At 52.6% G+C, this 113,289-nt stretch carries 118 protein-coding genes and 1 riboswitch (1 of these 119 cut by a window edge); of the genes, 53 read left to right on the top strand and 65 right to left on the bottom strand.

Features of this window, described 5'->3' with window-relative positions; translation table 11 throughout:
- Positions 1-210 precede the first annotated feature (210 nt).
- The 4 genes from AC3CB2_RS11915 to AC3CB2_RS11900 form a co-directional block, all read right to left on the bottom strand.
- Complete coding sequence (locus tag AC3CB2_RS11915) at positions 211-816, bottom strand: superoxide dismutase family protein (RefSeq protein WP_352932010.1); 606 nt, start codon at positions 814-816, stop codon at positions 211-213.
- Between the two features lie 200 nt (positions 817-1,016).
- Positions 1,017-1,952, bottom strand: a complete 936-nt coding sequence (locus AC3CB2_RS11910) for a prephenate/arogenate dehydrogenase family protein (RefSeq protein ID WP_352932012.1) — start codon at positions 1,950-1,952, stop codon at positions 1,017-1,019.
- 18 nt (positions 1,953-1,970) lie between these two features.
- Positions 1,971-3,068, bottom strand: coding sequence for a histidinol-phosphate transaminase (gene hisC, locus AC3CB2_RS11905; protein WP_352932014.1), 1,098 nt, complete (start codon positions 3,066-3,068; stop codon positions 1,971-1,973).
- A gap of 32 nt (positions 3,069-3,100) precedes the next feature.
- Complete coding sequence (locus AC3CB2_RS11900; RefSeq protein ID WP_352932017.1) at positions 3,101-3,949, bottom strand: chorismate mutase; 849 nt, start codon at positions 3,947-3,949, stop codon at positions 3,101-3,103.
- 191 nt (positions 3,950-4,140) lie between these two features.
- On the opposite strand from AC3CB2_RS11900, the gene metX reads away from it, so the two are divergent.
- On the top strand, positions 4,141-5,382 hold the full coding sequence (gene metX, locus AC3CB2_RS11895; RefSeq protein WP_014283122.1) for a homoserine O-acetyltransferase MetX: 1,242 nt from the start codon (positions 4,141-4,143) through the stop codon (positions 5,380-5,382).
- A 43-nt stretch (positions 5,383-5,425) separates the two neighbouring features.
- Positions 5,426-6,049, top strand: a complete 624-nt coding sequence (metW, locus tag AC3CB2_RS11890) for a methionine biosynthesis protein MetW (RefSeq protein ID WP_352932020.1) — start codon at positions 5,426-5,428, stop codon at positions 6,047-6,049.
- 6 nt (positions 6,050-6,055) lie between these two features.
- On the opposite strand, the gene AC3CB2_RS11885 is transcribed toward metW, so the two are convergent.
- Positions 6,056-6,856 (bottom strand): class I SAM-dependent methyltransferase, encoded by an 801-nt coding sequence (locus AC3CB2_RS11885; protein ID WP_488389883.1) that lies wholly within the window; start codon positions 6,854-6,856, stop codon positions 6,056-6,058.
- Between the two features lie 186 nt (positions 6,857-7,042).
- Here AC3CB2_RS11885 and gloB point away from each other — a divergent pair, with 186 nt between their 5' ends.
- From gloB to AC3CB2_RS11865, 4 genes are all read left to right on the top strand, one after another.
- Entirely contained in the window at positions 7,043-7,813 is a 771-nt protein-coding gene (gloB, locus tag AC3CB2_RS11880; RefSeq protein ID WP_208608950.1) for a hydroxyacylglutathione hydrolase, read from the top strand.
- Positions 7,813-8,256 carry a cupin domain-containing protein gene (locus tag AC3CB2_RS11875; protein ID WP_352932024.1) on the top strand — a complete coding sequence of 148 codons (444 nt, stop codon included), beginning with the start codon at positions 7,813-7,815 and terminating at the stop codon, positions 8,254-8,256. The genes gloB and AC3CB2_RS11875 overlap by 1 nt, the downstream gene beginning before the upstream one ends.
- Positions 8,257-8,752: 496 nt before the next feature.
- The gene (locus tag AC3CB2_RS11870) at positions 8,753-9,997 is read left to right on the top strand and encodes an argininosuccinate synthase (protein ID WP_008550711.1); all 1,245 of its coding nucleotides are present in this window, start codon (positions 8,753-8,755) and stop codon (positions 9,995-9,997) included.
- 207 nt (positions 9,998-10,204) lie between these two features.
- Entirely contained in the window at positions 10,205-11,056 is an 852-nt protein-coding gene (locus tag AC3CB2_RS11865) for a class I SAM-dependent DNA methyltransferase (RefSeq protein WP_352932026.1), read from the top strand.
- A gap of 19 nt (positions 11,057-11,075) precedes the next feature.
- On the opposite strand, the gene AC3CB2_RS11860 is transcribed toward AC3CB2_RS11865, so the two are convergent.
- Positions 11,076-11,609, bottom strand: a complete 534-nt coding sequence (locus AC3CB2_RS11860; RefSeq protein WP_352932029.1) for an MAPEG family protein — start codon at positions 11,607-11,609, stop codon at positions 11,076-11,078.
- 124 nt (positions 11,610-11,733) lie between these two features.
- On the opposite strand from AC3CB2_RS11860, the gene AC3CB2_RS11855 reads away from it, so the two are divergent.
- The 3 genes from AC3CB2_RS11855 (at position 11,734) to AC3CB2_RS11845 (ending at position 14,505) form a co-directional block, all read left to right on the top strand.
- Positions 11,734-12,945 (top strand): winged helix-turn-helix domain-containing protein, encoded by a 1,212-nt coding sequence (locus AC3CB2_RS11855; protein ID WP_352933013.1) that lies wholly within the window; start codon positions 11,734-11,736, stop codon positions 12,943-12,945.
- Between the two features lie 87 nt (positions 12,946-13,032).
- The gene (locus tag AC3CB2_RS11850) at positions 13,033-13,926 is read left to right on the top strand and encodes a hypothetical protein (RefSeq protein WP_352932031.1); all 894 of its coding nucleotides are present in this window, start codon (positions 13,033-13,035) and stop codon (positions 13,924-13,926) included.
- 141 nt (positions 13,927-14,067) lie between these two features.
- The gene (locus AC3CB2_RS11845) at positions 14,068-14,505 is read left to right on the top strand and encodes a hypothetical protein (RefSeq protein ID WP_037037293.1); all 438 of its coding nucleotides are present in this window, start codon (positions 14,068-14,070) and stop codon (positions 14,503-14,505) included.
- A gap of 3 nt (positions 14,506-14,508) precedes the next feature.
- Here AC3CB2_RS11845 and AC3CB2_RS11840 read toward each other — a convergent pair whose 3' ends face one another.
- Both AC3CB2_RS11840 and AC3CB2_RS11835 read right to left on the bottom strand, forming a co-directional pair.
- Positions 14,509-15,738, bottom strand: coding sequence for a hypothetical protein (locus tag AC3CB2_RS11840; protein ID WP_352932033.1), 1,230 nt, complete (start codon positions 15,736-15,738; stop codon positions 14,509-14,511).
- Between the two features lie 109 nt (positions 15,739-15,847).
- Complete coding sequence (locus AC3CB2_RS11835) at positions 15,848-17,038, bottom strand: O-succinylhomoserine sulfhydrylase (protein WP_008550496.1); 1,191 nt, start codon at positions 17,036-17,038, stop codon at positions 15,848-15,850.
- Between the two features lie 67 nt (positions 17,039-17,105).
- Positions 17,106-17,183: riboswitch (SAM riboswitch) on the bottom strand.
- Between the two features lie 123 nt (positions 17,184-17,306).
- Between AC3CB2_RS11835 and AC3CB2_RS11830 the strand changes: the two genes are divergently transcribed.
- The 4 genes from AC3CB2_RS11830 (at position 17,307) to AC3CB2_RS11815 (ending at position 20,332) form a co-directional block, all read left to right on the top strand.
- Positions 17,307-18,413, top strand: coding sequence for a 2'-deoxycytidine 5'-triphosphate deaminase (locus AC3CB2_RS11830; protein WP_352932036.1), 1,107 nt, complete (start codon positions 17,307-17,309; stop codon positions 18,411-18,413).
- A gap of 5 nt (positions 18,414-18,418) precedes the next feature.
- The gene (locus AC3CB2_RS11825; protein ID WP_054784869.1) at positions 18,419-18,967 is read left to right on the top strand and encodes a YigZ family protein; all 549 of its coding nucleotides are present in this window, start codon (positions 18,419-18,421) and stop codon (positions 18,965-18,967) included.
- A gap of 159 nt (positions 18,968-19,126) precedes the next feature.
- Positions 19,127-19,537 (top strand): hypothetical protein, encoded by a 411-nt coding sequence (locus AC3CB2_RS11820; RefSeq protein WP_352932038.1) that lies wholly within the window; start codon positions 19,127-19,129, stop codon positions 19,535-19,537.
- Positions 19,538-19,621: 84 nt separating this feature from the next.
- Entirely contained in the window at positions 19,622-20,332 is a 711-nt protein-coding gene (locus AC3CB2_RS11815) for a hypothetical protein (RefSeq protein ID WP_352932040.1), read from the top strand.
- Positions 20,333-21,063: 731 nt separating this feature from the next.
- Here the strand turns inward: AC3CB2_RS11815 and ggt are convergent.
- Complete coding sequence (gene ggt / locus AC3CB2_RS11810) at positions 21,064-22,731, bottom strand: gamma-glutamyltransferase (RefSeq protein WP_352932043.1); 1,668 nt, start codon at positions 22,729-22,731, stop codon at positions 21,064-21,066.
- Positions 22,732-22,778: 47 nt separating this feature from the next.
- Between ggt and AC3CB2_RS11805 the strand changes: the two genes are divergently transcribed.
- The 3 genes from AC3CB2_RS11805 (at position 22,779) to AC3CB2_RS11795 (ending at position 24,733) form a co-directional block, all read left to right on the top strand.
- Complete coding sequence (locus tag AC3CB2_RS11805) at positions 22,779-23,210, top strand: GlcG/HbpS family heme-binding protein (RefSeq protein WP_352932045.1); 432 nt, start codon at positions 22,779-22,781, stop codon at positions 23,208-23,210.
- A gap of 83 nt (positions 23,211-23,293) precedes the next feature.
- Positions 23,294-23,908, top strand: coding sequence for an HAD family hydrolase (locus AC3CB2_RS11800; protein ID WP_352932047.1), 615 nt, complete (start codon positions 23,294-23,296; stop codon positions 23,906-23,908).
- Positions 23,909-24,028: 120 nt separating this feature from the next.
- Positions 24,029-24,733: a methyltransferase family protein gene (locus tag AC3CB2_RS11795; protein ID WP_208998058.1), complete on the top strand. Its 705-nt coding sequence runs from the start codon at positions 24,029-24,031 to the stop codon at positions 24,731-24,733.
- Positions 24,734-24,786: 53 nt separating this feature from the next.
- On the opposite strand, the gene phaR is transcribed toward AC3CB2_RS11795, so the two are convergent.
- Positions 24,787-25,404 carry a polyhydroxyalkanoate synthesis repressor PhaR gene (gene phaR, locus AC3CB2_RS11790; protein WP_352932049.1) on the bottom strand — a complete coding sequence of 206 codons (618 nt, stop codon included), beginning with the start codon at positions 25,402-25,404 and terminating at the stop codon, positions 24,787-24,789.
- Positions 25,405-25,755: 351 nt separating this feature from the next.
- Between phaR and AC3CB2_RS11785 the strand changes: the two genes are divergently transcribed.
- The 3 genes from AC3CB2_RS11785 (at position 25,756) to AC3CB2_RS11775 (ending at position 29,873) form a co-directional block, all read left to right on the top strand.
- Positions 25,756-26,940 carry an acetyl-CoA C-acetyltransferase gene (locus tag AC3CB2_RS11785; protein ID WP_008550599.1) on the top strand — a complete coding sequence of 395 codons (1,185 nt, stop codon included), beginning with the start codon at positions 25,756-25,758 and terminating at the stop codon, positions 26,938-26,940.
- A gap of 169 nt (positions 26,941-27,109) precedes the next feature.
- Positions 27,110-27,838, top strand: a complete 729-nt coding sequence (gene phbB, locus AC3CB2_RS11780) for an acetoacetyl-CoA reductase (protein ID WP_008550593.1) — start codon at positions 27,110-27,112, stop codon at positions 27,836-27,838.
- Positions 27,839-28,043: 205 nt separating this feature from the next.
- Positions 28,044-29,873: a carboxylesterase family protein gene (locus tag AC3CB2_RS11775; RefSeq protein ID WP_352932052.1), complete on the top strand. Its 1,830-nt coding sequence runs from the start codon at positions 28,044-28,046 to the stop codon at positions 29,871-29,873.
- A 32-nt stretch (positions 29,874-29,905) separates the two neighbouring features.
- Here AC3CB2_RS11775 and AC3CB2_RS11770 read toward each other — a convergent pair whose 3' ends face one another.
- The 4 genes from AC3CB2_RS11770 to AC3CB2_RS11755 form a co-directional block, all read right to left on the bottom strand.
- Positions 29,906-30,853: a cobaltochelatase CobT-related protein gene (locus AC3CB2_RS11770; protein WP_352932054.1), complete on the bottom strand. Its 948-nt coding sequence runs from the start codon at positions 30,851-30,853 to the stop codon at positions 29,906-29,908.
- Positions 30,854-31,029: 176 nt separating this feature from the next.
- Positions 31,030-31,215 (bottom strand): 50S ribosomal protein L32, encoded by a 186-nt coding sequence (gene rpmF, locus AC3CB2_RS11765; protein ID WP_008550278.1) that lies wholly within the window; start codon positions 31,213-31,215, stop codon positions 31,030-31,032.
- A gap of 140 nt (positions 31,216-31,355) precedes the next feature.
- Positions 31,356-32,072, bottom strand: a complete 717-nt coding sequence (gene mtgA / locus AC3CB2_RS11760; RefSeq protein WP_037037287.1) for a monofunctional biosynthetic peptidoglycan transglycosylase — start codon at positions 32,070-32,072, stop codon at positions 31,356-31,358.
- Complete coding sequence (locus AC3CB2_RS11755; protein WP_352932056.1) at positions 32,069-33,013, bottom strand: hydrogen peroxide-inducible genes activator; 945 nt, start codon at positions 33,011-33,013, stop codon at positions 32,069-32,071. The genes mtgA and AC3CB2_RS11755 overlap by 4 nt, the downstream gene beginning before the upstream one ends.
- 247 nt (positions 33,014-33,260) lie before the next feature.
- Between AC3CB2_RS11755 and AC3CB2_RS11750 the strand changes: the two genes are divergently transcribed.
- Positions 33,261-33,812, top strand: coding sequence for a peroxiredoxin (locus AC3CB2_RS11750; protein ID WP_014283148.1), 552 nt, complete (start codon positions 33,261-33,263; stop codon positions 33,810-33,812).
- Between the two features lie 170 nt (positions 33,813-33,982).
- Positions 33,983-34,525 carry an alkylhydroperoxidase, AhpD family gene (ahpD, locus tag AC3CB2_RS11745; RefSeq protein ID WP_014283149.1) on the top strand — a complete coding sequence of 181 codons (543 nt, stop codon included), beginning with the start codon at positions 33,983-33,985 and terminating at the stop codon, positions 34,523-34,525.
- A gap of 139 nt (positions 34,526-34,664) precedes the next feature.
- On the opposite strand, the gene AC3CB2_RS11740 is transcribed toward ahpD, so the two are convergent.
- The 3 genes from AC3CB2_RS11740 to AC3CB2_RS11730 form a co-directional block, all read right to left on the bottom strand.
- Positions 34,665-35,024, bottom strand: coding sequence for a TM2 domain-containing protein (locus tag AC3CB2_RS11740; protein WP_352932059.1), 360 nt, complete (start codon positions 35,022-35,024; stop codon positions 34,665-34,667).
- A 132-nt stretch (positions 35,025-35,156) separates the two neighbouring features.
- A complete protein-coding gene (locus tag AC3CB2_RS11735; RefSeq protein ID WP_208989958.1) occupies positions 35,157-35,519 on the bottom strand; it encodes an NINE protein in 363 nt (120 codons plus the stop codon).
- 127 nt (positions 35,520-35,646) lie between these two features.
- The gene (locus AC3CB2_RS11730; RefSeq protein ID WP_352932061.1) at positions 35,647-36,888 is read right to left on the bottom strand and encodes a class I SAM-dependent methyltransferase; all 1,242 of its coding nucleotides are present in this window, start codon (positions 36,886-36,888) and stop codon (positions 35,647-35,649) included.
- Between the two features lie 298 nt (positions 36,889-37,186).
- Here AC3CB2_RS11730 and AC3CB2_RS11725 point away from each other — a divergent pair, with 298 nt between their 5' ends.
- Positions 37,187-38,092, top strand: coding sequence for a polyprenyl synthetase family protein (locus AC3CB2_RS11725; RefSeq protein ID WP_008550402.1), 906 nt, complete (start codon positions 37,187-37,189; stop codon positions 38,090-38,092).
- Here AC3CB2_RS11725 and AC3CB2_RS11720 read toward each other — a convergent pair.
- A complete protein-coding gene (locus AC3CB2_RS11720) occupies positions 38,089-38,640 on the bottom strand; it encodes a cysteine hydrolase family protein (protein ID WP_352932063.1) in 552 nt (183 codons plus the stop codon). The two genes, AC3CB2_RS11725 and AC3CB2_RS11720, sit on opposite strands and share 4 nt — an antisense overlap.
- Positions 38,641-38,799: 159 nt before the next feature.
- Between AC3CB2_RS11720 and AC3CB2_RS11715 the strand changes: the two genes are divergently transcribed.
- Entirely contained in the window at positions 38,800-39,012 is a 213-nt protein-coding gene (locus AC3CB2_RS11715) for a hypothetical protein (RefSeq protein WP_008550503.1), read from the top strand.
- Positions 39,013-39,016: 4 nt separating this feature from the next.
- Here AC3CB2_RS11715 and AC3CB2_RS11710 read toward each other — a convergent pair whose 3' ends face one another.
- The 3 genes from AC3CB2_RS11710 to AC3CB2_RS11700 are packed head-to-tail and all read right to left on the bottom strand — an operon-like array spanning position 39,017 to position 40,841.
- Positions 39,017-39,490: a YbaK/EbsC family protein gene (locus AC3CB2_RS11710; RefSeq protein ID WP_054784857.1), complete on the bottom strand. Its 474-nt coding sequence runs from the start codon at positions 39,488-39,490 to the stop codon at positions 39,017-39,019.
- 27 nt (positions 39,491-39,517) lie between these two features.
- A complete protein-coding gene (locus AC3CB2_RS11705; RefSeq protein WP_352932066.1) occupies positions 39,518-40,189 on the bottom strand; it encodes an alpha/beta hydrolase in 672 nt (223 codons plus the stop codon).
- A 10-nt stretch (positions 40,190-40,199) separates the two neighbouring features.
- Positions 40,200-40,841, bottom strand: a complete 642-nt coding sequence (locus tag AC3CB2_RS11700) for a DNA-3-methyladenine glycosylase family protein (protein WP_352932068.1) — start codon at positions 40,839-40,841, stop codon at positions 40,200-40,202.
- A gap of 71 nt (positions 40,842-40,912) precedes the next feature.
- On the opposite strand from AC3CB2_RS11700, the gene gluQRS reads away from it, so the two are divergent.
- Positions 40,913-41,770 (top strand): tRNA glutamyl-Q(34) synthetase GluQRS, encoded by an 858-nt coding sequence (gene gluQRS / locus AC3CB2_RS11695; protein WP_352932070.1) that lies wholly within the window; start codon positions 40,913-40,915, stop codon positions 41,768-41,770.
- Between the two features lie 2 nt (positions 41,771-41,772).
- Here gluQRS and AC3CB2_RS11690 read toward each other — a convergent pair whose 3' ends face one another.
- Together AC3CB2_RS11690 and AC3CB2_RS11685 are read right to left on the bottom strand one after the other, a co-directional pair.
- Entirely contained in the window at positions 41,773-42,735 is a 963-nt protein-coding gene (locus AC3CB2_RS11690) for an AEC family transporter (RefSeq protein ID WP_352932072.1), read from the bottom strand.
- A 30-nt stretch (positions 42,736-42,765) separates the two neighbouring features.
- Positions 42,766-43,728 (bottom strand): AEC family transporter, encoded by a 963-nt coding sequence (locus AC3CB2_RS11685; RefSeq protein ID WP_352932074.1) that lies wholly within the window; start codon positions 43,726-43,728, stop codon positions 42,766-42,768.
- Positions 43,729-43,893: 165 nt separating this feature from the next.
- On the opposite strand from AC3CB2_RS11685, the gene AC3CB2_RS11680 reads away from it, so the two are divergent.
- Positions 43,894-45,021 carry a hybrid sensor histidine kinase/response regulator gene (locus AC3CB2_RS11680; RefSeq protein ID WP_352932076.1) on the top strand — a complete coding sequence of 376 codons (1,128 nt, stop codon included), beginning with the start codon at positions 43,894-43,896 and terminating at the stop codon, positions 45,019-45,021.
- Here AC3CB2_RS11680 and AC3CB2_RS11675 read toward each other — a convergent pair.
- Positions 45,018-45,620, bottom strand: coding sequence for a 2-hydroxychromene-2-carboxylate isomerase (locus AC3CB2_RS11675; RefSeq protein WP_014283162.1), 603 nt, complete (start codon positions 45,618-45,620; stop codon positions 45,018-45,020). The two genes, AC3CB2_RS11680 and AC3CB2_RS11675, sit on opposite strands and share 4 nt — an antisense overlap.
- Before the next feature lie 211 nt (positions 45,621-45,831).
- Between AC3CB2_RS11675 and AC3CB2_RS11670 the strand changes: the two genes are divergently transcribed.
- The gene (locus AC3CB2_RS11670) at positions 45,832-46,671 is read left to right on the top strand and encodes a phosphatase PAP2 family protein (protein WP_352932079.1); all 840 of its coding nucleotides are present in this window, start codon (positions 45,832-45,834) and stop codon (positions 46,669-46,671) included.
- 66 nt (positions 46,672-46,737) lie between these two features.
- Here the strand turns inward: AC3CB2_RS11670 and AC3CB2_RS11665 are convergent, their stop codons facing one another.
- Positions 46,738-47,223, bottom strand: a complete 486-nt coding sequence (locus AC3CB2_RS11665) for a low molecular weight protein-tyrosine-phosphatase (RefSeq protein WP_352932081.1) — start codon at positions 47,221-47,223, stop codon at positions 46,738-46,740.
- 155 nt (positions 47,224-47,378) lie between these two features.
- On the opposite strand from AC3CB2_RS11665, the gene AC3CB2_RS11660 reads away from it, so the two are divergent.
- Positions 47,379-47,672 (top strand): 4a-hydroxytetrahydrobiopterin dehydratase, encoded by a 294-nt coding sequence (locus AC3CB2_RS11660; RefSeq protein WP_014283165.1) that lies wholly within the window; start codon positions 47,379-47,381, stop codon positions 47,670-47,672.
- Positions 47,673-47,693: 21 nt separating this feature from the next.
- Here AC3CB2_RS11660 and AC3CB2_RS11655 read toward each other — a convergent pair whose 3' ends face one another.
- Positions 47,694-47,918 (bottom strand): sulfurtransferase TusA family protein, encoded by a 225-nt coding sequence (locus AC3CB2_RS11655; protein WP_014283166.1) that lies wholly within the window; start codon positions 47,916-47,918, stop codon positions 47,694-47,696.
- 94 nt (positions 47,919-48,012) lie between these two features.
- On the opposite strand from AC3CB2_RS11655, the gene AC3CB2_RS11650 reads away from it, so the two are divergent.
- The 4 genes from AC3CB2_RS11650 to AC3CB2_RS11635 all read left to right on the top strand — a co-directional run bounded on the left by AC3CB2_RS11650 (position 48,013) and on the right by AC3CB2_RS11635 (position 51,356).
- On the top strand, positions 48,013-48,585 hold the full coding sequence (locus AC3CB2_RS11650) for a DUF924 family protein (RefSeq protein ID WP_352932084.1): 573 nt from the start codon (positions 48,013-48,015) through the stop codon (positions 48,583-48,585).
- Positions 48,586-48,949: 364 nt separating this feature from the next.
- On the top strand, positions 48,950-49,288 hold the full coding sequence (locus AC3CB2_RS11645; RefSeq protein WP_014283168.1) for a P-II family nitrogen regulator: 339 nt from the start codon (positions 48,950-48,952) through the stop codon (positions 49,286-49,288).
- Between the two features lie 22 nt (positions 49,289-49,310).
- Positions 49,311-50,627, top strand: coding sequence for an ammonium transporter (locus AC3CB2_RS11640; protein ID WP_352932086.1), 1,317 nt, complete (start codon positions 49,311-49,313; stop codon positions 50,625-50,627).
- A gap of 363 nt (positions 50,628-50,990) precedes the next feature.
- Entirely contained in the window at positions 50,991-51,356 is a 366-nt protein-coding gene (locus AC3CB2_RS11635) for a YybH family protein (RefSeq protein ID WP_008550341.1), read from the top strand.
- Positions 51,357-51,414: 58 nt separating this feature from the next.
- Here AC3CB2_RS11635 and AC3CB2_RS11630 read toward each other — a convergent pair whose 3' ends face one another.
- The 10 genes from AC3CB2_RS11630 to AC3CB2_RS11585 all read right to left on the bottom strand — a co-directional run bounded on the left by AC3CB2_RS11630 (position 51,415) and on the right by AC3CB2_RS11585 (position 58,638).
- A complete protein-coding gene (locus tag AC3CB2_RS11630; RefSeq protein ID WP_008550468.1) occupies positions 51,415-51,822 on the bottom strand; it encodes a hypothetical protein in 408 nt (135 codons plus the stop codon).
- A gap of 103 nt (positions 51,823-51,925) precedes the next feature.
- Entirely contained in the window at positions 51,926-52,744 is an 819-nt protein-coding gene (locus tag AC3CB2_RS11625) for a carbohydrate ABC transporter permease (RefSeq protein ID WP_352932089.1), read from the bottom strand.
- Between the two features lie 212 nt (positions 52,745-52,956).
- A complete protein-coding gene (locus AC3CB2_RS11620) occupies positions 52,957-53,844 on the bottom strand; it encodes a cation diffusion facilitator family transporter (RefSeq protein ID WP_008550623.1) in 888 nt (295 codons plus the stop codon).
- A 168-nt stretch (positions 53,845-54,012) separates the two neighbouring features.
- Positions 54,013-54,756, bottom strand: coding sequence for a DUF1223 domain-containing protein (locus tag AC3CB2_RS11615; protein WP_352932091.1), 744 nt, complete (start codon positions 54,754-54,756; stop codon positions 54,013-54,015).
- Between the two features lie 122 nt (positions 54,757-54,878).
- Positions 54,879-55,472 carry a DsbE family thiol:disulfide interchange protein gene (locus AC3CB2_RS11610; protein WP_008550575.1) on the bottom strand — a complete coding sequence of 198 codons (594 nt, stop codon included), beginning with the start codon at positions 55,470-55,472 and terminating at the stop codon, positions 54,879-54,881.
- Between the two features lie 5 nt (positions 55,473-55,477).
- Entirely contained in the window at positions 55,478-55,708 is a 231-nt protein-coding gene (gene ccmD / locus AC3CB2_RS11605) for a heme exporter protein CcmD (protein WP_008550536.1), read from the bottom strand.
- Between the two features lie 5 nt (positions 55,709-55,713).
- Positions 55,714-56,493 carry a heme ABC transporter permease gene (locus AC3CB2_RS11600; protein WP_008550314.1) on the bottom strand — a complete coding sequence of 260 codons (780 nt, stop codon included), beginning with the start codon at positions 56,491-56,493 and terminating at the stop codon, positions 55,714-55,716.
- 178 nt (positions 56,494-56,671) lie between these two features.
- Positions 56,672-57,331, bottom strand: a complete 660-nt coding sequence (gene ccmB / locus AC3CB2_RS11595) for a heme exporter protein CcmB (RefSeq protein ID WP_037037391.1) — start codon at positions 57,329-57,331, stop codon at positions 56,672-56,674.
- Between the two features lie 11 nt (positions 57,332-57,342).
- Positions 57,343-58,047, bottom strand: a complete 705-nt coding sequence (gene ccmA, locus AC3CB2_RS11590) for a heme ABC exporter ATP-binding protein CcmA (RefSeq protein ID WP_083793269.1) — start codon at positions 58,045-58,047, stop codon at positions 57,343-57,345.
- Between the two features lie 150 nt (positions 58,048-58,197).
- Complete coding sequence (locus tag AC3CB2_RS11585; RefSeq protein ID WP_008550446.1) at positions 58,198-58,638, bottom strand: cupin domain-containing protein; 441 nt, start codon at positions 58,636-58,638, stop codon at positions 58,198-58,200.
- 467 nt (positions 58,639-59,105) lie between these two features.
- Here AC3CB2_RS11585 and acnA point away from each other — a divergent pair, with 467 nt between their 5' ends.
- The gene (acnA, locus tag AC3CB2_RS11580; RefSeq protein WP_352932095.1) at positions 59,106-61,781 is read left to right on the top strand and encodes an aconitate hydratase AcnA; all 2,676 of its coding nucleotides are present in this window, start codon (positions 59,106-59,108) and stop codon (positions 61,779-61,781) included.
- Positions 61,782-62,195: 414 nt separating this feature from the next.
- On the opposite strand, the gene AC3CB2_RS11575 is transcribed toward acnA, so the two are convergent.
- Together AC3CB2_RS11575 and AC3CB2_RS11570 are read right to left on the bottom strand one after the other, a co-directional pair.
- Positions 62,196-63,149 (bottom strand): sce7725 family protein, encoded by a 954-nt coding sequence (locus tag AC3CB2_RS11575; protein WP_352932098.1) that lies wholly within the window; start codon positions 63,147-63,149, stop codon positions 62,196-62,198.
- A 3-nt stretch (positions 63,150-63,152) separates the two neighbouring features.
- Positions 63,153-64,049: a sce7726 family protein gene (locus tag AC3CB2_RS11570; RefSeq protein WP_352932100.1), complete on the bottom strand. Its 897-nt coding sequence runs from the start codon at positions 64,047-64,049 to the stop codon at positions 63,153-63,155.
- Between the two features lie 507 nt (positions 64,050-64,556).
- Between AC3CB2_RS11570 and AC3CB2_RS11565 the strand changes: the two genes are divergently transcribed.
- Positions 64,557-64,829 carry a hypothetical protein gene (locus AC3CB2_RS11565; protein WP_008550570.1) on the top strand — a complete coding sequence of 91 codons (273 nt, stop codon included), beginning with the start codon at positions 64,557-64,559 and terminating at the stop codon, positions 64,827-64,829.
- A 178-nt stretch (positions 64,830-65,007) separates the two neighbouring features.
- Here AC3CB2_RS11565 and AC3CB2_RS11560 read toward each other — a convergent pair whose 3' ends face one another.
- The 9 genes from AC3CB2_RS11560 to htpX form a co-directional block, all read right to left on the bottom strand.
- Positions 65,008-65,586, bottom strand: a complete 579-nt coding sequence (locus tag AC3CB2_RS11560) for a hypothetical protein (protein WP_352932103.1) — start codon at positions 65,584-65,586, stop codon at positions 65,008-65,010.
- Positions 65,587-66,681: 1,095 nt separating this feature from the next.
- A complete protein-coding gene (locus tag AC3CB2_RS11555) occupies positions 66,682-67,134 on the bottom strand; it encodes a GNAT family N-acetyltransferase (protein ID WP_008550120.1) in 453 nt (150 codons plus the stop codon).
- 11 nt (positions 67,135-67,145) lie between these two features.
- A complete protein-coding gene (locus tag AC3CB2_RS11550) occupies positions 67,146-67,880 on the bottom strand; it encodes a carbonic anhydrase (RefSeq protein WP_352932105.1) in 735 nt (244 codons plus the stop codon).
- Between the two features lie 123 nt (positions 67,881-68,003).
- On the bottom strand, positions 68,004-68,471 hold the full coding sequence (locus AC3CB2_RS11545) for a GNAT family N-acetyltransferase (RefSeq protein WP_352932107.1): 468 nt from the start codon (positions 68,469-68,471) through the stop codon (positions 68,004-68,006).
- Between the two features lie 99 nt (positions 68,472-68,570).
- Entirely contained in the window at positions 68,571-70,097 is a 1,527-nt protein-coding gene (locus AC3CB2_RS11540; RefSeq protein ID WP_352932109.1) for an ArnT family glycosyltransferase, read from the bottom strand.
- 169 nt (positions 70,098-70,266) lie between these two features.
- The gene (gene purH / locus AC3CB2_RS11535) at positions 70,267-71,883 is read right to left on the bottom strand and encodes a bifunctional phosphoribosylaminoimidazolecarboxamide formyltransferase/IMP cyclohydrolase (RefSeq protein WP_352932110.1); all 1,617 of its coding nucleotides are present in this window, start codon (positions 71,881-71,883) and stop codon (positions 70,267-70,269) included.
- 165 nt (positions 71,884-72,048) lie between these two features.
- Positions 72,049-73,707: a heparinase II/III family protein gene (locus AC3CB2_RS11530; protein ID WP_352932112.1), complete on the bottom strand. Its 1,659-nt coding sequence runs from the start codon at positions 73,705-73,707 to the stop codon at positions 72,049-72,051.
- A 273-nt stretch (positions 73,708-73,980) separates the two neighbouring features.
- Positions 73,981-75,429: an RsmB/NOP family class I SAM-dependent RNA methyltransferase gene (locus AC3CB2_RS11525; RefSeq protein ID WP_352932114.1), complete on the bottom strand. Its 1,449-nt coding sequence runs from the start codon at positions 75,427-75,429 to the stop codon at positions 73,981-73,983.
- Between the two features lie 318 nt (positions 75,430-75,747).
- The gene (gene htpX, locus AC3CB2_RS11520; protein WP_352932116.1) at positions 75,748-76,773 is read right to left on the bottom strand and encodes a zinc metalloprotease HtpX; all 1,026 of its coding nucleotides are present in this window, start codon (positions 76,771-76,773) and stop codon (positions 75,748-75,750) included.
- Positions 76,774-77,038: 265 nt separating this feature from the next.
- Between htpX and AC3CB2_RS11515 the strand changes: the two genes are divergently transcribed.
- A complete protein-coding gene (locus AC3CB2_RS11515) occupies positions 77,039-77,248 on the top strand; it encodes a DUF1674 domain-containing protein (RefSeq protein ID WP_208608957.1) in 210 nt (69 codons plus the stop codon).
- On the opposite strand, the gene AC3CB2_RS11510 is transcribed toward AC3CB2_RS11515, so the two are convergent.
- Positions 77,245-78,249, bottom strand: a complete 1,005-nt coding sequence (locus tag AC3CB2_RS11510; RefSeq protein WP_054784837.1) for a CorA family divalent cation transporter — start codon at positions 78,247-78,249, stop codon at positions 77,245-77,247. The genes AC3CB2_RS11515 and AC3CB2_RS11510 overlap by 4 nt on opposite strands.
- A 202-nt stretch (positions 78,250-78,451) precedes the next feature.
- Between AC3CB2_RS11510 and AC3CB2_RS11505 the strand changes: the two genes are divergently transcribed.
- The 5 genes from AC3CB2_RS11505 (at position 78,452) to folE (ending at position 85,273) form a co-directional block, all read left to right on the top strand.
- On the top strand, positions 78,452-79,648 hold the full coding sequence (locus tag AC3CB2_RS11505; protein ID WP_352932118.1) for an aminotransferase class I/II-fold pyridoxal phosphate-dependent enzyme: 1,197 nt from the start codon (positions 78,452-78,454) through the stop codon (positions 79,646-79,648).
- A 4-nt stretch (positions 79,649-79,652) separates the two neighbouring features.
- Positions 79,653-82,565, top strand: coding sequence for a DNA translocase FtsK (locus AC3CB2_RS11500; RefSeq protein WP_352932120.1), 2,913 nt, complete (start codon positions 79,653-79,655; stop codon positions 82,563-82,565).
- A gap of 209 nt (positions 82,566-82,774) precedes the next feature.
- Positions 82,775-83,464, top strand: a complete 690-nt coding sequence (locus AC3CB2_RS11495) for an outer-membrane lipoprotein carrier protein LolA (protein WP_008550309.1) — start codon at positions 82,775-82,777, stop codon at positions 83,462-83,464.
- Between the two features lie 72 nt (positions 83,465-83,536).
- A complete protein-coding gene (locus tag AC3CB2_RS11490) occupies positions 83,537-84,589 on the top strand; it encodes an ATP-binding protein (RefSeq protein WP_352932122.1) in 1,053 nt (350 codons plus the stop codon).
- 60 nt (positions 84,590-84,649) lie between these two features.
- A complete protein-coding gene (folE, locus tag AC3CB2_RS11485) occupies positions 84,650-85,273 on the top strand; it encodes a GTP cyclohydrolase I FolE (protein ID WP_352932124.1) in 624 nt (207 codons plus the stop codon).
- Between the two features lie 58 nt (positions 85,274-85,331).
- Here the strand turns inward: folE and AC3CB2_RS11480 are convergent, their stop codons facing one another.
- Together AC3CB2_RS11480 and AC3CB2_RS11475 are read right to left on the bottom strand one after the other, a co-directional pair.
- On the bottom strand, positions 85,332-85,538 hold the full coding sequence (locus AC3CB2_RS11480; protein WP_008550451.1) for a DUF1737 domain-containing protein: 207 nt from the start codon (positions 85,536-85,538) through the stop codon (positions 85,332-85,334).
- Positions 85,539-85,628: 90 nt separating this feature from the next.
- Positions 85,629-86,531 carry an HpcH/HpaI aldolase/citrate lyase family protein gene (locus AC3CB2_RS11475; RefSeq protein ID WP_352932126.1) on the bottom strand — a complete coding sequence of 301 codons (903 nt, stop codon included), beginning with the start codon at positions 86,529-86,531 and terminating at the stop codon, positions 85,629-85,631.
- 324 nt (positions 86,532-86,855) lie between these two features.
- On the opposite strand from AC3CB2_RS11475, the gene AC3CB2_RS11470 reads away from it, so the two are divergent.
- A complete protein-coding gene (locus tag AC3CB2_RS11470; protein WP_008550746.1) occupies positions 86,856-87,317 on the top strand; it encodes a GNAT family N-acetyltransferase in 462 nt (153 codons plus the stop codon).
- Positions 87,318-87,331: 14 nt separating this feature from the next.
- On the opposite strand, the gene AC3CB2_RS11465 is transcribed toward AC3CB2_RS11470, so the two are convergent.
- Positions 87,332-88,375 carry a DUF2125 domain-containing protein gene (locus tag AC3CB2_RS11465; RefSeq protein ID WP_008550581.1) on the bottom strand — a complete coding sequence of 348 codons (1,044 nt, stop codon included), beginning with the start codon at positions 88,373-88,375 and terminating at the stop codon, positions 87,332-87,334.
- Positions 88,376-88,412: 37 nt separating this feature from the next.
- Here AC3CB2_RS11465 and AC3CB2_RS11460 point away from each other — a divergent pair, with 37 nt between their 5' ends.
- A complete protein-coding gene (locus tag AC3CB2_RS11460; protein ID WP_306303373.1) occupies positions 88,413-88,994 on the top strand; it encodes a gamma-glutamylcyclotransferase in 582 nt (193 codons plus the stop codon).
- Between the two features lie 13 nt (positions 88,995-89,007).
- On the opposite strand, the gene AC3CB2_RS11455 is transcribed toward AC3CB2_RS11460, so the two are convergent.
- The 5 genes from AC3CB2_RS11455 to ftsE form a co-directional block, all read right to left on the bottom strand.
- On the bottom strand, positions 89,008-89,379 hold the full coding sequence (locus AC3CB2_RS11455; RefSeq protein ID WP_208608887.1) for a hypothetical protein: 372 nt from the start codon (positions 89,377-89,379) through the stop codon (positions 89,008-89,010).
- A gap of 157 nt (positions 89,380-89,536) precedes the next feature.
- Complete coding sequence (locus AC3CB2_RS11450) at positions 89,537-90,316, bottom strand: lysophospholipid acyltransferase family protein (protein ID WP_008550395.1); 780 nt, start codon at positions 90,314-90,316, stop codon at positions 89,537-89,539.
- A 64-nt stretch (positions 90,317-90,380) separates the two neighbouring features.
- Positions 90,381-91,088, bottom strand: a complete 708-nt coding sequence (locus tag AC3CB2_RS11445; RefSeq protein WP_208608888.1) for a YdcF family protein — start codon at positions 91,086-91,088, stop codon at positions 90,381-90,383.
- 101 nt (positions 91,089-91,189) lie between these two features.
- Complete coding sequence (locus AC3CB2_RS11440) at positions 91,190-92,263, bottom strand: cell division protein FtsX (protein ID WP_352932130.1); 1,074 nt, start codon at positions 92,261-92,263, stop codon at positions 91,190-91,192.
- Positions 92,256-92,915, bottom strand: coding sequence for a cell division ATP-binding protein FtsE (ftsE, locus tag AC3CB2_RS11435; protein WP_041767788.1), 660 nt, complete (start codon positions 92,913-92,915; stop codon positions 92,256-92,258). Before ftsE ends, AC3CB2_RS11440 begins: the two co-directional genes overlap by 8 nt.
- Before the next feature lie 413 nt (positions 92,916-93,328).
- On the opposite strand from ftsE, the gene AC3CB2_RS11430 reads away from it, so the two are divergent.
- The 4 genes from AC3CB2_RS11430 (at position 93,329) to AC3CB2_RS11415 (ending at position 96,769) form a co-directional block, all read left to right on the top strand.
- Positions 93,329-94,300 (top strand): zinc-ribbon domain-containing protein, encoded by a 972-nt coding sequence (locus AC3CB2_RS11430; RefSeq protein WP_352932132.1) that lies wholly within the window; start codon positions 93,329-93,331, stop codon positions 94,298-94,300.
- A complete protein-coding gene (hpt, locus tag AC3CB2_RS11425) occupies positions 94,297-94,842 on the top strand; it encodes a hypoxanthine phosphoribosyltransferase (protein WP_008550534.1) in 546 nt (181 codons plus the stop codon). The genes AC3CB2_RS11430 and hpt overlap by 4 nt, the downstream gene beginning before the upstream one ends.
- Before the next feature lie 15 nt (positions 94,843-94,857).
- The gene (locus tag AC3CB2_RS11420) at positions 94,858-95,256 is read left to right on the top strand and encodes a response regulator (protein WP_008550372.1); all 399 of its coding nucleotides are present in this window, start codon (positions 94,858-94,860) and stop codon (positions 95,254-95,256) included.
- 184 nt (positions 95,257-95,440) lie between these two features.
- Positions 95,441-96,769 (top strand): S41 family peptidase, encoded by a 1,329-nt coding sequence (locus AC3CB2_RS11415; RefSeq protein ID WP_352932136.1) that lies wholly within the window; start codon positions 95,441-95,443, stop codon positions 96,767-96,769.
- Here the strand turns inward: AC3CB2_RS11415 and AC3CB2_RS11410 are convergent.
- The 5 genes from AC3CB2_RS11410 to argH all read right to left on the bottom strand — a co-directional run bounded on the left by AC3CB2_RS11410 (position 96,766) and on the right by argH (position 103,392).
- Positions 96,766-97,389 carry a TetR/AcrR family transcriptional regulator gene (locus tag AC3CB2_RS11410; RefSeq protein ID WP_051125857.1) on the bottom strand — a complete coding sequence of 208 codons (624 nt, stop codon included), beginning with the start codon at positions 97,387-97,389 and terminating at the stop codon, positions 96,766-96,768. The two genes, AC3CB2_RS11415 and AC3CB2_RS11410, sit on opposite strands and share 4 nt — an antisense overlap.
- A gap of 131 nt (positions 97,390-97,520) precedes the next feature.
- Complete coding sequence (locus AC3CB2_RS11405; protein ID WP_352932138.1) at positions 97,521-100,166, bottom strand: TIGR02302 family protein; 2,646 nt, start codon at positions 100,164-100,166, stop codon at positions 97,521-97,523.
- Between the two features lie 96 nt (positions 100,167-100,262).
- Positions 100,263-101,534 carry a diaminopimelate decarboxylase gene (gene lysA / locus AC3CB2_RS11400; protein ID WP_352932140.1) on the bottom strand — a complete coding sequence of 424 codons (1,272 nt, stop codon included), beginning with the start codon at positions 101,532-101,534 and terminating at the stop codon, positions 100,263-100,265.
- A gap of 48 nt (positions 101,535-101,582) precedes the next feature.
- The gene (gene lptM, locus AC3CB2_RS11395; RefSeq protein ID WP_008550189.1) at positions 101,583-101,852 is read right to left on the bottom strand and encodes an LPS translocon maturation chaperone LptM; all 270 of its coding nucleotides are present in this window, start codon (positions 101,850-101,852) and stop codon (positions 101,583-101,585) included.
- Positions 101,853-101,991: 139 nt separating this feature from the next.
- Positions 101,992-103,392, bottom strand: coding sequence for an argininosuccinate lyase (gene argH / locus AC3CB2_RS11390; RefSeq protein WP_063286190.1), 1,401 nt, complete (start codon positions 103,390-103,392; stop codon positions 101,992-101,994).
- Positions 103,393-103,421: 29 nt separating this feature from the next.
- On the opposite strand from argH, the gene tlpA reads away from it, so the two are divergent.
- On the top strand, positions 103,422-104,105 hold the full coding sequence (gene tlpA, locus AC3CB2_RS11385; protein WP_352932143.1) for a thiol:disulfide interchange protein TlpA: 684 nt from the start codon (positions 103,422-103,424) through the stop codon (positions 104,103-104,105).
- An 86-nt stretch (positions 104,106-104,191) separates the two neighbouring features.
- Here the strand turns inward: tlpA and AC3CB2_RS11380 are convergent, their stop codons facing one another.
- Together AC3CB2_RS11380 and tesB are read right to left on the bottom strand one after the other, a co-directional pair.
- Positions 104,192-104,572 carry a VOC family protein gene (locus AC3CB2_RS11380; RefSeq protein ID WP_352932146.1) on the bottom strand — a complete coding sequence of 127 codons (381 nt, stop codon included), beginning with the start codon at positions 104,570-104,572 and terminating at the stop codon, positions 104,192-104,194.
- A gap of 88 nt (positions 104,573-104,660) precedes the next feature.
- Positions 104,661-105,542 carry an acyl-CoA thioesterase II gene (gene tesB / locus AC3CB2_RS11375; protein WP_352932148.1) on the bottom strand — a complete coding sequence of 294 codons (882 nt, stop codon included), beginning with the start codon at positions 105,540-105,542 and terminating at the stop codon, positions 104,661-104,663.
- A gap of 127 nt (positions 105,543-105,669) precedes the next feature.
- Between tesB and AC3CB2_RS11370 the strand changes: the two genes are divergently transcribed.
- The 5 genes from AC3CB2_RS11370 to AC3CB2_RS11350 all read left to right on the top strand — a co-directional run bounded on the left by AC3CB2_RS11370 (position 105,670) and on the right by AC3CB2_RS11350 (position 110,700).
- Positions 105,670-106,911 (top strand): ubiquinone biosynthesis hydroxylase, encoded by a 1,242-nt coding sequence (locus AC3CB2_RS11370; RefSeq protein ID WP_352932150.1) that lies wholly within the window; start codon positions 105,670-105,672, stop codon positions 106,909-106,911.
- 20 nt (positions 106,912-106,931) lie between these two features.
- A complete protein-coding gene (locus AC3CB2_RS11365) occupies positions 106,932-107,783 on the top strand; it encodes an SDR family oxidoreductase (RefSeq protein ID WP_352932153.1) in 852 nt (283 codons plus the stop codon).
- A gap of 226 nt (positions 107,784-108,009) precedes the next feature.
- Positions 108,010-109,188, top strand: coding sequence for an ATP-binding protein (locus AC3CB2_RS11360; protein ID WP_352932155.1), 1,179 nt, complete (start codon positions 108,010-108,012; stop codon positions 109,186-109,188).
- A 2-nt stretch (positions 109,189-109,190) separates the two neighbouring features.
- Positions 109,191-110,132, top strand: a complete 942-nt coding sequence (locus AC3CB2_RS11355) for a tetratricopeptide repeat protein (RefSeq protein WP_352932156.1) — start codon at positions 109,191-109,193, stop codon at positions 110,130-110,132.
- A gap of 10 nt (positions 110,133-110,142) precedes the next feature.
- Positions 110,143-110,700, top strand: a complete 558-nt coding sequence (locus tag AC3CB2_RS11350; RefSeq protein ID WP_352932158.1) for a hypothetical protein — start codon at positions 110,143-110,145, stop codon at positions 110,698-110,700.
- A 57-nt stretch (positions 110,701-110,757) separates the two neighbouring features.
- Here the strand turns inward: AC3CB2_RS11350 and AC3CB2_RS11345 are convergent, their stop codons facing one another.
- On the bottom strand, positions 110,758-111,219 hold the full coding sequence (locus AC3CB2_RS11345; RefSeq protein ID WP_352932160.1) for a GNAT family N-acetyltransferase: 462 nt from the start codon (positions 111,217-111,219) through the stop codon (positions 110,758-110,760).
- A gap of 10 nt (positions 111,220-111,229) precedes the next feature.
- Positions 111,230-112,381 (bottom strand): MFS transporter, encoded by a 1,152-nt coding sequence (locus AC3CB2_RS11340; protein ID WP_352932162.1) that lies wholly within the window; start codon positions 112,379-112,381, stop codon positions 111,230-111,232.
- 259 nt (positions 112,382-112,640) lie between these two features.
- Here AC3CB2_RS11340 and AC3CB2_RS11335 point away from each other — a divergent pair, with 259 nt between their 5' ends.
- Both AC3CB2_RS11335 and AC3CB2_RS11330 read left to right on the top strand, forming a co-directional pair.
- A complete protein-coding gene (locus AC3CB2_RS11335) occupies positions 112,641-113,096 on the top strand; it encodes a TspO/MBR family protein (RefSeq protein ID WP_352932164.1) in 456 nt (151 codons plus the stop codon).
- Positions 113,097-113,137: 41 nt separating this feature from the next.
- Positions 113,138-113,289, top strand: partial view of a twin transmembrane helix small protein gene (locus AC3CB2_RS11330; RefSeq protein WP_014283219.1) — the 5' portion only. 43 nt of this gene lie beyond the right edge of the window; 152 of the gene's 195 nt are visible here — the first part of the coding sequence; it begins with the start codon at positions 113,138-113,140; its stop codon lies beyond the right edge, outside the window.

The following is a 113,289-nucleotide window of genomic DNA, read 5'->3' as shown; positions in this document are numbered from 1 at the left end:
GAAACTGTCAATGGCAGGGAAACCTGTCAGTCGCGTCTGTCCGAGAGGGAGCCCGCGTGTTCATGAGAAAAGGCCCGGGCGAGGCGAACAGCCAATGCCGAAGAAACATATCTAACAAGTAGCGCAGGCAGAGCCTGTTCGCCTTGCTCCACCCGTTGAAACGGGCTTCTCAAACACAAACACCGCACGGAGAGCCATGCGGTGCTAAATCTACTTGGTGTCACTGACTGGCTCTTCAGGGTAGCTCTGGAAGCCATCTGCATTTTGCGTCACAGGCACAATCACCCCACAGGCAATCCGTCCACCTGCATCACCCGTTGGCTGACTGTGATAGTCATCAGGGTCCGCATGCACAATCAGCGCCCTACCCGGCCCGCCAATCAGGCTGTCCGGATCATCAGGTGCAAGGTCGAGCCTCTCCGTAAAGTACTCCACCACAAGCTTCCCGTTTTCCGGCACATGCAGGTTCGGCAAATCACCCGCATGCGGTCCACCAGCAACGCCTACGCCATGCTCATTCCCTTCCGGTGCAAAGTGTCCACCAGCGGCTGAGAAGGTTGGCTCACAAAGGCCGGTCTCGTGCACATGGAAGCCGTGCACCCCAGGAGGAAGCCCATCAAACGAAGCGGTGATGTGAAGGATGTGGCTCGGCGTTTCTGTCAGCACCACCCGGCCAACCTGCTTGCCATCCACGTCTTTCATAACAGCAACAGCAGTTGGACCAGCGGGAACCTGATCTTCTTTCGAAGCCATCGCAGCAAAACTTGCAACAGCAAAACCAGCAGCAACAACGGCTGCCAATCCATTCAGTTTCATCAGATGAAAACTCCTGAAAGCGCTCTATTCACACTCAGAGTATTCAGCACAGAGGTCACCTCAAAATCACTCTTGAAACCTCGGTAAACCAACACCGCCTGCCCTGATGAGAAGTTGATTGGTCTTGGTTACAACTCCAAAAGAAAACCCGGATCAGAAGCACTCTGACCCGGGTTGAATTCTCATAGATCTGGCAAAGCTTACTCTGCTGGTTCGCCCTGCTCGTTCTCACGGCCAAAGTTCGGAGCCGCAGATTCCTGACCAGCTTCAACAAGCTGATGGCGAATGCCTTTGGTGCGGGTGAACAGCTTGAACAGCGCATCCCCGTCACTCCAGCGGATCGCACGCTGCAGAGCAGACAAGTCCTCAGAGAAGCGGGAAAGCATCTCCAGAATAGCCTCTTTGTTGTTCAGGCAAACATCACGCCACATGGTCGGGTCAGAAGACGCCAGACGGGTGAAGTCGCGGAAACCAGAAGCGGAGTACTTGATCACCTCAGACTTGGTCACAGTCTCCAGATCATCAGCCGTTCCAACAATGTTGTACGCGATGATGTGCGGAAGGTGAGACACAACAGCCAGCACCAGATCATGGTGCTCAGCATCCATGGTCTCAACCTGAGAGCCGCACGCTTCCCAGAACGCAGTCAGGCGCTCAGTAGCACCCTGATCAGAGTTCGGCACAGGCGTCAGAATGCACCAGCGGTTCTCAAAGAGAGAGGCAAAACCCGCATCAGGACCGGAATATTCAGTACCTGCAATCGGGTGGCCCGGAACAAAATGCACATTATCCGGCAGATACGGCTGCATCGCAGAAATAACGGAGGCCTTAACAGAACCCACATCCGTCACGATCGCACCATCAGCCAGATGCGGAGCAATGGTTTTCGCAACAGCTCCACAAGCACCGACCGGTACACAAACGATGACAAGGTCTGCCCCTTTTACGGCTTCTGCTGCGTCCAGATAATATCGGTCCCCAAGCTTCAACTCTTCCGCACGCTTCAGAGTAACCTCTGAGCGCGAGGATACAACAATTTCACCCGCCAGCTTTTCGCGGCGCATGACATGCGAAAGAGAGGAGCCGATCAGACCGATACCAATCAGTGCGACCCGGCCAAACAAGGGTTCAGACATGGAGACCTTCTATTAGAACTACTTCAGAAATTCAGTGAGAGCAGCAACAACATCCTTGTTCGCTTCCTCACTGCCGATTGACATGCGTAGCGCATTGTCAAATCCATAGGCTTTCACCTGCCGCAGCACACACCCGCGTTCCAGCAGGAAGGCATCAGCATCGACAGCCCGTTTGCCCTGTTCTTCAGGGAAATGGATCAAAATGAAATTGCCGACACTTGGCGTTACGTCAAGGCCTAGTTTGGTCAGTTCGTTAACTACCCACGGCAACCATTCGTTATTGTGGCTAACTGCCTGCTCAATGAAAGCCTGGTCCCGCACAGCAGCAGCACCAGCTGCAATCGCAGCAGCGTTCATGTTGAAAGGACCACGAATACGGTTCAGCGCATCAATAATGTGCTCAGGACCATACGCCCAGCCAACACGCAGCGCTGGCAAACCGTAAGCTTTGGAGAACGTCCGTGTCATCACCACGTTCTCTGAGTTCGCAACCAGTTCAATACCAGACTGATAATCGTTACGACGAACATACTCAGCATAAGCCGCATCAAGCACCAGAATACAGGACTTCGGCAATCCGGCGTGCAGGCGCTTAACTTCGTCAAACGGAATGTAAGTGCCGGTTGGGTTGTTCGGGTTCGCCACAAAGACCATTTTGGTCTTCTCAGTCACGCGCTCCAGAATAGCGTCCACATCAGTGGTCAGGTCTTTTTCTGGCGCAATAACAGGCGTTGCACCCGCAGCGTGGATCGCAATCTTATAAACAAGGAAGCCATGCGTGGTATAAATAGCTTCATCACCTTCGCCCAGATAAGCATAGGCCAGCAGGCTCAGCACTTCATCAGAACCACAGCCGCAAATGATGTGATCTGGGTTCAGTCCATAGACCTCACCAATCGCAGTGCGCAGCTCACCGGCACTGCCATCAGGGTAAAACTGAAGCTCGGAGATGGTGCGATACGCTTCCAATGCTTTCGGGCTCGCACCTAAAGGAGATTCATTGGAAGAGAGCTTATGCAGTTTATGCCCACCGTTTGCCTTCGCCTTACCGGGTACATACGGATCAATCGCCAACACACCAGCACGAGGGACAGGGCGTACTACCTGCTCTTCCATCAACTCATTCCTTCATTCAAAAAACACGCAATTTAACGGACTGCGTCTGCTTCACTATCAAATTCATCATCTAGGTCAAGCGGCGCGGGGTATCCACCGACATATCTAAGTTTATCCGGCGTCGCCTCAGCAGTTTCAAAGAAAGTCGCCAGCTCTTGCTCGGATATATTCCCCGGAACAGCTAATAGCGCATCTACGCCTTCAAAACTGCGATAAAAACTCAACACTTCTATACCTTTGTGCATCAATGAGCCCGGTATAGCCCCGGTCCAGCGCACATCGTAAACGCAGATGTCCGGCTTCTCCGTCTCGGCGGTCTGCGCAGCAACAACAACAGCTGGCAAATCTGCCGGACGATCCTGAACCACCAGAAACGGGAGCCGCGCAATAATCGATGGACCGCTTGGACCGTCCTCACGCAATCCCAGACCACGCCACCAGGGCGTTTCCGCACGCTCATCCAGCGCAATTACGCCAAGATCGACCTGTGAATAATCAACCTCAGCAAGCACAGCAGAAGGATCGATCTCGCGCCGCTGCTCAACCGCATATCCAAAATAGAACCGTGCCAGCTCACTCATGGCGACTCGATCTGCGCTTCCATCAAGATGAACACGATAAGTTGTCTGGGCTTTGGTCAGCGAAGAGATTATCTCACGCCAGATATGTTCCAATGACATAATTGGCAGAACACCCCGGTGGTTCTCAACCAGCCGCCGCATAATGTCTGCTTCACGAGACGGACGAAAAACAGCATGCATCGAACCTTGTTCAGCTTTTGCCGCAACAATATGCTCAATCAGGTCTGCGCGTTCCATGAGCAGGGCATGGAGTTTGTCATCAACTTCATCCAGTTTATCGCGGACTTGAGACAAGCTCATTTTAGTATCCGTAACTGATGAAGACCCAGACATTGCACTAACCCACTCGAATTATTGAACAGAACCTATGTAAATTCATAGGAAACAACGCGGATGAAAGCAAAAGAAAACGTTGACACACTGCCAATAGACACCTAGCAAAAACTCTCTTGCAATCCCTTAGAGGAACACCCAATTCGCTTTCACGTACCTTGGAAGAAAACATGACTGAGACTGCCAGCGCACAGCCGGAGAAAACTCCGATTACCTCGCCCTCAACACAAGCCAGTGTTGCAGCGGAGCAGATGGATATGCCTGCCAGCAAGCTCATGCGATTTGGACCTGAAAATCCTCTTCGGCTGGATGAAGGCACAGAACTTGCGCCTTGGCAGATCGCCTACGAAACATATGGCGAGCTCAACGCTGACAAAACCAACGCCATCCTCGTCTGCCACGCCCTCACCGGCGACCAGTACGTTGCCTCCGAAAATCCGGTAACAGGCAAGCCCGGCTGGTGGTCTATGATGGTTGGTCCGGGCCAACCAGTAGACACCGACAAGTACTTCGTCATTTGCGCGAACGTGCTCGGAGGCTGCCTCGGCACCACAGGCCCAGCATGTACCAATCCGGAAACTGATGAAGTCTACGGGCTGGACCTTCCCGTCGTCACAATCGGTGACATGGTGCGCTCTCAGGCAAAACTGGTTGAAGCACTCGGCATTGAAACCCTGTTTGCAGTGGTCGGCGGCTCCATGGGTGGCATGCAGGTGCTACAATGGGCTTCTGCTTATCCGGAAAAGGTGTTCGCAGCTGTTCCAATTGCAACTGGCCCACGCCATTCCAGTCAGAACATCGCTTTCCATGAAGTCGGTCGTCAGGCTGTGATGGCAGATCCGGACTGGTGCCACGGCCAATACGCCAAAGAAGGCAAACGTCCTTTGAAGGGCCTGTCCGTTGCCCGCATGGCAGCGCACATCACCTACATGTCTGACGAAAGCCTGCACAACAAGTTTGGCCGCAATCTGCAAGACCGCTCTGCCATCACCTTTGGCTTTGATGCGGACTTCCAGATCGAGAGCTATCTGCGCCACCAGGGTATGACCTTCGTGGACCGCTTTGATGCAAACTCATACCTCTATGTGACCCGCGCGATGGACTACTTCGACCTCGCAGCAGCACATGGCGGCAAGCTGGCCAACGCGTTCTTGCACAGTGACACCCGTTTCTGCGTCATGTCCTTCACCACCGACTGGCTTTTCCCAACCTCGGAAAGCAAGGATATTGTACGCGCCCTCAACGCAGCCGGAGCAAACGTCTCCTTCGTCGAGATCGAGAGTTCTCGCGGACACGATGCATTCCTTCTTGATGAACCTGAATTGTTCAAAACAATGCGTGGCTTCCTAACCGGAGCTGCCAAAGCCAGAGGCATCCCTGCCCCCGGTAATGGTGATTGACCGTAGTCTTGAACAACCAGCTTCATCAGAAAGCAGATCTATTATGACAAAACTTGATTTGAGCGATGTACGCGGCGACCACCGAATTCTCTGCGATTTTGTAGCACCGGGCTCTCGCGTACTGGATATCGGCTGCGGCACAGGAGAGCTGTTGGAACTCCTGATCGACACCCGCGGCGTTGATGGCCGGGGCTTTGATACTTCCCAGAAAGGCGTGAACGAAGCCGTTGCTCGCGGCCTCTCTGTTGTTCAGGGCGATGCAGACAACGACCTTGCAGCCTATCCGGACGACGCGTTTGATTATGCAATCCTGAGCCACACGCTGCAGGCCACCATGGATCCGAAACAGGTTCTTGAACAGCTTCTGCGTATCGGCAAGAAAGTCGTTGTGTCCTTCCCGAACTTCGGCCACTGGCGCAACCGCATGCAGCTGCTCTTCAAAGGCAGAATGCCGGTGACTGACTACCTGCCGTATCAATGGTACGACACCCCAAACATCCATTTCTGCACCATCCGCGACTTCGTTGCTCTCTCAGAAGAGGTCCATGCTAAAGTCATTAAGGCAGAGGCACTGGACGCCAGAGGCAAGCGAATAGCCTTCAACGCGCCATGGTGGGTCTGGAACCTGATCGGCGATCAGGCTGTCTTCCTACTTGAACGGAAATAAATGAATTCAGCTTTCGCCTTCACCGGCGAAAGCTTCTTTCTGCTGGCGCTGATGACCATTCATCGCCTGAGCCCCAGCGGTCTTGCCATTTGGCAGAAATACCGGACGTAGGACCCGCGTCACATGGCTCGCTTTGAGCGGAATACCACGATAAATCTGCTTCTCAGCTTCAGTGACCAAAAGCCCCGCAAACGCAGGCCAGGCCACAGCACCTAATCGCTCAAAGCTGCGCGCATTCTTCAGCACCAGCTTTGAGTTCGTCGGGGGAACGAATAGAGCTTCCTCCCGCGAAACAACCGAAAGATGATGATTACTCAGAAAGTTATCCAACTGAGGCCGTGAGTAAGGCCGTCCATAACCAAACGGAGAAACCTCAGACCGTGCCCACGCCCCACGGCGGTTGGGCACAATCACAATCACCCGGCCACCGGGCGATAAAACCCGATAGACCTCATCCAGCAACGCTCCCGGCTGCCCTGCCATCTCAAGCGAGTGCACAAGCAAAATGCGGTCAATGCAGGAATCCGGAAACGGCAACTGCCCATCTTCCATCAGGAAGGCCTTGTTCGGCACTTCCACTTCCCGCGGCCACTTCACTACACCTTGCGCAGCAGGCATACCGGCAAACACACGATTGGTCTTTTTTAAATAAGGCCGCAGATAAGGAGCAGCATAACCAATCCCAAGCAAGCTTTGGCCACGCATTTCTGGCCACAGCATTTTCACACGGCTTCCCACCAACACCCGGAGCATTCGTCCGAGTGGCAGATCGTAGAACTCTTTTAAGTGAGTAACATCAAGATACAACTGGTTCTCCGCGCATTGCCTATTCTTATCATGGGGTGCCAAAGGCCCGGACGCAACGCTTCTTCAAGATGATTTGCAAGCTTAAATCAACCACTCCCAGAGTTTTGTGAGTTTGCAGTTGAATTTGACAGCGTGTCCTCCCATGATCCCACTAGGATTTATTGTGCGCTTGGGAGCTGGTTGATGATTGAAGTTGAAGTTCGGCAGTTTGTTTGTCTGAAAGATAATTTCGGTGTTCTCGTCCACCACCCAGACAGCGGCTGTACAGTTGCGATCGACGTTCCCGAAGCAGCGCCCTACTTACAGGTTCTTGAAGAAACCGGCTGGAACCTCACCGACATCCTGATCACCCACCACCACTGGGATCACGTCGGCGGCCTTGCTGAACTCGTTGAGAAAACCGGAGCCAAGGTCACCGGACCGGAGCGCTCCCGCCAACACATCACCACCATGACCCGTTTCGTGGAAGACGGTGATGACATCCTCATCGGTCCAATCGCCGTTAAAGCCATCGGCACACCGGGCCATACACTTGATCATATCTCCTGGTGGTTCCAGGAAGCAGGCATCGCCCACACCGGCGATACCCTCTTCGCTCTCGGCTGTGGTCGAGTATTTGAGGGGGATGCGGAAATGATGTGGGCTTCCCTCAGCCATCTGGCAAATACGCTGCCACCGGAGACAACAATTTACTGCGGCCACGAATACACACTCTCAAACGCTAAGTTCGCGCTGACAATTGATCCAAACAACCAGGCACTTCAGGAACGCACCAAACGCATCGAGGCCCTTCGAGAAGTTGGACGTCCTACCCTGCCGACCTCCATGGCTGCTGAACTTTCAACCAATCCATTCCTGCGCGTTCGCGATCCAGAAGTTCAGAAGAACCTCAACATGGTCAACGCAGAACCTGCTGACATCTTTGCCGAAATTCGCCGTCGCAAGGATAATTTCTGATGCCGTTGGACCAACTTACCACGGCAACAACAGCCGACGAAATCATCGCCGAACTGCAGATGAAAGAGCATCCGGAAGGTGGCTACTACACCGAAACCTTCCGCGATACAGAAGGCCCGGACGACCGCGGATACTCAACCGCGATTTACTATCTGCTCAAGAAGGGTCAGAGATCCCACTGGCACCGCATCGATGCAATTGAGACCTGGCACTACTACGGTGGCGCTCCTCTCAAGCTGTCCATCAGCACCAAAAAAGACGAGCAAACCGACATCATTCTCGGCGTGGATGTGTTAAATGGCCAACGCCCGCAAGGCATTGTTCCACGTGAAGCATGGCAGTCTGCACAAAGCCTCGGCGAGTGGTCACTGGTCGGCTGTACCGTTGCCCCCGGCTTCCTGTTTGACGGCTTCGAACTCGCCCCACCCGATTGGAATCCTTGAGCCCAAATCATCGAATCGAGCCTCATCCGCACCACTAAGCTTGACCAAAACTCAAAGAGAACCCCGCGCAAGTTTAGACAAAAGGCGCATAAATCCTGCCGGAAAATCCTCGTAGATACAGGTACTTGTTGGTTAACAAGGAACACCCGTTAAAAATTTCTGCGCATAAACTCTACGGTTTTTCCGCAGAAACAGTTGAGAGATAATGCAGTTTAGCAAGACCTTATACGCACCCAAAACGTGCAGATTTTGGAGTATCAGGACATGCCGTAGAGATCATTATCCTCGCGTTTTCAAAATCTTACCTACCTAACTGTTGAGCTGAGCAGTAGCTTTCACCCACAGCACTGCTCAAGACACCTGTAAGTAGCTCAACTATCCCGATTAATAACTCATCACTCAATCCTGAATCACCACTTGCGTTGCGCGCTCTGCCCGGTAGATTGCCCAGCGTAGGCGCTTTTATGCGCCCGAACACACATTTGGAAACTAATCTATGGCCCAAGGCGACATCAAAAAAGTTGTGCTTGCCTATTCTGGCGGGCTCGACACCTCGATTATTCTCAAGTGGTTGCAGGCGGAATACGGCTGCGAAGTTGTAACTTTCACTGCTGACTTAGGTCAGGGTGAAGAGTTGGAGCCAGCACGACGAAAAGCTGAACTGCTTGGTATTCGAGAAATCTATATTGATGATCTCCGCGAAGAATTCATTCGGGACTTCGTTTTCCCGATGTTCCGGGCCAACGCAGTTTACGAAGGCGTTTACCTCCTCGGCACCTCTATCGCACGTCCGCTCATTTCCAAGCGTCTCATCGAGATCGCTGAAGAAACTGGCGCTGATGCAGTTGCACATGGCGCAACCGGTAAAGGAAACGACCAGGTACGCTTTGAGCTTGCTTGCTACGCACTGAACCCAGACATCAAGGTGATCGCACCTTGGCGTGACTGGACTCTGAAGTCCCGTACTGACCTGATCGAGTTCGCAGAACAGCATCAGATCCCGGTACCAAAGGACAAGCGCGGCGAAGCTCCATTCTCCGTTGACGCAAACATGCTGCATTCCTCTTCCGAAGGTAAAGTTCTGGAAGATCCGAATGAAGAAGCACCAGACTACGTCTTCCAGCGCACAGTTGATCCAATCAACGCGCCGGACGAAGTAACCGAGATCGAAATCGGCTTTGAAAAAGGCGATGCGTGCTCCATCAATGGCGTACACATGTCTCCGGCAACTCTGTTTGCCAAGCTGAACGACCTTGGCCGTGACAACGGCATCGGTCGTCTCGATCTGGTAGAAAACCGCTTCGTCGGCATGAAGTCTCGCGGCATCTACGAAACACCAGGCGGCACCATCCTCCTGTCAGCGCACCGTGCGATGGAATCCATCACACTGGACCGTGACGCAGCTCACCTCAAAGACGAGTTGATGCCGCGCTATGCAAAGCTGATCTACAACGGCTTCTGGTTCTCCCCTGAGCGCGAAATGCTTCAGGCGATGATCGACAAGTCTCAGGAGTTTGTGACTGGTACGGTTAAGCTGAAGCTCTACAAAGGCAACGTAATCGTTGTTGGTCGTGCGTCCCCTTACTCTCTCTACTCAGAAGAGCTGGTGACCTTCGAAGACGACCATGGTGCTTACGACCAGAAAGACGCTGCAGGCTTTATCCGCCTCAACGCTCTTCGTCTGCGTACGCTTGCAAAGCGTGACCAGATGAACAAAGCGAAAGAACTGACAGACGCCTGAAAGGGTAAAAGCTCTTAGGCTTTACGACAGGTTACCAACCCGCAGTGGAGACACTGCGGGTTTTCTACATCTGCACAGATATAACTCATAAAAATCAGATAATTACTATAGCTGCATCCTTTTTGCCGCTAACAGAATGACTCACCGTTCCTTAATTTTTTCATGGCTCAATTATCCTAGTATTCAACGCTAAGGATACTGGCAGTCATGGATAACGATAAGAACGAAGAACAAACCAATCCACTCGAAGATATCCTCCGCCACTTCAAACTGTATGATCAGGCACTTGATCTGAAAGGGAGCAAGGAGTTCAACGCTGCCGCAGACCATCTGCTGAAAAGGCTGGAGCAAGACTCAGGAGAGGTTTCGGAGAATGAACCAGAACTCTCTCTTTATGACGCGCAGGCTGCAACATCTGAGAGTTTACCAACCGATTATGTCTCAGCCTTGTTTGATCAAAAAGCGGAGCTCTTTGACCTCAAGCTCATGGAGATCTTGAAGTACAGTGTCCCGCGCAAAATACATCAGTCACTTCAGTCCAATAATCTTGGCCCCTTCAAACGCCTCCTCGATCTAGGCTGCGGAACCGGCCTCGCCGCAGAAGCCCTACAAAAGCAAGTTTCTTACAAGACGGGTGTCGATATATCGAAGGAAATGCTCAAGCTTGCCCATGACAAGCACATCTACGATGAGTATCACCTGAGTGAAATCAACGCGTTTCTTTATCAAAATCACGCGTGTAAATGGGATTTGGTCGTCGCGGCAGAGCTGTTTCCATATTTCGGTGCACTTGAAGAAGTCTTTCAAGGTATCAAGCGTAACATAGAAGAAGACGGTATCTTCGTGTTCTCCGCAGAAGCACTGCAGACCCAAACAGAGGAAGCACCTGAATTTCACATGAGTGATACCCATCGCTTCTCTCATACAGAACATTACCTGCGTAACGTGCTGAAGCAATTTGGGTTCACGCCCGTAGAGTTCAGCCAGATCAACTTGCGCAATGAACAGGAAACTCCTGTTCCTGGGTACTTTGTCATCGCACGCTATAAACCAACATAGCCCAAACAACAGGCGGGGCTTAAAGTCCCGCCATCAACGTGATCAGCACCACCACCAGCATGAAGATTGTGGGATAGAACGTCAGCGCAAAGCCCGTTCCGCGCCATGGAGCGCCTTTTTCATAACTGGCGAAAAACAGAACGCGTCCTAATGCAAAGAGCAATGCAGCCAGAAGCGGGACGGACATGGTAGAGCCCGGCATGATGGCCACCCAGGCTACATAGACAAACCCAGCCAGAACGGCCTGCTCTAAAGTGTTTTGGAGGATGCTTTGCAGCATCTTGGCTTCCTCACTGCCATGTGTCAGCCCTCCGCCATCAATATCATCAGCATGATAAAACCGGCGCATTGCCAAGCGGCCTATAGAGACCATCAGCAACAAGGCTGGCGAGAGGATTGAGACGGCAGCGACCCAAAGCCGCTCTGAGGCATTCCAGTCCACGGTAAAGCCAAATGGATTAAGAAGCGCACCAAACAACAGAACGATTGCGGTCACCAAAGCACCAACAATCATCCGCTGAAACACACCCCGCTGTTTTTCTGCAAAGTCCAATACAACCTCCATCCAGAGAACATAACAGGAACAAACCCACAACTATCTGCTGCTAGTTGCTTGCGGCAAGGCGTTTACTCTCCTAGCCTACGCACATCAGACGAAGCAGGAGAAGCTGATGACTATGGAAGCGCAGTTAGTTTTAAAAGTTGATAACACCGCTGCGCGCCGCTTGTTTCTGAGCAAACACGCCCTTCTGGAAACACCGACAGGCTCTTCAAAAGGCAGTGATCTCCTCAATCTCATTCATCGTATCGGCTTCGTGCAGGTGGACAGTATCAACACAGTTGAACGTGCCCACCATATGATCCTCTGGTCACGCCGTCAGAGTTATCGCCCTAAGCATCTGAAGAAGCTCCTTGAGACCGATAGAAGCCTCTTTGAGCACTGGACACACGACGCTTCAATCATTCCCACCGAGTTCTTCCCTTATTGGAACTACCGCTTCCAGAAGAGCGCAGAGAGCCTCGAGTCACGCTGGAAGGTCTGGCGCGGTGCGGAGTATCAGGAAAAGCTCAACCTCATTCTCCGCCATATCGAGGAAAACGGCCCCGCTGGCACCTCAGATGTCGGCAAGGATGAAAAGCGCAGCAAAGGCGGTTGGTGGGAGTGGAACCCGTCCAAGACAGCCCTTGAGTACCTCTGGCGTACCGGACAGATCTCCGTTTCTCGCCGCGAAAACTTCCAGAAACTCTATGACCTGACCGAGCGCGTTATTCCTTCTCAGCATCGCACCTCCAAACCGTCAAAAGCTGAAACCATCGAATGGGCCTGCAACTCTGCAATTGACCGCCTCGGGTTCGCAACGCCCAGCGAAATCGCAGCCTATTGGGACAAACTCGATCTTGCTGACGTGAAAGCATGGTGCGAGCGCGCGCGGCAACGGGGAGAACTGATCTCCGTTGAAATTGAAGCAGCCAGTGATGGCAAACCCAAACTCTGTCTGGCACGCCCACAAATCGAAGATGAGCTTGCGTCTCTCGATACCCCTTCCCAACGCGTACGCATCCTCAGTCCATTTGATCCGGCACTGAGAGATCGCAAACGTGCTGAGTTCCTCTTTGACTTCAATTACCGCATTGAAATTTTCGTTCCAGAACCAAAGAGGCTCTACGGCTATTATGTCTTCCCGGTGATGGAGGGGGACAAACTGATTGGCCGGATCGATATGAAACGCGAGAAAGCTTCCAATGCACTTGCAGTAAAGCGCTTCTGGCCAGAAGCCGGCATGCGTATGGGCAAAGGCCGTCAACAACGGCTGGAGGCAGAGCTAGAACGCTGCGCTCTGTTTGCAGGCTGCTCAGACCTCCAGTATCTCAAAGCTTGGCAAGGATAGCCCGCTGGATGGCAGGGCTATCAGAAACACCAGCAAGCCCTAATACTGCTGTCAGGTTTCGCTTCTTCGTCAGCTTTATGAGAGCAAATGAGCCAACTCTCTCGAACTTTACTGCGTGTTCTGTTCTGCCTGTTGGCAATGCCCCCTTCCACAAGCATGGCTCAATCTCTTTCTGATCTGGACGACCGCTTCACCTTCAACCCACAAGGCAAGTACCAGCCGCGCCTCATCGGCCTGTTTGAGACAGACCGGAACAACACCTCAGGTGCAGCTGAAGTCATCACCCCCGTCTTTCAAGACAGCCAGGGCATGGCCTTCGCAGATGTCCGCGTAGGTAACTCATCAGAAGCAGTCTATCTACTGAGTGCTGGCGGTGGCCTGCGCCACTTCGTAAGCCCCAATCTGATTGGCAGCACCTACATCTTCATGAACTACAAGGAAGATTACAAACGTGGTTCAGAAACCGCGATCACCACAGGCATAGAGTTTCTCGCTCACGGCTATGAAGCCCGCTTCAACGCCCAGTTCCCAACAAGCAAGGTTCGCATTCTGGAGCCAAAGCCCGGTAGCTCAGAACAGCGAGAGAGCGTCCCACTTCTCAATCTCTCCGGAGAAATCGGTTACGACCTGCCCGGAACCGAGGACTTAGGCTTTGGCTTGCGCATCTACGCAGGAGGCTTTTACAGAACGGCCAACAACGTGGAAGAGATCAGCGGTGCACAGGGACGTTTCGAAGTTTCCCGGGCTGGCTGGTTCGGAGTGCCCGGCCTTAAAACCACCTTTGTCGGACAAATCCGATATCACAGCGACATCAACTATCCCCTTGGCGTCTTTCAACTCCGCGTCGGCCTGCCTCTCGTGAAGTACTGGAAAGGGATTGCAGTCGATAACTACAACACTCTCAGCCCCATTGAACGCCGCATGACAGAGCGTGTACGTCGCCCCCTCACCATTCACAATCTCACGCGTCCTATTCCCTAGAACCCTGCTGAAAATGAAGGCACTAGAGCCCAAACCACTCGAAGCGTTACCCCTCCCGGTTTCAGGGCATCACAGACACCCAGCATTAGTGTTAATCTTTTCAGATAGGATACCGCTTCCAGCTCATCCGGGGACAACCACATGAGGACTATTCCACTCACGCTCATTCCATTCCTGCTGTACAACGCAGTGGCTTTTCGATGGTTTGAAGATCTGGAGCCAGTGCTCGACCAAGGCTACAATGTTACGCCGTGGGCGGCTGTCCTTATCAACATCCCGCTCCCGTCAGGTCTCGTGGTTCCGCTGGATGTCGCAACCGTCCTGCTGGCAGCTTCTCTCGTGTTGCTCTTCATTGAGATCATCAAAGCCACGCGCACCAGCACACTCTCTCTGGTCGATCACAGCTTATCCCTGCTCATCCTCGTGGCCTATCTCATAGAGTTCCTCTCCGTTCAGGAAGCCGCCACCCCACTCTTCCTCCTGCTCATGACCATCACATTTCTGGATGTCATTGCAGGCTTCATCATTACCTTGTCCGGTGCACGAAGAGACGTGGTCGTCGCCTCAGGCAACAGTTAATCCTCAAGCCCCTGACGGAATACCGAAGAGCACCACCAGAGCGCACAGCAAACCAGTTGCGCCCGTAAACCAGAACATCCCTACCCGGTTTCGCATCTCTTTCAGTTGCCAAAGCGCTGTCAGAGCTACACAGCACTGAAGCATATAGAACAACGCAAAGGCTCTGGAAGACAGAGTGATGATATGCAGGATATCAGTACTCCAGATGAGGGTAACAGATACGAAGGTGATAAACGGATAGGCATGCCTTATCTTCACCCGCCTGTTGGTTACATCCTCCAGCAATCCAGCTGAGCCAATGGAATCCGCAACAGAAGCCCCAAACTGGCTGGCAACCGCTCCCAGTGTCAGCAGCAACGGCAACACAATCGCCACATGCCCCACCAGCGTGATAATCCCCGATACGCTCTCATCATTCTTCAGCAGCGGAAACAGAACTGTCAGCAACGCGAAGAAACAGAGGTAAATCACGGCGGAGTACAGCTGCGCATTCCTCATCGTTTCAGCACGCATCTTGGGTGAGTACTCATCACCGATGAACTTCGAGGTCTCAAACCCCTGCACCACAATCAGCAGCCCCAGCATGATCTGAACCTTCTCCAGTCCAACAGCCTTCAGACCATCCCTCACTTCCCATTGCCCACTGAAAGCAAGCTCACCGTTGTAAAACAGCAGCCCCACCAGCAGACCGAAGATCACCGTCAGGTTCAGAGAAACCGCATACTTCTCTACCCGCTCCACCAGATGCAAACCACCGGAGAAGCCCACCAGCCCGATGAAGACCGTCAGTACAGTCCCGATCCAGTTGGCTATCTCCCGATGTTCATACCCAAAGCCCTTGAGCAAGAAGTTTCCGAGCAGCACGAGGTAATAGGCAATCGAGATGAAATAGGCGAACGCCAGTGTCAGCTGCGAAAGCTTCTCCAGCGACGTGGTCAGTCGAATACGCCCTTCCTGTTGCTGCTGCTCCACAATCTGCTCGGTGTGCAGAATGTTGAACCGGATCACTGCTCCCACGCAGTACGCCGCCAGAATGAGCCCACTGATGCCGATAATCGCCCAGTGTCCAATCTCCTTGGCGATAATCGGAACCGACACAAGAAACCCGCTGCCGATGATCGAAGCTAGTGGCGTGACGGTTGCCTGCCATTTTTCCGAGACCCGGACACGGTGCGAGAACAGCACCAGCATTCCAAGCAGCATGGCAACAAACACGACAACGGAGTTGAGCATGGTTCTCTCGCAGGCAGAGGCGCAGCACCCAAACACCAAAAGCAAAAAAGGGCACCAGTTCAGGCACCCTTTCTAAGTTCAGAAGCAAAATTTGCTCTTAAGCGGTCTGTTAGCCCTTTAAGCTTTCCAGCGCACGAGCAACATCTTCCAGCAGATCATCCGGATCTTCCAGGCCAACAGAAAGACGAAGTGTCTTGTCTGTGATGCCCAGCTCCAGACGCGCATCTTCTGCAACACTCTGGTGCGTTGTGGTCGCCGGATGGGTAATCAGGCTCTTCGCATCACCCAGGTTGTTGGAAAGGCTGACAATGTCCAGCGCATTGGAGAACTTGAACGCAGCCTCCTTACCGCCTGCCAGATCAAACGCCAGCATAGTAGAACCACCACGCATCTGCTTCGCCACAATATCCGCCTGCGGGTGATCCGCACGGCCCGGATAAATCAGACGAGACACCGCGGAATGATCCGCAAGGAACTCCGCCAGTTTACCTGCAGTCGCAGTCTGACGCTCCACACGCAGAGACAGCGTCTCCAGACCTTTCAGCAGAACCCATGCATTGAACGGGCTCATTGCAGGACCGGTATGCTTGAACGGGTCATGGAATTCTTCCACGATCCACTTCTCATCGGAAAGCACGATACCGCCCAAACATCGGCCCTGACCGTCAATGTGCTTGGTCGCAGAATAGATCACCACATCCGCACCCAACTCCAGCGGGCTCTGCCAGATGGCAGTCGCAAACACGTTATCTACGATAAGCCGTCCACCCGCTTCGTGAATAATATCCGCCACAGCTGGAATATCGATCACTTCAAGCGTCGGATTGGTTGGACTCTCAAGAAACGCCGCTGTCGTGTTCGGACGAACCGCAGCTTTCCATTGCTCAATGTCGGTGCCATCAATCAGCGTGGATTCTACACCGTAGCGTGGCAGCAGCTTTTCGATGATGTAGCGGCAGGAGCCAAACAGCGCCTTTGGTGCAATCACGTGATCGCCCGCTTTCACGCAGGCCATGATCGCAGAATTAACAGCCGCCATACCGGAAGCAGTGCCACGTGCAGCCTCAGCACCTTCCAGCTCGCACATTCGCTGCTCGAACATCCCAACAGTCGGGTTTGCATACCGGGAATAAATATAGCCCGGATTTTCGCCAAGAAAGCGAGCTTCTGCCGCTTCTGAGCTGTCGTAAACATACCCTTGTGTAAGGAAGATAGCTTCGGATGTTTCACCAAAGCTGGAGCGCGTTGTGCCTCCATGAACAAGCCGAGTTGCTGGCTTCCAGTTCTTTGCGTCTGTCATCGCTCATTCCTGCCCGAAGAGATATTGCTCTACCCCTTCATTAAAAAACCCCGGCGCGGGCCGAGGTCTATACAAGAACCCGACCCTTTAGCTACTTGTTTTACGTGGTTGCAAGCCGGTCGACCAAATCACCACGGAATAGGCAGCGGTTTTACCGCGAAAATTCCATAGGGTCAATCAATCAGCTCTGGTTGCAGACTTGGCGTAGGATCAAACTTACGTTAATCAGTGTCAGAACGATTTGAGTACGAGTGGGGCGGGACCAACAATGACAGGCATTCTTCCGGCAAAAGCGATTGAAGCTATGTTTGCCAACAATGCAATTAAAGCAGACAGAGCGCCTGACGAGGACCAGATTCAGCCAGCCAGCCTTGACCTGCGCCTGGGCGCAAAAGCATGGCGTGTTCGTGCCTCCTTCCTACCTGGCCCAGATGCCAGGGTTGAAGAGAAGCTGGACAAGCTGATCCTGCACGAAATCGACCTCAGCAAAAGCGCCGTGCTGGAAACCAACTGTGTTTACATCGTCCAGCTTCAGGAAGCACTCAACCTGCCGGACGACCTGTCCGCCACAGCAAACCCGAAGAGCTCCACAGGCCGCATCGACGTTTTCACCCGTGTCATCACCGATCAGGGCAAAGCCTTCGACCGCGTTGAGGCGGGCTATAACGGCCCGCTCTACGCAGAGATTTCGCCAAAAACCTTCCCGGTTCTGGTCCGCGAAGGCTCCCGTTTGTGCCAGATCCGCTTCCGCAATGGCGGTGGCTTCATTCCAGATGAACACCTGCTGCACATCCACAAGGAGCACACCCTTGTCTCCGGCGGCAATGATGAGCACGCCATCAGCAACGGCGTTCAGGTCTCCATCGACCTGAAAGGCAACGGCAAAGACAGCCTCATCGGCTATCGCGCCAAACGCCACACTGGCGTGATTGATGTGGACCGCAAGGACGCACAGGACCCGGCAGACTTCTGGGAGCCAATCTACAATCGCGGTGACGCAACCCTGATCCTCGATCCAAACGAGTTCTACATCCTCGTCTCGCAGGAAGCTGTTCACGTCCCGCCAAACTACGCTGCAGAGATGGTGCCGTTTGACCCACTCGTTGGTGAATTCCGCGTCCACTACGCTGGCTTCTTCGATCCCGGCTTCGGTCACTCCACCGTAGGCGGCACCGGCTCCCGCGCCGTTCTGGAAGTCCGCTCTCATGACGTGCCGTTCATCGTCGAACATGGCCAGACCGTTGGTCGTCTCGTCTATGAACACATGCAGGAAGTGCCGGAAACCCTCTACGGCGAAGGCATCGGCTCCAACTATCAGGGTCAGGCTCTCAAGCTCTCCAAGCACTTCAGAGCGACACAGGCAGAAGAGGCGTAAGATCCATGCCTCTCTTCACCGTAGAGCGCGAGTTTTATGCAGAGCTGGAGGAGAAGAAGTCTCGCTTCCTCGCCTTTCTGCTTCCGCATGCTGACTTTGCTGAGCGCCTCGCGCAGCTACGGGATGAGCACAAAAAAGCCAATCACCACGTCACCGCTTTCCGCCGCATGCTCCCCGAAGGCCGCATTGATGAAGGCGGTAAAGACGATGGCGAACCTGCCGGCACCTCCGGCATGCCGACGCTGAAAACTCTCATCGGCGCAGATCTTGTCGATGTGGGCGTCATCATCGTGCGTTACTTCGGCGGCACCAAGCTGGGGACTGGTGGTCTGGCACGGGCCTACTCCGGTGCCTCAAACCTCGCCATTCAGGAAGCTGAACTTGTGCCATGGCTGCGCACCAAAACCCGTTCAGTCTCCGCAAGCTTCGCCAGCAGTGCCGAACTGGAACGCCAGGTCATTCTGCTACAGCTGGAAATCCTCGAACGCACCTTCACAGAAGATGGTGTAACCCTTCTGGTGAGCGGGCCTGAAGACCAGGTCGATCAGCTCTAACCCACTATTTTTATGAAGCTTTCACCTCTCCTCATCTATTTATCTGCAGCCAGATAATTAAAATCCTAATAAAAACTTAAGCGTTGGCACGCGCCTTGCGATGTGAATGTCAGGAAACGGCATTCGTCTCATTTTGAGACAGTCGGGGGGAGTGAAGTCATGCGTGTCACCCGCACTGGAAAAGCGATTAACACTGGAACAGACGCTGATCGTCGCTATCGCGACATCGGTTCCCGCCGTCACGCCAAAATCACCGAGCAGCGGGCAGAAAGCGTCTCAAGACGAAACACCTACGGCAAAGCAGGCAAAGAGCTGCAAACCGCCGAAGATGTTACCAGCACACACACGCCCCACGATAACGACGCACAGTTCTACGATCTGCCAAAGCGCATCAACGTCTTCCGCTGCAACTCCGCTTTCCTCGCCCACCTCATCGGTATCAAGGAAAACGCCGCCCACCTGCGCGAACGCCGCCGCGTAGAACCCCAGGAAGGCGCCACCAGCTACATCGCCACCGAAAAAGCCCCCCGCCTCATCGGCGAAGGCCGCATCATCGAATACAACGCGTGAGAAAGCTGTTTCTAAAACAGATTGAAACCTCTCTATATCTGAGACAGATTTCAGCGATTACATTATAGATAACTGCAAACTCATATGGCTGAGCTATTCTACATTTTTGCTTTTAACGGCTACCTTGCAGCTCATGGAATACTCACACTCCACGTATGGCATCTTGCCCTAGTTTCATTGATTGCCACTCCTCTTGTAATCAATGAAGCAATCTCTCCCAAGCAACTACTCGGCATCGCAGGAGTTCAGATTACAATACTCGCATTGATGAGTATTGCGTCGGGTGGGTATCAAGGCATGTTCTGGATACCAGCGCTCTATTTCAAGTTTTCTTATCTAGCAAATCTCACACTAACGCTCGCATTCATTCTCATTTGCATTCTTTTTCTCTTCAAAATTCCTCAGAACAGCTCATCAAAGTTTGGTCAAGTAGCCCAGGTAGCTGTACCAATATTATTTGCGACCTTTAATCCTATACTGGCTGTTATTGCATCGAGCATAGCGAGCAATGCAGCTGAATATACGACTACAATGACGAAAAGCATGTCTGCAGCAGGCGCATTCTTTGTTGCCTTTGGAATACTCGTAGTTTTGCCATCTACTGCTGGGCTCGTAGTGTCCTACTTAAAAGCAGATCCCCTTAAAAAGCTTCTTACTATCTGCTGTCTGCTTGCCGGAGTAATTTCCTTATATTTTTCAGTCCTAAAGAACATCGAGTACTTTGGAGTTTCAAGTACTGTGACCCTCAACTTCTTTGAATATTACATCGCAATCGACTTATCTAAGCTACTCTAAATCCGGCTGACATCTCTTCACAAACACCAACAGCACCGCATGGCATTCCATGCAGTGGTGAAGCTGGAGTTCCCGAGTTAATCGGGGAGAGCAAGGCGGCAGGCAATACCTGCGCTGTTTGTTAAGTTAGTTTCTTCGGCATTGGCTACTCGCCTTGCCCGGGCTTTCTTGGGATGAACAACGTCGCCTCTTTTGCCTATAAGGCACGATAGCCGGTTTCCCGAAAAGACAGTGGCTTATCCAGTCAGGTTTCCCTGCCCAAACAGTTCCTCTGTCTCTGACAGACACATTTGCAAAAGCAAGTCTCCTTGCCGGTGCTCGTGTCCCCATCACCGCGTGATACCCTATATTCCTGGGCCCTTCCCCTCAAACCATGCGGCCACGTTTGAAGTTCGGTTCACCGGACCACCGAAAGCTGCGTTAACTCTTCCGATAGCCCCGCCCAGCCTACGACACACTGACGGTCGCTCCGCCAGCAGCCCGTTACGTAGGCATGGGTTTAGTATGGGCATGGTTTCAAGTGAGGGGGATAAGTTTTTTGGCAAGCCGCCTAACCCACTGGTGTCATCCCGGCCATCGAGCCGGGACCCATACCCCCTAGCCTTGCTATTAAACTAAGGCGCTCAGCCAATCTCCGACACCGGGGGTATGGGTCCCGGGTCTACGCTATGCTTCGCCCGGGATGACACCATGGTGCGCCATTACTGCCTAACCCAATCAAACACCAGCACTTAATAGCCCAGCGCGCAGCCGTCTTTGCGGGGATCGGAGCCACCAATCAGACCGCCGCCGTTGGCCCGGTCGAACATGATGGCCTGACCGCCGCCGATTGGAGAGGCTACGATAGCCACCTCATGACCCAGTGCTTTCAGGGCTTCGACAGTTTCCGTCGGGACACTGGTTTCCGCCTGCAATGACAGGGACTTCTCGTCGATAAACATACGCGGACAATCAATCGCTTCCTGCATGTTCATGCCGTAGTCCAGATGGTTGGAAAGCACGTGCGCATGACCGCATGGCTGATAACCGCCCCCCATCACGCCAAAGCTCATGTAAGGCAGTCCATCTTTCAGCGCCATGGCCGGAATGATGGTGTGCATTGGCCGCTTGCCACCAGCAATCTGGTTGGGATGATCCGCTTCCAACGTGAAGCATGCCCCGCGGTTCTGAAGCAGAACACCAGACTTTGGCGCAGCAATGCCAGAACCAAACCCATGATAGATGGAGTTGATGAAGGAAACGGCCAGACCATTCTCATCAACCACACTCAGATAAACCGTATCGGACTTTGGTGAGAGCACTTCCTCAGGCTGACGCGGCAAGACAGCATCCGTGCGGATGAGTTTTGCCAAACCATCAATGTAATCGCTATCAAGGAAGGCCTGCGGATCATACTCCATGAACTCCGGATCAGCCAGAAATCGATCCCGGCCTGAGTAAGCAAGCTTGGCGATCTCCATCTGAAGGTGGAAGCGCTCTGGCCCCATAGGGTCCAGATCAGCCCAGTCAAACCGCTTCATCAACTCCAGCATAACAAGCGCGATGATACCCTGCCCGTTCGGCGGCAACTCAGCGACCGTCACACCACGGTAGTCCGTGGTCACAGGCGTCAGGTCAACAGCTTCATGCGCAGCAAGGTCTTCAGCGGTCAGGTATCCGCCCTTGGACTGCACAACTGCTGCAATCTCTTCAGCAATCGGTCCATGATAGAACGCATCGGCACCCCCTTTGGCAACAGCTTCCAGTGTTTCTGCCAGCTGCGGGTTACGCATCACTTCACCGGCGACAGGTGCACGACCGTCCTTCAGGAATAGCTCCGTCGCACCTTCATCGCGTTTGAGAAAATCAACCGCCTCTTTCCAGTCAAAGGCCGCACGCGGACTGACAGCATATCCGTCACGCGCATAACCAATGGCGCGCTGAAGCACCTGCTCAAAGGAGAACTTCCCGTGATCCTTGAGCATCTTCTCCCAGCCACGCAGAGCGCCAGGAACGGTAATGGCATGGACAGAATGCGGCTCAATATCTAGCAGACCATCCGCTATCAGTTTGTCTGCACTCACGTTTTTAGGCGCACGGCCAGAAGAGTTCATGCCCGACAGCATTCCATCTGGCTGCGCGACAATAGCAAAGCAATCACCGCCAATCCCCGTCATATGCGGCTCAGCCACAGCATAAACCGCCATCGCAGCAACCGCCGCATCAGCCGCGGTACCGCCCTCCCTTAAAATTTCGAGCGCTGCATTGGTAGCCAATGGATGGGATGTCGCTGCCATTGCATGCGGAGCATAAACAGCAGAGCGACCTGGAGCATGAAAATCTCTAAACACGAAAAATCCCTCTTTGTATTTTGGCAGAGTACTTCCGCTCCTCCAACGAAGAATACCCCGCATCATCATCCTCTGCTAAAACAGGGTGATTCAGCAAAAACTATCAGGAAATACTTATGACGCAATTCAATCTTGAGCATGCCCGCACAATCATCTCCGCAGCGCAGACAAAAGGAAGTGAGCTTGGCCTCAAACCTCTCACCGTCGCTGTACTGGATGCTGGCGGCCATCTGGTTGCTCTCGAACGTCAGGATGGTTCATCCATTTTGCGTCCACAAATCGCAATGGGCAAAGCCTACGGCGCAGTTGCTGTTGGTGCAGGGTCCCGTTGGCTTAACGAAAACGCCCAGAGCCGCCCTCACTTTGTTCAAGCCCTCAACGGTGTAGCAGGCGGCGGCATTGTGCCTGTTCCGGGCGGCGTGCTGGTGCGCAATGCTGAAGGCGACATCCTCGGCGCAGTCGGCATCACCGGTGACACCTCCGAGAATGACGAAGCATCAGCCATTGCAGGCGTTGAAGCGGCAGGCTTCACCGCCGACGCAGGCTGACACAACATTACCGCAGTTGCTGGATTATATTGCCCCGGCAACTGCCCACGCTCTTAGGTTCACTTCTTTTCAGGTTGGTTCCCATGCCCATTCGCTTTGTTATTTTTGATATGGACAATGTCCTTTACGATTACGATCACCCTTACCGTCTCGGAGTCCTTTCGAAGATGACCGGCAAACCAGCGGAAGAAATTGACGCCATCGTCTTCAAAGGACCGGAAGAAAACGCAGCCGAGGCAGGCACACCTGACACTCCAGAAGAATATCTCTCGCAGTATCAAAAGCTTCTGGGCCATCCTATTTCACGTGAAACGTGGGTCAAAATCCGCCGCGATATGATGACTGAGTGGCCGGATATGCTCTCTCACGTCGAGGCCATCAAGCAAAATCACGAAGTCGCCCTGCTGACCAACAACGGCATGATGCTGAAAGACGCGCTCTACGAAGTCGCCCCCGCACTGGAACCAATCTTCGGCGACCGCGGCCACGCCTCAGCAGAATTCGGCACCCGCAAGCCAGATCCGAACATCTATCTCACAGTCTGCGAGAAATATGGGTTCCAACCGGAAGAAAGCCTCTTCGTGGATGACCGCCTCGACAACGTGGAAGGCGCCCGCGAAGCTGGCCTCACAGCCTATCAGTTCACCACAGAACCAGCTTTCGCCAGCTACATTCGCACTCTGGGCCTGATCAACTAGGCTTGTTCTGCAAATTCGAAATATCCCACTAACCGGGTATTCAGCAGCCGAGCAATCAGTTCGCCTCAAAGACGATTTCTCTCCTTAAGCTTGCAACTGTTGCGACACACGCAAACCAAATTGGAGAGAAATCTGTACCTGCGTTTGATCATAAGCTCAGCGGTTCTGGCCATATTCGTAGCACTGGCGATCATCCCATCCATCGCCTTCGCAGGCTCAACTCTGGCTTGGCCACGTGGCTGGATGATTGTGGCGCTGGTCTACTTCGCTCAGGTCGGTGTCGGCCTTTGGCTCGCCCGCATCAATCCGTGGCTGTTCAAAGAACGCACCACACTGCCCACCAAGAAGCTCAGAGCAGACAAACGCGCCACTGGCATTCTCTTCGGCGCCGTCTTCATCTACTTCTTCCTGGCAGCCTTAGATGCCCACGTCTGGCAGATCCTGCCGCAAACGGGAGACGTGAAGCCAATCCTGAGAGGCCTGTTTCTCTTCCTCTGCGGTGTCGCCCTAATCGTCTGGACCTTCAGCAAAAGCCCGTTCGCACAGCCCACGCCGCATATCGAAATCAACAAACAGCAATGCTTTGACAGCTGTGGCCCTTACGCACTGGTCCGCCACCCCATGTATCTTGGCATCATGTTCTGCATCGCAGGGCTCTCCATGATACTGGGCTCAAAGCTCTTCGCCCTGCTGGCCATCCCACTGGTCATCCTCGGTTTCCTACCCTTGATGAGACATGAAGAGAAAGCCCTCGCCGAAAACGTCGACGGCTACACCACCTACTCAGAAAATGTCCGCTGTCGCCTGTTCCCATGGATCTACTAAAAAAGCCGAAGGGGATCCTCCGGCTTCTGTAATCTTGCAATGATATCAGCAGATCAGGCGTCTTTTTTGGCCTCTGCAAGAGCTGCAATCTGCTTCTGCATTTCCGCCAGCTGCTCTTTCAGATCAGAGATATCGCCACTACTTGGCTGAGGTTCAGCCGGTTTTGGCGCTGGCTCTGGTTCAGGAGCCTTCTGCTGTGCTGCACCATCTGCACCCGCCGTCCCGTCAAACGGCAGAAACATCTTCATCGCACGATCAAACATATCCGCATTGCGTTTGACCTGATCTTCCAGCACTTCAAACGCAGAAGTACCAAAGTTCTGGCTCATCTGCGAACGCAGCTTCTCCTGCTCACGGGTGAGCGAAGACATGGAAAATTCCAGATAACTCGGCACCAGGTTCTGCATGCTGTCGCCATAAAAGCGGATCAGCTGCCGCAAGAAAGTGATCGGCAGCAGGTTCTGGCCCTTGCTTTCCTGCTCAAAGATAATCTGCGTCAGCACGGAACGAGTGATATCATCCCCCGACTTGGCGTCGATGACGACGAAGTCCTCTTCATCCTTCACCATCACCGCCAGATCCTCAAGAGTCACGTAAGTGCTGGTTCCAGTATTATAGAGCCGCCTGTTGGCGTACTTCTTGATGATAGTGGCTTCGCTTGTCTTAGCCATCAGATTTGAGTACCTCAATGCGCTATTACGGCTGATCAGGAACACTATCCCAATTTGCTCCAACCAGCTCCCCCCTTATCCCATATTTTTTACATACGGGATTAACTAGTAAGCCGCAGAGTAAGCCATATCCCACCTTTCACGCCAGCAGTTTCATAGGTGAACTATGGTCTTAATTGGATTTATCGAATTCATCTGGCTTTACCCCCTACAAATTGAATAGTCTGCCCATTAGGTATTCTACGAGTTCGAAGGACGTCTTATGCTGCAATGCACCAGCATGGCTGCCCGCCCTGGTGATTTGCGTGAGAACAAGAAGTCCCGCATTGCACAAATATTGGAGAATTGCTCATGACCTCGCCTAATGATGTTGTAATTGTAAGCGCAACACGTACCCCAATCGGGTCCTTCAACGGTTCCTTCGCCAACACCCCTGCTCAGGATCTTGGCACCGCAGTTATCAAGTCAGCGCTTGATCAGGCAAAAGTGGAAGCAAACGACGTCAACGAAGTCATCTTCGGCCATGTGCTCACGTCTGGTCTCGGTCAAAACCCGGCACGTCAGGCAGCACTCAACGCTGGCATGGCAGATGATTCGACCGCAATCGTCATCAACCAAGTTTGTGGCTCAGGCCTGCGCGCAGTTGCCATGGGCATGCAGCAGATCCAGTCCGGTGATGCAGACATCATCGTTGCAGGCGGTCAGGAAAACATGACCCTATCCCCACACTGCCAGAGCCTGCGGGCGGGCGTGAAAATGGGCGACTACTCCATGACCGACACCATGCTCAAAGACGGCCTGATCGACGCGTTCCAAGGTTATCACATGGGTATCACTGCAGAAAACATCGCAGAAAAGTACCAAATCACCCGTGAAGCACAGGACGAATTCGCTGTTTCCTCTCAGAACAAAGCAGAAGCTGCGCTGAAGGCTGGCAAGTTCAAAGACGAAATCACTCCAATCACCGTGAAAGAGCGCAGAGCTGAGCGTGTGGTAGAAGATGATGAATACATCCGTGTAGGCGCCAACATTGAATCCATGCAGAAACTGCGTCCGGCATTCAAAAAGGAAGGCACCGTAACAGCAGCAAACGCATCCGGCATCAACGATGGTGCAGCAGCTTTGGTTCTGATGAGCGCAGAAGCAGCTGAAAAGCGTGGCCTTACCCCGCTGGCAACCATCAAGTCCTGGGCAACCGCTGGTGTTGATCCTGCATACATGGGTCTCGGCCCAATCCCAGCTTCCAAGAAAGCCCTCGAAAAAGCTGGCTGGTCCATTGAAGATCTGGATCTGGTGGAAGCAAACGAAGCATTCGCTGCACAGGCACTGGCAGTTGGTCAGGAGTTGGGAATCGACTCAGACAAGCTCAACGTCAACGGCGGCGCAATCGCTCTGGGTCATCCTATCGGAGCATCCGGCGCACGTGTACTTGTTACTCTGCTGCACGAAATGAAGCGTGAAGAGAAGAAAAAGGGCCTTGCAACTCTTTGCATTGGTGGCGGTATGGGTATCGCACTGTGTGTTGAGAGAAAATAACCTCAACATAGGTAGTATTGTCACCCAATTGGAATAATTGAGCTTTATGGTCCCTGCGTAAAGTTCAAGTCAATTCCCTAACTAATGACGGAGTTGTCTTTGCTCCGTCATTATTATTACCTGTAGAGGTGGGTTCCAATATTTTATTCCTAAGGCGGGGAGTATATCGATGAGCAGGGTAGCGATTGTAACCGGAGGAACGCGTGGCATCGGCGCAGCAATTTCCAAAGGGTTGAAGGATGCAGGTTACACAGTTGCAGCAACTTATGCAGGCAACACGGAAGCAGCTGAAAAATTCAGCGCAGAAACCGGCATCAGTGTTTTCAAATGGGATGTAGCGGACCCTAAAGCCTGCGAAGCAGGTATTGCTCAGGTGACAGAAGAACTCGGCCCGGTCGAGGTTCTTGTAAACAACGCGGGCATCACCCGTGATGGCTGGTTCCACAAAATGGATTACGACCAGTGGTCCGCTGTGATGAAAACCAATCTGGACTCCATGTTCACCATGAGCCGTCCGGTTCTGGATGGTATGCGCGAGCGTGGCGCAGGTCGCATCATCAACATTTCTTCCATCAATGGACAGAAAGGTCAGATCGGCCAGACCAACTATTCCGCAGCAAAAGCAGGCGTGATCGGCTTCACCAAAGCCCTGGCGCAGGAAACCGCGCGCAAGGGCATTACAGTGAACTGCATCTGCCCGGGCTACATCGACACTGACATGGTGGCAGCTGTGCCTGAGAAGGTTCTGGAAAGCATTATTGGTCAGATCCCGGTTGGACGTCTCGGCAAGGCAGAAGAGATCGCAGGCATGGTCTGCTACCTCGCCTCCTCCGCCGCAGCCTTCGTCACTGGCTCCGTCATGACCATCAACGGCGCCCAATACGTCGCCAACGGCTAAAACAGCGTGTAGTCGTGATGTGAGCTTTAAAGCCGCAGTTCTTTAGCTGCGGCTTTCTGCTATCTGCACATTATCAATATTGATAATTCATTGTTTCCTGAGTGCTACTGTAGCCCACCAACTTCCCCTGCCAGATTCAACCGGATGTTCCATCCCTCATCCTCATACTTGCTTTGTCCATATCAACGTCAAGCGAGACAAAGCAATGAAACCTCTACACTTCGCTGCCGCCGCCTTAATCGGCCTCGGCTGCAGCACACTACCCCCAAATGCAGCAGCTGCTGAGTACTGTGTGCCACTAGAGAACGGCGGATCAATTTGCGGAGAGACGCAGTCTGCCAATGGTAAAGAATACAGTGTTTTCAAAGGTATTCAGTACGCTACACAAAAGCGCTGGGAGCCCTCAATAATCGTTCCAAGTTATGCCCCCAAAACACCGGCAACCGACTTTGGCAAGTCATGTATTCAAATGGGATATGACTCGAGCAAAGATCCTGATCAAAGCGAAGATTGCTTATTCCTGAACATCTGGACGCCTCAAACAGAGGACAAAGCCAAAAAAGACCGCCCAGTCATGGTGTTCATTCACGGCGGCGCTTTCATCGCAGGTAAGAGCAACGACACATATCCGCCAAAAAAGAAAGGCTCCCCGCCACCGAAAGAAGAGTTTCTACTCTACAATGGTGCTACTTTCGCAGCTGAACACGATGTTATCCTCGTCACCTTCAATTACCGGCTAGGCGCTTTAGGATTTATGCAACTAACTTTTTCCGAGCAAGGCGATATTCCATACGGCGGCAACTACGGCCTTCAAGATCAGATGAATGCACTAAAGTGGGTGCAGGAGAATATCGACAAATTTGGCGGAAATCCGAACAAGGTCACCCTTTTTGGAGAAAGTGCCGGAGCAATGTCTGCCGGGCTTCACCTTTGGGGCACTACAGAGACCCAAGACCTTTTCAATGCTGTAATTATGGAAAGCAACCCTATCGGCTATCGCTATCGTAGCAATGAGGATGGCGCTAAACAGGCAAAAATGTTCGTTGGTTGTCTGGCTGCTGTAAAATCAAAAATAAAAGTCAACAAAGACTGCAACCCTGTTCTCACAACCGAAAATGTAGACCTGAATAACTACACTCTGGATGAAATCAGCGACGCACAATCACTGTACGCCACATACAACTCCATCCATTTGGATACAGGCATAGTGGGATTACCGGGTGCACTCCCTTTCACACCAATCATTGACGGGAAGTTCTTAACGCAGCAGCCAGCAAGTCAGCTGAAAGACGGCAGTAAAAAGCCGCTTATTTTCGGCTTCAATCAAAACGAAGGCATCTATTTTGCTCAGGCAGCTGAGCCTCAAACCAAGAAGATCCTTTACAAGCACATGGTCAAAGGCCTGTTCACGTGCGCGTCTACAAAAGACAAAGGGTGTACAGCAACTGTTCTGGGAACTCCCGAATACAACCCCCAAACCGCTTTTACAGATGAGCAAAGAAGAGGACTGGCAAATGACAAGGTGACGGCCTTGTCAAACCTGATAAATGACTTCGCCTTCTCATGCGCGAACATGAGCATCAAACCAAATGCTGACCAGACGAACATCTGGGCTTATTTCTTCAATCAACCAGATCAGGTACAGATTTTGCCGGGTACAGGCAGCAATGCATGCGGCCCACAGAACCAATGGGACAACTCCTGTCATGCAGCTGAGCTTCCCTTCGTCTTCAACTCCCTGCCTCCAACAACCTCAAATGCCAACAAAAAGCTGGCCATGGGCATGAATACCATCTGGGCCACATTTGCCAAAAACTACGACACAACAGGCCCCGAACACGGCTGGGACAAATGGCAAGCCCAAACCAGCGGCTCAACAGATGCGCCACTGCTGAATGTGCTGAACGACGATAACACTAAAATTTCGGAGAATATCTTCGAAACAAGGCACTGCACAAACTGGCTAAACGACTGGCCTGTCAAAGTACGCAACTACAACGCCGCAATGCAGATCATTCACGAAACCACTCAATGACTACATTGAGCACAAAGCCCAAAACCGCCCCTTTATTGGGCGGTTTTCACTTCATCGGAGAGCCTTAGGTTTTCTTGGAACACATAATCAAGAAAGGGAACAAACTGATCGCTCAACTCACTCATTCTATCGACCTGCCTGCACTCAGGATAAAGCCCTTTCAAACTGTGCTGTATTCCTACTCCATAAAGACCTATCTTATTCTCTTTCTGCATCTCTGAAATCACTTCTTTCAGGTGCTCATAAAGATAAGAGAGAGAATTAATCGACAAAGTCGCATCATCAACTGGGGCCCCATCAGAAACAACCAACAGCAACTGGCGCTTCTTGCCTAAGCATGCCGATCTCGATGCAGCCCATTCAATTGCCTCTCCATCAACATTCTCTTTAAAGAGAGAGGGCAAGAACATCGCCGATAAATCGGGCTTTTTCTGATCTTCAAAACTACTATAAACGATATGCCTCAAAGCACACACTCTACCTGGTGATCGAGGTTTCCCTGCACGGAGCCATTCTTCTCGTATCGGCTTCCCTTTCCACTCACGAGTAGTGAAACCCAAAACTTCAAATGGGATTCCGAGTTTCAGTGAAAGCTGAGAAAATGCCAGCATCATACAGGCCGCAATATGCGTTTTCTCACCCTTCATTGATCCAGAATGATCAATAAGCAAACTGACAGAGATATTTGAGAAGCCATCTTCGCCGTATTTCTTCAGAAGATTATCAGAAACACCAATTACTTCTGCAGTTACCTGAGTTAACTGAGGTGCATACGCATTCTCAAATGCTTCATATGCCTCCCAAGCTAAATCAATTGTTGCAACTTTTGGATTCGGGCTTTTGATTTTCTTCAAAAGTTTCACTGCATCAATAACTTGATCAGCAGCTTTCGAAAAAACTCGATAGCTTGTAGTTCGTTCATTAGTCCCTGAAGAGAGATTGTTCTTTTTCCCAAGAACCTTTTTAAAAAACGACAACATTCGCGAAATTTACCAAATTAAGAAATATTGCCTATCTATAAGTGTTTATCTCTCACGAATTCAAGTTAAAGCGACTACTCTCTCGACGCATCTGTTCAAGCTTAATCCCTACCGCAAAAAGAAAAAGCCGCCCCAAGGGACGGCCTGATCTTTAAATCGCGATGATCGCTTCAGTCTTAGACGTCGTCTTTAGCCTGAAGGATCTGACGACCCCGGTACATACCAGTTTTCAGGTCAACATGGTGCGGGCGACGCAGTTCGCCGGAATCCTTGTCTTCCACGTATGTTGGTTGTGCCAGAGCGTCAGCAGAACGGCGGAAGCCGCGCTTCATACGCGTAACCTTTTTCTTAGGAACAGCCATCGTAGCTCTCTCTCTCGTCACATACGCACGCGCCACTCAAGCGCGGCGTCAACGTGCGAAATACACAATCTGTCAGAATGGCGGGGGTTATACAGGCAAACCGAAGGATTTGCCAGTCATAAAACGAAAATAATTTCGCACTACCTCTCCGTCGCCGAAATACAGCTAAGTACATCGCCGGCCACCTGAGCTCGGCTACGGTTTATACCGGCCAGCCTGCGATGTCCAGAGCTAGGTTTTGCGGGATTTCTGGCAATCGGATTCGGAAGCGCTGTCGCCAGCAAAGAGGCCTGAGTCGCAGAAAGTTTTGCAGCACTTTTCCCAAAGAAAGTTCGCGATGCAGCCTCCGCTCCAAAAATCCCTGGGCCCCATTCAGCCACGTTCAGATAGATCTCCAGCACCCGCCGCTTCGACAACACCGTGTCGAGCAGCATGGCCAGCGGAACCTCCAGCACCTTGCGCACATAATCCCGGTCGTTCCAGAGAAACAGGTTCTTCGCAACCTGCATGGTGATCGTGCTGGCACCGCGCGGGCGCTTGCCTTCAAACAGTTTGCCCACCTGCCCACGCACCGCAGACCAGTCCACACCGCCGTGTTTACAGAAGGTAGCATCCTCTGACACAACCACAGATCGTTGTAAATTAACGGAAATTTCTTCCAGAGGAACCCATTCACGCCAAACGGGCTGTCCAGTCACAGTACGAAGCAGCATGAGACTGGAGTAAGGAGGAACCACCGTATACAGCAGCGTCAGCACCACTGGCAAAGCCACCAGCACTCCTAAGGTACGGAGCGCCCAACGCTTTATTCTGCGCTTGAGTGGCTCTGGTTTCTCCTTTGATCGCGCTTTCTTCAAGCACTCTTCTCCGATACATCTTGAGGAACCGAGACGTCTCTTTGAGTTTCAACCATAAAGCGTTCCAGAGCCTTGCAAAGTAATTTTGCATTTCCTTCAAAAGAAGATTTGCGCCTCCAGACCATTCCAATCGTCCGGCGCGCTTTGGGATCGGCAATCTTGATCAGCTTCAAAGAGGTCCCGCGGTCGATATCTGCATCTACTGCAATACGTGGCACCAAAGTGACGCCGATACCGTTATCCACCATTTGCACAAGTGTTGATAAAGATGTGGCTTGTACATCCTCATTCGCGGTCAACATACGCCCTCCCGCCGCGGCAAGCACATGGTTTCGTAAACAGTGACCATCTTCCAGCAGCAACAACACCTCATTCGCAAGATCTTCCATCAGCACTTCACTCAGGTCCGCCAGTGGATGCGCACCCGGCACAGCCAGATAGAAAGCATCGCTTCCGATCTCCGCAGATTCAAACCCCGTAGTGTCATAGGGCAGCGCCATCAGGGCCGCATCAATACGCCCTTCCCGCAAAGCAATCATCAGATTGCGGGAGATGTCCTCACGCAAGAACAGCTGCAACTCTGGATAGAGCTCTCGCAGCTGAGGCAAAAACCGCGGCAACAGGAACGGAGCAACCGACGGGATCACGCCAAGCCGAAACCGACCACACAACGGCTTGTTCTGCGCCTGCACACCCTGCACGAGATCCTCCGCATCCCGCAAAAGCAGCGATGCCTTCTCCAGCACGCTCTCGCCCGCCTCGGTCAGCACCAGCGTTCGCCCGGAGCGGTCCAGCAGCTCACATCCAAGAATGCCTTCCAATTGCTTGATTGACGCAGAAAGCGTTGATTGCGTGATGAAACAAGCCTCCGCCGCCTTTGAAAAAGACAGGTGTTTGGCCAGCGTTTTGAAGTACTGAAGCTGTTTTAATGTGGGTAACATCGTGCGACCAGATGACACAGATCAAAGCCTGTAGATTAGAATTTCTCTAAGTTTTGGCGGAATTCGGCCAATCCCGATAGAACTTAGCACGCTCATCGAAAAAATCGATCGACTTCTTCGTTATTATCGTTTTGACCGATCAAATCAAGAGTTGCATAAAGACCCCAACGAAGACGTGTTTTTCTAGGTCTTCATGAGAATCACTAATCGACGCGCTCTGGCGTCATTCCATATTTAGGAGAGTACCATGCTCGGTATCGGCGAAAAGCTTCCAGAATTTGAAGTAGTTGGCGTTAAGCCTGGTTTCAACAACCACGAAGAAAACGGCGAAAGCGCATTTGAAGCAATCACTGAAAAGAGCTTCGAAGGTAAGTGGAAAGTAATCTTCTTCTACCCAAAAGACTTCACTTTCGTTTGCCCAACTGAAATCGCTGAATTCGCTCGCCTCGCTGGTGAGTTCGAAGACCGTGACGCAGTTGTTCTCGGCGGTTCCTCCGACAACGAATTCTGTAAGCTGGCATGGCGCCGTGATCACCCAGATCTCGACAAGCTGCCAATCTGGGCATTTGCTGACACCAACGGTTCCCTGATCGATGGCCTCGGCGTTCGCGCTCCAGAAGGCGTTGCTTACCGCTACACCTTCATCGTCGACAACGAGAACACCATCCAGCACGTTTACGCAACCAACCTGAACGTTGGCCGTAACCCAAAAGACACCCTGCGTGTTCTCGACGCTCTGCAGACCGACGAACTCTGCCCTTGTAACCGTGAAGTAGGTGGCGACGTAATCGCAGCTTAAGTCCGGAAGGATCAGAAGCCGGAGCATATAAAGCGAAAAATCGCAGGCTCCGGCTTCTCTAACGTATTCCCGAAAAACATAAAAACAGACTTCGGAAAAGAATACGCGCCAAATAAGTCAAAACATCACTTTGCACGTGGCCCATTGCCAAAATCATTAGGAGAAGCATCATGTCCATCGATACCTTGAAATCCCGCCTTGGCGACTTCGCTAAAGACGTACGTTTGAATCTTGGTTCTATGGCAACTGATGAATCTCTGACTGCTCAACAGAAGTACGGCCTGATCGTTGCTTGCGCCATCGCCACCCGCAACAACGACGTAAAGAAGGCCCTGATCGCAGAAGCTGCTCCGCACCTGTCCCCAGAAGCGATGAGCGCTGCCAAAGCTGCTGTATCAATCATGAGCATGAACAACGTCTACTACCGCTTCGTACACCTCTCCTCGAATGATCAGTACGGCACAATGCCTGCCAAACTGCGCATGAACGTGATTGGAAAGCCTGGCGTAGACAAAGTTGATTTTGAATTGTGGTCGCTTGCTGTTTCCGCCATCAACGGCTGTGGCATGTGCATCGATAGCCACGAAGCTATCCTGCGCAAAGCCGGAGTAACTGCCGAGATGGTTCAAACAGCTGTTCGTTTCGCATCAATCATCCAATCTGCTGCAGTCGCCCTTGAAGCATCAGAACTGGAATTGGAAGCAGCTGAATAATCACAAGCGCCTCTCCTAAGCGTGTCGCCCGGTCTGATCCCCTCCCAGGATTGTTCGTGCCCCGAATGACGGGCGGTACTAAACTCGCTCTAAGAGCTCAGCCGAAGCCCCCAGCTTCGGCTTTTTCTTTGCCTAAACCCTAGCGAACCTCGTCGTGCTGGACCGGTGCGCTGAACACGCCCACCAGAATGATTAGTAAATCAACCAACGCCCAGGCGGATACAATCATCCCAAACCCCAGAGCCCCGCTGACAACCGCCAGCATCCCGTTTGGCTCCAGTGCTTCGAGCTGGTTGAGGCCAGTGGCAATCAAGGCAAGCGTGATCAAAGAGAGAATGAGCATCACGGCACCGCTGAGCGGTTTGCCCAGATAAAACCGATGCAGCCCGAAGCCACCCAGAAAAAGGGAGAGGAATACTGTCATACCCGCAGATTTATGCGGGTTCTTGAGATAGAAAAAGCCTCTGTTGGCAGGCGAGATTGCGCTTCGATCGCTCATGACCACCTCAGCTGTGCTTCAGTCACACCCAAAGGCTGGCACGCCTTATCGATCAACACATCACTCGATATTCAGGGCACCAATCTACCAGCTGAAATTTCTACCCAAGCAAAAGCATCAAGTACTACGAGCCTAAAAGCTCTCCCGCACCAGCAGCACGATCAGCACAATCAGATCCACGAACACCCATATGTTCGCGATCATCGCCATCCCAATGGCAACGCCGAAGCCGATCCATTCTCCAGTGGTGAGGCTTGTAATCAGATCACGCCCCTCCAGCCCCAGCAGAAGCGGAATGAGGATCAAAACAGCCGTGATGTTCAGGCAGTTGATGACAATAGCACTGCCCAGCTTGCGCAGGTAAAACCGATGCGCTGCAAACTGCCCGAGCAAAAGCGCAAACAGAATGGCGTAGGCCGTGGATTTACCCGGTTCGGAAAAGTTGAAAATGCCTTCTCGCCGCCTTTGCGAAGGCAATGGAATATCATCAAACACCAACGACCTGCTTTCACCCATGCATTTGAAACATGCGGAAAGTAGCCAATGATTTCAGCAGGAGCAATGATCCAACCCAAGAAACCCCGGAACTTCTTCCGGGGCCACCTCTTGAAAGCATCGCAGCTTAAGCAGATTTTCTACGATCATCCCTATGAGAGATCATCGCCTGCTCATTGTCTCCAATAAAGTCACGAATGATCGGCACAGCATCCCGCTCCTTGGAGAGGATGAGCTGGAACACCATCAACCGGCCATGCAGGAAGTTCATTTCACAGCCAGACAGATAGAACTCCCACATTTTGCAGAAGCGCTCGTCGTACAGCTCTTTGATCTTGTCGCGATTGCGCTCGAAGTTCAGGCGCCAGTCCCGCAGCGTGTAATAGTAATGCAGCCGCAGGATCTCGTTGTCACAAACCCAAAGGCCCGTTTTCTCAATATCTGCAAATGTTTCGGAAAGTGCAGGACAATACCCGCCGGGGAAGATGTACTTGGTCAGGAATGGACCCGTCACACCCGGAGGCCCACTGCGACCAATCGAGTGGATGACCGCATAGCCATCCTGCTTCAGACAATCTCTGACCTTTGTGAAGTAGGCACCCAGATTGCCGTGGCCCACATGCTCCATCATGCCAACGGAAACAACGCGGTCAAACTCGCCCTCAAACTCGTTGTAATCCAGACAGACAAACTCGACCTTGCCTTCAAGGCCTGCAGCTTTCACCCGTTCTTCAGCAATCTTGATCTGCTCGGTAGAAACATTAAGAGATGTCACCTGCGCGCCAGCTTGCGCCATGCGAATGGCCAGAGAGCCCCAGCCGCCGCCGATTTCCAGCACAGTCATGCCCGGCTTCAGATCCAGCTTGGCAACAATATGATCCAGCTTGGCCTGTTGAGCTTCCTCAAGCGTATCTTCCGGCGTCCGGTAATAAGCACAGCTATAATTGAGCCCGTCATCAAGGAAAAGACGATAGAGGTCGGTCGAAAGATCATAGTGATGGCGCACCTGAGCTTTGTTCTTTTTCAGGTTCAGGCCAAGACGTCGCCGTGTATGACCGTCCTTCATAAAAGTGAGAATACGCTGGAGCGGATGTTCCGTAAGCAGACCGTCGTTCGCCATGAACACGGCAACCAGATCATTCAGAGTGAACCCCGGTTCCATGGTGATCAAGCCATCCATATAAGCTTCGGCGGCTTTCAGTTCGGGATCAATCAGAAGCGTATAGGGAAGCTTCTTACTGTGAAAACGCAGAGCGGCGGAGGGACCGCTATCTTCATCACCAAAAACGTATTTTCGGTCTTTGGCATCAAAAATTACAAGTTGTCCTTTCTGGACAAAATTCGACAAAATCTTCGAAAGTGCACGCATTTCTATTCCCCTATCATCTCTTATAGCTGACTTATTAGGGCGCCTTGTTGCGAGGCTCTTATTATATGACCTTAGGTAACTTTCGATTTAACCTAATGAAAAAAACCGTCACAAAGCAACTCCGCAGGAAATCTCACCCCAATATTCAAAGGATGAAAAACTGCAGAGCCCTTACGTAAACACGCCATTTTGCTTGACCTTTGGCAGTTTTCAGGACAAACGAACAAACTAATATCTGCCGCTTTGGTAAGCGCTTTCAATTCTGCTGTACTTTATTGCTCGTTTAGGATGGGGTTCTGTGTCTGTTGCTTTGAAATCGGTCATCACCGAAACCGCTCAGTCTCTTGAAGAAAAGCTCACCTCTCTTCTGGGAGAGAAAGTCCTTCCTCAGGAAGTAGCCCGCCCCGAACGTCTTCTGGAAGCGATGAACTATGCAGCCTTGTCCGGTGGCAAGCGCCTGCGCCCGGTTCTGATGGTCGAAGCAGCCCGCCTGTTTGGTCATGAGGACGAAGGCACGCTGGTTGCAGCCTCTGCGTTGGAATGCATTCACTGTTACTCCCTCGCCCATGATGATCTGCCAGCAATGGATGATGATGATCTGCGCCGTGGCCGCCCAACAACGCACAAAGCGTTCGATGAAGCCACTGCAATCCTTGCAGGCGACGCCTTGCTTACCATCGCATTTGATTTCATCGCAGATGAGCAGGTCCATCCAGACGCAGCAATCCGCCTACGCCTCTCTCAAGAACTGGCGCGCGCCTCTGGCATTGGCGGCATGGCAGGCGGTCAGATGCTTGACCTCGCCTCAGAACATCGCGACAGAACCGAAGCAGAGATCCGCCAGCTTCAGGCCATGAAAACCGGTGCTCTCATCCGCTATGCCTGCCGCGCTGGCGCAATTCTGGCAAATGCCTCTGATGATGACATCGCCCGCCTCACCCGCTTTGGTGAAATCATTGGTCTGGCCTTCCAGCTGGCAGACGACCTGCTAGACCTGACTGGCGATGCGGAAGTGGTTGGCAAAGCAACGGGTAAAGATGCAGAGGCTGGCAAGGCAACCCTCGTCAGCCTGCTTGGCGAAAGCCACACCCGTCAGGAGCTATCACGCCTGATCAGCGAGGCAGATGAACTGCTGGCACCATACGGTGCAAAGGCCAACACCTTGAAGACGCTGGCCCGCTACATCGCAGATCGTGAGAGTTAAGCAGTCTCAGCCTGCGCAAACTCAACTTCAGCTTCCGGCAGAACCGCAATGCTGCCCTCATACCCACCAAGGTAGATCAGCGTGTTGTTGTGATGCTCTCTGGTCTGCTTGCCAGTGGCATGGTCTTTGTCATGCGTGGTGTGCGCATCATTCACCAGCCGCAGATTATAGCCGAGTGACGCTGCACGGCGGAACGTAGTATCCACGCAGAACTCTGAAGCAAACCCGCAGATCGTCAGATCAGTAATGCCGCGCTCATCCAGCAAGTCTTTCAGGTTGGTTTTGTAAAAGGAATCCGGCGCGGTCTTGCGCACCTTCAGATCACTCTCCGCCACCACCAGATCGTCCGGTAGTTCCCATCCTTCAGCACCATAAGCCAGCGGATGGTTCTCTCGCTCATGCTGAACAACGATGACCGGAACACCTGCTTTACGCGCTTTCGCACTTAGGTTGTTGATGCGCGTGATCGTCTCAGTCCGTTCAAACGGCTGAGGTTCCACATCAAACAGCAGTTTTTGAACATCGATAATAATCAGCGCAGTGCTCATCGTTTCCTCATTCTGCAAGGAGAGAAAACCTCTCCCACTTCCCCTAAAAAATGCCCATGAATTAATCATAAGCATTTGTAATCAATAAGTATTTTCTTTGACCTTTGTGACCATCAAACGGATAGTCAATACCGAAGCAGACGGACAGGAGGTCACTTTATGGATCATGAAATGATGATGGAAGGCTTTGCCCTCTGGCAGGTCGTCATTATGATTGTCTGGATACTCGTTGTCGCCGTTCCACTGGCAAGGATCCTGAACCGGCTCGGCTTTTCAAGGATCTGGACCATTCTGGCCTTCGTTCCTCTAGTCAACCTGATCTTCCTCTGGATCCTCGCTTACACTCATTGGCCGATCGAAGACCGAATGTAGCCAGCTACTTCACGCAGATAACCTGATGCTCTCCCACAATGTCTGGCAGATTTCCGGGCATCATGAACACAGCATTCGGCGTGCCTGCGGCTGCCCATACTTCGTCAAAGCCCAGCAGATCCTCATCTACATACACCGTCAGCTGCTGCTTATGGCCCAGCGGAGGAATACCGCCGATGGAGAACCCGGTAACGTTCCGGACAAACTTCGCATCAGGTCGACCGATAGGCCCACCAACAAGTGCTGAGATAGCCTCTTCATTCACGCGGTTGGTCCCGCTTGCCAGCACCAGAATAGCTTCTTCACTATCAAGCTTCTGGAACACCAGCGATTTGACAATCTGCTCCTGCGCACAGCCCAGCGCCTGCGCCGCTTCCGCGGCAGAACGGGAGGAGTCCGGCAGCTCAACCACCTTCAGGCCAAGACCACGTTCATCCAGAAAACTCTGAAACTGCTTCGCTCGCTTACTTTGCAACATCACACCCCTCCTCTGGCATCTGTTCTTTTAGATAATCGACTGCGCCGAGATTCCAAACCGCTCTTTCAGAAACTTCAGCGCCAACGCTTGCGCCTCACCATTGATGGAATGATCCAGCCCAGCCAGCTCATGCGCTTCCACGTCAAACCCGGCATGAGCCAAAGCATCCTCCGCAGCTCCCAAATAAGCCGCAGGCACCACATCATCCTCACTGCCATGCAGCAGCATCACCGAAGGCCGAACCACCATCTGCTCCACCAGATGCGCCGGTCCACCCAGAACGCCCGAAAAGCTCAGCAATCCAGCCGCCTCAGAAAACCGACGTGGCCCAACATGCAGCGCGACCATAGCCCCTTGAGAGAAACCACCCAGAACCATATCCCGCTCCAGCAAGCCATAATGCTCCAACTCAGCATCCAGCACCCGGTTGATCAATGGCGCAGCAGCCTGCACTCCAATCCAGACTTCCCGTGCATCAAACTCAGAAGCAGCAAACCATTGCCGCCCTTCCACCCAATGCGCGCAAGGTTCCGGGCCATTCAGGCACACCACGGCGGTTTCCGGTAGAGCATCACGCAACACCTGCGCCGTCGGCTCCATATCACCAGCATCCCCACCATAGCCGTGCAGCAACACCACCAGCTTACGAACCGGCGCATGGCTAGGCTCCAGACGAATGCACTCAAGATTATGAGGCATAGGAATCTCCTTAAACCGGCAGGGTCTCGCGCCCTTCTTTCATCACACGGTAGTAGGACCAGAACAATCGCGCTGCTGTCCCACGGTGAGGAGACCACGCCTCGGCAATTTCGGCAAGCACCTTTCCTTTGGGGCGCTCGTCCAGATCAAACGCATGCTGCACAGCGGCTTGCAACGCCACATCTCCAACCGGAAACACATCCGGATGCCCAGCGCAAAACAGCAGGAAGATATCGGCAGACCACGGCCCAATGCCCTTGATCTCACAAAGTCGCTTGTGCGCCACCTCACCCGGCCAGTCCACCGCTGCACTCAGGCACAGTCCAGCCTTCAGCTCTTCAGCTATCGCCTTCAGAGTGCGCAACTTGGCATTGGAGAGGCCAACACCCAACAGCTCTTCATCACTCTTGGAAAGCAGCACGTCCGGCTCAAACGGCACTACCAGCGCTTCCAGCCGAGCCCAGATGCTGGCGGCAGCGGCGACAGAAAGCAGCTGCGCCACAACAATATTGCAAAGCCCCGAAAAGTCCGCTGAGCGGCGTCGCAGAGGCACGTCTCCCGCAACATCCACCACGCGAACCAACCGCTCGTCCAGCTGCATAAGGGACGCCAACTCCCGCTCAATATCCTCAAGCGTATCTATGGGTTTCAACGCCCCCTCCTCAAGTCGGCAAAGATGCTCTAAAACAGGCTTTCCATATTCCAAGTAGAACCATTTCGCAAATGAACTTGCCTGTCTATCGCTTTGCTCCTTCCCCCAACGGCCACCTCCATCTCGGCCACGCTTATTCGGCCATCCTCAATGATGAAGCTGCAAAGCAAAACGGTGGAAGGTTCCTGCTCCGCATCGAGGATATCGACACTGTCCGCTGCACACCACAGCTGCAGGAAGATATGCTGGAAGACCTGAGATGGCTTGGCTTGAGTTGGGAAACACCAATCCGCAAGCAATCAGAGCACTTCGGCGAGTACGCCAAAGCGCTGGAAAAACTTGAAAGCATGGGCCTCGTTTACAAGGCCTACCTCACCCGCGCCCAGATCAAACGCTTCGTTGCAGGAAAAGACGCTTCAGGCACCCTATGGCCAAGAGATCCAGACGGTGCCCCGCTTTATCCCGGAGACAACAGTGTTCTCTCCGAACAAGAGCAGGAAACCCTCCAAAACTCAGACGCCCCCTATGCCCTGCGCCTCAACATGGCCAAAGCCATAGGGCTGGCAGGCGCATCTCTCACCTGGAATGAGGCACATCACGGAGCAATTCAGACAGACCCAGCAGCTTGGGGCGATGTGGTGCTGGCCCGTAAAGACACGCCAACCAGCTATCACCTGTCAGTGGTAGTGGACGATGCTCTGCAAGGCATCACTCATGTTCTGCGCGGCAAAGACCTCTACCACGCCACCAGCGTCCACCGCCTGCTGCAAACCCTGCTGGACCTGCCAGAGCCTCACTACGAGCACCACGACCTCATCCTCGACGAAACAGGCCGCAAACTCGCCAAATCCGCCAAAGACACCTCCCTCCGCGAACAAAGAGCCAGCGGCACCACACCAGCACAGATCAGAGAGAGATTGAGGCTTTAAGCTCAATACCCCTGCACCTGAATGAACCAGAGCCAGAAGCTGACTGTGAAAACGGAGATTGCGGTGGTGATGGCGATACCGTTGGTGGACATGGCGTGGCCGGTGCCGAACTGGTTGGCCATGATAAAGGAAAACACGCCTGTCGGGCACGCTGCGATCAGCGTAGCAACGCCCACCCAGACGGACGGCAACCCAATCACATGAGCGGCAACAACAAACACCACAAACGGCATTAGGATCGATTTGATAATCGCCAGAACACCACCAATCGCCAGATTACCGCGAATACCATAGTTCACCATGCTCATCCCCACAGCAACCAGAGCAACCGGTGAGGCCGCTTTCGCCAATGGGGCCAAAACATCATCTGCTAGCTTTGGTATGTCCATACCCGACACATTCCAAAGCAACCCACCCACAACGCCATAAAGGATCGGGTTCGCCAGCAGTCCCTTGCCGACAGCAATCAATAGCTCCTGCTTGGAGCGCGGCGCTTTGTGTCCATCAATCACCACGGCACGTTCCATCAAAATGGAAGAGGTCAAAGCCGTCAGCGGAGCATGGAATACGATGAGTAGCGAAATCAACAAAGTGCCTTCAGACCCATAAACCGCATCGATCAAGGGAATGCCAACAAGCACGGTGTTGGAGAACGATGCTGTCAGCCCGGCAATCACCGCAGCCCGTGCCTCACGCCCAAACCCGACACGAACAAGCAGACCTCCCAGAAAAGCAACCACGATCATGGAACCGTAGTAAGTGGCCCAATACCCCCATGGAGAGATGCCATTGAGGTTTGCAGAGCCAAGACTACGGAATAACAGGATCGGGATCAGCAGATTCACACAGAACTTGCTGAGAATATCGCCCAGACCACGGTCCAGATACCCAACACTGGCAACAACATAGCCAATGCCAACAAGGGCAAAGATCGGAAAGACGACAAAGAAGACCTGAACAATCATGGGAAACTCGAAAGAGGTGGCAAGCACCTCTTAGTAGCCCAGAAAGTTTAAGATCCAAAGCCAGAAGCTCATTGTGATTATTGAGAAAATGGTCGTCAGGCTGATGGAGTTCGCACTCATCGCATGTCCGGTTCCAAACTGGCTGGCATAAAGATACGCCACAACACCGGTCGGGCACGCCGCCGCCAAGGTCGCCACAGCCACCCAAAGCGGTGAAAGCGGAAACACATAAGCCCCCAGAACGAAGACCATTGCTGGCATCAGCACAATCTTCAAAACACTCAACACACTGCCAATAGCAATGTTCCCACGCACCCCGTAGTTCAGCAGCGTCATACCAACCGAAAACAACGCAACCGGGCTCGCTGCTTTTGCAAGCGGATGCAACACACCATCCAACAATACGGGCAGATCATAGCCTGAAAAATTCCAGCCAACACCCAGCAGAATAGCAATCACCAGAGGGCTCTTGATCAACGTGTTGAACAGCGAGTGCATCACATCTTTGAAAGGCCGCGCCTCCTGATAGCCATCCACCACCACGGCGCGTTCCATAACCAGCACAAACACCAGAGTTACAGACGGTGCGTGGATTGAGATGATCAGGGAAATCGGAACCAGTGCCTCCTGCCCAAAAGCAGAGGTAATCACCGGAATGCCAACCAGAGACATATTGGAAAATGCTGCGGAGAACCCACCAATACAGGCAGCTCTGGCCTCTCGCTTAAATACCTTGCGCACCATGTAGCCACCCAGCACAGCACTGGTTGTAAGCGCGGTGTAATAGGTGCCCCACAGCGCCCAAGGGCTCAACCCGGCAAGATCAGCTGTTGCAAGGGTGCGGAAGATCAGAACCGGAATGAGCACGGTAATGCAGAAGGTGCTCAGGTTATCACCAACCTGCTTGCTCAGCAGACCGATATAGCCAAAGCCATAACCCACACCCACTGTCGCAAAAATGGGAAACACCACTTGCAGCGTACTAAACAGCATTCCGTGTCCGCTCTCTTTCCACCTTACAGCACTATCCCAGAGCGCAAGCAGAAAGGCTTGCAGGCATCAAACAACAAAATCTCGGTGGATCCTTGCCAGAACTGGGCGAACTTTTACCGTCAGTGTTTTAGGCTCTTCTTCGAGGATTGATCAAGGAGTTATCTCATGCCTGCGCCCAAACCGGCCCCAAAGCAGGATATTGCGAGACTGGTGCACGACCTGAAAACACCACTGTCCGCCATGAAAACGGCTTCTGACCTGATTGCTCAGGAGCCGCTCAGCGATCAGCAGCACCATCACCTCAACACCTTGCAGAAAGCCATTGGCTCACTGGAAGAGCTGACAGGCATCATCCTGCAAACGCACACGGAACCAGAGACACACCAAACAGGTACGCATCCAATAGAGCCGGAAGCCAAACCACTTCTGGAACAGCTCACCTACATCGTGGATCTGTTCTCACCGCAGGCAGAAAGCTCAGGCCACACGCTCACCCATCGCTGGTCTCGTGATGCCATGTCGGCCTATCAAACGCACTCAGATGAGCTGCAACGCATTTTGGCAGTGCTGGTTGATAACGCCATCCTTTACAGCAACACCGGCACCATCACTCTCAGCACTCACATCAAGTTCTCAAACCACGAACCCAACATCGTCGTCACGCTCAAAGACGCTGGCCCGGGTCTTTCTTCTGAACAAGCCTCTCATCTGGATGCAGCTCCCACACCGAAACGGAAGTCCGACGGTCATGGCCTCGGCCTCTGGAGCGCACGGCATCTGGCCTGCGAGAATGGTGGCGACCTGCGGCTCATTACAAACTCCGAACATGAAGCCAGCTTCGAACTCATCTTGCCTATTCAGGAAGTTGAAAAGAACAGGCAGCAGGCCCCTGCCTCGCAGAACATCACCCGCTCAGCGCTATCCGGGTCTGTGCTGGTCGTGGATGACAATGAGCCGAACCGGGAACTGCTGGCAGCCATCTTCTCTTCATTCGGCCTGATGGTGCGCACTGCTGACAGCGGCAAACAAGCGCTGAAGATGCAGGAAGAAACACCGTCAGATCTCATCTTTCTCGATCTGAACATGCCAGAAATGAACGGCGCCGAAACCCTCACTCAGATGCAAACAAACGGTTACACCAGAGCAAAAGCCTGCTTCGCAATCACCGCCAGCATTGCCCCAGAAGACCGTCCAGCGCTTTTCCAGCAAGGTTTCACGCAAATTCTGGAAAAACCCATAAACCCGTCAGCACTCTACAGCTTGCTGGAAAGCACGCTTCATAGCAACGGTTAGCCGATCCGCACGAAAGACGCATCCAGCGCTTCATCAAGCCGATCATTGCCCCAGTAAAGCTCACCCTTCTCAGTGATCATGCTCGGCGCCCCAAACACGCCAAGAGCCTCAGCTTCGGCAACCGCAGCCCGCAAGCCGATCTTCACTTCCGTGGTTTCCGCCTGCCGCATAATCTTATCCGCATCCAGATCCAGCTCTCGCAGCAACGCAATCATCAGCTCCGGTTTGGAGATGTCTTCATCCAGCGCAAAAGCCATATGGAACACCGCCCGGGTAAACGCCCCGATCCAAGGCTCCTTACGACCGGCAAATGCGATGCGTGAGGCCAGCAAGCTATGCTGCGGAAAGATACGCGGCTTCTTCCAGGGCAATCCCAGATTGGCAGCAATGCGCGCTACATCCCGCCACATGTAAGCGCCTTTCTTCTGGTTCGCGACAAAGGGAGAGCTCTCAAACCCCTGTCTGCGGAAGATCGGGCCCAGCAAAATCGGGCGCCAATCCACCTCAATCCCCCTGTCCTTCGCAAGCTGCTCAATACGCGCTGCAGTCAGGTAGGAGTATGGGCTGGCAAATTCATAATAAAACGCGAGCCGAGGCATTCTTTCTCTTTCTGATCCAACAGACCGTTAAGCCGCAGCCTATGGCAATGGATGCAATTTGTAATTATCTCGCAGGCCCCTATATGGGAGTTTGGCGATGCGAGACGTAATCTTGCTGAGCACCAATGGAATTTCAAGGCAGCACATTGGCGCAACGCTCAAAAACAAGTATACCGCCTTGTAACTCACAAGAGAGAACTCAGGAATTCCCGTGGTACAAGACGGCCCAAAGACTTCATTCTTTAAGAAGACCATCAACTTCTGCAGTGAACGACCTTTCACAGCAGTCCTGACCTACATTCTTATCGTCTCCGCGATATTTCTGATATTCCCGGGACTGGATGTCTGGGCATCCAACTTCTTCTACAACGGCGAAGGCAGTTTCCCAGTCTCTAAAGACCCGTTCTGGCGCAGCGTGCGCTACTTCGGCGTCTATCTCTTTCAGTGGGTCGCAGGCTTGTCCCTGCTGGTAATGCTGATCAAGCTGGCAATCCCAAAAATCAAAGCCCTGACGGATCTGCGCCATCCAATTTTCGTGGTATCCACGCTCATCCTCGGCCCAGGCCTTGTCGTCAACGCGTTCTTCAAGAACCTGTGGGGCCGCCCACGCCCACGGCAAACCGACATTTTTGGCGGAGACCTACCGTTCATCGGCGTATGGCAGCCAACTAACCACTGTGATAGTAACTGCTCTTTTGTATCGGGTGAGGCTTCAGCTTCTATCTGGTTGTTCACGCTGGTCTTCATCGCCCCAAAAGCCTGGCGCATTCCGCTGGCAACAGCCATCGGCGCATTGGTCTTCGTTCTCTCAGCCAACCGCGTGGCCTTTGGCGGACATTATTTCTCAGACACCCTGCTCTCCTGGGGCATCACCATGCTCGTGATCATTGGTGTCTATCACTACCTCTATCAGCGCACCCCAAACTGGGCTCAGCCGAATAATCTGGAAACCTCGTTCACCAACGGTGGCAACTGGCTGCGCACTAAAATCGGCAGTGCAGCTTGCTGGTGCGCACGCGGCACAAAGAGCTTCTTCCGCAAGTTCAAATAAGTATTCCAAAACGAAAAAAGCTCCGCAACCGCCTGCGGAGCTTTTCTATATGACCTGAAGAGAAGCCTAGATCTCTGTCGGATCCATCTCCTCACGGATTTCCTGAAGCAGATTGTAGGTGCCGTCCCGCACCAGATCATACACCTCATCAAACCCTTCATTCGCGCCGTAATATGGATCCGGCACATCCTTCTGCTCATCCTGCAACAGCAAGCGAATATTCGCTGTGTGCAGATAAGGCGCTTTGGCCTGAATGTTAGAGAGGTTGCTGGCATCCATCGCGATGATGTAGTGGAACTTCTCAAAGTCCTCATCTTCAAGCTGGCGTGCTTCCTGACTGGAAATATCAACACCATGCTTTTGCGCTGTCTGGATGCTGCGGATATCCGGCTTCTTGCCAGTGTGCCAACTCGCGGTTCCAGCAGAATCCACATAGATCTGCTCTTCCAACCCAGCCTGCTTCACATGATGACGGAAAACGCCCTCTGCCAACGGGCTTCGACAAATATTGCCAAGACACACAAACAGTACACGACGCTGCAACAAGACCACTGCTCCCTCCAAATCTGACTGCCTGGATATTTATCCCAGTCGAAATCTTTGCTCCAGAATTTCGCGCGGGTCTACCCAAATATCCATGGATTTTGCGAGTCAGAAAAACCTACTAAATCTGAGACACCCCTTGCAACAAAACCAAAGGTGGTCTTGTGCCCGAGCTGCTGTCCTCTACCGCAAAAGAATTCGCCCTTGCAGAATTACCGCATTGGACCTTGTCCGAAGATGGCAACTCCATTGAGCGCACCTTCACCTTCCGGTCCTTTGCGCGCGCATTTGGCTTCATGTCCAGCGCTGCAATTCTGGCAGAAAAGCTGAACCATCACCCTACATGGACGAACACCTACAACAAAGTGGAAGTGTTACTTACCACCCATGATGCAGGTGGGCTCACGGAATTGGATTTCAAGCTCGCCCGCAAACTGGACAAGCTGTTCGAGGCTTAGCCCCGCAAGAGTAAAGCGCAATCAGCATTCAATCTTGAACTGACGCACGTCACCTACCATCTTACTCTCAATCAACACATGGCCGTCTTCCTGGCACATATGTGGAATATCGATTGCAGACATTGGATCCGTGGCTTTCACCACAAGCTGATCCCCCTTCGCCATCCGCTTAAGGTGCTTGCGCGTCTTCATCACCGGCAATGGGCAGTTAAGACCTCTCAGGTCCAGAATGTTTGAATCGTCCACCAATGTTCCACCAGGTACTTGAATGTGCCACTGTGTTTGTTGCTGGGCTAACGGAACTTTGCGCAACAGTAAAGCAAATATTGGGGAGTGGAGCATGGCACTAATGGAACTCGACGGAAAATCAGAGACCAGTAAAGCGCTCGAAATTCTGGATTTCTGGTGGACTGCAGGTGGCCCCAAATGGTTCAACGGCGGCGAAGCGTTCGACAAAGAAATCCGCGAGAAGTTTGAAGCCGACGTAGAGGCTGCCAATCGCGAAGATTACGACGACTGGACCCAAACCCCACACGGCACGCTGGCTCTCCTTTTGCTGCTCGACCAGTTCCCCCGCAACATCTATCGTGGCTCACCTAAAGCATTCGCCTCTGATCCGAAGGCCGTCAAAGTTGCTCTGGAGTCCCTCAACAAGAACTTCCATACCGCCTTCCCAATGGGCTATCGCATGTTCTTCTTCTTGCCTTTCGAGCATTCAGAAGAAATGGACATGCAGGATCTGAGCGTGGATCTGTTCCGCGGTCTGGGTGATCAGGACACCTATCATTACGCACTGATCCATATGGACGTCATCCGTCGCTTTGGCCGCTTCCCACACCGCAACGAAGTGCTTGGCCGTACCTCAACACCGGAAGAAGTTGAGTTCCTGGCATCGGGTGGGTTCAGGGCATAAACGACCCGATTAAAAATTAGACACACATTTTCAATGACTACAAAATAGGCAGAGTCAATTTATGGCTCTGCCTATTTTAGTGACAGCCACTTTCTGCGCATGTCCACCCGATCCACCCTTCATCAAGAAAATTTAATTTCAATCAAGCCTCTGAATTTTCAAGTTTATTCCAACGCCTCTCACTCCCAGAATCTACGTAAAAATCGATATTTTCCAAAACTGGCACGCTCTTTGAAAGAGAAAGGGCAAGCGTGCCGGCCGGGCATACTGAGAAAGACCAGATAACTGGCATTTTCCCGGTCCCAAAGAGGTCTCCAGAACTCTTTGCGGCACACTCCATGCAAGAGGGGAACGGGAATCTGACATGAAAATCGTTATGGCAATCATCAAGCCCTTTAAACTGGATGAGGTGCGCGACGCACTCACCACTCTGGGCATTCAGGGGCTCACAGTCACCGAAGTCAAAGGCTATGGCCGCCAAAAGGGCCACACAGAAATCTACCGCGGCACAGAATACGCCGTCACCTTCCTCCCAAAACTAAAGGTCGAAGTCGCAGTCGCATCCGACATGGCAGACAAAGTGGTCGAAGCCATCGGAAACGCAGCTCAGACCGGCCAAATCGGTGACGGCAAAATCTTCGTCTACTCCATTGATCAAGTCGTCCGCATTCGCACCGGCGAAGCAGACGCAGAAGCAATATAATCAAGTGAAGGGGATAGAGAATATGAAACGCGCCTCCACCCTTGTTGCCGCAGGTTCGCTGCTGGCACTCTCCGCCAGCCCAGTTATGGCAGAAGAAAAATACGCTCTCGCTGTCGACACCGCTTATATCTTCAACACTCTGCTCTTCCTGATTGGCGGCTTTCTGGTGATGTGGATGGCAGCTGGCTTCGCCATGCTTGAAGCAGGCCTCGTCCGCACCAAAAACGTCTCCATGCAGTGCCTCAAAAACATCGCACTGTACTCCATCGCTGGCCTGATGTTCTGGATCACCGGCTACAACCTCATGTACACCGGCGTCGACGGTGGCTTCATGGGGTCTGTCGGCCCATACTCTTTTGACCCTGTAGGCGGTGACGCTCTGGATACAGGCTATTCAACGGCCTCCGACTGGTTCTTCCAGATGGTCTTCTGCGCAACCACAGCCTCCATCGTCTCCGGCACCATGGCAGAGCGCATCAAGCTTTGGGCCTTCCTGATCTTCGTTGTCGTCCTCACCGGCGTGCTCTACCCAATCACCGGCTCTTGGCAGTGGGGTGCTGGCTGGCTCTCCGAAATGGGCTTTGCTGACTTTGCTGGCTCCACCCTCGTCCACTCCGTTGGTGGCTGGGCTGCCCTGTCCGGTGCAATCATCCTGGGTGCACGCCAAGGCAAGTACGGTAAAAACGGTCAGGTCTTCGTAATGCCAGGCTCTTCCATGCCGCTGGCAACACTTGGCACCTTCATCCTGTGGCTCGGCTGGTTCGGCTTCAACGGCGCGTCTCAGCTGGCAATGGGCACCATTGGCGACGTCACAGACATCTCCCGCATTTTCGCCAACACCAACATGGCAGCTGCAGGCGGCGTGGTCGTAACAATCGCTCTAACACAGGCTCTCTATAAGAAGGTCGACGTCACCATGGCTCTCAACGGCGCACTGGCTGGCCTCGTTTCCATCACCGCAGAACCATTGGCGCCAAGCGTGCTCCAGTCCGTTCTCATCGGTGGTGCTGGGGGTGCCATTGTTGTCTTCGCAGTGCCAATGCTCGACAAGCTGAAGATCGATGACGTGGTTGGCGCAATCCCGGTTCACCTGCTTTCCGGCATCTGGGGAACGCTGATCGTGCCACTGTCCAACTCAGACGCATCTTACGTCACCCAGTTCATCGGTGTAGCAGCCATCGGCATCTTCACCTTCGTTGCCTCCACCATTGTCTGGTACGCAATCCAGATGCTAGTTGGCCTGCGCGTGACCGAGGAAGACGAAGCCATGGGCCTCGACAAAGCAGAGATCGGCGTAGAAGCCTATCCTGAGTTCGGCACCGGCTCTCAGCGCCTCTGAACCTTGGCAAATCTGGGAGGATCAAATCCCCCTCCCAAAACTGAAAGATGAAATCACAAAGCCCGGCAACCACCGCCGGGCTTTTTCTTTAAGCGCAATTGACAGCCTACCATTTTCCTTCAACAGATAGCTCTGTGCTCAAACGCTAAACACTACAAAATCAAAGCAACCCAAAAGCTTAGGAAAGTTGATACCCCAGCTTACTAGTCGGTTCAAATCCGCCTACCACATTTGAAAGACGGACTTCACCTTTCATAGGTGGTACTTTCAGGAATGCCCTATACGTCCATTTCTAATCAAGATTCGCTCTTCATCCTACGTCCAAACAAAGAGGCGCAAACGCCCGAGCTTTGGAGTCCGACGATGAACAGTGAATTGGAAGCAGCAGTGAAAGAAGCCAGTCAACAGTGGCAAAACGCGTTCAATGCGGGTGATGCTCAAGGCTGCGCAAACTGCTACGAAGCCAACGCTGTTATGGAGGCCAAACCCTTTGGCACCTACCATGGCCGAGCCGAGATTCTCGAGTTCTGGCAAATGCTCATTCGGGAAGGTTTCTCAGAGGTCGAATACCTCAACCCCAAAATCGTTGCTTCAGGCGAAAGCTCGGCAATCCTCTCTTCCGATTGGAAGATGAACAAAGCCCACGGCAACATCTCCAAGGAACTCTGGGTCTTGCAGCCTGACGGCACTGCCCTTCTGAGAGAAGACTATTTCAGCGCAGCCTCCTGAGGCTCCGACACCACAAACAAAAAGCCCGGCACGAGGCCGGACTTCATCAGGATATCGCTTAACAGTCGCGGTCGTAAAAATAGTCGAGGCGATCGGCGATATCATCCAGAGCGAACGAGTACCCGTTCCAGTCCTCATCAATCCAGGCATCTTCCAGACGATCCACGGCACGATCTAACTTGCCATCATCCTCCAGCTCAGCAAGCAAGCGTCCCACATCGATCAGATGACCAAGAGCACCATCAACGTTGGAACCAGCCCGAACGCCGCCCTCAAAGAAAACTTCATCAGAGATATCGTCGATGTCGATAATGGTCGCATTCAGCTCTGAGCAGCTCAGCTCACCCCATGCATAAGCTGCATTTGGAGCCGCCAGTCCAGCAAAGCCAAGTGAAGCAACAACAGCAAGCGCCTTCAAACCACGCAACATCATACCAAACCCTTCTTCCATGAACGTATCTGCCATTAAGCAAGCAGACCTCTGTAATCCTCACATGGATATCAGCCCTACAAAGAGGCGCTGTTTCAAAGAAGACAGGCATTGTGGTTTCTTTGAGGCTTCTGAGAGCCTACTGACGTCCGTCCGTCAGCCCTTTCACAAAGGCTTTCTGGCAGAAGACTACCAGCAGGATCGGTGGCAACATGGCAAGCACGGCCAGCGCCAACCCTTGCGGGCTTGTGCGACCAATCAGGCTCAGCCCCTGCACCAGTGTCATTCTGGTCTCTTCGCTGGAAACCATCACCGGCCACAGATACTGGTTCCAACCTTGCACAAACATCAGCAGGCCGAGCGCTGCAATCATGGGCGCAGAAGCAGGAACCAGAATGTCCTTCAGAAACTTGATCGGCCCTGCCCCATCAATCCGCGCAGCTTCAGAAAGCTCTGTCGGCACACTCAGGAAAAACTGGCGGAAGAAGAACGTTCCAACCGCAGATGCAAGCAAGGGCAGCATCAAACCCGGATAGGAGTTCACCAGCCCCAGCTGACTGGTCACCGCATAAGTTGGCAGAAACCGGGATTCCAGCGGTAGCAGCAAGCTACACAGGATCACCCAGAAGAAGAACGTGCCGAAACGAACGCGGAAATACACCAGCGCATAGGCCGCAAGCAGCGAGATCCCCACCTTAGCCAACGCAAACCCAACCGCCAGATACAGAGAGTTCAGCGCCATAGTCAGGCCCGTCACTCCCCTAGAAAACCCACGCCCCTCGAACAAAGCCTTACTGTAAACCTCAACGCCATACGGACCCGGAAGGAACTGCAGTCCATCCTGTCCAAGTGTTGCGCCAGAGTGTGTCGAGGAAAATGCAATGATCAGCACCGGCCCGACAATAACGAACACACCGATAAGCAGGATAAGATGATCGAGGTAATGAGAGCGGGGCATAAATATCTCTGAAACACAGCGCAGCCCCGAACCACAGCAAAAGCGAAGGATCACGCAACCAAACGAAAGGCAGCCTGTGTGGCCCTGAAAACAGGCAAACTGCACTGGGAGATCATCTCTGAGAAATGGCAGACGCCATCAGACCCAATCCCCATAGGAATTAAGGTGACACCGTAAAACTACGCAGGTCAGGTTTCAAGCTCTGTAAGTGCCTATAAAACCACAATTCCTGAATGCTTGGCATGATTTTCCGGTTCCACGTGGATCGTCACACGTGCACCAGGCATCTTTTCTGCGATGCCTTCCTCAATGCGATCGCAAATCGCATGGGCATCCAGAACACTCATTTCACCTGGCACCACCAGATGAAAATCAATGAAAGTCACGTGGCCCGCATGGCGCGTCCGCAGGTCATGAGCTTCCAGCGCACCATCACCAAACTTGGAGATCAGTGCGCGGATTTCTTCCTGCTCCTCTTCCGGAGCAGCCTCATCCATCAAACCGCCGACAGATTCACGCACCAGCTTCCAGCCAGACCACATGATGTTGACCGCAACGATACCAGCAAGGATCGGGTCAAACATCTGCCAGCCGGTCACCCACACAGCCGCGATACCAACCAACACGCCAAGAGATGTATAGACATCGGTCATGATGTGTCGCGCATCCGCCTGCAAAGCCGGAGAGCGATGCGCCTTTCCAATCCGCATCAGAGCAATCGCCCAGACGCAGTTGATCACGGAAGACAGCAGGTTCAAGCCAATACCCTGAATGTTCACATCCAGCTCATACGGCTCAGTCAAACCCATGTAGGCTTTGCGCAGAATGAGGATTGCCGCCAGAACAATCAGAACCCCTTCCAGAACAGCAGCAAAATATTCTGCTTTGTAGTGACCGTAAGGGTGGTTCTGGTCAGCAGGTTTGCGCGCCAGATACAAAGCACCGGCAGCAGCAGAAGCACTCGCGATATTGATGGAGGTTTCAAGGGCGTCGGAATAGAACGCAATGGACCCTGTCATCACAAAGGCAAAGTATTTGAGCGCAAATACCAATATGCCAATGACGATGCTGCCCAGCGCAAAGCGCATGCTCTGGTCCATGTGCCACATCCACCCTAATTCAAACTCGACGACTGCTTAGAAAGTTATCGTCCTCTATCAGGTTTCAGTGGCATATTAAACAATGGAACGCGCTCAAATAGCCAGTTTTTATGCTTATTTGCACGCAATGTTTGCAAATGAAAATCACTTGCAGAATATCAGCTATTTCTACTTGTCGTAAAAAGCGGCACCGATGATTTCACCCGGCATTTCGCCAGAGTTCGTCTGAACCAGAACAGCCCAGTTCTTGGAGTCGAACATCTTCAGCGCAGTGCGTGGCAGCCGGAACACTTCAGCTGCACCAGACCACATACCAATCGGCATAATGCTACGCACAACGTTCTTATAGGTCTGTGTTGTACCAGCGTTTTCACCGCGCTGGATCTCAACCACAGCTTCCTTATCGATACCAAGAAGATAAACGTCCGCCTTATTGCCCGGCTCTTTCAGGGAGCCAGAGAGCTGAACTTCGAGCGCACTGTCATCCAGCATCGCTTCTACCTGTACGGTCATACCGGAGGACTTGCGGATAGCATTTTTGACGGAGCGACGGTCACTACCAACCATATGCCCACGGCCATTCACGACAACCTGAGGCGTATAGATCTGCGCATCACCGCGGCTCTTGGCATAATCCTTCTGGCGTTGGGTGAACACAGGCGAACCAAGCGTGTCCTTCCAGCCGAAGTAATCCCAGTAATCAACGTGATAGGAAAGCGTCACAACGTCTTTCTGATCAGAGACAAGCTCTTCCAGAAATTGGTCTGCAGGTGGACATGACGAACAGCCCTGGCTGGTGAACAACTCAACCACGGCCTTTGGAGTTTGTGCCTGAGCAGAGAGTGAAGTCGCAAGACCCAGCCCTGCTGCGAGAACAACACCCGTCAATCTATTTAAAGAAAACCACCGCATTTCGGCCCTTCGCAATTGTTTAAGTCATCGCTGATGCAGCGCTAACCTAAACAATAACCAGATAACTGTAGAATCACATCCCAGTGAGCCCCTGAAAACCCAAGGAATCAGGGGCGCTGGTATTATTTGGATTCATTCAGCACTTTTTCAAGCTCTGGCAGGAAGACGTCCCGATAGCTGGCCTCACTCAGTGGACCAACAAATTTATAGCGGATCTGAGCCTTCTCATCGACGATAAAGGTCTCAGGAACCCCGTAAACGCCCCATTCAATGCCTGCGCGGCCAGTGTCGAACCCAACGCGGTCGTAAGGGTTTCCAAGCTCTGCGAGGAACCGGTTCGCCTTCACGTCCGTGTCCTTGTAGTTCAGACCAGCGATCTCATATCGATCATCCTTGGCCAGATCCATCAAGTATTTGTGTTCAGCACGGCAAGGCGCGCACCAGGATGCGAAGATGTTCACAACGGTCACCTGACCAAGCAGATCACTACGCTTGAACCCAGGAACCTGCTTGCCGTCACGCTCCAACCCATTTACGGGCGGCAGATCAAACTCAGGTGCAGGCTTATCAATCAGGGCAGATGGCAGCTCCTTGGAGTCATGACCAGAGAGCATCATGAACCCCATCAAAACCGCAAGAGCACCAAAAACAATCAGCGGAAGAAGAAAAAGCGGAGAAATGCCTGACTTCTTCTCCTCGTCTATTTCACTACTCATTCCTGTTAGCTCTCACTCTTATCGTCTGCTGAAGAGGAAACCACCTGACTGACGGAAGGACCAGGACGGCGGGAAGAACGGCGACGAATGCCACTTGCTTCCAGTGCCTGCATCTCTTTTTCCAGTTGGGTTTTGTCCATACGCACCCAAACAATCAGGATGCCGATGACCAGTGCAGCCATTGCATAGGCAGCAATCACATATTCAGCGTGACGACCAAACTCTGAAAAGTCCATGATCCTTACCTCGCACCTGCTGGAGCTGCTTTAGTCACTGTGCTGCTGGATGCAGCCGGTGCAACAGAAGCTGCACGCATCCGCATTGCTCTGATCCGGCGGCGCATAATCTCGTTACGCATGCTCATCAGATGCAAAGTTACAAACAGAAGCACAAAGGCCAGAGCCATCAAACCAAGCGGAATAAGAATGGAAGAGTGAATAGCAGGACCACCGCTGCGGATAATGCTCGGCGGCTGGTGCAGCGTGTTCCACCATTCAACGGAAAACTTGATAATGACCACGTTGATCACACCAACCAGCGTGATAATCGCGTTCACTTTTGCAGCCTTGATAGGATCTTCAATCGCCTTCCACAATGCAATAATGCCCAGGTACATGATGAACAACACCAGGAAGGAGGTCAGTCTTGCGTCCCAGACCCAGAAAGTACCCCACATTGGCTTACCCCAGATCGCACCGGAAAACAGCGCCAGGAAGGTAAACGCAGCACCGATTGGAGCGGAAGCTTTGGCCGAAACATCAGCCAGCGGGTGCTTCCAGACCAGAGAGCCAATCGAAGACAAAGCCATCATCGCATAACACATCAATGCAAGCTGGGCAGCAGGCACGTGCACGAACATAATGCGCACTGTCTGGCCTTGCTGGTAATCTTCAGGCGCAACAAAAAACGCGAAGTACAAGCCAACTGCAAGTGCAGCGACCGTCGCAACGATAAGCCATGGAAGCAGAACTTTCACAAGCTTCAGGAACCGGGTTGGGTTTGCAAGATCGTATAAGGTCATAGAGCCGTTCTAAACTGAGAATGACGAAGCATCAATGTGTACATAGTGTCACGGACCTATCAAGGTCATTGATTACGCGCAATTTGACACTTCACTTCTTCGGGAATTCACCCATTTTAGACGATTTTACATAGACTTAACGCTTCAGGGAATTTCAGCGGCCATATAGCCGCATCCATCAGTCGCCTGAAACGCGAAGCGCTGCAGCTGCTGCAAGAGGTCCAACAACAAGACCAAAAAGTGTCAGAGCACACAAAAACAGGAACGGAACAAGGAAGTTATTGGAGTCGATCGCTCCCGCTGTCGCGGCACTCACACCAAAGATCAGAATTGGAATTGCCAGCGGAATAACCAGAATGGAGAGCAGCACCCCACCCCGCCGCATGGAAACAGTAACACCAGCACCCACCGCACCAACAAGCGTCAATGCAGGCGCGCCAACCAGCAGGGTCAGCGTCACCAGAACAATGCTCTGGAAGTCGAGACCCACAAACAAAGAAAGAACCGGTGTAGCCAACACCAGCGGTAGACCTGTCGCCGCCCAGTGCGCCGCACACTTGATTAGCACAACCAGCTCCAGCGAACGGCCTGACATCACCAGCAGCTCAAGGGAGCCATCTTCACGGTCAGCCTGAAACAGACGATCAAGCCCCAACAGCGTCGCTAGCAAAGCACCAATCCAGAGGATTGCAGCACCAATGCGTGACAGCAGGATCATGTCCGGGCCAACACCAAACGGAAAGATCGTCACAACAGCCAGAAAGAACAGAACGCCAATCAACGCGCCACCGCCAACACGGTTCGCCAGTTGATATTCGCGGACAAAAAGACACTTCATCCAGTTCATGATCAGCCCTCGTCCTGCTCGTCTTCGTCGAAATAGTCGTCCAGATCCTCACCCGCAAACATATGCTCGCTCTCTGTCGTCACCGGCGACAGGTTGAGGAACTTGGTGTTTGGCAGGTTCAGAGGCAGGTGGGTCGCGGCAATCACAACACCGCCAGCGTTGATGTGGTCCGCAATCAGACCAAGCAACACTTCTTCAGAAGCCTTATCAAGGGCGGAAGTTGGCTCATCAAGCAACCAGATTGGGCGTGGAACCACCAGTAGACGCGCCACGGAAAGGCGGCGGCGTTGCCCAGCACTGAGATAACCAGCAGGCAAGCTGGCCGTATGCGCGATACCTAGGGTCTCTAGCGCTTCCATCTCGCTCATGCTCTCACGCACTTTGCCATCGCCAAAGTCGGCAGGCTCAAAGAAGTTACGCCAAAAGCTGAGGTTCTCCAGCACGGTCTGCAGCGGCTTCAACGCATCAAGGTGCCCAAAGTAATGGGAATGTTCGGCAACAGAGCGCTCAGCCATGCCACCTTCCAGCTCAAGCGAACCATGCGCTTTTGCCACCAGTCCGGCGATCACGCGCAGCAGACTGGATTTACCGACACCGTTGGGACCTTGCACAATCAGAGCTTCACTGGAGCCAACTTCAAAGTCGACGTGGTTCAATACTCTGCGGCCACCACGATCACATGCAACGCCCTGGCAGACTAACTTCAATTGGTTCATCGCGCCCGAAACCACTACAGCAGCTCTCACTGCTTACCAAACTGACGGCGTATCCCGAAAAGTGGATCCGATTTCCGGATAAGATACGCTCCAACAAAGAATTAAAGCAGTTTGCATGATCCCGTCTTTGCGCAAACCACTTTATTCAGGAGGCCGTATCACATTCGGCAAATCCTTTGCTCCCATAAACACAGCTAGGATTCGCGTTGGCACCGTTCCGGTATTCTTGCCGAAGTGCCAGGTGTTGACGGCCTCAATAAACGCCTCGCCCTTTTTGAAGGTCAGAGGAGCCTCTTTCTCATAGGTGATCGTCAGCTCACCATCAAGTATATATCCGTAAAGAGGAATAGGGTGCATATGCTCTTTAACAGCCTCACCCGGTGCCAGCGTAATGACCAGAGAGGTCACCTGCGCCTGCCGTCCTTCGGGGTAAACCAACGGCTGCTTCGTGATCGTCGTTTCGCTCTTATCAAGCAGAACCTCAACGTCAGAATATGCATTTCCGTTGTCCTGAGCCAGCGCACCAGCCGCAAATCCCCCCAGAACCAGACAACACGTACCAACCAAAACTGCAGATTTCATAGGAATCGCCTTCCTGTTGTTTTCAGCTGTTCTCTGCGCACTTTTACGCCATACCCGGCAGTTATTCTCGTGCGAAGCAAACGCATCCTAACAGCGATCCCCTTCCGAGCCTTTAAAACCACACAGGGCCAGAAACATAGAATGGACATATTGTATACATCTGTATATAATATGATTCATACAAACCCCATCCCGCTTGATCGGGCACCCTACTCCGGCCTAACCTCACCTATGGTAAATTATTAGCCTTCCGCTGCGGTTCAGCTGGAACCTGCGTCAGAAAGACGCTATAGGGTCGACAACTATAAGCTGATTGAATTTCAAGAAGCGCTTTTAATGCATTTGTTAAATGATCAAGCCAACGCCATGACGGCGAGCCACAAAACTCCGGGAGGAACTGGAGAGGTTCGTCAGTTCAAAGCTTAGTTTCCGGTTCTGAGCGGGAAACGAAATAAGGAGATCGCCGAATGACACAATCTCTAGACAGTTTTAAGGCCAAGCAAACGCTGCAAGTCGGCGGCAAGACCTACACTTATTTTTCCATTCCTGAAGCAGAAAAGAACGGCCTGACTGGCGTCTCCAAGCTTCCATTCTCATTGAAAGTCGTTCTGGAGAACCTGCTGCGCTTTGAAGATGGCCGCACGGTGACTGCGGATGACATCAAGGCTGTGGCTGAATGGCTGACCACCCGCACCTCCACCCACGAAATCGCCTACCGCCCTGCCCGTGTTCTCATGCAGGACTTCACCGGCGTGCCTGCTGTTGTTGACCTTGCTGCCATGCGCGATGCTGCTGTCAGCCTCGGCGGTGATCCGAAAAAGGTGAATCCGCTGGTTCCCGTTGATCTCGTCATCGACCACTCCGTGATGGTCGACTATTTCGGCACCACCTCCGCCTTCGCCCTCAACGTGGAACGCGAGTATGAGCGCAATAATGAGCGCTACGAGTTCCTGCGCTGGGGCCAGTCCGCGTTTGATAACTTCCGCGCTGTGCCTCCAGGCACCGGCATCTGCCACCAGGTGAACCTTGAGTACCTCGCCCAGACCGTCTGGACGAAGGAAGAAGACGGCGAAACCATCGCTTATCCGGATACACTCGTCGGCACTGACAGCCACACCACCATGGTCAACGGTCTTGCCGTGCTTGGCTGGGGTGTAGGCGGCATTGAGGCGGAAGCGGCCATGCTCGGCCAGCCGATCTCCATGCTGATCCCGGAAGTCATCGGCTTCAAACTCACTGGCGAGCTGCAGGATGGCATCACCGCCACCGACCTTGTACTCACCGTGGTTGAGATGCTGCGCAAGAAAGGCGTTGTCGGCAAATTCGTGGAATTCTACGGCCCCGGCCTCGACAACATGTCTCTGGAAGACGCCGCCACCATCGCCAACATGGCACCAGAATACGGCGCCACCTGTGGCTTCTTCCCGGTGGATGACGACACGCTCCGCTATCTGAACGCAACAGGCCGCGACAAAGACCGCATCGCTCTAGTGGAAGCCTATTCCAAGGCGCAGGGCATGTACCGCGACACCCACACGGAACCAACCTTCACCGACACGCTGGAGCTGGACATCTCCACCGTTGTGCCATCCATCGCCGGACCAAAGCGCCCGCAGGATCGTATCTCCCTTGCTGATGCGGCGGAAGGTTTTGCCAAAACCATGGCAGAGGAGTTCAAGAAGGCAGGCGAAGAAACGCGCCGCGCACCGGTGGAAGGCCGCGACCATGACCTTGGCAACGGTGATGTCGTCATCGCCGCGATCACCTCGTGCACCAACACCTCCAACCCGTCCGTGCTCATCGGTGCAGGCTTGGTGGCCCGCAAGGCCCGCGCCAAAGGCCTGCATGTGAAGCCATGGGTGAAGACCTCACTGGCACCCGGCTCTCAGGTGGTGACGGACTATCTGGAAAAAGCTGGCGTTCAGGCAGATCTCGACGCCCTCGGCTTCAACCTCACCGGCTACGGCTGCACCACCTGTATTGGTAACTCAGGCCCGCTGCCGCCCGAAATCTCCAAGTCCATCAGTGACAATGACCTCGTGGCCTGCTCCGTCCTTTCCGGCAACCGCAACTTCGAGGGCCGCGTGAACCCGGATGTGCGCGCCAACTATCTGGCCTCCCCGCCACTGGTTGTCGCGTATGCCATCGCAGGCTCGCTCAACATCAACGTGGCCAAAGACCCGCTCGGCAAGGATCAGGACGGCAATCCCGTCTACCTGAAGGACTTGTGGCCAACCACGGAAGAGATCACCGACCTCATCCGCTCCTCCATCACGGAAGAGATGTTTGAAGAGCGCTACGGCGATGTGTTCAAGGGTGACGAGCACTGGCAGAACATCAAGGTGGAAGGCGGCATGACCTATGGTTGGCCACCAGCGTCCACCTACGTGCAGAACCCGCCTTACTTTGAAGGCATGACCATGGAGCCAACACCCCTCACCGATATCGAGGGCGCGGCCGTCATGGGTCTGTTCCTGGATTCCATCACGACGGACCACATCTCCCCAGCAGGAGCGATCAAGGCAGACAGTCCGGCAGGCCAGTACCTGACCTCCCACGGCGTTGAGCGCAAAGACTTCAACTCCTACGGCTCCCGCCGTGGCAACCACGAAGTCATGATGCGCGGCACCTTCGGCAACATCCGCATCAAAAACCAGATGGTGCCGGGCGTGGAAGGTGGCTACACCACCAAAGACGGCGAGCAACGCTGGATCTACGACGCCTGCATGGAATACAAGGCCGCTGGCACCCCGCTTGTGGTGTTTGCAGGCAAGGAATACGGCACCGGCTCCTCCCGCGACTGGGCGGCAAAAGGCACCAAACTGCTCGGTGTGCGCGCGGTGATCGCTCAAAGCTTCGAGCGTATCCACCGCTCCAACCTCGTCGGCATGGGCGTCCTGCCCTTCACGTTTAAGGATGGAGAAAGCTGGCAGTCCCACGGCATCGATGGAACGGAAAAGGTCACCATCAAAGGCGTGGCAGACCTCAAGCCCCGCCAGATGGTCGACATTCAGGTCGAGTTCGCCAATGGCGAAACCAAAACCATCGAAGCCCTCTGCCGCATCGATACCGAGGACGAACTCGAATACATCAAAGCCGGCGGCATCCTGCACTACGTCCTGAGAAACTTAGTCTCCGGCTAAGACACCTCAACAAGCAGACTGTTCAGTCCCCCACAACTACAAAACGGGCCCTCCAAGGCCCGTTTTTCTTTGGCAACTCCACCTTCAGAGCCCACCAACCTCACCAGTTCCATCCCAAGCCAGCACAACACCCCACGGTTATTCCAAGCCTAGAGCAGCTCCCCTCGGCATCATCCCACCCAAGCAAAGCGCGATACGGGACCCAGAGCCACATGCCCAAACCTAAGCCACCCCCACACCGTCATCCCGGCCCCCGAGCCGGGACCCAGAACAACCCACTCAGCCCTGAGCCACCACCCCACTGGATCCCGCATCAAGTGCGGGAAGACGGCGGAGGCAGGGATAACCGTATCAACATCGAAGATTACTAGATAACAAGAATCTGAGAAAAATCTTGCTATTTAGCAGATCAAACTAGCCTTCAACTAACTGCCGATCTGAAAGAGAAATAGTTTCAATGTGATGGGTTAGAGAGAGTCTTTTAAGCGCACCAAGACCCGGGTAATGGTTCCGGTCGTTCAAATCTCTTAACTCTCTAACTGCACTGGTTTCTTCAATCATGCTTCGATCTGAGTCTAGAAACTCAATCAAATGAACCATTGCTTCTCGAAATTTCCCGGGGGTGTCATCTGCGGTTAATCTGCTATCAGATAAAAAGTGACGGATGAAAATTGATCCATCTCGATTCTCATTGATATAGCTTAAGTGGATCGCTACCGTAAAAGCTGGGCCACCTGACTGTGAATACTCATCACCGACAGTCAAAAAATCTCCAAATCCCTGCAAACCGTCCCTCGCATGAGTTTGGATCAAATCTGAAAAGAACTCGTCATCAGGATGATCACGATTTACCCGGCGAACAAAGCCATCATCAATCAATACTCGTTGAGGGTGCCTCTCGAAGTGATCTCGGTAAAGTCGACCAGAATACTCCGCAATAAAAACGTGCGCCTGTATGTTATTTACTCTGGCCAACGCTTCAGCGAGTTCTCTACCAGACGAAAACCCCTGATGGATTAATGCAACATTGTGATCTCTATGTGCATTGCAAAAAACTACGATTTCCTCAATCGACATGTTTTCTGTCAAAATCAAACCCGGAACAACATTCTCAGTTTCTGAAAAGCTTTCATTCCATAAGTTTACTACACTGCTGGCTCTACCGACTAATTCTCCATTTTGCGGATTAAATATCAAAATTGACTGCGCACCAACCTCACAAATAGCTTCTAGCGCACGCTCCAGATCATCTAACTGCTCTTTAACAGGTTCAATAATCGGCACAAAGTTATGTTGAGCAATTACCCCGGCAGTATCTCTTATCGCCAGAAGTTCAAATCGCTTGCCTCTGAAATAGGGAAAATACATTTCTCAAACCCATCTAAATGCCTCCTCGAGAGGAGTAGAAATCGAACCCAAGAAACGCTCATAATCTCGCTTACGCAGGTCCGAGGTAAGAACTGCATTATGCAATGATTCAGGTATTTCATCAATTAAACACTTTATTTTACTTAAATTTCTCACCTTCCTCAAAGTAATCAATGAAAATTTATAAAGCTCAACCGGAGGAATACATGAAAAAATTTTAGCAAATTCCTGACGTCTTATTGTATTGGGTACATTGGGATACTCTATTCCAAGATCATCCAGCACGAGTTGCGCCTCTCGAGTACTCAAAGCATTGAAAATTGCCAGTGCATCTAATCTCGAATGATCTTCCGTCGCTTTTCTAACCACTTGCAGAGTATACCGCTTTGATAAACGCATAATACCTACAGTATCAGGAACTAGTTTTTCGACCTGAGACACATGATTATCACCAGCAACAACACACACGTTACTAAATACAGTTCTATAGCGATCTATTTGATCATTTAGCCGAGATAAGCTATCCCTTTCAGACTTGATTTCATAAACAGTTCCTGTGCCGTTTAGAATAATTAAGTCTGCTTTCCTGTCGTGTATGCGAAACTCACTAAGCATCGAAGCAGTATTGAGTGAGTGAGTTCCCAGCAAAATCTTTTGTGTTATTGCAGCTTTGTATGTGTACTCAGTGCGATACTGTATCTTTTTGATGACGTCAAAAGCGGATTGAAAAAGCTGTCCTACAGATTCTTGCTTATTAGTAGCGGAAAGTAATCCACTCTCTTGGGCAAGCTGCATAAGCGTCGTGGAACGTCCTCGGCGAGACAACTCATTCAACACGCGCGCAGAAAAAAAACTTCCGCAGATGTTTAGATTACCGTTTTCTGATAATGCAGGTTTCATGTTGTCCCACGTGAACACCAAAGCAGGTCTTGCAATGCATACACCTTAATAGGCGCGTTTTGCATTTCACAGCCTATGATTTTAACTAATCGGTGATTTGACCTTACTTCACCAACAAATACCAAAATTTAGCAAGTAGCTATAGCATACGATGATGCCAGATTACCCAGAAACTATAATGTTCAACTGATACACATCCACACCCTCGTCAAAACCGACAATTTGACAACCTCAGGTTTTCATTCCACATTCATACGTGAGGCCTAGAAACCTCCTTCAAGTAGCGGTTACCGCTCCCGATCGACTAGCGGATTTTTTGTGCCTGCTTTATAGGTAGCGCGCAAACCCTTTGCTATGAGCGGGAGGGCGGTGAATACAATACCTCCTTCGGGAGGGAATAAACTCGCCTGTCTGCTTGCAGGTTTCTAGCCTCCCGCTCGCCAGCTGGCCCTAGAAAGCCGTGCTGTCCAGCGGTTGTTCAACACCCTGTAAGCAGAGGGATTGAGAATGACCGACTCCGCATGTGCCTGTGGCACCACAAACACTTTCCAAAACGAAATAGACGAAGTCATCATCGCTGTCTCAGACCTGCAAAATCTCAGCTACATCCAGCACTTACTGCTGACTGAGAGACTGCAGCACAGCAGCGAGCGCGATGCTTTGTTCACTTTGCATCATGCCTTCCGCGACCGACTGGAAGCACTACAAAAAAGCTGCGGAACTTTAGAGCGGGTCGCTCATCCGCAGCCAGTAAATATAAACGTTCCGCTTCCTGATTAAGCCCGCCCAGCGCTCCACACAGCAAGGGAACCTGCCCGCGTGGAGCCGTGCTGGCCCCTGAGCATTTGGCAGTACGCCATCCGCTCCGGTGCCGGAAGCGAGAACGCAGCTACACCCCGCACCCTCGCCACGGCGCCATGCTGGTCTGCGGAACATACCATCCCCCGCAGGCCAGCACCTACTTGGCAGAGCAGATACCTGTTTTGGCGAGGGAAACCTGCCATGCATCATTGGCGTCAAACGGTGTCACCAGCCCGTTGCCACCCTCTTTCTTAAACCCACCCATGCCATGGGCCACCATATATTTGGGGTAATAGTCCGGCGCGCCTGAGGCTTGCAAGAAACTGCAAGCGCCGCTGATGCCATCCTTGCTGTAGGCCTCCAGCGCTTTGCCAAAGGCTTCGCTCTGTTCCTTGCTCAGCTTCTGAAAAGTCACCAGTCGCAGAACGGAGATTGCCTGATGCGCGCTCTTGTCCTTCACCCGCAGCATATCAAAATACCCACGCGCAAACGCCATCACATATAGATCAACTGCCGTTTGGTACTGCTCTTTCTCGATGCAGGCAAAGATGGATTGATAAAGGTCTGCCGGTGTGTAGCTCGTCTTGGTCTCTTCCCGCGCCACACAGCCCACATTATGGGTCACCTCAAGGTTTCCCTCACTCTGGTAATGGGTGATGGTTCCCTGCGCCTGCGCACCACTGGCAACCATAAAAGCGCCCCCGAGAAGGCTGAGGGTCAGATACGAAAGTTTCAACGAAAACACCTCTCTGTAATCTGGAGGGTACACATCCCGGCACCTCACCACTGCATTCCGCAAGCCCCAGTCATACACCCAGCACGCAACCCATCACTTGACCGTTGCAAAACCCACCCCCTCTTATCCGCAAAGCCCGCAGCATTCTCCCCGACGGTCCTTCTGGTGGTCTCCTGGGCAGCCTTTCTGGCGGTCTCCCCGGTGTCATCCTGGGCAACCTCTCTGGCAATCTCCCAGACCAACCCTCCTGCGCCATCCCGAGCCATCCCTCCGGTGTCATCCCGGGCGAAGACCCGGGACCCATAACCACCAGTCCCTCGGATCTTCCTTCCACCCTCACCACATGTCGCAACCTTCCGTGGATCCCGGTTCGGGGACCGGGATGACACCGAGGGGAAACGTTCGCTGAAACAATCACCTGCACCTTCACACAGCTGTTGGCGGAAGGACACCAAAGGCAACCGTTCACGGACATAGCTATCTCACTACACGCAGCACCCGGTCGAATGGCATCAAAGGCAACCACTCAATCGCCCCAACGATTTCCAAGCAGCTGAGGGGAGCATGGTGGGGCTGCGGGAAAAACTTATCCCCTCTAGCTAAAGATGGCCCCATACTAATCCCATGCCCACGTAACGGGCAGCTGGCGGGCCGTCCGTCGGCGTGTCGTGGGCTGGGTGGGGCTTTTGCAAGGGGTAACGCATCTTGCAGAGGTCCGGTGGCACCGATTTTCAGGCGTGACTGCATGGCCTGAGAGGAAGGGCCCAAGCCTGAAGGGCATCACGCAGTGGCATTTGTCGGTCAGAGAGATAAATGTCAGGGGCAACGGACCTATCAGAGCAAGGAAACTTGCTCAGATACAGCCATTGTCCTTCCGGGAAACCGGCTATCGTGTCTTTCAGGATAAGAGGCGATGTTGGCCATACCAAAATGCCCGGGCAAGGCGACCAGCCGATGCCGAAGACTCGTAACCAATAAATAGCGCAGGCACCGCCTGCTCGCCTTGCCCTCCCCGTACCGGGAGTTTCACGTGAAAACACCGCCGGAAATTTCCAGCGGTGCTAAAGCTGCTTGCAGAACGGGATGAGGCGTAATTTACGCCGCCGCTTTCCCCTTCATCATGTGAAGCCGGTCCGCATCCTCGCGCAAAAGCTTATAGCCAAGCTGCTCAATGAACACCTTCGCCGGATGCGTCCTGATGGGATTGAACGTCCAATGGCTGAAGCCCTTTTTCCGGATATCCTCTTCCGTACGTTCAAGCAGATACTTCGCCAAACCGTAGCGGCGAAAATCCGGATGCACATACACGTTGAAGATATGAGCACCATCGTTCTGGAGCCCCCAATAGCAATAGCCTCTGATCTCATCGGCCATTTCAGCAGCAAAAGTACGCGCCAGAACCTCTTCCATCCGCTTGCGATGCACGGCCTCACATGCCTTCCACCGCTCAAAGTTCTGCGGTTCCAGCTCCGCCATATAATGAGCCTCAAGCTCCAGCAAAGCCGGAAGATCCTTTGCTTCAGATACCCTGACTATGGGAACAACCATCTGCGATCCTCTTATGTCACCAGCGTTACCTTGCCCGTATCAAGGTCATACACCCCGCCAACAACCTTCAGCGTTCCCGCCTTGAAGTGCTTGTCCAATATAGGTGATGCCTGCTGCAGAGCGGTCGTCCCCCACTGCACATTCGCCTTGATCGCATTGACGAGGATATCCCCCTTCTCCGCCTGCGCCTGCTGCACAGGAGGCCGAAGAAGCTCAACAAGCGTCTGGATATGTCCGGGGAACTGGTTGCCACTCTGCACGGAGGAAATCGCCGCTTTCACCGCACCACACTTCTCGTGGCCCAGCACCATAATCAGCTGCGCGCCCAGCACATCAACACAGAATTCAAGGCTGGCAAGCCCTTCCGGCGTCACAACATTACCGGCTACACGCACAACGAAGAGATCCCCGCGGCCCGTATCAAACGCCAGTTCCGGCGCCACACGGGAATCCGCACAACCAAGGATCGCCGCAAACGGGTTCTGCCCAGCGGCCAATGCAGCACGTGTGCTTTGGAAATCAGCGGGAGAGATATTCCCTTCAACGTAGCGCTTGTTACCATCCATCAGACGCTTAAGCGCATCATCACCGCCAATCTCGTTTTTAGGAATAGGCGGCTCCTGCGCTCCGGCAGAAGAAACGGCACCAACACCACCCGTTGCCAGGGCAGCACCAAACACACCTGCCGTTTTCAGGAATTTGCGACGCTCCGGTGATCCAACCAGACCCGCTTTTTCATTACACATCCAACACATAGGCTTCTCCTGGCCAAACAAACAAAAGTTGCCGCCAGCCTAAAAGCCCATTCTGGACATTGTGTTGTTGAATTGAGGGAAACAGCCCTAAACGAAAAGAACTCGCAATCGCACCTAAATTTCTCTTTCCAGCCGCGGCCCAATTTCTCTGAATTCGTTATTAAGATAAAAACTCAGAGTGGTCTTCCAGGCCGGCTGATGCGGCGCTCCCACTTCTAAGTAAGGCCAGTCCATCTCCTGCCCCTTCAACACCGCATGCTGCAACAGGCACTTGCCAACACCAGCACACCTGCCAGAGGGCACAACATAGAATTCAACGATCTCACCAAAACGCCCACCAGCATAAATGGCCTTTTTCTCCGCCAGAGTGATCAACCCCAGCAGCTCCCCTTGGGATCTGGCCAGATATGCCCAGTAGCGAGAGCCATCATCAGTCAGGATATCCTCCGCTGTGCTGCGGAACTCCCTTACATCCAGCTCATCATCAGGCCAAAGCTCACTCTCCATCGCAAAGACAAGTTCCCCCAAGCGATGGGCATCTGCTTCTCGGGCAGGCTCAACGGTAATCTCATCGAATATCACGGACCAATCTCCCTGATCTCAAATCGCCAGCCAGAGCCTAGCAATTTTGGGAGAGCCTACCCATTCTCAAAACTGGGAGAACCTGAACGCAAAAAGGCATCACTTCAGGGAGGCCTGATCACTCCCCTCCACAATGATGAAGCTATAATCGAACGGATACTTGGACCAGCGATGATAAGGCGCTGCTTCCTTATGGATCTCACTGGAAGGAAGTGGTTTCCCTTTCAGCTTCTCATAAAGCGCCTTCATATTGTCCGGCACAGCCTTCGTATGCCCCTTCCAAAGCACCGCAACAGGATAGGCATAGTTGATATCGATGCCGGAGTACTCAGGAATAGTCACCGCCCAGTTCGGTTTCAGATCCCCGATATTACCGGCAATACTGTGCGAGGTCGTAAGCACACTACGCACACCATACTGCGCCAGCGTATCAACAATAGCCTGCGACGGCAGCGAATGAGCACTCGGCTTCTTGAAGCTGCCATAAGCAAAGTTGAAAGGAATGAGCACAACGATGACCACAGCTAGAATACAGGCTGTTCCAAGCACAATCTTGGCCTGTCGCATGGAAACTTCAGCAAACAGCCATAGCGAAGCGACAAGCGGTGCCAGGAACAGGATCGGTTGAAGCCACCTGTCCTTCACATTGGTCGCCCCACTGGCAATCACAGAGATCGCAGCAATGATAAGCCCAAACACCACCACAAGCGTCAGCAGTTTACGAAGAGGCTCATTCACATACTGATCATGCTGCTCCTCATCCTTCCAGTAAAAGCTCGTCGCCCATGCACAGAAGAAGAGAACCACAGCAACAATGACGAACTGAAGCGCTGCATTGATGAGAGAAAAGAACCCAGTCAGAAAATGCCGCTCAACCTTATCAATCCCGAACTTATGAACCCGCGCATATATTAGATCCTGATTATCAAACATCCAAAATACTGGCGGAACCAAAAGGACCAAGGCAACACCAGCAGAAACAGCGATGTACTTGGAGCAAAGAAAGCGCCGCCCCTGCTCAATGCAAAACCCCGCCGCAATCAAAGCTGCAAATAAGAAAAGGTAATTGTATTTGGAAAGCGCCCCAGCCGCGATCACCACCCCAAACACAACAGCCCGCCACCAGCTCGGCTTTTGAATGCAGGAGATGAAAAGATAAACGGTCCACGCTGAACAAGCGAACATCAAAACTGAATGGCTCAAAGCCCGCTGCGACTCCCAGGAGATCTGCGGCAAAAACAACAACGCCGCCGTCCCAATCGCCGCCAAAGTCTTATCCGAGACTTTCCGGGCAGTCAGCCAAACACCCAAATATCCAAGGAACAACAGGGAGTTCTTCAGCAACGCCGTCGCAAATAGCCCTTTGCCAAACACCGAGAAGAAAATAATCGTCAACCACGTATAAAGCGGCGGCTGCGGCCCGTACCCAAGCTGAAAACTCTGCGCCGCAATAATCTGCTCCGCTTCATCCAAGCCCAAGACAGGCGAAGCAATGTACCGAACGAGTGTCTGAGCAATGAAATAGCCAGCAAGGAGCCAGACAAAATAGTCCGTAATGAACTCCGCCCAACTATCAGAAGCAATGGCACGTTGAATTTTTGGAAGGAAACCCTGATCTTGCAGCATCTGCACCATGCGCAGTTAGCGACGCTTGAGCGCCTTGTTTTCTTTCCCTCCACCATAACCAACACAACTAAGAATTGCCTTTCGGCATTCATTAAAACCAACCAGCCAATAAAAAAGCCCTCGCAAGCATTACCTGCGAAGGCTCAGAACAATTAGATTATGTCGCCTGTTAGTGGCGGAAGTGACGCATTCCGGTGACGACCATTGCCAGACCAGCTTCATCCGCTGCTTTGATCACTTCATCATCACGCATGGAACCACCCGGCTGAATGACAGCCGTTGCACCAGCTTCAGCTGCAGACAGAAGACCATCAGCGAATGGGAAGAACGCATCAGATGCAACCACACAGCCTTTGGTGAGAGGCTCAGCAAGGCCAGCAGCCTCAGCAGCATCCTCAGCTTTGCGCGCTGCAATGCGAGCGCTGTCCACGCGGCTCATCTGCCCTGCGCCGATACCAACTGTAGCACCGTCTTTCACGTAAACGATCGCATTGGACTTCACATGCTTGCCAACACGGAAGGCCATTTTAAGATCAGCCAGCTCCTGCTCAGATGGCGCACGCTTGGTCACCACCTTCAGATCCAGATCATCAACAACACCGCTGTCACGATCCTGCACCAGCAAGCCACCGGAAACAGTCTTCACATAAAGACCCTTTGCGCGTGGATCAGAAAGACCACCGGTCAGAAGCAGACGCAGGTTCTTCTTCTTGGCAATCAGCGCAATCGCTTCTTCTGTCGCATCAGGAGCGATAATCACCTCGGTGAAGATCTTGGTGATCTCAGCCGCAGCATCCGCATCCAGAGTTCCGTTCAGCGCGACAATGCCACCAAACGCAGAAACCGGATCGCAAGCCAGAGCCTTCTCATAAGCTTCTTTCAGCGTAGGCGCTTCAGCAACACCGCATGGGTTCGCATGCTTGATGATAGCGACAGCTGCTGTACGCGCAGGATCAAACTCGGAAACCAGCTCAAACGCGGCATCCGTATCATTGATGTTGTTGTAAGAAAGTTGCTTACCCTGTATCTGGCGAGCAGTCGCAACACCTGGGCGCTGCTCACCGGTTACATAGAAGCCTGCTGCCTGATGCGGGTTCTCACCATAACGCATCACTTCGTTCAGCTTGCCACCAATCGCGCGATAATCAGGAGCAGCTTCATCAATCTGCTCTGCCATCCAGTTGGAAACGGCAGCGTCATAAGCAGCGGTGCGGGCAAATGCCTTCTGCGCCAGCTTCTTACGAAGAGCAATTGGAGACTGACCGTTATGCGTATCCATCGCTACAATCACAGCAGCATAGTCAGCTGGATCAACAATAGTGGTCACATAAGCATGGTTCTTCGCTGCCGCACGGGTCATCGCCGGGCCGCCAATGTCGATGTTCTCGACACCGTTTGCATAATCAGCACCAGAAGCAACAGTGTCTTCAAATGGGTATAGGTTCACACAAAGAAGGTCGATACCGGTGATGCCATGCTCGTCCATCGCAGCAACGTGCTCAGCATCATCACGAATGCTCAGCAGGCCACCATGAACCATAGGATGCAGCGTCTTAACGCGGCCATCCATGATTTCAGGAAAACCAGTAACCTCAGAAATATCTTTAACTGGAAGGCCAGCCTCAGCGATGGTTTTGCGAGTTCCGCCTGTTGAGATCAGCTCAACCCCACGTTCGGAGAGAGCTTTTGCAAATTCAACAAGACCGGTTTTATCGGAGACAGAAAGAAGCGCGCGCTTAACCGATACGAGTTCAGGTATCGGAACGCCTTTGGAGACAACGGCCATGGGTAAAAGCCTTATTCTCTGAAAGAGGAAATAGAAGGGTTTGACGCCCGCCAAATAACACTTATTCACAGCCGTGGGAACCCATTTAATAGGGTGTAAGGCGGGTTTGACGGGTAACCTTTAGGAGCAGTTTACATCCCCTAAAGGGCATGGGAATAAATGACGTTAGGTCTTCCGCCGTCCCTTCGCAGATGCTGTCTTTCTCAACATCCATGTCACGCTCTGCGCTTCTTTCACACCAAGCGTAATCACGATCTGCTGCGTCTGACGATGGCCAAACACGTCAGACAGATAGATTGATTCTTCAACGGAGAACTCCAGCCCTTCAGCTGTAAACTCCCACGCCTCACCATCAGCACATTGCAAAACAGCAGCATCGCCCATCGGCAACATGGTGCAAGTGACCTGCGGATGAAGATGGAACCGAGTGGTCACCACCTCTTCTTCGGCCTTGTCAGATGTTGGTTTGAAGCGATCAATACCGTCCAGAACCGTGCCATCGCGTGAAAGCGTCAGATCACGTTCGTGAATAATCCCGTAGCGATCCACATATCCATCATGGCTCGCAATCACACGGTCAGAAAGATCAGTGTCCTGTCGCTCAGCAGAAACATCTTTCGGGCCGGACAGAACCGGATTTCCCAGCACCTTGTCGAAGCGAGATGATGTCAGGAAACGGCACGAGGAAGCATCACCAATGCCGGCAGTGGAATGAGCAGCGGTCGAACGTGCCACCATCTTCCACGCAACCTGCTCACGCGTAGAGACCCCGCAGTTCACCACAATACGGTTGCGCTTTGAGGAGAACTCGAAAGACAAACAACCAGCATGTGTGCTGTTAGAAAAGCGTGTCGGTGGCGGAGCACCAACATCCATCACCACCAGACTGTCACCGCCAGTCAGGCGTTGATAGCCAGAATGAGGCGCACTTACAGGAGGCGTTCCACGAGCATCATCATAAGCGAGGATCGTTGCAACCACATCACCCGGCGTGGAAGCCATGCCGTTGAAGTGGGCGAAGGAACCATCACCATGACGGAAGAAGCGGATCATCGGCATCATACGGTCGATGGATTCCATCATCACCGGAGACACTGTTTGCCCTTGCATCACAAGTGCCTGGCGGATCGGCAATAGATCAACGAGAATCTCGATGATGGCACCCGGATGCCGGGAGATATGCCCACCATCCGGAAGAATCTGGCGTTTCAGCTCCTGATCAAGCCGCTTCAACGCCTGCTTGATGTGGCGCCCCTGCCCGTCCATGGAAACAGTTGCACACGCATTTGCCATAGCAACGGTCAAACGCGGCAGCCCATCCGGGGCCTTGTTCATGGTCCGGCGAAGGAAACGAACCTGACGGAACAGCGAACGCATGAAGGCACGATAGAAATCAGCCTCACAGCCGGTCAACAACAATGGAGATTGCGCCATCCAGCTCAGAACACGGCGAGCAACAACTTCCTGCTTCCAGCCGATGTCATGCCAGCGACCACAGGTCTTGATCCAGTCTTCAACCAAAGCACGGGCATTTTGCTGTGCCATGTTGGTTTCCGCAGCACGCAAATGACGGAGCCACGAAAATCCATGCAGGGCTTTCGCCCATTGCAGATTCGGAGGCTCAACATCAAACGGAGATTGACCGCCAACTTCAACCAGATGCCCTGCAAACAGGAAGCGTCCGGCATAGATATCAGCAGCATTGGTAGCGTCTGCAGTACGAAGGTCCTGAGGAGCAATAAGAAGACGCGATGGCGCACTCCCGAACGAGAACATGCGGAACATTGATCCCCCGCGTGCCCAGTTCAGGCTGTTTTGAGCCATGTTTTGTGTCAAAAGGCTAAGGATTCTGAGCCTTTCGGACACCGTTGCGCCCGTCATACCCCTTCAGCTCTCCGCTATAGCGTATTCCTGAAAACCAAAGGCCTTCAAATAAGGAAACGCGTAAAAACAAAGATTTAGAGCGTGATCTATAAATGCGTTTTGCAACCGCACGCTCTAAACCAAACTTAATAAATGGTTTGCGCCCAAGCTCTTTAAATCTCGTTAACCATGCTCAATTTGCGCAAATCCTTAGTGACATTCCACCACCTCTTTTTACGAGAGGCGCAAACGAGCAGCGAAGAAGCCGTCCAGTCCACCGGATGTTTTGTCAGAAGATGGGTTCTGGCCCGGCATCGCACGGAAGTCACCTTGGGAGTTGATCGCCTCGGCAACGCCGCCGAGTTCTTCTGCTGTCACAGGAACGCGCTGCACCTCTGGATGCTCCAGCAGCAAGCGTTGAATCTGCAGCTCACCCTCTTCCTGTTCCAGCGAACAAGTACAGTAAACCAGCGTGCCGCCCGGTTTCAGCCAACCCAGTGCTTTTTCGAGCAATTCGTACTGCAGATCAGCCAGCTTGAGCACATCGTCTTCACGCTTTAGCCAAGCCACATCAGGGTGCCGGCGAATGGTTCCGGTCGCAGAACACGGCGCATCAAGAAGGATCGCATCAAACAGATCAATCGGTACAAATTCACGAAGATCAGAGACTTCAGTCTCTGCTTCCAAACCAACACGCTTTAGATTCTGTGTCAGGCGCTGCAAACGACGCGCTGAGATGTCGACAGCGTTAACATCTGCACCAGCTGCTGCCAGCTGCATGGTTTTACCACCCGGAGCCGCACACAGATCAGCAACCACTTTGCCTTTGATGTCGCCCAGCAAACGCGCAGGAACAGCTGCCGCAGCATCCTGAACCCACCATTTACCGTCATCAAAGCCCTCCAGCTTTTCAATTGGTCCATCTGGCTGAAGACGTACGGAATAACCAAGCTGCACTTCACCGCCCAGCTTCTCAGCCCACGCTTCACGATCAGCAGGGACAGTCAAGTCCAGATACGGCTCAGTCATATGCGCAGCGGACATCGCGCGCGCGGCCTCTTCACCGTAAACTTCGCACCAACGCGCAAACATCCACTCAGGCGCATTCAGCTTCTCAGCATCCTGCTCTGCAATAATAGCAGCACCTTCACGTGTTGCCCGGCGCAGAACCGCATTGACGAGGTTCTTGTATGGTTTCGCACGTCCATCACGACCTGCTAGCGTCACTGCGAGAGACACAGCCGCATGATCAGGCACTGACATAAAGAACAGCTGCGCCATAGCAACGTGCAGAATGTCGAGAACACGGCCAGTTTTCTCAGGGATTGGGCGATCAAGGAAGCGATCAATCACATCCTGTATCTGACCACGACGGCGCAGCGCAGTACCGATAATCGCACGAACCAGTGCCCGATCATTCGGCTCAAGACGCTTGTAGCCAGGATGGCCATTATTCAGATCAAGCTCACCGTCCAGCGGCATACGCTTGCTGAGCACTTTACCCAAAAGGTCCGTCGCTGCCTTACGAGCTGCATAACCGGGATCTTTGAAAGTGCCCTCTACGTTATCCGCTTCAGAAGCTTGGTTATTACCTTTTGGAGTCTTCGGTGCTCCAGAACGCTTTCTCCCCTTGAACTTGGAGTTTTTGCCCTGAGAGGATGTGTTCTTACGCTCTGCGCTCATCGTTGATCCATGTATTCCAGAATGTGTCGCCAGATCCTCGGCGCCAGCTATTCTTGTAAAGATGCATTCTTGCGTGAAAGGCTTCTGTCAGAAACCGGAGTGGACCATCTGGTTCCACTAGAAGTTTTGGCGGATTACTGCCAATTGTCACCATAGGAGAACTGTCAAATCCCGCTCGGCTAACCACAGAACCTTTAATATTGCAAAGACAATTTGGGAAGCTCGAATAGTTATTCAGGTAAACACGGCACAATCAACAAAGCAAATGCGGAAGACGCCCCGCATTCGCAGTTTTCTCTTGCTTTTTAGCCTTCTGGCTTAACCCCAAGGCCCTTTAGGCTTGCGAGGTTCATCGCGGCCAGGTCGCTCACCACTACGGCGCTGTCCGGTGTTACCAGCAGAACCCCATGGACCGCTTGGGCGGCGGGCATCACGCTGCGGCTGCACATTGGATGTTTCACGAACACCAAAATGACCGCCACCAGAACTTCGCATTTCAGAAAAACCACCCTCTGAGGCCATCTCACGAAGCGCGGCAATACGGTTATCCGTATTCGGGTGAGTGGAGAACAGGTTGTCCATGTTCTGGCCGGAGAGTGGGTTGATGATGAACATATGCGCCGTTGCCGGGTTATGTTCTGCATCCTCATTCACCACACGTGCCGCACCACCTGCAATTTTATGCAGCGCAGAAGCGAGCCACAGCGGGTTACCACAGATCTGCGCACCCATTCGGTCAGCCGCATACTCACGTGTTCTGGAAATCGCCATCTGAACCAAAGCAGCCGCCATCGGCGCCAGGAACATCATCAGGATCGAGCCAATCAGACCAAGCGGGTTATTACGGTTTCCGCCAAAGAAGAACGCAAAGTTTGCCAGCATGGAGATCGCACCAGCAATCGTCGCTGTGATCGTCATAATCAGCGTGTCACGGTTTTTCACGTGCGCCAGCTCGTGCGCCATCACGCCAGCCACTTCTTCTTTTGTCAGGCTATTGAGCAAACCAGTCGTCGCGGCCACCGCTGCATTTTCAGGGTTTCGGCCTGTTGCAAACGCATTTGGCTGCGGGTTGTTGATCACATAAACCTTCGGCATCGGCAATTCAGCACGTGCCGCCATGGTACGAACCATACCATAAAGCTCTGGTGCCTGACGTTCATCCACCTCCTGCGCATGGTGCATGGCCAAAACCATGCGATCCGAATTCCAGTAGGAGAAGATATTCATGCCACCGGCGATCAGTAGCGCAATCAGCATGCCGGTTTGGCCGCCAATCATGAAGCCAATACCCATAAACAAAGCGGTCATCGCCGCAAGCAGCATGCCGGTCCGTACATAGTTCATGGTTTCAACGCTCCAGTCTGTTCTCTAATTCGCCAATTTCGGCAGTCGTCTATCAATGAACGCAGTGCCCATTGCAAAACACAGGCTCTCGCGCCTATATCTAAGCCTACGCGATCATTGTGAAACTACCACTACCTGCTTAAGTGGTAGCTCCAAATGGCAAACGCAAGCTTACAGAAGCGATAAGCAGCATCAGCCAACGGGGATTGAAATGGAAAAAGAGAACAAATCAGCCGTCGAAAACTTCAAAGCACAAGAAGTTGATATGTCTGAACAGGTCGAAGAAGCACCCAAAAAACGCCGGTTCGAAGACCTGCCCCCGGCAGCACAGCGCGCTCTGAAAGAAGCTGAAGAACGCCGCGCTGAAATCGATGCCGCACAAGAAGCAATGCCAAAAGAACTCAATGGCCGCGGAGGCCTGGACCCTGCCCGCTACAGCGACTGGGAAGTCAAAGGCATCACAAGCGATTTCTAAAACATCTTAAACCATCGGACGATCATAAACAGAACCAGTCCGATTAGAACCAGCAGCGCCGTGACCACTGTAAATGCAACAGGGTCATGGCTTCCGGGAATGCCCGCAACGTTAATGCCCAGCAAACCCGTTATGAAGCTGAGCGGCAGGAACACAACAGCAATCGCCGCCATCATCAACATAGAGCGATTGGTTGTCTCAGAGCGTTTGAACATAATCTGATCGTGAACGATTTCAGCACGCTCGCGGATAGCATCCATCTCTTCTGCAATTCGAAGAGCACGATCCCCAGCTTCACGCACACGCCGTTTGTTGACGCGATTAACCCAGCTGAAATTCTCAATTTCAAAGTTTCGAATGGTATCCAGAAACGCCAGCATGCTGCGGCGAACGATTGTTGCGAACCGCCTCACCCGGGCCAGCTCACTCTCCCAGGGATGATCGCCGGTTTCCAAAACCACATCTTCCAGATGATCTATCCGATCTTGAAGCTCCTCAACCATGTCTTCTGCACGCTCAGCAATTGCCAGAACCAATCGCGCCCAGAACTCCGCAGTGCTTTCAGGTGGTACGCGCTTGTTGAAGCTTTCAACCAGACTACGAAACACCTCCAGCGGCTCATGCCAGACACAGATGATCCTACGCTCATCAACCCAAACATGGGCATATTCCATATCGCCGCTTTCCTGGCTGGGCAGTTCATTGAAGGAGTTGATCGCAATAAACACCCCTTTCGAACGCACATGACAATGCGGACGCACCTCTCGCGCAAGCAGCTCATCAATATCGCTGTGCTCTAACCCCGCCTCTTCGAGAAACTCTCTGTTCTGAGCGGCAACCCGTTGCAGATAAGCCCAATAAAATTCATCGGGCTCCAGCTCATAGTCACGTAGCTCTGCTAGTGTGAATCTGCGCATGCCTTTGGATTTGGAGAAAACAACAACAAACGAAGAATCCAGATGGATGTGGCTTGCTTCAATGTTTTCTGTGGTTTGCGCCATTTCGACAAATCCCGGCCCAAGTTCGATCCTAACTCAGCCAGCACATCAAAACCCACACTTCTAAAAAATCAGATGACAAACCCCAGAAGAAACACCTATTCAGCTTAGCGCACAGTAAATTGGTTAACAGCCAATTTACCAAAAAACACTAGAGTTTTGGTGCTCTGAGCAATTGTTGTAAATCATTCCTGCGAGAATTCTTGTGTCCACAAAAGAAGTTGAAAAAAAATCTAGCGGAGGAAACCCGTTTCAGCGGCTGAATCAACAGCTCGCTGGCATCGAGCCGGGTCTGGATCCAATCGTCATGACCATCGGCGAGCCGCGTCATGAACCTCCAAGCTACGTCATTGAAGTACTTGAAGAAAACAAGGATGGCTTCCGCAAGTACCCAGCTATCCGTGGCACAGATGAATTCCGCGCAGCTGTCGGCAAGTGGCTCAAAAACCGCTTCAGCCTGTCCGATGCCTTCAATCCGGATAAGAGCATTATTCCGCTCAACGGATCTCGGGAAGGCCTCGTGTTTGGCTGCGTCTCCGCACGCGACTATCTGAAAAAAGACGGCAAACCGGCTGTTATTTTGCCGAACCCGTTCTACCAATCCTACGGTGCTGGCGCTCATATTGCGGGCGCAGACGAAATTCTTTTGCCAGAACCTGCTGACGGAGTTCTGCCAGACCTGGATGCAATTGATCCGGACCTGCTGGACCGCACCGTCGCGTTCTATTTTGCCTCTCCTGCAAACCCTCAGGGTACCGTCGCGCCAATGGAGTACTGGCAAAAGCTCATCAAGCTGGCACGCAAACACAACTTCATGCTCTTCGCGGATGAATGCTATTCCGAAATTTACCGCGACACTCCGCCAACCGGCATCCTGGAAGCTGCTGAAGCGATTGATGGCACACTGAAAAACGTAGTGACCTTCAACTCCCTCTCCAAGCGCTCCAACCTGCCGGGCGCACGCTGCGGCTTTGCTGCTGGAGATCCTGAGTTCATCCAGTTCTTCGCTGATTTCCGCAACGTGGCCGCCCCTCAGGTTCCAATGCCTGTTCAGGCGCTGGCAGTACGCGCATTTGGCGATGAAGAGCACGTGATCGAAAACCGCCGCCTCTACAATGAAAAGTACGATGCAGCTGAAGAGATGCTCGCGCCACTCTTTGGTTCCGTACGCAAAGATGGCGGCTTCTTCCTTTGGCTGGACGTTTCCCGCTGGGGCTCTGGCGCCGAAGTCGCTGAAAAGCTGTGGCGTGAAACCGGCGTCAAAGCTCTCCCGGGTGCTTACATCGCCTCAGACATGCCGGACGGCTCCAACCCCGGTGACAAATACATCCGCCTCGCCCTCGTTGAATCTTTGGAAACCAGCAAGGAAGCGTTCCGAAGAATTTTGGACTCTCTGGAGTAATTGAATGCGTCAGGCTGCTGCAATGCAACGACCAAAAGCAAACTCTGTTTCACTGGCTGATACAGAGAGCCCGATAAAGCGCTTTATCAAAAGCAATCTGATCGTCATTGGCGGTGCGGTGATCCTTGTCATCGGCATCTGCGTGGCGGCAGCACTAGCAACATGGTCCACAGCCGACCCAAGCTTGAATCACGCAACCAATGCGGAGATCAACAACGCTTTGGGCCAAACCGGTGCCATTGTCGCTGATGTTTTGATGCAGACCATCGGGCTGGCAACAGCCGTGTTCTTGGTGCCCATCTTCATTTGGGGCTGGCGCCTGTCGCTCAAATACACCTCTGGCGTCACCCGCAAACGCTTCCTGACATGGTTTGTCGGAACAGTGTTGTTCGCGGGTGGACTGGCGGCAATTCCAGTCCCAACAAGCTGGCCACTGCCAACAGGTCTTGGTGGCTTCCTTGGTGACTGGGTGTTCTCCATCCCCTCCGCAATCCTGCCTGAACTCTCAACCGGCCTGCGCACCCTCACCGGTGCAGTTGGTCTCGGCCTGCCATCCATCGCTCTGCTGGCCCATGCTGCTGGCTTGATCGGTAAAGACTCCTCTCCGAAAGAGATCGCAGAGGACGAAACGGTTGAGGACGAGTACACACCTCACGAAGCTCTTCCATTCTCTGAAGATTCAGAGGACGATTACGAAGGTGAAAACAACCGCTATTACGCTGTTATTGGTGCCCTCAGCCACTGGAAGCTGATGGCAACCAGCGCGATCCAGCGGACCCTCTTCAAGCGCAAACCTGCTGCTGAACAGAACTGGCAGGAAGAAGAAGAGTACATTCAGGCACCGCACGATCCAAACCAGCCACAACAGCAACAGGAATACTACGAGGACGACCAGTACGACCCACAAGCACCGCAGCAGTGGGAAGAACAGGAAGCCTACGAAGAAGAGCCTGAGCAAAAAGGTGGTCTGGTTTCCCGTTTGAGACGCAAGGTGGCAGCAAAGCTGATGCCGGAGGAAGACGACGGCCTCAACGATTATTATCAACAGGAAGCGCAGCCTGCGCGCGATGATGTGCAGTTTGATCCGCAATACGACAACACACAACAATACGCACCGCAGAATGAGCCTTACCCTGAAGAGCAGTGGGAAGCCGCACCAGCTGGCCAGCCTGCTTATGACGAGCAAGGCTACGAACTCGGACCTGACGAGTACTACGAGGACGAAGACCTCCATCGTGGACCTCAGCCTGAAGCTCCAGTCGGGCCAATTGGCATCGCCAGCCCGGACGAACCTGAGCCACAAATGCAGCCGGTTCCGCAGCCACAGGCGCCACGCCCAACTCCGGGCCGCATGGTTCCACGCCCATTCGCGCAGGAAAAGCAGTCTACTGCCATCGTCAAACAGAAACCGTTTGAACTACCAAGCATCGAGTTGCTGGCAGAACCGCAGGCAGATGGCAAGCAGCGCCTGAGCAAAGATGCATTGGAGCAAAATGCACGCATTCTGGAAGGTGTTCTGGGTGACTTCGGTGTACGCGGCGAAATTATCGCAGTCCGTCCCGGCCCTGTTGTTACCCTTTACGAACTGGAGCCAGCACCGGGCATCAAGTCCTCCCGCGTGATCGGTCTGGCAGACGATATCGCCCGTTCCATGAGCGCGATCTCTGCACGTGTAGCAGTTATTCCGGGCAAGAACGCAATAGGTATCGAGCTGCCTAATGCCAAACGTGAAACCGTTTATCTTCGCGAACTGCTGGATTCTGAGGACTTTGATGAATCCAAGGCAAAACTGGCCATGTCTCTCGGCAAAACCATTAATGGTGAAGCCGTCATCGCCGACCTTGCCCGCATGCCTCACCTGCTCGTGGCAGGTACAACCGGTTCTGGTAAGTCCGTTTCTGTAAACACCATGATCCTCTCCCTGCTCTACAGGCTCACCCCTGAGCAATGTAAGATGATCATGATCGATCCAAAGATGCTGGAACTGTCCATCTACGACGGCATCCCGCACCTTCTCACTCCAGTTGTGACCGATCCAAACAAAGCTGTTGTGGCTTTGAAATGGACCGTCCGTGAGATGGAAGATCGCTACAAGAAAATGTCCAAGATGGGCGTGCGCAATATCGACGGGTACAACACCCGTGTTGAGCAGGCCATGAAGAAGGGCGAGAGCTTCACCCGTACAGTTCAGACCGGCTTCGATAAAAACACTGGCGAACCAATCTTCGAGGAAGAAGAACTGCCAATGGAGAAAATGCCTTACATAGTCGTGATCGTCGATGAGATGGCTGACCTCATGATGGTAGCTGGTAAGGACATCGAAGGCGCAATCCAGCGTCTGGCGCAGATGGCCCGTGCTGCTGGTATCCACTTGATCATGGCAACCCAGCGTCCATCCGTGGACGTGATCACCGGTACCATCAAGGCGAACTTCCCAACCCGTATCTCGTTCCAGGTAACCTCCAAGATCGACAGCCGTACGATCCTTGGTGAAATGGGCGCAGAGCAACTGCTCGGGATGGGTGACATGCTCTACATGGCCGCTGGTGGTAAAACCCAGCGCGTTCACGGCCCATTTGTTTCAGATGATGAAGTGGAAGACATCGTAAAGCACCTGAAGGAACAAGGCACACCAACCTATCTTTCCGACGTAACAGAAGAAACCGAGGAAGCTGGTGGCTACGATGCACTGACACAGGGTTCCGGCAACGCAACCAACGACCTGTTCGATCAGGCGGTGGCCATCGTCGCCAGAGACCGCAAGGCCTCTACCTCTTACATCCAGCGTCGCCTCTCAATCGGCTACAACCGCGCGGCGTCTCTTATTGAGCGGATGGAACAGGAAGGCATGATCAGCCCAGCGAACCACGCCGGTAAGCGCGAAATCCTGCTTCCGGACAATGAAGAGCAGTTCTGATTGAGAGCAATCCCGAAAAGTTGATCAGCCTTTTCGGAGATCACAAGGCAAATTTATGGAATTTGGGGCATATGCCCCATCTTCGCCTTATGGTAACGATAGCCTCTCAAAATGAGGGTTCACAAACAACCGCCGGCTGAAGATTTAGAGAAGAGTTAATCAACTCGCCTTACGGTTGTTCTACGAGTTTTGACAGCGGAGTTTTATTTATGATTGCATCTCAGGCGATCTCTTTTGGTAGGATTGGCAAAAGCCTCGCAATTGCTGCAGCGCTTTTTATTGGTTCTGTCCCACTGACCGCGGAACACTCCGCCGCTCAAACAACCCAGCAGGCTCAACCGGTCGCACTCACCAACGTGCAAGCCATTGATGCGGTGAGCAAGTATTTCAACTCCGTACGCAACATGCACGGCAAGTTCGTACAGTTCGGCCCAACCGGTGGCCGCGTTGAAGGCCAGTTCTTCATCAGCCGTCCGGGCAAAGTCCGCTTCTACTACAACAAACCGTCCACGCTCGACATCATTGCTGACGGCAGCATGGTCTCCGTGAAGGACCGTAAGTTGCAGACCCAGGACATCTGGCCACTGTCTCAGACCCCGCTGCGCTTCTTGCTGGCAGACAAGATCGACCTGAAAACGGATGCAAACGTCACCAACGTGGTTGTTGAGCCAGACCTCATCACAATCACCATCGACGACAAAACCCGCTTCACCTCCGGTCGCCTGACGCTGATCTTCGATGCGCGCGACTACAAACTGAAGCAGTGGACCGTACGCGATGCACAGGGTTACGACACCTCTGTTGCCATCTACGATGTGGTTGAAAACGGCGCAACCAACCCGGATCTGTTCAAGATCGACTACATCGCAAATTCCCGTCAGCGACGCGGCAACAACTAAAGCGTTGATCCAAATTCTGATGTATGAAGAGGAGTGCTTCGGCGCTCCTTTTTTATTAGCTTGAGTATGTGAATGCAGTTTATCCCGGTTTCACCCGACCAGCCGAACCTCCCTCTAGCCCCGCGCCTGCTTGCAGAGCTGTGCCAGGAGAAGGGCATCAAACTCGCCCTCGACAGCGAGTTCTTCTATTTCGGCTACATTGAAACGGAAGACGGCAAACGCTTTCCGATTAAAGGTGGCGCCTTCGCACTCAACAGCTACGCCGCCGGAGAATCCGCCAAAGACAAAGATTTCTGTGGCCGCCTGCTCCAAGATGCAGGCCTGCAAACCCCGGACTTCAAGCTGATCCACTCAGACAAAGCCATCCGGCAACTGAGCACCGCAAACCCACATGTGGCGCAAAGTCTGAACACACTCACCAAAGCCCCGGCAATCGCTGAGACCCTTGGCTATCCGCTCTTCATCAAGCCCAATGAAGGCACGCAAGGTGTTGGAGTACAGAAGATCTCTGATGAGGCAGAGTTGAACACACGCCTCGCAGCAGCCCTACAAACCAATGATCGCATGTTGGTGCAGGAAGCTGTCTCAGGCCGCGATTACCGCGTTATCGTGCTCGATGGAACCATTCTGGCGATCATCGAACGCCGCCCTCTCTCCATTTCAGGAGATGGCACCCACACCATCGCAGAGCTTTTGTCAGAGAAGATCAAAACTCTCACCACCCGCAGCGGTGGGTACAAGGTGGAAAGCAACGACCCGCGCATCCTCAAAGCCATTCAGGAAGCTGGCTATGATCTGACCAGTATTCTGAGTGATGGCCAGCTCCTTCAGCTACTCTCCAATGCCAACCTTTCAACGGGCGGCGAAGCTGTCGACGTCACCGATATCGCCTCACAAAGCTTCAAAGATCTGGCCGTGGAAGCAGCGAGCGTCTGTGGTCTGCGGTATGCCGGTGTCGATATTCTCTGCGAAGACCTGAGCATCAACGACGCTCCAGCCCACGTGCTTGAACTCAATGCTGGCCCCGGCCTGACTAACTTCTGGCAGGCCTCTCCTGAGCATCATCACCGTGTCCGTGACATTTATCGGGGTGTACTGGAAGCCATGCTTCAACAATCAGCTTGATTGTAATGTTATACTATTACAATAATATCAGCATAACTCCATCCATCAGGAACCATAAGTATGCTGCTGAGCGAAACGCCGACCCAAGAACAGGCTCGCAAACGACCAACAAGAGAAGACGCCGAAGCCGCTGTCAGAACGCTGATTGAATGGTCAGGCGATGATCCGGAGCGCGAGGGACTACTCGATACCCCTGCCCGCGTCGCACGCGCCTACGAGGACTTCTTTGCAGGATATGAAACAGATCCCAAGCAACTGCTGACACAAACCTTCGAGGAAACAGACGGCTACGATGATCTCATCGTTCTGCGCAACATGCGCCTGGAATCCCACTGTGAGCACCACATTGTGCCGATCATCGGCAAAGCCCACGTTGCCTATCTGCCCGCAGGCCGCGTTGTCGGCATCAGTAAACTCGCACGTGTTGTAGAGGCCTATTCCAAACGCCTGCAAATTCAGGAAACACTCACCGCTCAAATCGGAGACGCCATCTGGGAGGCTCTTCAGCCCCGCGGTGTCGCTGTTATCGTGGAAGCAGCGCACATGTGCATGACCACAAGAGGCATTCGCAAGCCGGGCGTATCAATGGTCACACGGTACTTTGAGGGAGACTTCAAAACCAACACCACAATGCGGCAGGAGTTCCTCTCACTGCTGCATGCCCCCTCAGGAAACTTTGGCTAACGAAGCAAAGCCCATAACAAAAAGGCCTGCATCTCTGCAGGCCTTGAAACTTGTTGGCTTACCAAGCGCCGAGCTTAGTCTCTGGCGTATACTTTTCACCATCAACATGCTTGACCACAGCCTGACCGCAAATGGTGACGCCTCTGGTGGCATCGTAGGTCATGGTTGGAGAACCTTGCAGCTCCCAACCTTTGTTGAGTGCTTCAGTCACGCGGTGACAAAACTTCGCGGAATCCGGTTCGGTGATGAGGCGGTAAAGGCGCATATCCATTCCCTTAGGTTCTTTAAATCTTGGCGGAACCTATCAGCCACACCAGACAGAAGCCAGAGCTTTAAACACGCGCACTGTTCAAAATTACGCGTTCACGTGCCGCTTGATAGCTTCTGCAATCGCAACGGTTTTCCGACCAATATCCGCATGCAGACGCTCAACCATCTTGCCATCAACCTGCACTGCACCCTTGTCCTGATTTTCAGGCTGTTCAAACTCGGCAATTATCTTCTTCGCCCACGCGACCTCTTCAGCACTCGGCGCAAACGCGGAGTTACAAGCAGGCAGCTGTTTCGGATGGATCAGCGTTTTACCATCCAACCCCATGTCTGCGCCTTGCTGACATTCCTCAGCAAAGCCCTCAAGATCAGAGAAGTTGTTGTAAACACCATCCAGAATGTCAGCCCCACCAACGCGCGCGGTCGCCAGGAATGTCATCAACCAAGGCATCAACGCTGCACGGCCCGGAAGGATCTTCGCGCCACTTTCTTTGCTCAGATCATTGGTGCCAATGATGAACACATCGAGACGGTTATGTGGATCTTTCGCCGCTTCCGCGATCTCAGAAGCATTCAGGATTGCACCCGGTGTTTCCAGCATAGCCCAGATGCGAACGCTCTCAGCGCCCTGCTCTGCCAGATAATCCGCAACCGGCTGAATGTCAGCAAGGCTCTCCACCTTCGGCAAAAGCACAGCATCCGGCTTGGCAGCAACAGCCGCTTTCAGATCGTCATGACCCCATGGGGTTTTCATGCCATTGATGCGGATAACAAGCTCACGATGGCCATACCCACCACCGGCAACAGCCTCACACACCTGCACGCGTGCCATCTCTTTGGCATCTGGTGCAACAGCATCTTCCAGGTCCAGCAGAAGCACATCCACATCCAGCCCTTTGGCCTTCTCCAATGCCCGTGCATTTGAACCTGGCATGTAAAGCGCACTACGACGCGGTCTGATGGTGTGAGCTTGCTCTGAGCTAGACATGGCACTTCCTGTTGCGTTGCAAAATCAAAGCAGAGTTTAGAACCAGCAATCCGCCTTAACTACTCACCATTCGGGCTAATTGCGAGTTTTGAACCGCCAAACACTAGGCCTTTGGCTGCAATTCGCCTTATGCTGCCCAGCAACATCAGCTTTTGCGGCAACGCAGAGATGCAGAGACAACCAGCACTCTCCCAATGAGCCAGCCACTGGAAAGAAGCATCCCACAAATTTCGCGGTCCTATAAGACTTTCGCACCTTGATTTTAAGGGATTTTTGGGGTCACTCTATAACGCAAAATCAAACGAAGGAACGGGAAGAGGTATAATGGCTGACCTTTCTTACAGAGCCTTAACACCCGCTGATGCGCCAGACTTGGCCCCTCTCATCGCAGAGAATGCACAAGCTTTGAAGCGCGGAGCTCCACGTCGTCCTGACGAAGTCTTCGCAGAGCGTCTGATCGAAGACAAGTCAATCGAGATCATCGGTGCATTTGAAGAGGACACGCTGGTCGGATTTGCCGCTTTCTTCGATATTCCAGACCTGATCTCCGGCCTGCGCATTGGCCAGCTGGATGATATCTACGTGATGCCGGACCACCGCCACAAAGGCATTGGCCGCACACTGGTAGAGCAGATCTCCAAGATCGGCAAAGAGCGCGACTGGCTTCATGTTCGCTGGCTCGTGCCAAACAAGAACAAGGTCGACAACAGCCTCTTTGAAAATCTGGCAGAACCAGACGACAAAGACAGCTTCATTGTCCCGATTGACCGTCTGGCACTTGCTTAAACCAAAAGCGGCTCTTACGAGCCGCTTTCTTTTATGATCAGCTGAGGCACAGGCCCCAGATCAAAGAAGGCGATACGGGCCCGGCCGTTCTCAATGGTCACTGGGATCTTGAGCGTCGGAACACCATTCACCGCACTTCCCTGCCCAATACTCATTGCAGTCTTCTGCAGTGATTCAAGCGTCTTGGACCCTTGTGGGAACAGTGGGCGCAACACATCTTCCAACTGATGAATGCCGGTAATCACCAAAGGCAGAGTGCCGTTCAGACGGCCCTGACGGTCAATCACCAGATCACCCCCTGTTTTGACGGAAAATTCGCCGCTCTTCAGATGCAGATTGGAAACGTTGACCTTTAGCTCTTCATCAACCATCAAATCAGCAATATTGCGAACTTTGCCATCCAGAAGCTTAGAACCCTCCGGCAGCTGCATCACAAGGCTGATATCAAGCGGCACATCATCAGACACCTGACCCGCTGTCAGACCAGTCACCAGTAGTGATAAGTCCAGAGCATCTTCATTGCCTTCAACGCGGCGCATATGCGCTTCAGTCAGTTCCGCATCGAACTCAACAGACTGGTCACCAATGGTGTAGGTCAGCTTTGGCTCTTTAAAAACAGCATCCAGTTTCGCCGGTTTGCTGTCTTTCGCAATCACGCTTGCCTGTGCCGTTTTCCAATGCGCGGAGTACGCCGGACCAGCCTGACCAAAGGTCGCCTCTGCTGGGCCTGTTGCTTCAAAGATCACGTGAGTTGGATTGTAGGCCAACGCAACACCACGTAACTCATTGATAAAGTACCACTCTCCATTCTTGTCCATACGGAACGGAGTACAAGTCAACTCAAAGCGGAACGGGTAGCCACCCAGCTGCTGGTTGCCACACTCAAGGCTTCCACCATCTGCTTCAGCAACCTTCACACCATTGCGAATAACGTCCGAAACAATACCGCGTCCAACTGCCCAATAGGCGGACCAACCGCCAATAATCAAGGCGACAAGGATCGCCAAAACGAAATACGCCGACTTTCTTGGAGGCCGGGATACTTTTGGTTCAGTCATCTACTCTCCGTTACCCTCACACGTCGCTGTGAGTTGCATGCTGATTACGAGCCTGATAGGCGTGTCACTCAAAGAATTCTACGAGAAAATAGTTATGCGAGATTTATGGATATTTGGCTACGGCTCACTAATTTGGCGTCCTGGCTTTACTTATGAGCAAGCTGTCCCGGCAATTTTGCATGGTGTCCATAGATCTCTTTGTGTGTATTCGTGGGTTCATCGTGGGACTCAAGACAACCCTGGACTGGTATTTGGGCTGGATAAAGGCGGTGCCTGCATCGGCATGGCATTTCGGGTCGCACCGGAAAACTGGCATCACACACTAGAGTACCTCCGCGAGCGCGAACAGCAGACCATGGTGTATCTGGAAACCCACCGCCGCATCCGTTTGCTGGATGAAGACGGCACCAAAGTCCGCGCCGTGACATTCGTCGCCGACCAGAAACACGAGCAATATGCAGGTGCGTTACCGCTAGAAGACCAATTGCAGATTGTAAAGGGGGCTGTGGGGCAGTCTGGCGCAAATCCGGAGTATGTACTCAACACTCACGCGCATATGAAGGAAATGGGTATTAAAGACCAGAACGTCGAATGGCTGGCACGGCAGCTTTCTTTATAAAGCGCGGATCAGACTATTCGTCTTCCGGCTTGATATAAGAAAAGATCCCCGTACGCAGATCATTATGAGCGCGATCCCTCTCCGCGCTGTCTTCTGCCAAAAGATGTACGTATGCATCCTGCGAAGGTTTCAGCGCTGGCATCGGGGTCTTGTCATTCGACATACCCTGGTGGCCAAGCCAAAGAACCGCTTCGCTCTTCTTGTCTGTGATCAGAACCAGGTTCTCCGCATAGTCAGCAACCTCTTCCGGAGAGATCCGGGTAAAGAGGTAACGATGGCCAGAGGCGCCAGACCAGTACTTGAACTGACTGCCCGCTCCTAACTCTTCTGACACCCGTGGAGACGTTCCACTCGGCAAGTGATCATCAAACAACGAGTACTGCAACGCACTCTCCTGATTTCTCCTGCTACTTCCCATAGTACTTTATAGAACAAACTGCGAACATATTACAAGTTGAGCCAGAGCATTGTCAAAAAAGAAGCCGCCTTTAAGGCAAAGGCGGCCTTCTTCCTTTGAAACATCTGATTTCCACGCAAAATCTTTATTTTTTCTTATATTCTGCCTGTCGTGCACGGGCTTCTTTGATGATGATGTTATCTGGCGTCGCTTTTTCAGCCTCATCCAGCAAACGATCAGAAGCACCTTCGATGCGTTCCTGCAAAGTTTTGAAGAACTCATCAGGCTGCAAACCCGGTTGGATCGGCTCAAGGAACTCACCTGTGATCGTACCTGGGAAACGGAAGAACCGGCGGCGCGGCCAATACACACCAGAGTTCAGCGCGACTGGAACAACCGGGCAGTTCAGCGTCTTGTATAGGTGCACAATGCCATACTTGTACTGCGGCTCAGCCCCTGCAGGGCGGCGCGTACCTTCTGGATAGATGACAATGTTCCGGCCTTCAGCAATCGCCTCAGCAGCCTTCTTGGACATCTCTGAGAGCGCTTTGCCCTTCTTACCACGATCAACAGGGATCTGGCGGAACTTCATCAGGTACCAACCAAAGAACGGAACATAGCGCAATTCCTTCTTCAGAATATAAGTCGGCTGACGGTAATACTCTGCAAGCGCAAAAGTTTCCCAGGCAGATTGGTGTTTGGAAACAATGATACAGCCGGTGTCAGGGATATTCTCCAGTCCCTTCACTTCAGACTTTACCCCTGCAACCCAACGCAGCAAGAACTTTTCTGTGCGCGCCCAGAACGGAATAAGCCACCAGCAATACCGAACAGGAAGCACAAACAGGAACATACATGCCAGCATGATGATCAAGGTGCTGATGTAAAACAGCACATTGAAGAGAATAGAACGCAGGACGATCATAATACCTTCACAACCATATCCGCATGGCCCCCGCCAAAGCGAATTCAGAGTTTACTTTACGAAGTTAAGAGGAGTGTTTTACCGGAAAGACAGTATCCAGCTCAACTCGCAGCCGAACGAGGATATACTTCACATATTCGCGCAGGAGAAGCTTTGTTATTGAAGAACTTTCATACCAATGCTCCAAATCCAGCTCTTTATGGTAGACAGGACTTGGATAAAGGTCAGCTTCTGGCAGGCGAACCTGCAATTCTGCCAATGCTCTAGGCATGTGATAGGCGCTGGTTACCACCAGCAGCGAGTTGAACTGATTTTTTCTGACCCAGCTCGCCGTTTCTTCAGCATTTCCGATCGTGTTGAGCGCTTTCCGGTCCAGATCAACGCAGCAATCAAACAACCACATACGCTTGGAATTAAGCCGAGCAATCTGCTTGGCGCTGGTTGATGGATGCACACCAGAGATCAAAAGCCGCTTCGCGCTGCCAGTCTCCAGAAGATCCAGACTCTGCGAAATCCGGTCGCGACCACCCGTCAAAACAACAATGCCATCCGCGTGTTTCGGCACAACAGCCTGAACAGCAGGCTGCAAAACTTCCACAAACCACAGGAAGCCCGCGGCAAATGCTACGGAGCAAATCAGAAACAACAGAAAGAAGAAACGGACTGCGCGCCGCACAAACGACTTCCGGCCAGAACGCTTCCCAGCGCTGGCTGATACCGGTTCTTGCTCACCGGGTGCTTTAAAATTGGCCGCAGTATCGCGCGTATTCAAAGAATGCTCCATGATGTGGCTACATGCTTATAGCCACAAACCTGAACGAATAATTTCCTGACTACATATCAGAACTGGCGAAAATGGGAAGAAAACGGCGCTTAATCCATATTTGCCAAATGTCTGTGGACAGCGAGACGGGATGTGAGCGCAGTCAACACCGCCACCAGAGCCACAACGGCAACAACACCAAGATAACCAATCGTGCCCACCTGAGCCGATCCAAACAGCGCCTGCACCTGGTTTCCGCTCACTGAGGTCACATCAGAACTTCCAAAGAACCCGATGATCAGAAAGCTGACAGCCGCAATCGTGCCGCCAATGATTCCGCCTTTAAGCCCAAGCCACAGGAAGTGTCGCTGGAACTCAGAAGCAATAAAGCTGACCTCTGCCCCAACAAAGTGCAGAACTTCAACCACATCCTTGTTGCCGGACATCGCTGCCTGTGTCGCAAAAATGACGGAGAGCACCATAGAAAACAGCACGAGCACCAGAATACCAAAGCCCACCAGAACCGCAGTATTCGCCATGGCAGACAGCTGACGGTTCCAGACGCGGTGATCATCAACCGATGCAGCCCGGATGTCCTGCTCAATCTGCGCTTTCATCTCGGCAAGATCCAGCAGTTCAGGATCATTGATCTCAACCAGAACCAACCGCGGAACCGGCAGTTCCTCAAGCTCCAGCCCGGCACCTAGCCATGGCTGAAGCAATCCTTTGGTTTCTTCATCAGAAAGCGCACGCGCTTCTCCAACCCCCGGAAACTCTCGAACCAGCGCCAACGTGCGATCAATCTCCTGCAACATGTTCACGCCATCTGCAGGACGGATCTGCACCGTCACTTCACGCACCAGATCATTGGTCCAATCATTGGCTGCATCATTGACGATGGCCACAAAACCAACCGTCAGACAGGCCAAAAAGCTCATGATCGCCACAACGAGCATAAGCGCCTGACCAGAAATCGCCTGCGGAGGAACAATCGGAGCTGGCTTTTCTCGGGAACGAAACTTCAGCGGAGAGGGCTTGGCAGGAGCAGCCTTTTTGATCGGACGCCCCCCCTTGCCCTTGCCTTTCGGCGGCCCTTTGCGAGGCGGTCCAGGTCTTTTCTGACCGGCTGGCGCTCTCTTCGGGCCTGACATAGGCGGCTCTCGTCTTTGCTGAGTATCAGTCATGAACAGCCAACCGCCCGTCGTTGAGAATAAGATGTCGAGCTTCCACCTGCTCCAGCAAATGGAAATCGTGGGTCGCGATCACCACGGAGGTACCAAGCCGGTTCAGCTCAATAAACAAACGCAGCAAACGACGCGCCAGTGGCGGATCCACGTTACCCGTCGGCTCATCCGCCAACAGAACTTCTGGCCGCGTAATCAACGCCCGCGCAATCGCAGCACGCTGCTTCTCACCACCAGAAAGCACCGGCGGCAGCACATGCATACGGTCACCCAGCCCCACCCACTTCAGCAGATCAATCACGTCCGGACGATACTCTGCCTCAGACTTTCCAGCCACACGATGCGGCAGAGCCACATTTTCGTAGGTGGTCAGGTGGTCCAGCAAGCGGAAGTCCTGAAACACCACACCAATCCGCCGACGCATCGAAGGCAGCTCAGACTTGGTAATTTTGGTGGTGTCCTTGCCAAAAACGGAGATCAACCCGCGTGTCGGGCGCATGGAGAGAAACAATAGACGCAGCAAACTGGTTTTGCCAGCACCTGAAGGACCGGTGAGAAACTGAAAAGATTGCGGCTCAATGGAAAAGGTCAAATCCCGAAGCACTTCAGGGCCCATTCCATACCGAAGTCCCACATTCTCAAAGCGTATCACCGAAAATTCCCCTAGCAGACGTGAGGTTCCGCCTTATCAGAACAATGAGGCCAAACTCGTGCAAATCACTCTAAAAAATAATTTTCTCGCGTTCAATTTTAGAGTGAGATTACCCCTGCAAATTTATGCGAGCCTGTTCCTTTGGATATCCCTTGAATAAATTAACACTTCATTAAGCATATAAATGCCCTGATAGGTTCAAGAGAATTAGTTTAGGCACTCAATCTAACTCCAAGCCCCTGTATTTAGGCTAGTCAAAGCCTGCCCTTTTGAGTACTTGTGAGTATATTGCATATCTGGTGGCTCTGAGACGTACTCCCGGCCTGCTCCGCTGAGAGAATACGCTAGAAAATGAAGGATTTAAGCGGTTTAGCCAATCCATATTAATGGCAAATCGCTTTGGACCACGCTCGATGAAAATTATCTGCCCTCAATGTAATACTGCCTATGAGATCCCCGCTGACAAGGTTGGAGACACTGGCCGCAAAGTTAAATGCGCCAGCTGCAACCACATCTGGCATGTCTCACGCGAGGAAGAAACAGCAGACGACTGGGCCGAAGCCCTGGGCGCGCAGAGCGAAGTACACAACAATTCAACACCCGATGACGACCGTAAGGAACCCTCCTTTTCCGAAGGTTTCGACGAAACCGATTGGGCCGGTATCGGAGAGAAAGCAGAGCGTCACGAAGCATTCTCTGAAGAAGATCTTGCCGTAAAACCCAAAGAAGACTCTTCAGATTCAAATGGTTCTAAGGATGAGGACACCAGCGAAAAGTCCGCAGCCGGTGCTAGCAATTCCTATAAAGCCTCTGAAGATCCAGCAGGTTCTGACGAGGACAAAACAGAAGACAAGAAGAAATCTGAGGGCAAATCCCAAAAGCCCAACGGAAGATCTAGAAAAAAAACTAAGTCATCCCGCAAATCAGGTGTTATAAGCGCGAAAGGCCTGCTGGGAGCGAGCCTTCTTGCTGCTTCACTCGCACTCTGTTTTGCAGCGGTGCAATACCGTGAATCTGTAGTAAGAACCTTCCCCGATTTGGCTGGTCTTTACCAGTTGGCTGGTATGACCGTAAATCTGCGTGGTCTTGTATTTAAGGATCTGAGAACCTTCCGTGAGGTTGAGGATGGCTCTGTCGTGCTTGTTGTGGAAGGCTCTGTAGAGAATATTACAAGAAGCGAGACGTACATTCCAGCGATCAAGCTGGCCTTACGCTCTCAGGATACGCAAGAGATACACTCCTGGATTGTTGAGCCAAGAGAAGATTGGCTTGCACCAGGTGATAAAACACGGTTCAGAGCTCGGTTGAATAATCCGCCAGAGCGAGCCGCCGACATTCAATTGCGCTTTGTTGAGCGCCAAAAGAAAAGAGCGAGCATTAGATGACCGGTAACCCGGAAATCCGCGTGCTGTTTGATGAAGAAGCTATTGCTGGTCGCGTAAAAGCGATCGCAGAAGCTATCGCACAGGACAACCCTCACAACCTCCTCCTCGTAGCAGTCTTGAAAGGGAGCTTCATTTTTGCAGCTGACCTTGCTCGTGCTTTGCACAGAGTAGGTTCCGTTCCGGAAATGGAATTTTTACACCTTTCAAGTTATGGAAGTGGGACGGTGTCGTCAGGAGAGATCAAAGTCCTCCGCGATATCCAAAGCGATGTAACCGGACGCGACGTCATTTTGATTGATGACATTCTCGAATCTGGTCGCACACTCAAGTTTGCACGCGACATGATCGCCGATCGTGGAGCCAAGTCTGTCCGGATAGCTGCATTCCTGGACAAACCTGGTCACAGAAAAGCCGATATCCAATCGGATTACACGGGCTTCGATTGCCCGGACAAATTCGTTGTCGGCTATGGCATGGACATGGGGCATGCATGGAGACAGTTGCCATTCATCGGCTACGTGCCGCAGGAAGGTGACGAGTAAACGAGGGGGGCTATAATGGCTCACATACTTCTGACGGAAGACGATGATGCGGTCCGCGCCTTTGTAAAACGTGCATTGGAGCTGGACGGGCACAAAGTGACCGCCGTGGAAGATGGCGCCGAAGCCGCTCTTGTGCTGCTGCAACAGCAGGGCAAGTTTGACCTTCTGCTCTCCGACATCAGAATGCCGGAGATGGACGGGATCGAACTTGCTATGCAAAGCAGCGCTCGCTATCCGGGCCTGCCAATCCTTTTGATGACCGGTTACGCAGACCAGCGTGAACGCTCTGAAGAAGTCGGCAAGTGCGTGAAGGATGTTCTGACCAAACCATTCTCATTGGTAGAAGTCAGGAAAGCCGTCACCACAGCTTTGGCAGGTGAGGAAGAAAGCTCTCCGCAATCCGCTTTTGCATAGCGTTGAAAAGCATCATCCGGTTTTCGGATAAAGAGCCCAATAAAGTTTCTGAAACGCGATCCCTCCCCCGAGCGATCGCGTTTTGTGTATCTGGGCTTAGATTTGAGGCCAAAAGCTGTACAAATCTGCGGTTTCCTGATCTTCTATCTGCATACTTTATCTCTGATTTTGGGCGAGCTTTTCCATGGAAGATGCATCAGAAAATAGTGCAGAGCCTCCAATGTTGTCCCAGGCTCTAAAAGCATTGGATGACCCGACAGCGCCGATCTCACATGCCTTGAAGCACTACGCGGCAAGCCGGATTTATCAGGCCATTGAAAGCTGTTTTGCGCATTGGGAAAACGTTCCGGACCTGTGCAACGCTAATCTCTATTTTGACTACCTCAACGCCTTGGAAGAAGCGCAGGACCGACGGGATTTCCAACTAGCAACCCAAGGCTATCTGGCCCGCTTGCAAAACGCCCACACCCTCTTCATTGATCACACACTTCAAAAGAACGCCAGCTTTGGCTTCTGGGCCCGCCCTCTGCCAGTTTCAGCAGCAGAACCTCATAATCTGGTCTGGACAGTTTACAGCACCACAAGAGCAGATCTGCACCTCGGAGATGTGATCAAAGAGGTCAACGCACTCCCTGCAGATGAGTTCTTCTTGCACTACACAAAGTTCGTCAGTGCTTCAAAACCAGAAGCGGCCACCTATAATCTCTTGCGGGGGTACAGCTTTCTCTTTCCAGATCAGCTTGATCTCACCCTTGCTGATGGCAGAAAACTGCTGGTCTCCCGCAAAGGCGCAACAAATCCGTCCCTGCACCAGAACAAGGCTAAGCTCGACACCACAGCCGAGCATCCACGCCTGATAATCGGCAGCTTCGCAAAGCCGGAGTTTGAAGAGCAGGCCTTAACCTTCCTCAAACAGCTCGACAACCACTCGCCTCTGATCCTCGACCTGCGCGGCAATGGTGGTGGAGATACACCTATGAGGCTGATGAAGAAGCTTTGCCTTGAGCCAATCCCGATCTGGCAGGAACACACACCTCAGTTCACAGCACTACAGAAAGCACAGCAAAGCTTGGCTGCATTCCAAAACGGCAAACTCTCTGCACACCACAAACAGCCCAACGCCCAAACCACGACCATGAAGCAGTTCACAAACGGTGAAACCATCCCGGTCGATCCCGAGCCCTTCCAAGGACAACTGATTGTTTTGATTGATATTGGCAGCTGCTCAGCAACCGAGGATCTGCTGATCCCGCTTAAACATTCCGGCCGCGCAACAATCATCGGTGAGGCGTCCGCAGGCTCAACCGGTCAACCCTACTTCGAGGCTCCGCTCCCGCACACTCAACTGATGGTCTCTACCAAACGAACAGCCTTCCCGGATGGCACCCAGTTCGAAGGCATTGGCATCCAGCCAGACCACCCGATCATGCCAACCGCAGAAGACATCCAGCAAGGCAACGACCCAGCACTGGCACTTGCACAGCAGCTCTTGGCTAAAACCGTCCCCGCTTAACTCAGATCGGTTGGCCGCTTCTCATAAAACTCGAGAGTATGCAGGCTCATGTCGGCGTATTCGAAGAGCATCTCGCGGGAGAAGCCACGGCGCACGAGCACGTAGAGCCCTTCAATGATCATCACGTAGAAAATCAGCAGCTTTTCGATGTCATCGGGGTCTCTCAGCTCGCTTTTCAGATCAACGAACTTCAGCCGGAAGTGCTTCACACCTTCCTGATAATACATCGCGAACTTGGCCAGCAGCTCCTCGTCAAACAACGTCATGTTGTCCAGCACGCAGAACTTATCAGCATGCCTGCTTTCGCGATGGTTTATGCAGATATCGATGAACTCATAAAGCACCGCCTCAACAGCAGCACGTAGATTGGAATGCAGGGAGATTGTGCTCTTCAGCTCAGCAAACACGCTGTTAAGCCACCACATCAGCATAGCTGCACAGAAGTCGTGCTTGGTGGTGAAATGCTCCTCCACATATGCCCGATGCGGACCGCACGCCTGATAGAAGTCCTCCATAGAGCAAGCTTCCAGCCCTTTGAGCACAAACACCCGGATGCAATCGTCCATCACGTCTTCAATGATGTGCGCCAGAACTTCAGGTTTGCATGGGTCTGTGCTCATGGAGCGAAGTATAGGAACTAAAGCAGGCACCACAATGAAGGAGCCGCCAAATGGCAAAGAAAACCAGAAGGACCAGCATCGAGGTCAATCCAGTTTTCTAAGCATTCATTAAAGCATCCGGACGCCGCCGATCAGTAGCGCTTCATAAGCCGTTCCAGATACTCCAGCTCAAGCTGCGGACGATCAGGATCAGAAAGCCGGCGACGCAGTTCTTCCAGAATACGCCGTGCCCGCTGAACCTCAATCTCATCAGGCACTTTCACCTGACTGCCAAACTCTGGCCCTTCCACACGGCGCATACGCCCCAGCGGGTCCTCGTTGAGCGGAGAGTTGGTTGCCTGTCCTCGTCCACCTGATTGTCCAGCAAGCTGCTCTGCGAGCTGCTGAGCGCCTTTGCGCAGGGATTCCAGAGCCTGGCTCTGCTCAGAAACAGCCTCTTCAGCCTGTTGAGCCCCCAGCGCCTCTCCGGCATCCTCCATGGAATTGCCTGCGCTATCCAGATCCTTGCTCGGTTTGGCGCCACTATTGGCCATCTTATCGAGCAGTTTCTGTAGGTCATCAGACAGGTTGCGCTGCTGCTGCTGCAAATCACGGAAGGCTTGCTGCGCCTCCTCATTGGTCATCTCACCGCCCGGACCACGCTTGTTCTGCTGCTCATTGCGCTGACCGGGCCGACGCTGCTGGCTGTCAGGATCAATCCGATGCGTCTCGTCCATCAGATTGCGCTGCTTCTGGATCATCTCACCAAGGTCTTCCAGCGCCTGCAACATCTCCTGCTGCTGTTGGCTTGGGGCCTGTTGCTGCTGCTGCGCGTTCTGCATGTTCTCCAGCATCTGCTGCATTTGCGCCAACAGTTCACGAGCCGCTTCCAAAGAGCCAGTTTTCGCCAGCTCTTCCATGCGTCGCAGCATATCATCCAGATCGCGAGGCGTGATCTGCTGGGAGTTCTCATCCATTGGCATCTGGCCAAGCTGCTGCGGGTTCTCGCGCATCTGTTGAGCCATGGATTTCAGGTAATCATCCAGCGCCTTGCGCAGATCACTCATCAGCTCAGCGATTTCCTGCTCCGAAGCACCCTGCTCCAAAGCCCGCCGCAGTGCTTCCTGCGCCTCACGCAAAGCCCGCTCAGCGGCAGATAAGCCTCCATCCTCAATGGTCAGCGCCACATTCCAAAGCACGTCCAGCATGTCCGTCAGCTGCTCATCCGTGTTGGCGGCAACCAACTCGGCATAAGCAAAGCGCAGCGGCAGATAAGAGCCTGCATCATCAATGAACCGCTCCGGCGCAATCATCAACATGTCCAGCGCATCCACCACCTGAGGATAGCTCTCAACATTCATCGCCAGATTGCGGCGCTGCTCCACGACAGCACGGGCCAGCGGTTTGTTGAATCGACGCTCCGGCAGCTTGATGTAAACCGGCTGCGAGCGACCTTCTTGTTCAGCCTCATCCCGGGCAACCAACACAAGCGCCACTTCAGACCCAGCCCACGGATGCGCTGTCAGATCCTGAAAAGTCTGCCCAACAGCCATCTTGGAATCTTTAGGCGGCAGGCTCAGATTGAACCGTGGCGCCTCCACGAGGGAACGTCCCTGCGCTTCATCATCCCCGCGCTGAACCTTCTCCATGATCGCTTCGGCAGAGACCACGCGATAATCATCCTGCACCAGATAGGTCAGCTTCAAACTGCCGGAAAGCTGCTCTTCAGGATCATCAAACAACCGAATGCGCGGCGGCAAGTCCGGGCGAATGGCAATCTTCCAGGAATAAGTCGGCGAGTCATCCTGCAAAATCTGCAGACGTCCGCTTGAGTTTAGCGGAAAGCGCCATTCCGTCGTTGTCAGCTCTTCAGAACCTTCACCAGCACCGGATTGCACCCGTTCCGGTTCCAAAACTTCATGACCACGAGAGGAGAAATAGATAACCGAGAAATCGCCCGTCCCCTGCGCCCGAACCAGCACCTCACTGCCACTGGCAATGGAGAGTGCATCTCGGGAATCCCTCAGCTGATTGGCATCCCCGCTCAGGAACACAGGCGCTTCACCCGTATAAGCCGGTGGTGTCACCCACGCATCGATACGCGCAGGCAGAACGCTGCCCACGCCTTGAGACTGGAACGGCGCCAACAGGCTGGACCAACGGTTCGCATCCGAAACAGAATAGCCAACCACCAGCAACATAACGGCAAAAACCCGCAGGGCGTAAGGATCTTTGGTGAAGCCGCGCGGGTTAACACCTCCAACGCGCAGGTTCTTCAGCCGCTCACGCAACCGCTTCTGGTGGGCGGACCAAAGCGCCAGTGCTTCTTCATCATCCATCCCAGTCGCCTGCTCATCTTTGTAGGAGAGCAAAGGTCGGTGCGGCAGATCACTGGCAAGCTCAACCTTGCGCAGTCCCTCCGCCTCACTGGGCATCCTGAGACGTAAAAGCGGGTAGCAACTCCAGATGAAAACAGCGAGAAACAGGATGGAAACAAAAGCAGAGCCATAAAACCCAAGCAGCTGCCACAGCCCTAAAAAGCTGACAGCCACATACAGACAGGCAACAATAAGCGGCATCTGGATGGCAGGCCAGAACCGCTCCCAAAACAAATAAAGCCGCGCTTTAAAAGCCAGCCTTTTCAATCGATAGGGTAATCTTTGAGAAAACAGGGACTGCCACAGGCCGGATGCCACGGAGCCATCGCCATAATGCTTCTTATGCTCTCGCAATTCACTTGCTGAAGCTATGGCATTCTTTAGGTTTTTATTGCCGCCATTCTCATTCTGATGGGTCACATAGGCCTCGCTAACCGCCGCCTGCTTTTTCTTTTGAGCATACGGCGATTAACGTAGATCAGCAATCTGGCAAACCTAAGGGGCTTTCAAACAGAGTTAAGCCTTTTCAACCCAGTTCGGCACAACGTCTTGATTTAGTAACTCATCGTAGCTCGGGCGCTGACGGATGATCGCAAACTTGTCGCCATCAACCAAAACTTCAGGCACCAGAAGACGCGTGTTATACGTGCCGGATTGGGTCGCACCATAGGCACCAGCAGAATAAACCGCCAGAAGATCGCCTTCCTCAAACTTCGGCATTTCGCGGTCGCGAGCCAGATAGTCACCGGTCTCACAAACAGGGCCAACAACGTCCGCTACCATCTGCTCGCCGTTCTGACGCTCTTCGCTCACCGCGCCAATGTCATGGTGTGCTTCATAAAGAGTTGGGCGGATCAGATCGTTCATCGCAGCATCCACGATGACGAAGTTCTTCGCTTCACCTTCTTTACGGTAGATCGTTTCGGTTACGAGAATACCGGCGTTTCCTGCAATCAAACGGCCAGGTTCAGTAATCAGCGTAACGCCAAGGCGCTCAATGTGTTTACGAACAATATTTGCGTACTCGGTTGGCAGCGGCGCTTCAATTCCGCCTCCGTAAGGAATGCCAAGACCACCACCCACATCAAGGTGCTCAATCTCAATGCCATCTTCCTTCAGCATGCCAATCAGCACGCCAAGGCGTTCCAAAGCATCATCGAATGGACCCAGCTCAGTGATCTGAGAACCGATATGCATGTCCATACCGGTCACTTTCAGGCCCGGCAGCTGCGCAGCTTCATTGTAAACAGCGCGTGCACGGTCCCAGGCAATGCCAAACTTGTTCGCAGCCAGACCGGTAGAAATCTTAGCATGAGTCTTTGCATCAACGTCCGGATTGATGCGCAGAGAAATCGGCGCTTCCTTGCCCATCTCAGAAGCAACTTCGGAAAGCCGCTTCAGCTCAGGCTCGGATTCCACGTTGAAACACAGGATGCCTGCATTCAGCGCAAAGCGCATTTCCTGACGGGTCTTGCCAACGCCAGAGAACACAATCTTGTTCGCAGGAATGCCCGCTTTCAGCGCCCGACGCAGTTCCCCTTCAGAAACAACGTCCGCACCAGCACCAAGCTTTGCCAGCACCGTCAGAATGGCGATATTGGAGTTCGCCTTCATTGCATAACAGGTCAGATGATCTATTCCATCAAACGCACCGTCAAAAACCTTGAAGTGACGCTCAAAGGTTGCGCGCGAATAGCAGTAAAATGGGGTTCCAACTTCCGCTGCAATTTCAGTCAGCGCAACGTCTTCAGCGTGAAGCACGCCATCCTTGAACTCAAAGTAATGCAATGTAGGTCCTCTGCGCTGGCTCTGCCCTGACGGGCTTAGCGAACCAGTCTAAAAATTGAAGTCTGGATCATCTTCGTCCGCACCGATCAGCGGATCAAGAAACAGACTTTCGTCCTTCTCATCCGGAATCTGCGGCGCAGGAGCATCATTCAGGGGTGGCGGTGCACCATCTGCAGTCGCCCGAGCTTGGCTTGGCGTTTCCAAACTGCCTTTACGCCCACAAGCGGAAACACTCAGACCGAGTGCAACAATTGTGAGGCCAATCAAAAGCTTGGAACTACGGCTTTTTGTAATGTCTTTCATGCCTTGCGAGCTCATGTTTTCTCTGCTCCAATCTGGATGATCTTACCAAACCAGAAATTCGACCTAATGACTGACTCGGACGAACCCGAGCCCACTCTAAGTTTTATTTCTGCACCGTAACAACGGTGACTGCAAGATCATCCATGGAACAGACTTACTTTTCCGTCTTCTGCTCACGCTCAAGCTGCTTCAGCCAACGGCGGGATTGCTTGCGCACATTCACCGGGCTGGTGCCGCCATAAGAGACACGGCTGCGAACAGATTTATCAACGGAAAGAACGCTGTAGACATCGTCAGTGATCTTCGGCTCAACGCTCTGCATCTCTTCCAATGTCAGGCGATGCAGGTCCACGCCCTTATCGACAGCCATCTTAACAAGTGCACCAGTCACATGGTGAGCGTCACGGAATGGCATGCCAACCACACGCACACACCAGTCAGCCAGATCAGTCGCAGTGGAGTAGCCAGAACCCGCCGCTTTCTTCAGCGTTTTCACATTCGGCTCAAGGTCACGCATCATGCCAGTCATGGCTGCCAGCGCCAGAGACAGGTTTGGCAAAGCGTCAAACGCCTGCTCTTTATCTTCCTGCATGTCCTTGGAGTAAGTCAGCGGCAGACCCTTCATCATCACGAGAAGAGAGTTCAGCGCACCATAAATACGGCCCGTTTTCGCGCGGATCAGCTCAGCTGCATCCGGGTTCTTCTTCTGTGGCATGATGGAAGAGCCGGTCGAAAACTTGTCGGAAAGCTTGATGAAACCGAACTGAGCAGAACACCAGATCACGATTTCTTCTGCCAGACGGGACAGGTGCATCGCACAGATGGAGGCATCCGCCAGCGCTTCAATCGCGAAGTCACGGTCAGAAACACCATCCAGAGAGTTTGCTGTTGGGCGGTCAAAACCCAGAGAAGCCGCAGTCATCTCACGATCGATCGGGAAGGATGTACCAGCCAGCGCCGCACAGCCCAGCGGGCTCTCGTTCATACGCGCACGAGCATCCTGCAGGCGGGAGCGGTCACGAGAGAACATTTCGACATAAGCCATCAGGTGGTGGCCGAAAGTCACCGGCTGCGCAGATTGCAGGTGTGTAAAGCCCGGCATCACAACGGCAGCGTGCTCTTCAGCCTTTTCTGCAAGCGCCTGCATCAGGTCTGTCACCTGTGCCTCAAGATCGTCCAAAGAGTCGCGTACCCAAAGACGGAAATCTGTGGCAACTTGGTCGTTACGTGAACGAGCTGTATGAAGACGGCCAGCGGTCGGGCCAATCAGTTCTGCCAGACGCGCTTCAATATTCATGTGAATGTCTTCAAGCGCACGGGAGAAGGTAAACGTGCCTTCCTCGATCTCTGACAGAATTGTGTCTAGACCCTGAGCTATCTTTTCGGCATCTTCTGCGCTAACGATGCCCTGTGCAGCCAACATGCTAACATGAGCCTTGGATCCGGCTATGTCTTGTCGGTAGAGCTTACGATCAAAATCGATGGAAGCATTGATCTCTTCCATGATTGCATCTGGCCCTTCCGCAAAACGGCCCCCCCACATGCGGTTGCTCATGTCTAGCCTCATTATGATTTGGGTTTAATATGAAGAAACTGACAGTTACCGGAAAGTTCGGCCTCGGAAAAGGGCTTATTGCAGCATTAGCTGGATTTGTCGTTGTAGGCGGAGCTGTATGGGCGCTTAATCAGCAAAAAAGTGAGGATCCACAAGCCCTCGCCTGCTCTTCTTCAATGAATACCGCAAAAAATCTCAAGGGTTTGACCACAGGCGAAGTCGCTGCTTTTCTGCCTGCTGAGAAGCCTCTGAATCTGTCTGAGCTGAAATTCAACGATGCAGACGGCAACCTCATCACCATGGCGGATCTGAAGGGCACCAAGCTGCTCAACCTCTGGGCCACATGGTGCGCCCCATGCCGCAAAGAAATGCCTCACCTGGACAAACTGCAGCGTGAAGCCGGCAGCGATGAGTTCAACGTCATCGCTGTGAACATGGACCGCGGCGAAAACAATCCAAAACCGCTGAAGTTCCTGAATGATATCGGGGTGAAGGATCTGGCCTACTTCTCAGACCACACCATGAAGACCTTCAACGACCTGCGCACCAAGGGTAAAGCCCCGGGTCTGCCAAGCACAATCATGATCGGTGAAGACGGCTGCGAAATCGGCACCATGTTCGGCCCTGCCGATTGGGCCGCTCCAGAAGCCTTCACCCTCGTCAACGCCGCACTCGCCGGACAAAAAGAACACAAAACCGCTCAAGCGAATTAAAAAACAGAAGAGCCTGCCTCAAACTCTCTGAAGCAGGCTCTACCGCATATCGCCGAAAGGCAGACATCACTCTTCGATTAGAGTTTCTAACTCACGTTTGTCGTATCAGTCGCACACACCCGCAACCGATGCCCATCAGGATCGGTTGCCACAAACGTGTAGCCAAAATCCAGATCAGTGGGCTCCAGAACGATCGGAATACCCTTTTCTTTCCAGAGACTGTAAACCTGATCCACCTCTTCCCGGCTCACATCACTCAGCGAAAGCTCAAACCCTCCAAAGGATGGTTGAGGTTTCGGATCAATCCCTTGCGCGGATTGCAACCCAAGAGTGACATCGTCCCCCAAAGAGAACAGAGAAAACTCCTGAAACCTCTCAATCGGGCCACTTTGCAGAACGTCCGTATAAAACTCGGTACTTTTCTCAACGTCATCGACATAGAGAATAACGCTATTGGGCTTAAACATGCTCACACCCCGTTCTCTTGAAAATCAAAGAACCAAACAGATTGCTGCAACCTCAGAATAGCCTTTGCACCGAGCAATATCTTTGATCTTACCCCTTACCCGGCACCGGACGATCTCTCATCCGCATCAAGCCTTCCTGAACGGCAGAAGCCACCAGAACACCATCCCGCGTATAAAGGCTGCCACGGCTGAAACCACGGCCACCAGCTGAGCGCGGGCTGTCCTGCGTGTAAAGCAGCCACTCATCAAAGCGGAAGTCGCTGTGGAACCACATAGCGTGATCCAAACTCGCCACCTGCAGGTTTGGCACAAACACGTTGATGCCATGCGGGAACAGCGCCGTATCCAACAGTGTCATATCCGAAGCATACGCCAGCACGCACTGGTGAATACGCGGATCATCCGGCAGCCTGGAGGCCGCACGCACCCACACATGCTGTATCGGTTCCTGCTTCTTGCGAGAGAAATACTGCCCCAGGTCCAGCGGACGCAACTCAATCGGGCGCTCCCGCTTCCAGTACTTCTGCACCGGCTCCGGCGCCTTTGAGATCAGCTCATCGGAGATTTCAGAGATCGGCATCAGGTCTTCCGGCATCGGCACATCCGGCATCTCAATCTGATGCTCCATGCCCGTCTCAACGCGCTGGAAGGAAGCGGACATGGAGAAGATCGCATGACCATGCTGGATCGCCACAACGCGCCGCGTGGTAAAACTACCACCATCGCGAATACGGTCCACCTCATAGATGATTGGCACCTTCGGATCGCCCGGACGCAGAAAATACCCGTGCAGCGAGTTCGCCTGCCGCTCTGCGCCAACCGTACGGGAGGCTGCAACGAGGGCCTGACCAATCACCTGTCCACCAAAAACACGCTGCCAGCCGCTTTGTGGACTTGTCCCGCGAAACAGATTTTCCTCTAATTTCTCCAGATCCAAAAGGTCCAGTAGATTTTCAACAGCCTTCGTCATTGCAGACAAACCTATTTTTGTAGTGATTTCGATTGCATGTGAGTAGTGTGGCGCTATATCGATAGTGTCAACGATCAATTGGGCTAACCTAATGGTTATCGGGCAAACGATTACAGGAAACAGTTCTATGAGCAAGAAGCAAACCGCCACTGAAGAGCTTTATGACGTCACCATTGGCGGCGGCGGTTATGTTGGCCTCTCGCTTGCGCTCGCTTTGAAGCAGTCAGAACCTTCCATGAAAGTCACCCTCGTCGACCTGCGTCCACGTTCAGCGATTGAGAACGACCCACGCTCCTCCGCCATCGCGGCAGGCGCCGTTCGTATGCTCGATCAGCTAGGCATCTGGTACCAGCTTGAAGACGAAGCCCAGCCAATCACCGAAATGATCGTCACAGACAGCAAGCTGCACGACAGCGTGCGCCCTGTGTTCCTGACCTTTGCAGGCGATGTTGATGAAGGCGAACCATTCGCTCACATGGTGCAGAACAACCACATGGTCGGCGCATTGCATGATGCAGCCACAGATGCTGGTGTTCACATCTTCGCGCCAGACAGCGTCAAAGACTTCGCCGTTGAACCTGCCCACGTCAACATCACGCTCGGCAGCGGCAAAACCATCCAGTCCCGCCTCATCGTGGCTGCTGATGGTGTGCGCTCCAAACTCCGCGACCTGGCAGGCATCCACTGCAACCGCTGGAGCTACAATCAGAGCGGCATCGTCACCACCGTGGCGCATGAACGCCCACACAATGGCCGTGCGGAAGAACACTTCCTGCCATCCGGCCCATTCGCAATCCTGCCACTGAAGGGCAACCGCTCTTCCATCGTCTGGACCGAAAAAACCAACGAAGCCAATCGTCTGGTCAATGGCGATGAGTTCACCTTCGAGATCGAGCTGGAACGCCGCTTCGGTCATCATTTGGGTGAAATCAAACTGGACGGCCCACGTCAGGCCTTCCCGCTCAACCTCGTGCTGGCCCGCTCTTTCGTCACCAACCGCTTCGCGCTGGCAGGCGACGCTGCCCACGGCATCCACCCGATCGCAGGCCAAGGTCTCAACTTCGGCTTCAAGGACGTTGCAGCGCTGTCAGAAGTGCTTGTAGACGCCCACCGCCTCGGTCTCGATATCGGTGCAGCACACATTTTGGAACGCTACCAGAGCTGGCGCCGCTTTGATACTTGGCAGATGGGCATGACCACCGATGTGCTGAACCGCCTGTTCTCCAACAACATTGACCCGGTCCGCGCTGTCCGCGATCTCGGCCTCGGTCTTGTTGAACGTATGCCGTTTCTGAAAAAGCACTTCATCGGCGAAGCAGCTGGCATGGCCGGCCCTTCCCCAAAACTGCTTCTCGGCAATCCGCTTTAATCCTGCTCTAGGTCATACACGTGAAAGACAAACGCTCCATCCTCATCACCGGATGTTCCACCGGCATTGGTCACAAAGCCGCGCACATTTTGAGAGACAGAGGATGGCAGGTCTTTCCCACCTGTCGCAAACCAGAGGACGCAGAACGCCTGCGTTCAGAAGGCTTTGACGCCTTCCATCTGGATTATTGCGATACCGAATCTATTCAGTCCACCGTTGAGTCAGTTCTTGAAATCACAGGCGGCCGCCTGGATGCCCTCTTCAACAACGGCGCCTACGGCCTTCCCGGTGCCGTTGAGGATCTTCCAACAGACGCCCTGCGCCGTCAGTTTGAAACCAACTTCTTCGGCTGGCACGAGCTGACACGTCTTGTCATCCCAGTCATGCGCAAACAAGGCCATGGCCGCATCGTGCAGTGTTCTTCCATCCTTGGCCTCGTCGCCATGGACTACCGCGGCGCCTACAACGCCACCAAGTTCGCTCTGGAAGGCTATACCGACACTCTGCGGCTGGAACTGCATGGCTCAGGCATACAGGTTTCCTTGATCGAACCGGGTCCGATTCAATCCGAGTTCTCCAAAACCGCCGTCAAAATGTTCTTCAAGGAGATCGGCGAGGACGCCAAAAACGCCTCTCATTTCCGTGAAAGCTACAACCGCCGCCTCACCATGCTCGCCAAAGGCGGCACCACAAAATTCAAGCTTCAACCCGATGCCGTAGTCAAAAAACTCACCCACGCCATCGAAGCCCCAAAGGCAAACGCCCGCTACTACGTCACCACCCCAACCTACATAATGGGCTTCCTCCGCCGCCTCCTGCCAACATCACTGGTAGACACAATCCTGAGAAGCTCGGCAAAGTCGGAGGAGTGAAATGTTCGAAGTGAAAGCTCACTAAGTAGCGGCAAAAACTCTTCGTATAAACAATCACATCAATCATCATGAAATTATAATTTTTGACAGAACGGGATAACCAACTCAATCCAGTTTAAGACTATATTCTTGCTTTAGCTTATTTTAAGATCAAAACTTATCAACTCGCAAATATCTGTATTTCTATCGAAATATTTCTTATTATCTTTGATTATATGAGGCGTTCGTGAGCCAAAATTTATCTGAAGAAATTCAGCCCCTTATAGAAATTTGGCAGCAAAACCCAAACTCTGTCGGAAGCCTCAGGGCTGTATTAATTCTGCTCGAGCAATCACCCGATAGCGGTATCATAATCGAAACACTTGGCAGCATCGACACAGATCAAGTCCTGGATCAAGCAATTCGAGAAAAAGCTGCAACCCTTCTTCGTGAAGCAGGCTCGCCCGAACTTGGAGAGAAATGGGAACCTCCACTTGCGAAAGTACCCGCAACAAATGTCATCCCACTGAACTCTCAAGACGAAATACAGCAGCTTTCTCCAAAAGGTATTACATTCAACGATGTCGGAGGCCTTGAAGACGTAAAGAAGCAGGTGCGCCGAAAAATCATCAATCCTTTTCAGAATAAAAGAGCTTTGTTCTCTCGCTTTAAACGGAAAGCGGGTGGAGGCGTCCTAATGTACGGCCCTCCAGGCTGCGGAAAAACTATGCTTGCAAGAGCGTTAGCTAGTGAATGCAACGCGCAATTCGTCAATGTAAATGCAGCCGATATTTTGGATCAGTTTGTTGGGAATGCGGAGAAGCGCATAAAGCAGCTTTTCGAAGATGCAAGAAACAATAGGCCCGTTGTTTTGTTCTTTGACGAAGTGGAGGCATTGGCTCAAAAACGGCAGTTTGAAAGTAGCGCTAAAGTCAACACGACAGTTTCTGCATTACTAACAGAAATGGATGGTTTTCAGGAAGATAACGAAGGCGTACTGTTCCTTGGTGCTACCAATGTGCCGTGGTCTTTAGATTCAGCTTTCCGACGTCCTGGACGTTTTGATCGCACGATCTTTGTACCGCCACCAGACCGCGTTGCCCGAAAATTCATTCTCGCTCGCTTACTTGAAGATCGGCCAGTCGAGAAGAACTTAGACACAAAGCCGATCATCGAAAATAGTTCGGGCTTTTCAGGAGCTGATCTGTCAGCACTCGTTGATACGGCAATTGATATCGCTATCGAAGAGAGTTCCTCCTCTGAAGACCTAAGGCCACTCTCGAACGAACATTTCAAAGAAGCTTTTTATGAGGTCAAGTCGACTGTTGGTGAATGGCTTGGGCAAGCACGTAGCTTCGCAAAATACGCTAACGAAAATGGCATGTATGACGATCTAGCTAGTTTCTTGAAAAAATATGCGAGGTAAAGATGGCCGCATCACTCAACACAGCCAAAGCCTTACTGGATGCAGGAAACTTCGATAGCGCACGCCAAATAGCAGAGGAGTTGCTTGAAGAGCTCCCGTCATTTTCGCCATTCTGGAGCTTTCGCATTCAGATTGAGATGCAAGCTGAAAACTACAAAGCAGCTCTCAAAATCACTCATGAAGCTCTGGCAATTTTGCCTGACGATTATGATATCCGTGAGTGCGAGTTCTGGGCATTATTACGTCTAAAGAAGAAAAAAGAGGCAGCTAAAGTCTACCAAGACTACAAGCGCGATTTTCCGCATTTAGAAAACCATCACAAAGCCATGTCATTTGCGCTAAACGCTATTAAGGGAAAAGCGTCTGAAGCGCGTAAATCACTTAACAAACTAATAGGAGAGCCAAAGACTCCACTACTGAAAAGAAATTTCGGAATTGCATTATACAAAGTTGATGATGCATTCCGCGCTCAGTCTCTGATGGAACAAGCTCAACCTGACCTTCCGGATGATGTAGAACTAAACACCGCACTTGCAATCAATAGTTTTCTCCTCGTTCGTCCTTCAAAATGTCGGAAGTATGCAAGCCAAGCCTTTGCACTAAGTTTCAACAAAGCACACCTGCGTTTTGTTTACTGGGCAAGTTTCCTTCTGTATCTGCCTCCTGTTTTTTTTATGGTAGGAGTGTTCCTGGTTTTTTCAGTTATACGAGCTTACAGCGCTGCAAGTTTCGCAATGCTGTTTTTAATTGTTACTATGTTTTATGCGGCAGACATCATTCAAATTTGGTCTCAGTTGATCTCCAGAGCGACAGGCCTTCAGTTTTTGGATAATACAACTGCATGGTACGTCTTAGCATCTGCAATCACTATCGTTGCAGCATCTCCTAAGATTTTAACTTCTCTTTTTCCGAGCCAAAAAGCTATTAAACTCAAAAACTATTGAGGTGGGCATCATGTCATCTGAGAAAGACTCTGGATTTTTTCTACGAGAAAACCTGCTTGGCATCACACCCTGGATTGCCTTCTTTGGTGCTCTAATGCTTCTTGGCCGTTTCTACGACACTCTTCCAACCAGCTTCGACAAAACGCTAACGGGTCTGGAACCTCGTTCTGTTTATTTACAAATGAAAGGTAACAACGCATGTGTTGGCGATGTTGTCTTTTTCAGATCCTTGGAGAAAAAGGCTTTTTACGTTCGTCAAGTTAGCGCAAGCTCAGGGGATATTTTTCATATCACTCCGACGTCTTACGCAATTAACGAGCAGTCATTTACTCACAGTCCTAAATGGCAAGAAGCAGCACTCAAACAATCAAACGGTAAAACAGACATTACCATTCCCGAAGAGCATTATTTGATTGTGAACAGGGATTTTGGAGCGGATTGGGCCAAAAATGATTGGGCATACGAAATCATTCCTCAAGCCCAGATCAGAAAACGTGTCACTCACATCATCTTTACTCCTGATCTCTCACGCGTTGGCGAGAAAATCAGTAATGATTGTTCAGCCTAGCAAACTTTTACGTCCTCTATAGCCGCACGCGTTAAGGCGCATGTAATCTGTGGTCTCTCAAGCCCTAATGCCGCCTTTAGTCATTTCCCCAGTCAGCTCAGCAATCTTGGCGCGGGCGCGTAGGTAACTTACACCAAATTTCTCGAAGGAATCTCCCTCAATCTGGAATCCGAGGCGTTGGTAGAATGAAGCAGCGTCTTTTCTTGCGTCGCACCAGATGGAATCTGCCTTTTGCAATTCAGGTTGGCTTGCTGCGAAACGGATGAGGTTACTTCCGATGCCGCACCCTTGTTTTTCTGGCAGAACAGCCAGCTTTCGCAGTCTCACGGACGGGAGATCGAAGAAGAAAGACCCGACACCAATCAGGTTCTCCTCTTCAAAGGCGCCGATATGAAGAGCCTGGTGATCTTCCGGCACCATAACGCGCTCAATCGGCGAATCCGGCCAAAGTACCTGCTGACGAAGCTTATAGGTGAGCTTTGCAGGGATACCTCGGAACCTAATCTCCATCGCTCGCATCTCATCCCCCTCACCGCTTAATCAGAGACCGGCTCATAAACAGGCTCAGCACAAGAGCGGGAAGCATCAGCATGAAGCCGCCCTGAATGCCAAGGTGATCAGCCGCATAACCGATGACGAGCGGACCAACAAGAAAGCCTCCAAGCGCGATCTGAGTCATCAGGCCCACATTGGCCGCAGCAGAACGGCCCGGCTTTTCAGCAGCAGCCGTCACAGCCAGAGGGAACCCGCCGGAAACGCCAAGACCAACCAGACCAAAACCAAGCAGAGACACAGCGTAGTTTGGTGAGAGCACCAGAATACCAACACCAATGAGCGCGAGAACAACAATACCTGCGGCGGCGACCTGAACCTCAACACGGGACCGCAACCAGTCACCCGTCAGACGGCCAAAGGTCAGCATCATCGCAAAGGTGCTGTAGGCAATACCGGCGTATCCGGCGGAAAGATCAAACAGATCAGTCACATAAATCGCAGACCAATCTGCAATCGCGCCTTCAGTCATGGTGATGCCAAACGCAAAGAAGCACACGGCGACCAGCGCACCACTTGGCATCTGAAAGCCCTCCTCAGACTTCTCAGCAACATCAGGCTCGCGCCCTTCTGTTAGGCTGTAGGAAGTAAACAGCGCTGGCAACAACGCCATCCCACTCACCATCAGGATGCTCTCAGACGGCCCATAACCAACCCAGGAGAATCCGGAGCTGATCAGACTGCCCACCAACACGCCCAGGCTCCACAAGCCATGACAGCCAGACATAATCAGCTGCCCACTCTTCCGCTCCGTCTTATCCGCAATCACATTCATGCAGAGCTCAACAAACGCCAGCGAACTGCCAACAACCGCCAGATAAACAAACAGCTCCAGAATGGAACCCGCATAAGTCGGTAGCGGCATCAGGCAGATGAACGCAAACAAGCCGATGATCAAAAGCTGACGCGCACCAAACTTCTCGGTCAACCGACCAGCAAACATAAGCATGATCAGCAGGCCCACCGGCATACCAACAAGAGCCAGCGCAAACTCCCCTTCACTCACCTGAAGTCTTTGCTGAATTTCTGCGATACGTGGAAACCAGGCGCCAAGCGCTATAGGTTGAAGAAAGAAGACGCCGCGAATAAGATTCACATCGCGCGCACCGAGCACTGCTTGTTGTGTCATGGGGAAAGCTTTGAAGAGAGAGAAACGACTAATATAAATATCTAGCGTGATATTTTAGAAAAATGCAAGCTGTGTAGAGCACCTAATACATCGTTATGCTGCCCGCTGACGTAACAACGCAAACCAACGCGGAAATAAGCGTAAAAAACGCAATTTCGCACAAAACCTTTCAAAAGGAATGTCCGTGCCCTTAAGCGACACCACAAAAGCCAAGTTAAAGAACAGAGTTGTCTGGAGTCGTCTCGTTGGATGGGGACTTTTGTGTTACGCCACAGCAGCTTACGGCGGCATTGTCACCGCACCGGCCATTCCGGAGTGGTATGCCTCCCTCACCAAGCCATCCTTCAATCCGCCAGACTGGCTTTTCGCACCGGTTTGGTCTGTTCTTTACACACTTCTTGCCATCAGCATCTGGCTGGCCACTGAGTTTCAACAGACTGGTACCAATGATGCAGCCGGGAGACCGGCAAAAACGAGCCTTCAGATCACTTTCGTTATTCTGTTGTTTTTAAACGGAATTTGGTCCTGGGCGTTCTTTGGGCAGCAAAACCCCACTTTAGGTCTCGTTGTCCTTATCATCTTGCTCGCGCTAAGTTTTTTCACTTTCCGCCTGTTTTATAGAGCGCAAATCTTTGCAGCATGGCTATATCTGCCCTATCTCCTTTGGGTTAGCTTTGCAGCCATCCTTAATGTCTCTATTGTGGTTCTGAATTAATCCGACGCCTCAACAGAGGTGTTCAATGATTGGAGATTTTAATGAGCGGTATTGTTGCCACTCTGGTTCCTATTGCCCTTCTCGCCGTCGCTCTGGTCCTCGCTCTCGGCCTTTGGAACATGATGCGCGGCGGAGATCCTAATCGCTCGCAAAAGCTGATGAGATATCGCGTTCTGTTGCAGTTCGCAGCTAT

The sequence above is a fragment of the Pseudovibrio sp. SCP20 genome (assembly GCF_057774105.1).
The sequence above is the reverse complement of the archived record's forward strand: the minus strand, read 5'-3'. Positions and strand labels throughout refer to the sequence as shown.

What these genes read in the sequence shown, in the direction of transcription:
- AC3CB2_RS11355 (WP_352932156.1), top strand. Translation starts at nt 109,191, where the DNA reads ATGGCCGCATCACTCAACACAGCCAAAGCCTTACTGGATGCAGGAAAC.
- AC3CB2_RS11500 (WP_352932120.1), top strand. Translation starts at nt 79,653, where the DNA reads ATGCGTCAGGCTGCTGCAATGCAACGACCAAAAGCAAACTCTGTTTCA.
- AC3CB2_RS11640 (WP_352932086.1), top strand. Translation starts at nt 49,311, where the DNA reads ATGAAACGCGCCTCCACCCTTGTTGCCGCAGGTTCGCTGCTGGCACTC.
- AC3CB2_RS11830 (WP_352932036.1), top strand. Translation starts at nt 17,307, where the DNA reads ATGACAGGCATTCTTCCGGCAAAAGCGATTGAAGCTATGTTTGCCAAC.
- AC3CB2_RS11710 (WP_054784857.1), bottom strand. Translation starts at nt 39,490, where the DNA reads ATGTTGCAAAGTAAGCGAGCGAAGCAGTTTCAGAGTTTTCTGGATGAA.
- AC3CB2_RS11340 (WP_352932162.1), bottom strand. Translation starts at nt 112,381, where the DNA reads ATGACACAACAAGCAGTGCTCGGTGCGCGCGATGTGAATCTTATTCGC.
- AC3CB2_RS11465 (WP_008550581.1), bottom strand. Translation starts at nt 88,375, where the DNA reads ATGACTGAACCAAAAGTATCCCGGCCTCCAAGAAAGTCGGCGTATTTC.
- AC3CB2_RS11800 (WP_352932047.1), top strand. Translation starts at nt 23,294, where the DNA reads ATGCCCATTCGCTTTGTTATTTTTGATATGGACAATGTCCTTTACGAT.
- phaR (WP_352932049.1), bottom strand. Translation starts at nt 25,404, where the DNA reads ATGGCTAAGACAAGCGAAGCCACTATCATCAAGAAGTACGCCAACAGG.
- AC3CB2_RS11530 (WP_352932112.1), bottom strand. Translation starts at nt 73,707, where the DNA reads ATGGCTCAAAACAGCCTGAACTGGGCACGCGGGGGATCAATGTTCCGC.
- AC3CB2_RS11910 (WP_352932012.1), bottom strand. Translation starts at nt 1,952, where the DNA reads ATGTCTGAACCCTTGTTTGGCCGGGTCGCACTGATTGGTATCGGTCTG.
- AC3CB2_RS11825 (WP_054784869.1), top strand. Translation starts at nt 18,419, where the DNA reads ATGCCTCTCTTCACCGTAGAGCGCGAGTTTTATGCAGAGCTGGAGGAG.
- AC3CB2_RS11625 (WP_352932089.1), bottom strand. Translation starts at nt 52,744, where the DNA reads ATGCCCCGCTCTCATTACCTCGATCATCTTATCCTGCTTATCGGTGTG.
- AC3CB2_RS11410 (WP_051125857.1), bottom strand. Translation starts at nt 97,389, where the DNA reads ATGAGCACAGACCCATGCAAACCTGAAGTTCTGGCGCACATCATTGAA.
- AC3CB2_RS11525 (WP_352932114.1), bottom strand. Translation starts at nt 75,429, where the DNA reads ATGAGCGCAGAGCGTAAGAACACATCCTCTCAGGGCAAAAACTCCAAG.
- AC3CB2_RS11370 (WP_352932150.1), top strand. Translation starts at nt 105,670, where the DNA reads ATGAGCAAGAAGCAAACCGCCACTGAAGAGCTTTATGACGTCACCATT.
- AC3CB2_RS11570 (WP_352932100.1), bottom strand. Translation starts at nt 64,049, where the DNA reads ATGAAACCTGCATTATCAGAAAACGGTAATCTAAACATCTGCGGAAGT.
- AC3CB2_RS11420 (WP_008550372.1), top strand. Translation starts at nt 94,858, where the DNA reads ATGGCTCACATACTTCTGACGGAAGACGATGATGCGGTCCGCGCCTTT.
- AC3CB2_RS11555 (WP_008550120.1), bottom strand. Translation starts at nt 67,134, where the DNA reads ATGGTTGTTCCCATAGTCAGGGTATCTGAAGCAAAGGATCTTCCGGCT.
- hisC (WP_352932014.1), bottom strand. Translation starts at nt 3,068, where the DNA reads ATGGAAGAGCAGGTAGTACGCCCTGTCCCTCGTGCTGGTGTGTTGGCG.
- AC3CB2_RS11685 (WP_352932074.1), bottom strand. Translation starts at nt 43,728, where the DNA reads ATGCTGTTTAGTACGCTGCAAGTGGTGTTTCCCATTTTTGCGACAGTG.
- ccmD (WP_008550536.1), bottom strand. Translation starts at nt 55,708, where the DNA reads ATGGACTTTTCAGAGTTTGGTCGTCACGCTGAATATGTGATTGCTGCC.
- ahpD (WP_014283149.1), top strand. Translation starts at nt 33,983, where the DNA reads ATGTCCATCGATACCTTGAAATCCCGCCTTGGCGACTTCGCTAAAGAC.
- AC3CB2_RS11600 (WP_008550314.1), bottom strand. Translation starts at nt 56,493, where the DNA reads ATGACCTTATACGATCTTGCAAACCCAACCCGGTTCCTGAAGCTTGTG.
- AC3CB2_RS11915 (WP_352932010.1), bottom strand. Translation starts at nt 816, where the DNA reads ATGAAACTGAATGGATTGGCAGCCGTTGTTGCTGCTGGTTTTGCTGTT.
- purH (WP_352932110.1), bottom strand. Translation starts at nt 71,883, where the DNA reads ATGGCCGTTGTCTCCAAAGGCGTTCCGATACCTGAACTCGTATCGGTT.
- AC3CB2_RS11540 (WP_352932109.1), bottom strand. Translation starts at nt 70,097, where the DNA reads ATGCTGCAAGATCAGGGTTTCCTTCCAAAAATTCAACGTGCCATTGCT.
- AC3CB2_RS11740 (WP_352932059.1), bottom strand. Translation starts at nt 35,024, where the DNA reads ATGAGCGATCGAAGCGCAATCTCGCCTGCCAACAGAGGCTTTTTCTAT.
- AC3CB2_RS11475 (WP_352932126.1), bottom strand. Translation starts at nt 86,531, where the DNA reads ATGTCTAGCTCAGAGCAAGCTCACACCATCAGACCGCGTCGTAGTGCG.
- AC3CB2_RS11515 (WP_208608957.1), top strand. Translation starts at nt 77,039, where the DNA reads ATGTCTGAACAGGTCGAAGAAGCACCCAAAAAACGCCGGTTCGAAGAC.
- argH (WP_063286190.1), bottom strand. Translation starts at nt 103,392, where the DNA reads ATGAGCAACCGCATGTGGGGGGGCCGTTTTGCGGAAGGGCCAGATGCA.
- AC3CB2_RS11610 (WP_008550575.1), bottom strand. Translation starts at nt 55,472, where the DNA reads ATGAGTAGTGAAATAGACGAGGAGAAGAAGTCAGGCATTTCTCCGCTT.
- AC3CB2_RS11510 (WP_054784837.1), bottom strand. Translation starts at nt 78,249, where the DNA reads ATGGCGCAAACCACAGAAAACATTGAAGCAAGCCACATCCATCTGGAT.
- AC3CB2_RS11845 (WP_037037293.1), top strand. Translation starts at nt 14,068, where the DNA reads ATGAGGACTATTCCACTCACGCTCATTCCATTCCTGCTGTACAACGCA.
- AC3CB2_RS11715 (WP_008550503.1), top strand. Translation starts at nt 38,800, where the DNA reads ATGGATCATGAAATGATGATGGAAGGCTTTGCCCTCTGGCAGGTCGTC.
- AC3CB2_RS11350 (WP_352932158.1), top strand. Translation starts at nt 110,143, where the DNA reads ATGTCATCTGAGAAAGACTCTGGATTTTTTCTACGAGAAAACCTGCTT.
- AC3CB2_RS11450 (WP_008550395.1), bottom strand. Translation starts at nt 90,316, where the DNA reads ATGATCGTCCTGCGTTCTATTCTCTTCAATGTGCTGTTTTACATCAGC.
- hpt (WP_008550534.1), top strand. Translation starts at nt 94,297, where the DNA reads ATGACCGGTAACCCGGAAATCCGCGTGCTGTTTGATGAAGAAGCTATT.
- AC3CB2_RS11585 (WP_008550446.1), bottom strand. Translation starts at nt 58,638, where the DNA reads ATGAAATCTGCAGTTTTGGTTGGTACGTGTTGTCTGGTTCTGGGGGGA.
- rpmF (WP_008550278.1), bottom strand. Translation starts at nt 31,215, where the DNA reads ATGGCTGTTCCTAAGAAAAAGGTTACGCGTATGAAGCGCGGCTTCCGC.
- htpX (WP_352932116.1), bottom strand. Translation starts at nt 76,773, where the DNA reads ATGAACTATGTACGGACCGGCATGCTGCTTGCGGCGATGACCGCTTTG.
- tesB (WP_352932148.1), bottom strand. Translation starts at nt 105,542, where the DNA reads ATGACGAAGGCTGTTGAAAATCTACTGGACCTTTTGGATCTGGAGAAA.
- AC3CB2_RS11775 (WP_352932052.1), top strand. Translation starts at nt 28,044, where the DNA reads ATGAAACCTCTACACTTCGCTGCCGCCGCCTTAATCGGCCTCGGCTGC.
- AC3CB2_RS11865 (WP_352932026.1), top strand. Translation starts at nt 10,205, where the DNA reads ATGGATAACGATAAGAACGAAGAACAAACCAATCCACTCGAAGATATC.
- folE (WP_352932124.1), top strand. Translation starts at nt 84,650, where the DNA reads ATGCTGCTGAGCGAAACGCCGACCCAAGAACAGGCTCGCAAACGACCA.
- AC3CB2_RS11495 (WP_008550309.1), top strand. Translation starts at nt 82,775, where the DNA reads ATGATTGCATCTCAGGCGATCTCTTTTGGTAGGATTGGCAAAAGCCTC.
- AC3CB2_RS11875 (WP_352932024.1), top strand. Translation starts at nt 7,813, where the DNA reads ATGCCGTTGGACCAACTTACCACGGCAACAACAGCCGACGAAATCATC.
- acnA (WP_352932095.1), top strand. Translation starts at nt 59,106, where the DNA reads ATGACACAATCTCTAGACAGTTTTAAGGCCAAGCAAACGCTGCAAGTC.
- AC3CB2_RS11785 (WP_008550599.1), top strand. Translation starts at nt 25,756, where the DNA reads ATGACCTCGCCTAATGATGTTGTAATTGTAAGCGCAACACGTACCCCA.
- AC3CB2_RS11620 (WP_008550623.1), bottom strand. Translation starts at nt 53,844, where the DNA reads ATGGACCAGAGCATGCGCTTTGCGCTGGGCAGCATCGTCATTGGCATA.
- metW (WP_352932020.1), top strand. Translation starts at nt 5,426, where the DNA reads ATGACAAAACTTGATTTGAGCGATGTACGCGGCGACCACCGAATTCTC.
- AC3CB2_RS11650 (WP_352932084.1), top strand. Translation starts at nt 48,013, where the DNA reads ATGGCACTAATGGAACTCGACGGAAAATCAGAGACCAGTAAAGCGCTC.
- AC3CB2_RS11855 (WP_352933013.1), top strand. Translation starts at nt 11,734, where the DNA reads ATGGAAGCGCAGTTAGTTTTAAAAGTTGATAACACCGCTGCGCGCCGC.
- AC3CB2_RS11720 (WP_352932063.1), bottom strand. Translation starts at nt 38,640, where the DNA reads ATGAGCACTGCGCTGATTATTATCGATGTTCAAAAACTGCTGTTTGAT.
- AC3CB2_RS11460 (WP_306303373.1), top strand. Translation starts at nt 88,413, where the DNA reads ATGCTGATTACGAGCCTGATAGGCGTGTCACTCAAAGAATTCTACGAG.
- phbB (WP_008550593.1), top strand. Translation starts at nt 27,110, where the DNA reads ATGAGCAGGGTAGCGATTGTAACCGGAGGAACGCGTGGCATCGGCGCA.
- AC3CB2_RS11900 (WP_352932017.1), bottom strand. Translation starts at nt 3,949, where the DNA reads ATGAGCTTGTCTCAAGTCCGCGATAAACTGGATGAAGTTGATGACAAA.
- AC3CB2_RS11730 (WP_352932061.1), bottom strand. Translation starts at nt 36,888, where the DNA reads ATGCGTGCACTTTCGAAGATTTTGTCGAATTTTGTCCAGAAAGGACAA.
- AC3CB2_RS11430 (WP_352932132.1), top strand. Translation starts at nt 93,329, where the DNA reads ATGAAAATTATCTGCCCTCAATGTAATACTGCCTATGAGATCCCCGCT.
- AC3CB2_RS11470 (WP_008550746.1), top strand. Translation starts at nt 86,856, where the DNA reads ATGGCTGACCTTTCTTACAGAGCCTTAACACCCGCTGATGCGCCAGAC.
- AC3CB2_RS11630 (WP_008550468.1), bottom strand. Translation starts at nt 51,822, where the DNA reads ATGGCAGATACGTTCATGGAAGAAGGGTTTGGTATGATGTTGCGTGGT.
- AC3CB2_RS11680 (WP_352932076.1), top strand. Translation starts at nt 43,894, where the DNA reads ATGCCTGCGCCCAAACCGGCCCCAAAGCAGGATATTGCGAGACTGGTG.
- AC3CB2_RS11345 (WP_352932160.1), bottom strand. Translation starts at nt 111,219, where the DNA reads ATGCGAGCGATGGAGATTAGGTTCCGAGGTATCCCTGCAAAGCTCACC.
- gluQRS (WP_352932070.1), top strand. Translation starts at nt 40,913, where the DNA reads ATGAACTTGCCTGTCTATCGCTTTGCTCCTTCCCCCAACGGCCACCTC.
- AC3CB2_RS11770 (WP_352932054.1), bottom strand. Translation starts at nt 30,853, where the DNA reads ATGTTGTCGTTTTTTAAAAAGGTTCTTGGGAAAAAGAACAATCTCTCT.
- tlpA (WP_352932143.1), top strand. Translation starts at nt 103,422, where the DNA reads ATGAAGAAACTGACAGTTACCGGAAAGTTCGGCCTCGGAAAAGGGCTT.
- ggt (WP_352932043.1), bottom strand. Translation starts at nt 22,731, where the DNA reads ATGATGATGCGGGGTATTCTTCGTTGGAGGAGCGGAAGTACTCTGCCA.
- AC3CB2_RS11820 (WP_352932038.1), top strand. Translation starts at nt 19,127, where the DNA reads ATGCGTGTCACCCGCACTGGAAAAGCGATTAACACTGGAACAGACGCT.
- AC3CB2_RS11645 (WP_014283168.1), top strand. Translation starts at nt 48,950, where the DNA reads ATGAAAATCGTTATGGCAATCATCAAGCCCTTTAAACTGGATGAGGTG.
- ccmB (WP_037037391.1), bottom strand. Translation starts at nt 57,331, where the DNA reads ATGAAGTGTCTTTTTGTCCGCGAATATCAACTGGCGAACCGTGTTGGC.
- AC3CB2_RS11550 (WP_352932105.1), bottom strand. Translation starts at nt 67,880, where the DNA reads ATGTGTAATGAAAAAGCGGGTCTGGTTGGATCACCGGAGCGTCGCAAA.
- AC3CB2_RS11575 (WP_352932098.1), bottom strand. Translation starts at nt 63,149, where the DNA reads ATGTATTTTCCCTATTTCAGAGGCAAGCGATTTGAACTTCTGGCGATA.
- AC3CB2_RS11750 (WP_014283148.1), top strand. Translation starts at nt 33,261, where the DNA reads ATGCTCGGTATCGGCGAAAAGCTTCCAGAATTTGAAGTAGTTGGCGTT.
- AC3CB2_RS11690 (WP_352932072.1), bottom strand. Translation starts at nt 42,735, where the DNA reads ATGATTGTTCAGGTCTTCTTTGTCGTCTTTCCGATCTTTGCCCTTGTT.
- AC3CB2_RS11415 (WP_352932136.1), top strand. Translation starts at nt 95,441, where the DNA reads ATGGAAGATGCATCAGAAAATAGTGCAGAGCCTCCAATGTTGTCCCAG.
- AC3CB2_RS11805 (WP_352932045.1), top strand. Translation starts at nt 22,779, where the DNA reads ATGACGCAATTCAATCTTGAGCATGCCCGCACAATCATCTCCGCAGCG.
- AC3CB2_RS11675 (WP_014283162.1), bottom strand. Translation starts at nt 45,620, where the DNA reads ATGCCTCGGCTCGCGTTTTATTATGAATTTGCCAGCCCATACTCCTAC.
- AC3CB2_RS11480 (WP_008550451.1), bottom strand. Translation starts at nt 85,538, where the DNA reads ATGCGCCTTTACCGCCTCATCACCGAACCGGATTCCGCGAAGTTTTGT.
- AC3CB2_RS11815 (WP_352932040.1), top strand. Translation starts at nt 19,622, where the DNA reads ATGGCTGAGCTATTCTACATTTTTGCTTTTAACGGCTACCTTGCAGCT.
- AC3CB2_RS11565 (WP_008550570.1), top strand. Translation starts at nt 64,557, where the DNA reads ATGACCGACTCCGCATGTGCCTGTGGCACCACAAACACTTTCCAAAAC.
- AC3CB2_RS11835 (WP_008550496.1), bottom strand. Translation starts at nt 17,038, where the DNA reads ATGACAGACGCAAAGAACTGGAAGCCAGCAACTCGGCTTGTTCATGGA.
- AC3CB2_RS11755 (WP_352932056.1), bottom strand. Translation starts at nt 33,013, where the DNA reads ATGTTACCCACATTAAAACAGCTTCAGTACTTCAAAACGCTGGCCAAA.
- AC3CB2_RS11705 (WP_352932066.1), bottom strand. Translation starts at nt 40,189, where the DNA reads ATGCCTCATAATCTTGAGTGCATTCGTCTGGAGCCTAGCCATGCGCCG.
- lptM (WP_008550189.1), bottom strand. Translation starts at nt 101,852, where the DNA reads ATGAGCTCGCAAGGCATGAAAGACATTACAAAAAGCCGTAGTTCCAAG.
- AC3CB2_RS11840 (WP_352932033.1), bottom strand. Translation starts at nt 15,738, where the DNA reads ATGCTCAACTCCGTTGTCGTGTTTGTTGCCATGCTGCTTGGAATGCTG.
- AC3CB2_RS11635 (WP_008550341.1), top strand. Translation starts at nt 50,991, where the DNA reads ATGAACAGTGAATTGGAAGCAGCAGTGAAAGAAGCCAGTCAACAGTGG.
- AC3CB2_RS11870 (WP_008550711.1), top strand. Translation starts at nt 8,753, where the DNA reads ATGGCCCAAGGCGACATCAAAAAAGTTGTGCTTGCCTATTCTGGCGGG.
- AC3CB2_RS11850 (WP_352932031.1), top strand. Translation starts at nt 13,033, where the DNA reads ATGAGCCAACTCTCTCGAACTTTACTGCGTGTTCTGTTCTGCCTGTTG.
- AC3CB2_RS11615 (WP_352932091.1), bottom strand. Translation starts at nt 54,756, where the DNA reads ATGCGGTGGTTTTCTTTAAATAGATTGACGGGTGTTGTTCTCGCAGCA.
- AC3CB2_RS11490 (WP_352932122.1), top strand. Translation starts at nt 83,537, where the DNA reads ATGCAGTTTATCCCGGTTTCACCCGACCAGCCGAACCTCCCTCTAGCC.
- AC3CB2_RS11440 (WP_352932130.1), bottom strand. Translation starts at nt 92,263, where the DNA reads ATGACTGATACTCAGCAAAGACGAGAGCCGCCTATGTCAGGCCCGAAG.
- AC3CB2_RS11380 (WP_352932146.1), bottom strand. Translation starts at nt 104,572, where the DNA reads ATGTTTAAGCCCAATAGCGTTATTCTCTATGTCGATGACGTTGAGAAA.